Annotated in this window: 103 protein-coding genes, 1 tRNA gene, 2 other RNA genes and 3 pseudogenes (2 of these 109 cut by a window edge); 53 read left to right on the top strand and 56 right to left on the bottom strand. The window is 52.2% G+C overall.

All coding sequences use genetic code 11. The features are described 5' to 3' along the window. The 3 genes from SD961_RS10750 to rnd all read left to right on the top strand — a co-directional run. Positions 1–396, top strand: the 3' portion of a protein-coding gene (locus SD961_RS10750; protein WP_318790359.1) for a Slp family lipoprotein. The gene continues 201 nt to the left of window position 1, outside the view; 396 of the gene's 597 nt are visible here — the last part of the coding sequence; its start codon lies beyond the left edge, outside the window; the stop codon is at positions 394–396. Positions 397–602: 206 nt separating this feature from the next. Then, positions 603–2,279 carry a long-chain-fatty-acid--CoA ligase FadD gene (gene fadD, locus SD961_RS10745; protein ID WP_318790358.1) on the top strand — a complete coding sequence of 559 codons (1,677 nt, stop codon included), beginning with the start codon at positions 603–605 and terminating at the stop codon, positions 2,277–2,279. 111 nt (positions 2,280–2,390) lie between these two features. Continuing rightward, complete coding sequence (gene rnd, locus SD961_RS10740; protein WP_318790491.1) at positions 2,391–3,500, top strand: ribonuclease D; 1,110 nt, start codon at positions 2,391–2,393, stop codon at positions 3,498–3,500. Between the two features lie 54 nt (positions 3,501–3,554). Here rnd and minE read toward each other — a convergent pair whose 3' ends face one another. The 3 genes from minE to minC are packed head-to-tail and all read right to left on the bottom strand — an operon-like array spanning position 3,555 to position 5,375. Beyond that, entirely contained in the window at positions 3,555–3,824 is a 270-nt protein-coding gene (minE, locus tag SD961_RS10735; protein WP_158784887.1) for a cell division topological specificity factor MinE, read from the bottom strand. A 3-nt stretch (positions 3,825–3,827) separates the two neighbouring features. After that, positions 3,828–4,640, bottom strand: a complete 813-nt coding sequence (minD, locus tag SD961_RS10730) for a septum site-determining protein MinD (RefSeq protein WP_318790357.1) — start codon at positions 4,638–4,640, stop codon at positions 3,828–3,830. 42 nt (positions 4,641–4,682) lie between these two features. After that, complete coding sequence (gene minC, locus SD961_RS10725; RefSeq protein ID WP_318790356.1) at positions 4,683–5,375, bottom strand: septum site-determining protein MinC; 693 nt, start codon at positions 5,373–5,375, stop codon at positions 4,683–4,685. Between the two features lie 158 nt (positions 5,376–5,533). On the opposite strand from minC, the gene SD961_RS10720 reads away from it, so the two are divergent. The 4 genes from SD961_RS10720 to SD961_RS10705 all read left to right on the top strand — a co-directional run bounded on the left by SD961_RS10720 (position 5,534) and on the right by SD961_RS10705 (position 8,207). Next, on the top strand, positions 5,534–5,800 hold the full coding sequence (locus SD961_RS10720; protein ID WP_318790355.1) for a YcgL domain-containing protein: 267 nt from the start codon (positions 5,534–5,536) through the stop codon (positions 5,798–5,800). Positions 5,801–5,899: 99 nt separating this feature from the next. Next, complete coding sequence (locus SD961_RS10715) at positions 5,900–6,988, top strand: lytic murein transglycosylase (RefSeq protein WP_318790354.1); 1,089 nt, start codon at positions 5,900–5,902, stop codon at positions 6,986–6,988. A gap of 54 nt (positions 6,989–7,042) precedes the next feature. Continuing rightward, positions 7,043–7,702, top strand: a complete 660-nt coding sequence (locus SD961_RS10710) for a fumarylacetoacetate hydrolase family protein (protein WP_318790353.1) — start codon at positions 7,043–7,045, stop codon at positions 7,700–7,702. 64 nt (positions 7,703–7,766) lie between these two features. Beyond that, a complete protein-coding gene (locus tag SD961_RS10705) occupies positions 7,767–8,207 on the top strand; it encodes a YcgN family cysteine cluster protein (protein WP_318790352.1) in 441 nt (146 codons plus the stop codon). Between the two features lie 66 nt (positions 8,208–8,273). Here the strand turns inward: SD961_RS10705 and SD961_RS10700 are convergent, their stop codons facing one another. After that, entirely contained in the window at positions 8,274–8,459 is a 186-nt protein-coding gene (locus tag SD961_RS10700) for a hypothetical protein (RefSeq protein ID WP_318790351.1), read from the bottom strand. A gap of 119 nt (positions 8,460–8,578) precedes the next feature. Next, positions 8,579–9,109, bottom strand: coding sequence for a disulfide bond formation protein DsbB (gene dsbB, locus SD961_RS10695; RefSeq protein WP_318790350.1), 531 nt, complete (start codon positions 9,107–9,109; stop codon positions 8,579–8,581). Positions 9,110–9,419: 310 nt separating this feature from the next. On the opposite strand from dsbB, the gene fadR reads away from it, so the two are divergent. Then, entirely contained in the window at positions 9,420–10,139 is a 720-nt protein-coding gene (gene fadR / locus SD961_RS10690) for a fatty acid metabolism transcriptional regulator FadR (RefSeq protein WP_318790349.1), read from the top strand. A 49-nt stretch (positions 10,140–10,188) separates the two neighbouring features. Here fadR and SD961_RS10685 read toward each other — a convergent pair whose 3' ends face one another. Continuing rightward, a complete protein-coding gene (locus SD961_RS10685; protein WP_318790348.1) occupies positions 10,189–11,724 on the bottom strand; it encodes a SpoVR family protein in 1,536 nt (511 codons plus the stop codon). A 527-nt stretch (positions 11,725–12,251) separates the two neighbouring features. Between SD961_RS10685 and SD961_RS10680 the strand changes: the two genes are divergently transcribed. Both SD961_RS10680 and dadX read left to right on the top strand, forming a co-directional pair. Next, positions 12,252–13,544: a D-amino acid dehydrogenase gene (locus SD961_RS10680; RefSeq protein WP_318790347.1), complete on the top strand. Its 1,293-nt coding sequence runs from the start codon at positions 12,252–12,254 to the stop codon at positions 13,542–13,544. 31 nt (positions 13,545–13,575) lie between these two features. Next, positions 13,576–14,646: a catabolic alanine racemase DadX gene (dadX, locus tag SD961_RS10675; protein ID WP_318790346.1), complete on the top strand. Its 1,071-nt coding sequence runs from the start codon at positions 13,576–13,578 to the stop codon at positions 14,644–14,646. Here dadX and SD961_RS10670 read toward each other — a convergent pair. The 6 genes from SD961_RS10670 to yeaG all read right to left on the bottom strand — a co-directional run bounded on the left by SD961_RS10670 (position 14,639) and on the right by yeaG (position 23,497). Then, on the bottom strand, positions 14,639–15,838 hold the full coding sequence (locus tag SD961_RS10670; protein ID WP_318790345.1) for a multidrug effflux MFS transporter: 1,200 nt from the start codon (positions 15,836–15,838) through the stop codon (positions 14,639–14,641). The two genes, dadX and SD961_RS10670, sit on opposite strands and share 8 nt — an antisense overlap. 137 nt (positions 15,839–15,975) lie before the next feature. Then, on the bottom strand, positions 15,976–17,442 hold the full coding sequence (wbaP, locus tag SD961_RS10665; protein ID WP_318790344.1) for an undecaprenyl-phosphate galactose phosphotransferase WbaP: 1,467 nt from the start codon (positions 17,440–17,442) through the stop codon (positions 15,976–15,978). Between the two features lie 411 nt (positions 17,443–17,853). After that, positions 17,854–18,087, bottom strand: a complete 234-nt coding sequence (locus SD961_RS10660; RefSeq protein WP_318790343.1) for a DUF1480 family protein — start codon at positions 18,085–18,087, stop codon at positions 17,854–17,856. Positions 18,088–18,192: 105 nt separating this feature from the next. Continuing rightward, positions 18,193–19,920, bottom strand: a complete 1,728-nt coding sequence (locus SD961_RS10655; protein ID WP_318790342.1) for a potassium/proton antiporter — start codon at positions 19,918–19,920, stop codon at positions 18,193–18,195. Between the two features lie 290 nt (positions 19,921–20,210). Further along, positions 20,211–21,491 (bottom strand): YeaH/YhbH family protein, encoded by a 1,281-nt coding sequence (locus SD961_RS10650; RefSeq protein WP_318790490.1) that lies wholly within the window; start codon positions 21,489–21,491, stop codon positions 20,211–20,213. 71 nt (positions 21,492–21,562) lie between these two features. Further along, complete coding sequence (gene yeaG, locus SD961_RS10645) at positions 21,563–23,497, bottom strand: protein kinase YeaG (RefSeq protein ID WP_318790340.1); 1,935 nt, start codon at positions 23,495–23,497, stop codon at positions 21,563–21,565. 429 nt (positions 23,498–23,926) lie between these two features. Between yeaG and SD961_RS10640 the strand changes: the two genes are divergently transcribed. Beyond that, the gene (locus SD961_RS10640; protein ID WP_318790338.1) at positions 23,927–24,676 is read left to right on the top strand and encodes a MipA/OmpV family protein; all 750 of its coding nucleotides are present in this window, start codon (positions 23,927–23,929) and stop codon (positions 24,674–24,676) included. An 81-nt stretch (positions 24,677–24,757) separates the two neighbouring features. After that, complete coding sequence (locus SD961_RS10635) at positions 24,758–25,609, top strand: aldo/keto reductase (protein WP_318790337.1); 852 nt, start codon at positions 24,758–24,760, stop codon at positions 25,607–25,609. Positions 25,610–25,650: 41 nt separating this feature from the next. On the opposite strand, the gene SD961_RS10630 is transcribed toward SD961_RS10635, so the two are convergent. Both SD961_RS10630 and gapA read right to left on the bottom strand, forming a co-directional pair. After that, on the bottom strand, positions 25,651–26,529 hold the full coding sequence (locus SD961_RS10630) for a D-hexose-6-phosphate mutarotase (RefSeq protein ID WP_318790336.1): 879 nt from the start codon (positions 26,527–26,529) through the stop codon (positions 25,651–25,653). A 66-nt stretch (positions 26,530–26,595) separates the two neighbouring features. Further along, complete coding sequence (gapA, locus tag SD961_RS10625; protein ID WP_318790335.1) at positions 26,596–27,591, bottom strand: glyceraldehyde-3-phosphate dehydrogenase; 996 nt, start codon at positions 27,589–27,591, stop codon at positions 26,596–26,598. A gap of 341 nt (positions 27,592–27,932) precedes the next feature. Here gapA and msrB point away from each other — a divergent pair, with 341 nt between their 5' ends. Continuing rightward, positions 27,933–28,343, top strand: a complete 411-nt coding sequence (gene msrB, locus SD961_RS10620; RefSeq protein ID WP_306205680.1) for a peptide-methionine (R)-S-oxide reductase MsrB — start codon at positions 27,933–27,935, stop codon at positions 28,341–28,343. Between the two features lie 5 nt (positions 28,344–28,348). Continuing rightward, complete coding sequence (locus SD961_RS10615; protein ID WP_318790334.1) at positions 28,349–28,627, top strand: YeaC family protein; 279 nt, start codon at positions 28,349–28,351, stop codon at positions 28,625–28,627. A 349-nt stretch (positions 28,628–28,976) separates the two neighbouring features. Here SD961_RS10615 and pncA read toward each other — a convergent pair whose 3' ends face one another. The 3 genes from pncA to sppA form a co-directional block, all read right to left on the bottom strand. Continuing rightward, positions 28,977–29,591 (bottom strand): bifunctional nicotinamidase/pyrazinamidase, encoded by a 615-nt coding sequence (gene pncA / locus SD961_RS10610; protein WP_318790333.1) that lies wholly within the window; start codon positions 29,589–29,591, stop codon positions 28,977–28,979. A 7-nt stretch (positions 29,592–29,598) separates the two neighbouring features. Then, complete coding sequence (gene ansA, locus SD961_RS10605) at positions 29,599–30,618, bottom strand: asparaginase (RefSeq protein ID WP_318790332.1); 1,020 nt, start codon at positions 30,616–30,618, stop codon at positions 29,599–29,601. 84 nt (positions 30,619–30,702) lie between these two features. Continuing rightward, on the bottom strand, positions 30,703–32,559 hold the full coding sequence (gene sppA, locus SD961_RS10600) for a signal peptide peptidase SppA (protein WP_318790331.1): 1,857 nt from the start codon (positions 32,557–32,559) through the stop codon (positions 30,703–30,705). A 182-nt stretch (positions 32,560–32,741) separates the two neighbouring features. Between sppA and SD961_RS10595 the strand changes: the two genes are divergently transcribed. The 3 genes and pseudogenes from SD961_RS10595 to SD961_RS10585 form a co-directional block, all read left to right on the top strand. After that, complete coding sequence (locus SD961_RS10595; RefSeq protein WP_318790329.1) at positions 32,742–33,293, top strand: NAD(P)H nitroreductase; 552 nt, start codon at positions 32,742–32,744, stop codon at positions 33,291–33,293. Positions 33,294–33,495: 202 nt separating this feature from the next. After that, the gene (locus tag SD961_RS10590) at positions 33,496–35,409 is read left to right on the top strand and encodes a DNA topoisomerase III (RefSeq protein ID WP_318790328.1); all 1,914 of its coding nucleotides are present in this window, start codon (positions 33,496–33,498) and stop codon (positions 35,407–35,409) included. Between the two features lie 332 nt (positions 35,410–35,741). Beyond that, positions 35,742–35,978: pseudogene (locus tag SD961_RS10585) on the top strand (DUF1496 domain-containing protein); the annotation flags it as partial. Positions 35,979–36,032: 54 nt separating this feature from the next. Here SD961_RS10585 and xthA read toward each other — a convergent pair. The 6 genes from xthA to SD961_RS10555 form a co-directional block, all read right to left on the bottom strand. Further along, positions 36,033–36,839 carry an exodeoxyribonuclease III gene (gene xthA, locus SD961_RS10580; RefSeq protein WP_318790326.1) on the bottom strand — a complete coding sequence of 269 codons (807 nt, stop codon included), beginning with the start codon at positions 36,837–36,839 and terminating at the stop codon, positions 36,033–36,035. 149 nt (positions 36,840–36,988) lie between these two features. Beyond that, positions 36,989–37,085: non-coding RNA, RtT sRNA (locus SD961_RS10575), on the bottom strand. Positions 37,086–37,126: 41 nt separating this feature from the next. Next, positions 37,127–37,223, bottom strand: a non-coding RNA gene (locus SD961_RS10570) — RtT sRNA. Between the two features lie 40 nt (positions 37,224–37,263). After that, positions 37,264–37,348: transfer RNA gene (locus SD961_RS10565), tRNA-Tyr, on the bottom strand. Between the two features lie 167 nt (positions 37,349–37,515). Further along, positions 37,516–38,364 carry a formyltetrahydrofolate deformylase gene (gene purU / locus SD961_RS10560; protein WP_318790325.1) on the bottom strand — a complete coding sequence of 283 codons (849 nt, stop codon included), beginning with the start codon at positions 38,362–38,364 and terminating at the stop codon, positions 37,516–37,518. 45 nt (positions 38,365–38,409) lie between these two features. Beyond that, positions 38,410–38,868 (bottom strand): YchJ family protein, encoded by a 459-nt coding sequence (locus tag SD961_RS10555; protein ID WP_318790324.1) that lies wholly within the window; start codon positions 38,866–38,868, stop codon positions 38,410–38,412. 98 nt (positions 38,869–38,966) lie between these two features. Here SD961_RS10555 and rssA point away from each other — a divergent pair, with 98 nt between their 5' ends. From rssA to SD961_RS10530, 5 genes are all read left to right on the top strand, one after another. Next, on the top strand, positions 38,967–39,884 hold the full coding sequence (gene rssA, locus SD961_RS10550) for a patatin-like phospholipase RssA (RefSeq protein ID WP_318790323.1): 918 nt from the start codon (positions 38,967–38,969) through the stop codon (positions 39,882–39,884). A gap of 83 nt (positions 39,885–39,967) precedes the next feature. Continuing rightward, on the top strand, positions 39,968–40,981 hold the full coding sequence (rssB, locus tag SD961_RS10545) for a two-component system response regulator RssB (protein ID WP_318790322.1): 1,014 nt from the start codon (positions 39,968–39,970) through the stop codon (positions 40,979–40,981). A 197-nt stretch (positions 40,982–41,178) separates the two neighbouring features. Beyond that, positions 41,179–42,087: a UTP--glucose-1-phosphate uridylyltransferase GalU gene (gene galU / locus SD961_RS10540; RefSeq protein ID WP_318790321.1), complete on the top strand. Its 909-nt coding sequence runs from the start codon at positions 41,179–41,181 to the stop codon at positions 42,085–42,087. Between the two features lie 26 nt (positions 42,088–42,113). After that, positions 42,114–43,454, top strand: a complete 1,341-nt coding sequence (locus tag SD961_RS10535; protein ID WP_318790320.1) for a UDP-glucose/GDP-mannose dehydrogenase family protein — start codon at positions 42,114–42,116, stop codon at positions 43,452–43,454. A 14-nt stretch (positions 43,455–43,468) separates the two neighbouring features. Next, positions 43,469–44,476, top strand: coding sequence for an NAD-dependent epimerase (locus SD961_RS10530; protein WP_318790318.1), 1,008 nt, complete (start codon positions 43,469–43,471; stop codon positions 44,474–44,476). A 122-nt stretch (positions 44,477–44,598) separates the two neighbouring features. Here SD961_RS10530 and hns read toward each other — a convergent pair whose 3' ends face one another. After that, positions 44,599–45,006: a histone-like nucleoid-structuring protein H-NS gene (gene hns / locus SD961_RS10525; protein WP_318790317.1), complete on the bottom strand. Its 408-nt coding sequence runs from the start codon at positions 45,004–45,006 to the stop codon at positions 44,599–44,601. A gap of 532 nt (positions 45,007–45,538) precedes the next feature. On the opposite strand from hns, the gene tdk reads away from it, so the two are divergent. Continuing rightward, positions 45,539–46,156: a thymidine kinase gene (gene tdk / locus SD961_RS10520; protein WP_318790316.1), complete on the top strand. Its 618-nt coding sequence runs from the start codon at positions 45,539–45,541 to the stop codon at positions 46,154–46,156. A gap of 126 nt (positions 46,157–46,282) precedes the next feature. On the opposite strand, the gene adhE is transcribed toward tdk, so the two are convergent. Then, the gene (gene adhE / locus SD961_RS10515; protein ID WP_318790315.1) at positions 46,283–48,967 is read right to left on the bottom strand and encodes a bifunctional acetaldehyde-CoA/alcohol dehydrogenase; all 2,685 of its coding nucleotides are present in this window, start codon (positions 48,965–48,967) and stop codon (positions 46,283–46,285) included. Positions 48,968–49,446: 479 nt separating this feature from the next. Between adhE and SD961_RS10510 the strand changes: the two genes are divergently transcribed. From SD961_RS10510 to oppF, 7 genes are all read left to right on the top strand, one after another. Continuing rightward, entirely contained in the window at positions 49,447–50,094 is a 648-nt protein-coding gene (locus SD961_RS10510) for a YchE family NAAT transporter (RefSeq protein WP_318790314.1), read from the top strand. A gap of 625 nt (positions 50,095–50,719) precedes the next feature. Continuing rightward, positions 50,720–52,354 (top strand): ABC transporter substrate-binding protein, encoded by a 1,635-nt coding sequence (locus SD961_RS10505; RefSeq protein ID WP_318790313.1) that lies wholly within the window; start codon positions 50,720–50,722, stop codon positions 52,352–52,354. 149 nt (positions 52,355–52,503) lie between these two features. Continuing rightward, a complete protein-coding gene (oppA, locus tag SD961_RS10500) occupies positions 52,504–54,135 on the top strand; it encodes an oligopeptide ABC transporter substrate-binding protein OppA (RefSeq protein ID WP_318790312.1) in 1,632 nt (543 codons plus the stop codon). Between the two features lie 84 nt (positions 54,136–54,219). Then, complete coding sequence (oppB, locus tag SD961_RS10495; RefSeq protein ID WP_318790311.1) at positions 54,220–55,140, top strand: oligopeptide ABC transporter permease OppB; 921 nt, start codon at positions 54,220–54,222, stop codon at positions 55,138–55,140. Positions 55,141–55,153: 13 nt separating this feature from the next. Then, on the top strand, positions 55,154–56,062 hold the full coding sequence (gene oppC, locus SD961_RS10490; RefSeq protein WP_318790310.1) for an oligopeptide ABC transporter permease OppC: 909 nt from the start codon (positions 55,154–55,156) through the stop codon (positions 56,060–56,062). A gap of 11 nt (positions 56,063–56,073) precedes the next feature. Continuing rightward, positions 56,074–57,081, top strand: coding sequence for an ABC transporter ATP-binding protein (locus SD961_RS10485; RefSeq protein WP_318790309.1), 1,008 nt, complete (start codon positions 56,074–56,076; stop codon positions 57,079–57,081). Beyond that, complete coding sequence (gene oppF, locus SD961_RS10480; protein ID WP_318790308.1) at positions 57,078–58,079, top strand: murein tripeptide/oligopeptide ABC transporter ATP binding protein OppF; 1,002 nt, start codon at positions 57,078–57,080, stop codon at positions 58,077–58,079. Before SD961_RS10485 ends, oppF begins: the two co-directional genes overlap by 4 nt. A gap of 42 nt (positions 58,080–58,121) precedes the next feature. Here the strand turns inward: oppF and SD961_RS10475 are convergent, their stop codons facing one another. Together SD961_RS10475 and cls are read right to left on the bottom strand one after the other, a co-directional pair. Then, the gene (locus SD961_RS10475) at positions 58,122–58,451 is read right to left on the bottom strand and encodes an HI1450 family dsDNA-mimic protein (RefSeq protein WP_318790489.1); all 330 of its coding nucleotides are present in this window, start codon (positions 58,449–58,451) and stop codon (positions 58,122–58,124) included. A gap of 41 nt (positions 58,452–58,492) precedes the next feature. Continuing rightward, positions 58,493–59,953, bottom strand: a complete 1,461-nt coding sequence (cls, locus tag SD961_RS10470) for a cardiolipin synthase (RefSeq protein WP_318790307.1) — start codon at positions 59,951–59,953, stop codon at positions 58,493–58,495. Positions 59,954–60,102: 149 nt separating this feature from the next. Between cls and SD961_RS10465 the strand changes: the two genes are divergently transcribed. Further along, positions 60,103–60,276 (top strand): YciY family protein, encoded by a 174-nt coding sequence (locus SD961_RS10465; RefSeq protein ID WP_306205628.1) that lies wholly within the window; start codon positions 60,103–60,105, stop codon positions 60,274–60,276. Between the two features lie 146 nt (positions 60,277–60,422). Here the strand turns inward: SD961_RS10465 and SD961_RS10460 are convergent, their stop codons facing one another. The 4 genes from SD961_RS10460 to SD961_RS10445 form a co-directional block, all read right to left on the bottom strand. Further along, positions 60,423–60,608, bottom strand: coding sequence for a hypothetical protein (locus SD961_RS10460; protein ID WP_318790306.1), 186 nt, complete (start codon positions 60,606–60,608; stop codon positions 60,423–60,425). Between the two features lie 120 nt (positions 60,609–60,728). Beyond that, entirely contained in the window at positions 60,729–61,418 is a 690-nt protein-coding gene (locus tag SD961_RS10455; protein WP_318790305.1) for a DUF421 domain-containing protein, read from the bottom strand. A 2-nt stretch (positions 61,419–61,420) separates the two neighbouring features. Beyond that, positions 61,421–62,119 carry a DUF421 domain-containing protein gene (locus tag SD961_RS10450; RefSeq protein ID WP_318790304.1) on the bottom strand — a complete coding sequence of 233 codons (699 nt, stop codon included), beginning with the start codon at positions 62,117–62,119 and terminating at the stop codon, positions 61,421–61,423. Positions 62,120–62,509: 390 nt separating this feature from the next. After that, the gene (locus tag SD961_RS10445; protein ID WP_306205622.1) at positions 62,510–62,806 is read right to left on the bottom strand and encodes a YciI family protein; all 297 of its coding nucleotides are present in this window, start codon (positions 62,804–62,806) and stop codon (positions 62,510–62,512) included. Positions 62,807–63,010: 204 nt separating this feature from the next. On the opposite strand from SD961_RS10445, the gene tonB reads away from it, so the two are divergent. After that, positions 63,011–63,763 (top strand): TonB system transport protein TonB, encoded by a 753-nt coding sequence (gene tonB / locus SD961_RS10440; RefSeq protein ID WP_318790303.1) that lies wholly within the window; start codon positions 63,011–63,013, stop codon positions 63,761–63,763. A gap of 25 nt (positions 63,764–63,788) precedes the next feature. Here tonB and yciA read toward each other — a convergent pair whose 3' ends face one another. Next, on the bottom strand, positions 63,789–64,220 hold the full coding sequence (gene yciA / locus SD961_RS10435) for an acyl-CoA thioester hydrolase YciA (protein ID WP_318790302.1): 432 nt from the start codon (positions 64,218–64,220) through the stop codon (positions 63,789–63,791). Positions 64,221–66,080: 1,860 nt separating this feature from the next. Here yciA and SD961_RS10430 point away from each other — a divergent pair. Further along, positions 66,081–66,212: pseudogene (locus SD961_RS10430) on the top strand (ISL3 family transposase); the annotation flags it as partial. A 6-nt stretch (positions 66,213–66,218) separates the two neighbouring features. Here SD961_RS10430 and SD961_RS10425 read toward each other — a convergent pair. The 3 genes from SD961_RS10425 to SD961_RS10415 all read right to left on the bottom strand — a co-directional run bounded on the left by SD961_RS10425 (position 66,219) and on the right by SD961_RS10415 (position 68,127). Next, positions 66,219–66,527, bottom strand: coding sequence for a hypothetical protein (locus SD961_RS10425; RefSeq protein ID WP_318790495.1), 309 nt, complete (start codon positions 66,525–66,527; stop codon positions 66,219–66,221). A gap of 253 nt (positions 66,528–66,780) precedes the next feature. Continuing rightward, positions 66,781–67,317 carry a septation protein A gene (locus tag SD961_RS10420; RefSeq protein WP_318790301.1) on the bottom strand — a complete coding sequence of 179 codons (537 nt, stop codon included), beginning with the start codon at positions 67,315–67,317 and terminating at the stop codon, positions 66,781–66,783. Between the two features lie 72 nt (positions 67,318–67,389). Then, positions 67,390–68,127 (bottom strand): YciC family protein, encoded by a 738-nt coding sequence (locus SD961_RS10415; RefSeq protein WP_318790300.1) that lies wholly within the window; start codon positions 68,125–68,127, stop codon positions 67,390–67,392. Positions 68,128–68,471: 344 nt separating this feature from the next. On the opposite strand from SD961_RS10415, the gene ompW reads away from it, so the two are divergent. Further along, a complete protein-coding gene (gene ompW / locus SD961_RS10410; protein ID WP_318790299.1) occupies positions 68,472–69,104 on the top strand; it encodes an outer membrane protein OmpW in 633 nt (210 codons plus the stop codon). 57 nt (positions 69,105–69,161) lie between these two features. On the opposite strand, the gene SD961_RS10405 is transcribed toward ompW, so the two are convergent. The 6 genes and pseudogenes from SD961_RS10405 to SD961_RS10380 all read right to left on the bottom strand — a co-directional run bounded on the left by SD961_RS10405 (position 69,162) and on the right by SD961_RS10380 (position 76,196). Further along, a complete protein-coding gene (locus SD961_RS10405) occupies positions 69,162–69,476 on the bottom strand; it encodes a BON domain-containing protein (RefSeq protein ID WP_318790297.1) in 315 nt (104 codons plus the stop codon). Between the two features lie 157 nt (positions 69,477–69,633). Next, on the bottom strand, positions 69,634–70,440 hold the full coding sequence (trpA, locus tag SD961_RS10400; protein ID WP_318790296.1) for a tryptophan synthase subunit alpha: 807 nt from the start codon (positions 70,438–70,440) through the stop codon (positions 69,634–69,636). Then, positions 70,440–71,630 (bottom strand): tryptophan synthase subunit beta, encoded by a 1,191-nt coding sequence (trpB, locus tag SD961_RS10395; RefSeq protein WP_318790294.1) that lies wholly within the window; start codon positions 71,628–71,630, stop codon positions 70,440–70,442. The genes trpA and trpB overlap by 1 nt, the downstream gene beginning before the upstream one ends. A gap of 46 nt (positions 71,631–71,676) precedes the next feature. Next, positions 71,677–73,038 (bottom strand): bifunctional indole-3-glycerol-phosphate synthase TrpC/phosphoribosylanthranilate isomerase TrpF, encoded by a 1,362-nt coding sequence (gene trpCF / locus SD961_RS10390; protein WP_318790293.1) that lies wholly within the window; start codon positions 73,036–73,038, stop codon positions 71,677–71,679. A gap of 2 nt (positions 73,039–73,040) precedes the next feature. Then, positions 73,041–74,634 (bottom strand): annotated as a pseudogene (gene trpD, locus SD961_RS10385) (bifunctional anthranilate synthase glutamate amidotransferase component TrpG/anthranilate phosphoribosyltransferase TrpD). Further along, complete coding sequence (locus tag SD961_RS10380; protein WP_318790292.1) at positions 74,634–76,196, bottom strand: anthranilate synthase component 1; 1,563 nt, start codon at positions 76,194–76,196, stop codon at positions 74,634–74,636. Before SD961_RS10380 ends, trpD begins: the two are co-directional and overlap by 1 nt. 285 nt (positions 76,197–76,481) lie before the next feature. Here SD961_RS10380 and rnm point away from each other — a divergent pair, with 285 nt between their 5' ends. Together rnm and SD961_RS10370 are read left to right on the top strand one after the other, a co-directional pair. Beyond that, positions 76,482–77,357, top strand: a complete 876-nt coding sequence (gene rnm / locus SD961_RS10375) for an RNase RNM (protein WP_318790291.1) — start codon at positions 76,482–76,484, stop codon at positions 77,355–77,357. A gap of 33 nt (positions 77,358–77,390) precedes the next feature. Then, complete coding sequence (locus SD961_RS10370; RefSeq protein WP_318790290.1) at positions 77,391–78,011, top strand: L-threonylcarbamoyladenylate synthase; 621 nt, start codon at positions 77,391–77,393, stop codon at positions 78,009–78,011. A 97-nt stretch (positions 78,012–78,108) separates the two neighbouring features. On the opposite strand, the gene SD961_RS10365 is transcribed toward SD961_RS10370, so the two are convergent. After that, positions 78,109–78,735, bottom strand: a complete 627-nt coding sequence (locus SD961_RS10365; protein ID WP_318790289.1) for a lipoprotein — start codon at positions 78,733–78,735, stop codon at positions 78,109–78,111. 899 nt (positions 78,736–79,634) lie between these two features. Here SD961_RS10365 and rluB point away from each other — a divergent pair. After that, a complete protein-coding gene (rluB, locus tag SD961_RS10360; protein ID WP_318790288.1) occupies positions 79,635–80,504 on the top strand; it encodes a 23S rRNA pseudouridine(2605) synthase RluB in 870 nt (289 codons plus the stop codon). Between the two features lie 102 nt (positions 80,505–80,606). Here rluB and cobO read toward each other — a convergent pair whose 3' ends face one another. Together cobO and SD961_RS10350 are read right to left on the bottom strand one after the other, a co-directional pair. Beyond that, complete coding sequence (gene cobO, locus SD961_RS10355) at positions 80,607–81,197, bottom strand: cob(I)yrinic acid a,c-diamide adenosyltransferase (protein ID WP_318790287.1); 591 nt, start codon at positions 81,195–81,197, stop codon at positions 80,607–80,609. Next, the gene (locus SD961_RS10350; RefSeq protein ID WP_318790286.1) at positions 81,197–81,958 is read right to left on the bottom strand and encodes a YciK family oxidoreductase; all 762 of its coding nucleotides are present in this window, start codon (positions 81,956–81,958) and stop codon (positions 81,197–81,199) included. Before SD961_RS10350 ends, cobO begins: the two co-directional genes overlap by 1 nt. A 216-nt stretch (positions 81,959–82,174) precedes the next feature. On the opposite strand from SD961_RS10350, the gene sohB reads away from it, so the two are divergent. Then, complete coding sequence (gene sohB, locus SD961_RS10345) at positions 82,175–83,224, top strand: protease SohB (protein WP_318790285.1); 1,050 nt, start codon at positions 82,175–82,177, stop codon at positions 83,222–83,224. 29 nt (positions 83,225–83,253) lie between these two features. On the opposite strand, the gene SD961_RS10340 is transcribed toward sohB, so the two are convergent. Next, entirely contained in the window at positions 83,254–83,502 is a 249-nt protein-coding gene (locus SD961_RS10340) for a DUF2498 family protein (protein ID WP_318790284.1), read from the bottom strand. Between the two features lie 409 nt (positions 83,503–83,911). On the opposite strand from SD961_RS10340, the gene topA reads away from it, so the two are divergent. The 5 genes from topA (at position 83,912) to acnA (ending at position 91,710) form a co-directional block, all read left to right on the top strand. Beyond that, positions 83,912–86,521, top strand: coding sequence for a type I DNA topoisomerase (topA, locus tag SD961_RS10335; protein ID WP_318790283.1), 2,610 nt, complete (start codon positions 83,912–83,914; stop codon positions 86,519–86,521). A gap of 203 nt (positions 86,522–86,724) precedes the next feature. Then, complete coding sequence (gene cysB, locus SD961_RS10330; RefSeq protein ID WP_318790282.1) at positions 86,725–87,699, top strand: HTH-type transcriptional regulator CysB; 975 nt, start codon at positions 86,725–86,727, stop codon at positions 87,697–87,699. A gap of 503 nt (positions 87,700–88,202) precedes the next feature. Continuing rightward, positions 88,203–88,361: a YmiA family putative membrane protein gene (locus tag SD961_RS10325; RefSeq protein WP_318790281.1), complete on the top strand. Its 159-nt coding sequence runs from the start codon at positions 88,203–88,205 to the stop codon at positions 88,359–88,361. 2 nt (positions 88,362–88,363) lie between these two features. Beyond that, a complete protein-coding gene (locus tag SD961_RS10320) occupies positions 88,364–88,528 on the top strand; it encodes a hypothetical protein (RefSeq protein WP_318790280.1) in 165 nt (54 codons plus the stop codon). Positions 88,529–89,010: 482 nt separating this feature from the next. Then, the gene (gene acnA / locus SD961_RS10315) at positions 89,011–91,710 is read left to right on the top strand and encodes an aconitate hydratase AcnA (RefSeq protein ID WP_318790279.1); all 2,700 of its coding nucleotides are present in this window, start codon (positions 89,011–89,013) and stop codon (positions 91,708–91,710) included. 86 nt (positions 91,711–91,796) lie between these two features. Here acnA and ribA read toward each other — a convergent pair whose 3' ends face one another. Continuing rightward, complete coding sequence (gene ribA / locus SD961_RS10310; RefSeq protein WP_306205573.1) at positions 91,797–92,390, bottom strand: GTP cyclohydrolase II; 594 nt, start codon at positions 92,388–92,390, stop codon at positions 91,797–91,799. A 226-nt stretch (positions 92,391–92,616) separates the two neighbouring features. Here ribA and pgpB point away from each other — a divergent pair, with 226 nt between their 5' ends. From pgpB to yciH, 5 genes are all read left to right on the top strand, one after another. Further along, positions 92,617–93,378 (top strand): phosphatidylglycerophosphatase B, encoded by a 762-nt coding sequence (pgpB, locus tag SD961_RS10305; RefSeq protein ID WP_318790278.1) that lies wholly within the window; start codon positions 92,617–92,619, stop codon positions 93,376–93,378. Between the two features lie 143 nt (positions 93,379–93,521). Next, entirely contained in the window at positions 93,522–93,830 is a 309-nt protein-coding gene (locus SD961_RS10300) for a LapA family protein (protein WP_318790277.1), read from the top strand. Positions 93,831–93,836: 6 nt separating this feature from the next. After that, entirely contained in the window at positions 93,837–95,006 is a 1,170-nt protein-coding gene (lapB, locus tag SD961_RS10295) for a lipopolysaccharide assembly protein LapB (RefSeq protein ID WP_318790276.1), read from the top strand. 220 nt (positions 95,007–95,226) lie between these two features. Further along, entirely contained in the window at positions 95,227–95,943 is a 717-nt protein-coding gene (gene pyrF, locus SD961_RS10290) for an orotidine-5'-phosphate decarboxylase (protein WP_318790275.1), read from the top strand. Next, on the top strand, positions 95,943–96,269 hold the full coding sequence (gene yciH / locus SD961_RS10285; RefSeq protein WP_318790274.1) for a stress response translation initiation inhibitor YciH: 327 nt from the start codon (positions 95,943–95,945) through the stop codon (positions 96,267–96,269). Before pyrF ends, yciH begins: the two co-directional genes overlap by 1 nt. Before the next feature lie 64 nt (positions 96,270–96,333). On the opposite strand, the gene osmB is transcribed toward yciH, so the two are convergent. After that, entirely contained in the window at positions 96,334–96,552 is a 219-nt protein-coding gene (gene osmB, locus SD961_RS10280) for an osmotically-inducible lipoprotein OsmB (protein WP_318790488.1), read from the bottom strand. A gap of 385 nt (positions 96,553–96,937) precedes the next feature. Here osmB and araD point away from each other — a divergent pair, with 385 nt between their 5' ends. Together araD and SD961_RS10270 are read left to right on the top strand one after the other, a co-directional pair. Beyond that, on the top strand, positions 96,938–97,639 hold the full coding sequence (gene araD, locus SD961_RS10275; RefSeq protein ID WP_318790273.1) for an L-ribulose-5-phosphate 4-epimerase: 702 nt from the start codon (positions 96,938–96,940) through the stop codon (positions 97,637–97,639). A gap of 198 nt (positions 97,640–97,837) precedes the next feature. Continuing rightward, positions 97,838–98,707: a crotonase/enoyl-CoA hydratase family protein gene (locus SD961_RS10270; protein WP_318790272.1), complete on the top strand. Its 870-nt coding sequence runs from the start codon at positions 97,838–97,840 to the stop codon at positions 98,705–98,707. Here SD961_RS10270 and pdeR read toward each other — a convergent pair. The 5 genes from pdeR to SD961_RS10245 form a co-directional block, all read right to left on the bottom strand. Further along, the gene (gene pdeR, locus SD961_RS10265) at positions 98,704–100,695 is read right to left on the bottom strand and encodes a cyclic di-GMP phosphodiesterase (protein WP_318790271.1); all 1,992 of its coding nucleotides are present in this window, start codon (positions 100,693–100,695) and stop codon (positions 98,704–98,706) included. The genes SD961_RS10270 and pdeR overlap by 4 nt on opposite strands. 158 nt (positions 100,696–100,853) lie before the next feature. After that, a complete protein-coding gene (locus SD961_RS10260; protein ID WP_318790270.1) occupies positions 100,854–101,141 on the bottom strand; it encodes a YbdD/YjiX family protein in 288 nt (95 codons plus the stop codon). Next, positions 101,134–103,200, bottom strand: coding sequence for a carbon starvation CstA family protein (locus tag SD961_RS10255; RefSeq protein ID WP_318790269.1), 2,067 nt, complete (start codon positions 103,198–103,200; stop codon positions 101,134–101,136). Before SD961_RS10255 ends, SD961_RS10260 begins: the two co-directional genes overlap by 8 nt. A 166-nt stretch (positions 103,201–103,366) precedes the next feature. Beyond that, a complete protein-coding gene (locus tag SD961_RS10250) occupies positions 103,367–105,307 on the bottom strand; it encodes an exoribonuclease II (RefSeq protein WP_318790268.1) in 1,941 nt (646 codons plus the stop codon). Between the two features lie 115 nt (positions 105,308–105,422). Then, on the bottom strand, positions 105,423–107,732 hold the full coding sequence (locus SD961_RS10245) for an FdhF/YdeP family oxidoreductase (RefSeq protein ID WP_318790267.1): 2,310 nt from the start codon (positions 107,730–107,732) through the stop codon (positions 105,423–105,425). A 286-nt stretch (positions 107,733–108,018) separates the two neighbouring features. On the opposite strand from SD961_RS10245, the gene SD961_RS10240 reads away from it, so the two are divergent. From SD961_RS10240 to SD961_RS10230, 3 genes are all read left to right on the top strand, one after another. Further along, positions 108,019–109,566, top strand: a complete 1,548-nt coding sequence (locus SD961_RS10240; RefSeq protein WP_412916676.1) for a PTS transporter subunit EIIC — start codon at positions 108,019–108,021, stop codon at positions 109,564–109,566. A 353-nt stretch (positions 109,567–109,919) separates the two neighbouring features. Next, on the top strand, positions 109,920–110,489 hold the full coding sequence (locus SD961_RS10235; RefSeq protein WP_318790265.1) for a replication protein P: 570 nt from the start codon (positions 109,920–109,922) through the stop codon (positions 110,487–110,489). A 188-nt stretch (positions 110,490–110,677) separates the two neighbouring features. After that, on the top strand, positions 110,678–111,592 hold the full coding sequence (locus SD961_RS10230) for a LysR family transcriptional regulator (protein WP_318790264.1): 915 nt from the start codon (positions 110,678–110,680) through the stop codon (positions 111,590–111,592). Between the two features lie 4 nt (positions 111,593–111,596). Here the strand turns inward: SD961_RS10230 and SD961_RS10225 are convergent, their stop codons facing one another. The 4 genes from SD961_RS10225 to sapC all read right to left on the bottom strand — a co-directional run. Continuing rightward, entirely contained in the window at positions 111,597–112,760 is a 1,164-nt protein-coding gene (locus SD961_RS10225; RefSeq protein ID WP_318790263.1) for an oxidoreductase, read from the bottom strand. A 228-nt stretch (positions 112,761–112,988) separates the two neighbouring features. Next, complete coding sequence (gene sapF, locus SD961_RS10220; protein ID WP_318790262.1) at positions 112,989–113,795, bottom strand: putrescine export ABC transporter ATP-binding protein SapF; 807 nt, start codon at positions 113,793–113,795, stop codon at positions 112,989–112,991. After that, entirely contained in the window at positions 113,795–114,787 is a 993-nt protein-coding gene (sapD, locus tag SD961_RS10215) for a putrescine export ABC transporter ATP-binding protein SapD (RefSeq protein ID WP_318790261.1), read from the bottom strand. The genes sapF and sapD overlap by 1 nt, the downstream gene beginning before the upstream one ends. Continuing rightward, on the bottom strand, positions 114,788–115,343 hold the 3' portion of the coding sequence (sapC, locus tag SD961_RS10210) for a putrescine export ABC transporter permease SapC (protein ID WP_318790260.1). The gene runs 335 nt beyond the window's last position; 556 of the gene's 891 nt are visible here — the last part of the coding sequence; its start codon lies off the right edge, out of view; its stop codon occupies positions 114,788–114,790.

The raw sequence follows: 115,343 nt of genomic DNA, 5'->3' as shown, positions 1-115,343 counted from the left end.
AACGGCATGACCCGGCTGGAGATTGCGGCTCAGCGTCTTGATGACACCGCAAGACCGCTGTTAGGGACTCCCTCCATTGGCCGTATTTATGCGGATATCAAAGGCTTTGTGGACCCGATTGACTTCAACAATCAGATCGTCACCGTGGTGGGTCCCATCAAGGGCAGCGAGAAAGGGATGATTGGTCAGGCTGCTTACACCTTTGTCACGGTGGATGTAACGGGCTATCAGCGCTGGCATTTGACGCAGCAGATCGTCTCGCCGCCTCAGCCGATAGATCCGTGGATCTGGTATGGCCCGCCTCGTGGACACCATCGTGGCGGATACTGGGGCCCGCCTCCGTTTGGCTATTACAACAACGGACCTTCCCGGGTCCAGACTATCCTGACCGAATAGCTCTCACGTAGATTCATTCACGACCCGATGGCTTCTCGCCGCGGGTCGTTTTTTATTGTCGCTCTCAGGACGAGATAAATTTAGTGATGGGCTTCGCAACCTCAAAACGCGGAACAGAGCAAACTGGTACGCTGAGTTAAAATAATGTTAAAAGCGCGCCGACTGAGGTTTCGATGACCACAAATACGACTTTCCGAGGTGTTTCCTTGAATAAGGTTTGGTTAAACCGTTATCCGGCAGATGTCCCGGCCGAGATCAGCGCCGATCGTTATACCTCGCTGATTGACCTCTTTGAACAAGCGGTAAAGCGTTACGCGGAGCAGCCCGCTTTTATCAATATGGGGCAGGCGATGACTTACCAGAAGCTGGAAGAGCGCAGCCGCGCTTTTGCAGCTTATCTGCAGCAGGGCCTCGGCCTGAAAAAGGGCGACCGCGTCGCTCTGATGATGCCAAACTTATTGCAGTATCCCATTGCGCTGTTTGGCATCCTGCGGGCGGGAATGGTGGTGGTCAATGTTAACCCGCTTTACACCCCGCGCGAGCTGGAGCACCAACTCAACGACAGTGGAGCAAGCGCAATTGTCATTGTCTCAAATTTTGCCCATACCCTTGAGAAGGTGGTTGCCAAAACCCAGGTAAAACATGTCATTCTCACCCGGCTGGGCGATCAGCTGGCACCGGCTAAAGCTACGCTGGTGAACTTTGTGGTGAAATATATCAAGCGGCTGGTTCCCAAATACCATCTTCCCGATGCGCTCTCGTTCCGCAATGCGCTGCAGCAGGGCTACCGGATGCAGTATGTCCGGCCGGAGATGATTAACGACGATCTGGCGTTCCTGCAGTACACCGGCGGTACCACCGGCGTGGCGAAGGGTGCCATGCTGACGCATCGTAATATGCAGGCCAACCTTGAGCAGACCAAAGCTACCTATGGCTCACTTCTTAAGGATGGCAGGGAGACGGTAGTGACGGCGCTCCCGCTGTACCATATTTTCGCCCTGACGGTGAACTGCCTGCTGTTTCTGGAATTAGGTGGGGCGAACCTGCTGATTACCAACCCGCGCGATATTCCGGGGCTGATCAAAGAACTGGCAAAGGTGCGGTTTACCGCCATTACGGGTGTCAATACGTTGTTTAACGCCCTGTTGAACAATGAGGATTTCCACAAGCTCGACTTTTCCAGCCTGAGCCTTTCAGCCGGCGGCGGTATGCCAGTGCAGAAAGCGGTGGCAGAACGGTGGGAAAAACTCACCGGGCACTATCTGCTGGAAGGCTATGGCCTGACCGAATGTTCTCCGCTGGTCTCGGTTAATCCCTACGATATTCGTTATCACAGCGGCAGCATCGGGCTGCCTGTTCCCTCAACGGATATCAGGGTGGTGGATGATGAGGGCAATAGGGTGGGCGAAGGGGAACCTGGCGAACTCTGTATTAAAGGCCCTCAGGTGATGCTGGGTTACTGGCAACGGCCTGATGCCACGCTTGAAGTGTTAAAAAATGGATGGCTTCACAGCGGTGATATTGTTACCGTTGACCACGAAGGCTTTATCCGCATTGTCGATCGCAAAAAAGATATGATACTGGTATCTGGATTCAACGTTTACCCGAACGAGATTGAAGATGTGTTGATGCTCCATCCGAAAGTACGTGAAGCGGCGGCGATCGGGGTTCCCAATGAGGCCGCAGGAGAGACGGTGAAGGTTTGCGTGGTCAAAAAAGATCCTTCGTTAACCAAAGAGGAGCTAATCGCCCACTGTAAGAAACATCTTACCGGCTATAAAATTCCTAAACTGGTTGAGTTTCGCGATGAGTTGCCCAAAACCAACGTCGGCAAAATTCTGCGCCGTGAACTGCGAGATGAAGCGATAAAAACGGGCAGCTAAGTCTGAGCGCCGCTTTCTGAGAATGCAAAAACGCCGGTCCTGCCGGCGTTTTTATTGTGATGACACTGAGGCGAGAAACGCCACAGCGAGAGGATCATTTTGAATTACACCATGATAACCACTAACGAGGCGCTGGCTGAACTCTGTCAGCGTGCCCGTCAGGTTCCGGCGCTGGCGCTGGATACCGAATTTGTCAGAACCCGTACCTACTATCCTGGTCTGGGGCTGATCCAATTGTACGATGGCGAACAGATTGCGCTGATTGATCCTCTGCCAGTCACCGAGTGGGGTCCGTTTCGTGACCTGCTGCTGGATGAAAACGTTATCAAGTTCCTGCACGCTGGCAGTGAAGATCTTGAAGTGTTTCTTCACGAATATGGTGTGTTACCAACCCCGATGATCGACACGCAGATCCTGGCAGCATTTACTGGTCGACCGCTCTCCTGCGGCTTTGCAACGCTGGTTGAATCCTATACCGGCATCGCGCTGGATAAGAGTGAATCCCGTACCGACTGGCTTGCCCGTCCGTTGACGGCCAGGCAGTGTGAATATGCCGCCGCAGATGTTTACTATCTGCTGCCGATTGCGCAGAAACTGATGAATGAAGCGCGGGAAGCGGGCACTCTGGATGCAGCCCTGAACGAGTGCAGTCTGCTGTGCCAGCGCCGTCAGAGAGTTGTGGCACCTGAAGAGGCTTACCGCGATATCACTAATGCGTGGCAGCTTCGTCCGCGCCAGCTGGCGGCGCTGCGTCTGATGGCGGCCTGGCGGCTTGAGCTGGCCCGTGAGAAAGATATGGCGGTGAACTTTGTGGTGCGTGAAGAGAATTTGTGGAAAGTCGCCCGTTATATGCCTGGCTCGCTGGGCGAACTGGATCATTTAGGCCTGGCCGGGCAGGAGATCCGCTTCCATGGCAAAGCGCTGGTAGCGATGGTGGCCAAAGCTAATGAGCTGGATGAGAGCGAGCTGCCGGAGCCTGTGGCAAATCTGATTGATAATCCAGATTACAAAAAAGTCTTCAAAGAGCTGAAAGCGTTGATGGCAGAGGTGGCGGAAAAAGAGGGCATTGGTCAGGAGCTTCTCGCTTCACGTCGTCAAATCAACCAGCTCCTGAGCTGGCACTGGCGTTTAAAACCGCAGGAGTCTGAACCTGAACTGTTGAAGGGATGGCGGGGCGCACTGCTTCACGACGGGATCGCAACAATCCTGAAGGCGTACTGACCTGAGCATTTTTCCCCTGCACGAAAGCAGGGGAAAATCAGGCGCAGGAGAGGATCATTTCGGCGCTTCTTCTGCCTCCGGGAGCGTAACGTTCAGCTCCAGAATTGAAATATCATCATCCTTTTGATCCAGCTTAACGCTCAGCATTTCCGGATCAATCTTCACATATTTGCAGATAACTTCCAGAATATCCCTTTTCAGCTGCGGCAGATAGTGGGGCTCACTGTCGCCCCTCCTGCGTTCTGCCACAATAATCTGCAGCCGTTCCTTGGCTATATTGGCTGTGCTCTTTTTACGGGATAAAAAGAAATCGAGTAAGGCCATGGTTTATCCCCCAAACAGGCGTTTCAGGAAGCCCTTCTTCTCTTCTTCAATGAAGCGGAAGGGGCGTTCTTCACCGAGAATTCGGTCGACGGTATCGGCGTAGGCTTTGCCCGCATCTGACTCGGCATCCAGGATCACCGGCTCACCCTGGTTTGACGCGCGCAGCACGGACTGATCTTCAGGAATAACGCCTGCCAACGGGATACGCAGAATTTCCAGCACATCTTCCATGCTCAGCATATCACCACGGTTAACGCGGCCTGGATTGTAGCGGGTCAGCAGCAGGTGCTCTTTAATAGGTTCCTGTCCGTTTTCGGCCCGGCGGGATTTTGAAGAGAGGATGCCCAGGATGCGGTCAGAGTCACGTACTGAAGAGACTTCCGGGTTGGTAGTAATAATCGCTTCGTCAGCAAAATAGAGCGCCATCAGCGCACCCGTTTCAATACCAGCGGGTGAATCGCAGACAATGAAGTCGAACTCCATCTCGGTGAGGTCATTCAGAACTTTTTCCACCCCATCACGCGTCAGGGCATCTTTGTCGCGAGTTTGTGAAGCAGGCAGGATGAACAACTTTTCAGTGCGTTTATCTTTAATCAGCGCCTGATTCAGGGTGGCATCGCCCTGTATCACGTTAACAAAGTCGTAAACCACGCGACGTTCACAACCCATAATCAGATCGAGGTTACGCAAACCGATGTCGAAGTCGATAACCACGGTCTTTTTGCCCTTCTGGGCTAAACCGGTAGCGATGGCCGCGCTGGACGTGGTCTTGCCCACGCCTCCTTTACCCGATGTAACTACAATAATGCGTGCCATATAATAATTTCCTTAAGCAAAGAAAGGGCTCGTGAGCCTGGCTTAGTTCAATGTCTGTATAGTCAGGGCGCCATCGCTTAAGCAGAGGCGTGACGCTTTTCCAAAAAATTCAGCCGGGATTTGGTCCATTATCCAGTATTCACCGGCAATAGAGACCAACTCAGCTGACAAACTGGTACAAAAGATCTGGCACTCACGATCGCCACTGGCTCCTGCCAGCGCGCGTCCGCGCATCATGCCATAAATATGGATGTTGCCATCGGCGATAAGTTCAGCGCCGGCGCTGACGCTGCTGGTCACAATCAAATCACAGTTTTTGGCATAAATCTGTTGTCCGGACCGGACCGGGGCATTGATTACCCTTGTTTTAACGGCGGGAGTTTCAACTGGCTGGGCAGGTTCAACGACCTCAACGGTTTGTTTCTGCTCTTTGCCTTCCGACAACAACGGCAAACCTGCGCGGGTGATGATGCGCTTCAACGACTCGTCTTTGCAGCCGCTAACGCCAACAATGTGCAGGCCCGTGGAGACGATGGCCTGCTGCATGAGCCGCCAGTTTACTTCACCCGTGAGTGAAGCCATGTTCAAAACAACCGGGGCATTTTTCAGGAAGGCGGGAGCCTGATTGATTTTGTCCTGTAATGCCTGACGAACCACTTCTGGATCGGCATGATGAAGGTGCACAACAGACAGGGTAAAACTGCTGCCTTTTAACTCAATTGGCGTTTGTGACATCTGTCGCGGCTCAGTCCTGTTATTTCGTGTCCCAGCAAATTTATGTCGTTAAACGGACATTTAATCGGGTTGGGGCAATATTCCGAAGTTCTGCAAGCATGGTATAGTTACTGCTATATTCAGGCAAGTCACCATCCAGGTTAATTCGAGTAAAAAATATGTTTTGTGTGATCTACAGAAGCAGCAAGCGTGACCAGACTTATCTTTATGTCGAAAAAAAAGACGATTTCTCGCGCGTACCGGCTGAACTGCTGCAGGGCTTTGGTAAACCGCAGCTGGCGATGATGCTGCCGCTGGACGGCAGCAAAAAGCTGGCGAACGCTGATTTGTCTAAAGTAAAAGCGTCACTTGAAGAGCAGGGGTTTTATTTACAGGTCCCTCCGCCAATCGAAAGTCTGCTTAAGAGCCATCTGGACAAAGAGTAAAGAAGTTTAATTAGGAATCATCTGCAAAATATATCGCCGTCACGGCTGCAATCTTCCCGATTTTAATTGTGGCGGCACCAGCAAAAAAAGGATGCCCGCATGAAGCTTACATCCCTCAGTACTGTTATTTTTTCCCTGATTCTGGCTGGATGCGCCAGTAAAAATAGTGCTGCACCCGCCCCGGAAGCGCCTGTTCCCGCCCGGACTGCAACGCCTGCACCGGCGAAAGGGGGGTTCCTGCAGGCACCGACAAAAACCACCCTGGCAGCCCAGGGTCGTAATCCGGCTGAGTTCCCCGCTTATGTTGAGCAGCTAAAAGCGCAGGCTCGCCAGCAGGGAGTCGATCAGAGCACGCTGGAGAGCGCTTTTGCCAACGTTCATTTTGTGGATCATGTTATTAACTCAGATCGCAATCAGCTTGAACAAAAAGTGACGCTGAGTGACTACCTTTCCCGGGTGATGACGGAGAAGAAGATCCAGCAAGGGCGTGAGAGTTTACAGCGTTACCAGGCACAACTGATGCCGATTGCTCAGCGCTCTGGCGTGCAGCCGCAATATATCGTTGCGCTTTGGGCCATGGAGAGTAGCTTTGGTAAAATCCAGGGGCGTGAAGATGTGATCTCTGCGCTCGCCACGCTGGCCTTTGAGGGTCGCCGTGAAGCCTTCTTCACCAAAGAGCTCTTTGCTGCGCTGCAAATCATTCAGCAGCAGCATATCGCCGCAGATGAGATGAAAGGCTCCTGGGCTGGAGCAATGGGGCAAAACCAGTTTATGCCCAGTTCCTTTATGCGCTATGGCGCAGATGGCGACGGCGATGGCAAGATAGATATCTGGAACAGCGTGGACGACGTTTTTGCTTCCACCGCCAATTATCTGGCGAAAGAGGGCTGGAAACCGGGTGAAAGTTGGGGCAGGGAAGTGATCCTGCCGGTGGACTTTGTGCCGGAAATGGCCGGGCTGAAAGAGGGGCAGTCTAAAACCGTGGGGGAATGGGAAAAACTGGGTATTCGTCTGAACAGCGACCAGAATCTTCCTGATACCCATCAACGTGCCTGGATCGTTACGCCAGATGATATTCCTGGCCGGGTGTTCATGGTTTATGACAATTTCCGCACCATTATGCGCTGGAATCGATCCTATTATTTCGCTATCAGCATCGGCATGATGGCGGACGCGATTTCTCAATAACGGCAGGGTGGCCGCTACAGGGCCATCACACCTCAACATAAGCAGGGGAAAGGTATGTATCAGCATCATAACTGGCAGGGCGCGTTGTTGGATTATCCGGTGAGCAAAGTGGTCTGCGTGGGCAGCAACTATGCTAAGCATATTAAAGAGATGGGCAGCGCAACGCCTGCCGAGCCGGTGCTGTTTATCAAACCTGATACGGCGCTGTGCGATATTCGCCAGCCCCTGTCAATTCCTGAAGATTTTGGCGCCGTGCATCACGAAGTCGAACTGGCGGTGCTGATTGGCTCTACCCTTAAGAACGCTTCGGAAGAGCATGTAACCAAAGCCATTGCGGGTTACGGCATTGCGCTGGATCTTACGCTGCGCGATCTGCAGGCGAGCTTTAAGAAAGCGGGTCAGCCCTGGGAAAAAGCCAAAGGCTTTGACAACTCCTGTCCAATCTCTGGCTTTATTCCGGTCAGCGAGTTTGCTGCCGACCCACAGAACGTGGAGCTGAAGCTGATCGTCAACGGCGAAGTGCGTCAGCAGGGTAATACCGCCGAGATGATCCACAAAATCGTGCCGCTGATTGCATATATGAGCAAATTTTTCACTCTGCGCGCGGGCGATATTATCCTGACCGGCACGCCCGAAGGCGTTGGTCCCATGGCTTCTGGCGATACGCTTGAAGCCACGCTGGGTGACCGGGGTGTCTCTACCCGCGTGCTGTAAGACTTGCAACTGAAGCCCGAACTGTTTATAAGGTGCGGGCTTTTACTTAAACGGGACACCGAACATGACTGAGACCCCTTTCTGGCAGCGGAAAACGCTGGAACAAATGAGTGATGAGGAATGGGAATCCTTGTGTGACGGATGTGGCCAGTGCTGTCTCAACAAATTGCAGGACGCCGACACGGATGAAATCTACTTCACTAACGTGGCCTGCAACCAGCTCAATATCAAAACCTGCCAGTGCCGCAACTATGAGCGTCGCTTCGACTATGAAGAAGACTGCATTAAGCTGACGCGCGAGAATCTGCCGACTTTCTCCTGGCTGCCGCCAAGCTGTGCCTATCGGCTGCTGGCTGAAGGTAAAAACCTGCCGGTCTGGCATCCTCTGCGCAGCGGCTCAAAAGCGGCGATGCACGCAGAGCGTATCTCAGTTCGGCACATTGCCGTGCGGGAGAGCGAAGTGCGGGACTGGGAAGAGCACATTATTAACCGGCCTCATCGCTAAACAAAAAAGCCGCCTGCAAATCTGGCGGCTTTTTTTTGTCCAAAGCATACAGATCCTGCCAGTAAATCAGGGGGCGGTCTGCACTTGTCTGGCCTGTGGCTGACCCACAGGGTCACTTCCGCCGGGCGCGCCAGGCAATTGATGGCCACCTGGCGGTGCTGGTGGCGGTGAATGGATATCGTCTCGTGGAGCGCAGCCAGAAACAGTGGCTGCGCTACAGGCCAGCGCCAGCGCTAAAACAATATGTTTCATACCCCATCCTTCTGTTTTGTTAAGTAAATTCAGCATAGTAGCGCCTTACGTATCGATCAAATAATCGGGGCGGCTGCGAAAAGCCCGCTCAGTGCGGGCTTAAGGCGTAATAGTGCGCGTTAGCGTGAGAAGAGATCGCGGCGTTTGGGTTTAAACGGCTGTGCAATAAGTACCAGCAGGGCGACGATAAGAAAGGCGGCAAAAATCCCTGTCAGCCATTGCGGCATACTCAGCGTTAATAATGACCACTGCTTCTCGGCACAGTCTCCGGTCGCAACGAATACTGAGGGCAGCCATTTATCCAGGGGAAGCCAGCCAGGGAAGCGGGCGGCAAAATCACAGGTAACAAAGGGGTTTGGATGCAGCTGGATCATGGTATGTTCCCAGGAGAGCCGGACGCCTTCCCAGGCGCTGTAGATCCAGATCAGGATAGCAACCCAGCGCAGAGGCGTTTTAGGCGCGATGGCACCCACCAGGCCCGCGCCCATAATGCCAAACAGGGCACAACGTTCATAAATACACATTACGCAGGGTTTTAGCATCATGACGTGCTGAAAATAGAGTGCGACCATTTCCAGGGCAAAAGCCGTAAAGGCCAGCAGCAGCCAGGCACCGCGGCCGCGGGAACAGCTATTCAGATATCGCAACATAATCATTCCATGTGATGGGCGTGCAACCGGCAGTGTAAACTAAAAGCCCGGCCGTGCCAGCCACACCAGGAAAAATTTAAGACTGAAAATGACTTATGTTAAACAGCGGTGCAATAAAAGGGATTTATTGCCGGTTGAGAGGCAATCTCCATGGGAAGTGAAAAATAGCCAACCTGTAACGGCTGGGTCTTTTTTAAAATTATGCGGGACAGACGCCTTTTTCGGCGGCTGGCAGTCTAGGTCATTGCCGGGGCATCTGGTATGATGAGCTACATATTTGCACTCCTGAACGCAACGGAAACAGAACGCTATGGTCATTAAGGCGCAGAGCCCTGCGGGTTTCGCTGAAGAGTATATTATTGAAAGCATCTGGAACAGTCGCTTCCCGCCAGGGTCGATTCTGCCAGCGGAACGCGAGCTTTCTGAACTGATTGGTGTGACCCGTACTACCTTGCGTGAAGTCCTCCAGCGCCTTGCTCGTGACGGATGGTTAACCATTCAACATGGTAAGCCAACCCGCGTGAACAATTTCTGGGAAACGTCCGGTCTCAGCATTCTGGAAACGCTGGCCCGGTTAGATCATGACAGCGTCCCTCAGCTGATTGATAACCTGCTTGCCGTGCGCACTAACATCTCCTCTATCTTTATTCGCCGCGCTATCCGCACTTATCCGGAAAAAGCGAAAGAGGTGCTGGAAACGGCAAAGAATGTGGAAGATAAAGCGGAGGCGTACACCGACCTCGACTACAGCATTTTCCGCGGCCTGGCCTTTGCTTCCGGTAATCCTATTTACGGTTTGATCCTCAATGGCCTTAAAGGGCTTTATACCCGCGTGGGAAGACACTATTTCTCTAATCCTGAAGCACGCCAGCTGGCACGCGACTTTTATCAGCAGTTGATGACCATTTGTCAGAATGAGCAGTTTGATAAAATTGTTGATGCGGTTCGGGATTACGGACGGCGAAGTGGGGAAATCTGGCACGGCATGCAAAACAGTATGCCAACGGATTTACCGCCACAGCGTCGGTAAGCAGGCAAATAAAAGCCGGTTCAGCGTGAACCGGCTTTTTTATAACTGTTTACAGCGTGGAGGGACGCGGAGGGCAACGATCCAGCAACTCGGTGCTGCCATCTTCATTTTGCTGCTCAAGATGGACGTCAAAGCCCCACAGACGATGCACATGCTTCAGCACTTCCCTGCGGCTCTTGTCCAGCGGCGCGCGGCTGTGAGGCACATAGCGCAGCGTCAGCGAGCGATCTCCGCGCAGATCCACATCATAAACCTGAATATTGGGTTCCAGATTACTCAGATTATACTGTGCCGAAAGCTGCTGGCGGATGGCCCGATAACCCGCCTCATCGTGGATGGCGGCAATCTCCAGGAAGTTATTACGGTCATCGTCCATTACCGTAAACAGTCGGAAGTCGCGCATCACTTTGGGTGAGAGGAACTGGCTGATAAAACTCTCATCCTTAAATTCCCGCATGGCAAAATGCAGTGTTTCCAGCCAGTCGCTGCCTGCAATATCGGGGAACCAGTAGCGGTCTTCCTCCGTAGGCTCTTCACAAATGCGCTTGATGTCCTGGAACATGGCAAAACCGAGTGCATAAGGGTTGATGCCGTTGTACCACTGGCTGTTGTAAGGCGGCTGATAAACCACGTTGGTATGGCTGTGCAGGAACTCAAGCATAAAGCGCTCAGAGACTTTCCCTTCGTCATACAGATGATTCAGGATGGTGTAATGCCAGAAGGTAGCCCAGCCTTCGTTCATCACCTGCGTCTGCTTCTGCGGGTAAAAGTACTGGCTGACCTTACGCACAATACGCAAAATCTCACGCTGCCACGGCTCCAGCAGCGGCGCATTCTTCTCCATAAAATAGAGCAGGTTTTCCTGCGGCTCTGAAGGGTAATGCGCCTCCTGGGCCTGGGTGGTTTCTTTTTCACGTCGCGGCAAAGTACGCCACAACATGTTCACCTGACTTTGCAGATACTCTTCCCGACTCTGCTGGCGAGCCTTCTCTTCCTGCAGCGAGATTTTTTGCGGCCGTTTATAACGATCGACGCCGTAATTCATCAGTGCATGGCAGGAGTCGAGCAGCTTTTCCACCTCTTCCATACCGTAACGCTCTTCGCATTGGGTAATGTAATTACGGGCGAAAATCAGGTAATCGACGATAGAGCTGGCATCCGTCCAGCTGCGAAACAGGTAGTTATTCCTGAAGAAGGAGTTATGTCCGTAACAGGCGTGCGCCATCACCAGTGCCTGCATAGTGATGGTGTTCTCTTCCATCAGATAAGCAATACAGGGGTTGGAGTTGATCACAATTTCATACGCCAGACCCTGTTGACCATGCTTATAGCGCTGTTCCGTTTCGATAAATTTTTTACCGAAGGACCAGTGGGCATAATTAATAGGCATTCCGACGCTGGAATAGGCATCCATCATTTGTTCAGAGGTGATGACTTCAATTTGATGAGGGTAAGTTTCAAGCCGGTAGAGCTTGGCGACGCGGTCGATCTCTTTCAGATAATCATCAAGCAGATCGAAGGTCCAGTCAGGTCCATCACTGAGTCGTTTGCTGTCCTTAATGGGATCGTCAAAGATAGTCGTCATAGCGCACCCCTTTTTAAAAACCGGTTTTCGACGTTACAACACGTAGCGACAAAACATCCGTTTTTATCTCGACCTGTCGGTGCCATAGCTGACACAAAAACAAGCCTGGAATTAAAGCCAATATCTCAATGATAGTTCACTCTCTCCGATCGCTCAGATGAATACAATGGAAATCTTCGACAGAAAAAGTGAGCAGGTAGAAAAAAATAATCTTTACGTCACGCGAAATGTGAGCTGAACGCTATTTAACAGGATTATATTCTGTATATAAGAGAAAGTTATGAGCAAACCACTTTCTGCTGAGAAGGGTGAAAAATAGCAAGCCTGCAAATATATGCTGCTTTTTACCGCACGTTTTCAGAATTAAATTTCGAATATCGCATGGCATCCCTTTTTCATTACCCTTAAGAGTGAAAAAGATGTGAAATATGTCAGCGCGATGTTGCCTCTGGTGGTGCAGTGTTTTAAACCGGCACGGTCGCAATCAAGCAGTTTATTCCTCTTTTCGAAACGGCGGTGGGGCAGTTATGCGGATTGTCATTCTGGGTAGTGGTGTTGTAGGTGTGGCAAGCGCCTGGTATCTGGCGCAGGCCGGGCATGAGGTGACAGTAATCGATCGCCAGCCTGGCGTGGCGCTGGAAACCAGCGCAGCAAACGCCGGGCAGATTTCGCCAGGGTATGCAGCGCCCTGGGCGGCACCGGGCGTTCCTTTTAAGGCGATAAAATGGATGTTCCAGCGCCATGCCCCGCTGGCAATCCGTCCCGACGGCAGCCGCTTCCAGCTGGAGTGGATGTGGCAGATGCTACGCAACTGCGACATGCGCCACTACCAGCAAAACAAAAGTCGCATGGTCAGGATTGCCGAATACAGTCGCGACTGCCTGAAACTGCTGCGTCAGGAAACCGGCATTGCCTATGAAGGGCGGCAGGGCGGGACGCTGCAACTCTTCCGCACCAGCCAGCAGTTTGAAAGCGCGACCAAAGACATCTCCGTTCTGAAGGAGGCGGGTGTGCCTTATGAGTTGCTGGAAGCGGCCCGGCTGGCAGAAGCTGAGCCTGCGCTGGCTGCCACGCAACATCTACTCACCGGTGGGTTGCGGCTGCCAAACGATGAAACCGGTGACTGTCAGCTCTTTACTCAGCGCCTGGCTGAGAAAGCGGCTGGCGCTGGCGTTACCTTCCGCTTCGCTACGCCGGTGGATGCCTTGCTGCAGGAGGGCAACAAAATTGTGGGCGTGAAGTGTGGTGCAGAGACGGTCACCGCTGATGCGTTCGTGGTGGCGTTTGGCTCTTACTCCACCAGCCTGCTCAGGGATATCGTCAGCATTCCTGTCTATCCGCTGAAAGGATATTCGCTGACCATCCCGATTAAAAATGCCGCGGCTTCGCCCGTTTCTACCGTTCTGGATGAAACCTATAAAGTGGCAATTACCCGTTTTGATGACCGCATCCGTGTGGGTGGAATGGCGGAAATTGTGGGCTATAACACCAAGCTGCTGCCTGCACGCAGAGAGACGCTGGAGAAAGTGGTTGGCGATCTCTTTCCGCAGGGCGGCGATATCACGCAGGCCAGCTTCTGGACAGGGCTCCGCCCCATGACGCCTGACGGTACGCCGATTGTAGGGCGTACTCCGCTGAAAAATCTTTTTCTGAATACCGGTCACGGAACGCTCGGTTGGACGATGGCCTGCGGTTCCGGACAGCTACTTTCTGATATTATCTCGGGACGAATGCCAGCCATTGCCGCAGACGATCTGTCGGTAATGCGTTATTTGCCGGGATTTTACCCGAGTCTGGGCCCGCTACACGCGGCTCGTTAATCTCGTCCCGTATTGAGAATCAGGAGAAGTCATGTCTCGTCCGATTGTCGCCAGCATAGATACCAGCGCGTTGCGACAGAACCTGGCGATAGCTCGCCAGGCCGCACCTCATTCACGCCTCTGGTCAGTGGTCAAAGCCAATGCGTATGGTCACGGTATTGATCGGGTCTGGCAAAGCCTCGCCGACACGGATGGTTTTGCGCTGCTGAACCTGGAAGAGGCGATTCTGCTGCGTGAACAGGGATGGAAAAAGCCCATACTGCTGCTGGAAGGCTTCTTCCACGCCGATGAGCTGGCGATCCTCGATCGCTATCGCCTGACCACCAGCGTACACAGCAACTGGCAGATCCAGGCGCTGGCTAAGGCCAGACTCTCTGCGCCGCTGGATATTTATGTCAAGATGAACAGCGGTATGAACCGGCTGGGTTTTCAGCCGGAGCAGGTTCAGCAGGCCTGGCATAAACTGCGCGCTATTGCGAACGTGGGCGAGATGACGTTGATGGCTCATTTTGCTGAAGCTGAGAGCAGTGAAGGTATCGTTGAACCGCTAAAACGTATTGAGCAGGCCGCAGAAGGTCTGGCGTGCATGCGCTCCCTGGCCAATTCCGCCGCCACGCTCTGGCATCCGCAAACGCATTATCAGTGGGTGCGTCCTGGTATTATCCTTTATGGCGCATCGCCAGGCGGACGGTGGCAGGACATTGCGGGAAGCGGGCTGAAACCTGTTATGACGCTGAGCAGCGAGATTATCGGTGTACAGACGCTGAAAGCAGGGGATCGCGTAGGCTATGGCGCACGCTATCAGGCTGCCGGTGAACAGCGCATTGGCGTAGTGGCCTGTGGTTATGCAGATGGTTATCCGCGTCATGCCCCAACCGGTACGCCTGTCTGGGTGGATGGCGTGCTGACCCACACCGTGGGCGCGATCTCCATGGATATGATTACGGTAGATTTATCCCCTTGTCCGCAGGCAGGCATTGGCAGCCAGGTGGAGCTGTGGGGAAATAACATAAAAATTGATGATGTGGCCGCTGCTTCCGGCACCGTGGGCTATGAGCTGATGTGCGCCTTAGCTCCACGGGTACCGGTTAAAGTCAGTTAGTTTTCAGCGCGGTCAGCGTGCCGCGCACTTTTTTACTGTATCTCCACGCCAGCGCGGCGAGGATCGCGCCCAGCGCCATCATGGCGCTCAGCGCCAGCTTTTCGCTCAGCGGAAGCGCCATAGCCAGCAAGCCTGCGGATGATCCCCCAGCCATCTGAATAAAGCCCGCCAGCGCAGAGGCTACGCCCGCCTGCTGCTGATAAGGCTCTAACGCATAGCTGGTGGCCGGCCCCACGGTGAAAGCCAGCCCGGCAACAGAAATGGCCACCGGGAACATATAGAGTGCCCAGTTTGTCTGCATCTCTGTGGGAAATATCAGCATCCCGGCCCACATGGTCATTGCACCTGTCGCCATGGCCAGGCTGCCGAGCGCCAGGCAAATCGGCCTGCCCAGCTTGCGGATCATTTTATTCACCAGCACGCTTACCAACATGATCCAGAAACCGTTAGCCCCAAAAGCCACGGAAAACTGCAGGGCAGAAAGCTTGCCTTCTGTCATCAGCACCTGTGGCGCCAGAGAAACGTAGGTCAGGACCATCCCCATCGCGCCCGCGTTGGCAAAGGTAAACGCCAGAAAGCGCGGCTGCCGCAGAATTTGTGCATACTGGCGTAGCGGAAGACCTTTTACCGCAAGCGTACCCGCCGGCCGCGTTTCCGGCAGGAAACGCAGGATCAGCAAGCTAATCACCAACGCATAGCCAGTCAGGAACCAGAACGGCGCACGCCAGCCAAAGGCATCCGCCAGAAAGCCACCGAGCATGGGAGCCAGTGCAGGAACGATGTTCAGCGCGCCATTAAGGAAGCCATAAGCTTTTGCCGCGTCATCACCCTCAAGGCGATCCCGCACGCCGCTAAACGCCACCACTGCGGTACAGCAAACGGCACAGCCCTGAATGATTCGCGCGGTGAGGAACTGCGGCCAGCCGGTAGCGGTTGCAGCCAGAATACTGCCAATTATGTAGAGCAGCAGCCCGGCGAGGGCAATGGGCTTTCTGCCTAGATTATCAACCAGCGGACCGGCGACAATCTGACCCAATCCCATCACCAGCAAAAAGAGTGGGATAGTGGTCTGAATCGTGGTCACCGGCGTATTCAGGCCGGTGGCAATCTCAGGCAGAGTGGGCAGATAGAGATCAATGCCCAGCGGCGCCAGCAGCACCAGGCTGAGAAGAAGAAGGGTAAATTTTTGCATCGTGCGTGACGGCATCCGTTAAAAAGCAAGCCGCACAGGGTAGTGTCAACTGCGTGAAAAGAAAAGGGGAGAGCGAACAATTTTAAGGAGAGGCGAGAGTCATGCCCGCTACTGTGGGCATGACTCTCACTTATCGATCAGTATGCGCCATCCCGACGCAACACCACGCCTGCGGTTTTGAACAGGATAGCAATGTCGGTCCAGAGCGCCCAGTTTTTCACATACCAGGAGTCAAAGTAGACGCGGGTATCATAGTCGATATCATTGCGGCCACTGACCTGCCACAGACCGGTCATACCGGGTTTAGCCATCAGATAGTAATCAACATCACCCGCATAACGTTCCAGCTCCGCTTCGATGACCGGACGAGGCCCCACCAGGCTCATTTCGCCACGGATCACGTTCCAGAGCTGCGGCAGCTCATCAAGGCTGGTTTTACGCAGGAACGCACCAATTTTAGTGACGCGAGGATCGTTCTTGAGCTTAAAGTCTTTATCCCATTCACGACGAGCTTCTTCGCTGGTCGCCAGCAACGCCTCCAGCACCTCTTTGGAATTGGTGACCATCGAGCGGAACTTCAGACATTTAAATTTTTTGCCATCCTGACCCACGCGCTCGTGACCATAAATTTTGTTGCCACCATCACGCCCGACCATCCAGCAAATCAGCGCAAATGCCGGGGCGAGGAACAGCAGCAGCATAGAGGCCACAACCACATCGAAAGTGCGTTTCAGGAAGCGGGAAGAGCGTTTTGCCAGATTATTACTGACCCGCAGGATCATCACTTCGTGGCTGAAGATAAAGGACATGTCAGTGCCATACAGCGGCACGCCACGCAGCGTGGGCACAACCGAAACGGAGCGACACTTTTTCTTTGAAAGCAGCTTCAGCCACATATCACGCATGCCCTGCTGCTCATATTCCATCGCCACAATGAACTGGGTATTTTCCAGGTCAACGGTATCCCAGACGATATCTTTTAAGGTGATAACCGGTACGCCGTTAAGATTGTCCGCGCCGGTATGTCCATTTGCGGCTACAAAGGCTTGCACCTCATAACCCAGCAGCTCTTCACTTTGCAGCGCGGCATAGGCTTCCCGGGCATTTTTACCGGAACCGATGATAATGGTCTGCTTCTGCCACTGACCCGCTTTAAGAATGGCGTGCTTAACGCTTGAGCGCAGCAGGGGAACCAGAATCAGGGCGTAGGCCCAGGTGAAACTCCATAACATTCTGGAGAAATCCCATTTTGAAAAGGCGATCAGCGCCAAATCAAGAAGAGAAAATATCACCAGCGTTTTGATCACTTCTTTCAGTTCAAACCAGAACGGTTTGCGGTAGGTATAATGTCGTAAACGCATCCAGAACCAGGCCGTACAAACCACCGACATAACGAACTGGGCAATAAAGCGTACCTTAACTTCCTGAGGCGGGATAAAAACATCTAAATTACCCCAAATACCTTGTACGGTAGCCGCCGATAAAAACAGGGCAAGATTAATCGAGATTAAATCTGAAAGACTTAATGCAACCTTGGCAATAATGTTTTTTCGGGTGCCGCTAAAGGTGCGGCGACGATTGTTCAGTACCAGAGTACTTGCCATAATGCCTGCTCTCTTTTCAATAAGAATCAGTGCCCTGACGGGGTTAAAACACACGATCAGGAGTAACGTTATTAATGCTAATTCCTGTAGCATCAATAATTAATTCTTCTTTTATCGCTTAATGTGGTCGGGACAGATCGGACAGTAATGAAACATACAAACGCAAAGACATCACCTGTTTCATCATGAAGCAGTACAAAGAGTATGCAGGAGTTATTTGTGTTAGTTAATACGGGAAATTCCTAAAAAACGCTGGGGGTAAACTAAATTAAAATGAGAAAAAACAGAAAGTAATCAGGGGAGGTAAAAAGAGAATATTCTGGTTTGTATGACGGAATAATAACAAAATGGCGGCAATTCAGAGATCAATTCACCGCTACGATTAACCGCAACGGTGAGAGGGAAATAGACTCAGGCTGGCTTTTTTAATATCCAGCGATCCTGTTGTTTATCATAATGACCAATGGCAAGTTCCACAGGCTCTCCGTCAATCCACGCCGGGACGCTGGTTTCGTTATCCCAGCCATCCAGCTGATAGCTCAGGGCGGGATTAGTCGTGCAGGGAATACTCACGGTATCCAGATTTTCCGCATCCAGCTCTGCATCGATGATCTCATAGCGACCAATCTTTACAACATGACCCATGATTCACTCCTTTAATTACCACACACGAACTTTAAGCGTAGACGCTATCTGCAGGAGATCGAGCCAGTAAGGCCAGGAATGTTCCAGGTCTTGGCACTCACGACATTAAACTTTCTCTTCAGCGACCCTTACACCAATTTTCACTATCTCATTGGCCTCTTTTTCTGCCACCGTCCAGATCATATTTTTCCACTCCACCTGATCGCCCACTACCGGTGCGCCGCCAATCATTCCAGCTATCAGATGTCCCAGCGTTTGATGGACATTGGTCTCTTCATCCAGATCGATACCATAAATTTCAGAGACGTCATGCAGGCGCGCATCTGCCTGCAGAATGAAATCGCCAAAGAAGCGCTGATCCAGCGATACCGGCGGCGACTGGCTGAAAAGTTTGCCGAGCGCGGGCAGATCTTTCTCACGGCCGATGATACATAACACATCACCTTCTTTCAGGCGCGTGTTGCCGGTAGGGTGTAGCAGCAGATTATCGCGGAACAGAGCGGCAATCCGCGTCTCTCTGGGCATTTTCAGGTCACGCAGAGCGGCGCCAACACACCACTTATCGGCACCTAATTGATAGACAAAATGTTCCCACGGATTCTCAGGATGAATATCTAACCCGATGCGGGAGATGGGTGAGGCCAGCGGCGGTACTACCACGCGAGCTTTGCGCGCAGCGAAGCCCAGAGACGTTCCCTGAACCATCAATGAAACCAGCACCACAAAGAAAGCGATGTTGAAAAACAGCGATGCGTGAGGCAACCCGGCCATCATCGGAAACACGGCAAGAATAATGGGAACCGCGCCCCGCAGTCCCACCCAGCTGATAAAGAAGCGTTCACGAGTACTGAAGCCCCTGAAGGGCAGCAGGCCAACGAAAACGGATAACGGACGGGCGAACAGAATCAGCCAGACGGAAAGCATCATGGCGGGTAGCGCAATATTCCACAGATCCCTGGGATTAACTAACAAGCCCAGCACCAGGAACATGCCGATCTGGCTCAGCCAGGCCATACCATCAAAGGTTTGCAATATGCCATGACGGTTGCGAATAGGGCGGTTACCCAACAGGAAGCCACAGAGATAAACGGCCAGAATACCGCTGCCTTCGAGAACAGTCGTCAGGGCAAAGACAAGGATACCGCCGCTGACCGCCAGTAAAGGATAAAGCCCGCTGGCAAGCGACACCCGGTTGATTAATTGTTGTAATGCCCAGCCGCCGCCAAGACCCAGCACAATACCCAGGCCAAATTGCTGAATAAGATGCACCACGAACATCCAGCTCAGGCCGGTTTGCCCCTGCTCAATCATCTCTATCAGCGTAATGGTCAGAAACACCGCCATCGGGTCATTACTGCCTGACTCTATTTCCAGCGTGGCGCTGACGCGCTCGTTAAGACCTTTGCCGCCAAGCAGGGAGAATACGGCTGCGGCATCCGTCGAGCCGATAATGGCGCCGACCAGAAATCCCTCAATCATATTAAGATTAAACAGCCAGGCGGCGGCCATGCCGGTTAATCCGGCGGTGATCAATACGCCCACCGTTGCCAGGGATAAAGCTGGACCCAGAGCGACTTTAAACGAACTGGCCTGGGTACGCATCCCGCCGTCGAGCAGGATCACGGCTAAGGCGAGGTTACTGATCAGATAAGCAGCGGGGTAGTTATCAAAAGCGATCCCCCCAATGCCATCAGTGCCTGCCAGCATGCCTAAGGCGAGAAAGATAACTAATATCGGGATACCCAGTTTTGAAGAGAAGGAACTCAGCAAAATGCTCGCAGCAACCAGCACGGAACCAATGATGAATAAACTGTAGATGGCGCTGGCTTCCAAGGGGGCACTCTCCTGTCTCTTAAGGGCTTTCTGTATAGTGTGTTGTAATCGTACCGTTAATGTCAAAACCCCGGCGCGTATCATTTAACCACTGTGGATAGTTGTTTTACTACAGGATAATAACGCATTCCGCGCCAGACTGAATGCCTGTGAGTGCGCACGAAATAGGCTTTATTTACAGGATTGAGTAAAAACAGTGTCGAAAAGGGCGTTTTGAGAGGTGTTTGACGTGGCGGAGAGGGAAAAAAGCCAGTAAAGGATTTACTGGCTTCAGGAGCAACTCAATGTAATCAGTAACTTTCTTCAGCTTGTTTATGAAACAACTCGCGGAAGACAGGATAAATATCTTCAGGTTCGCGAATATGCTGAATTGCAAAGTTATCGAACATAGCCTGCAGATGCTCATACTCTCGCCACAGCGTCTGATGAGCGCGGCGGGTAATCTCAATATAACTGTAGTAACGCACCACCGGCAGGATGCTTTTTGCCAGAATTTCGTGACACAGGGGAGAGTCGTCCGCCCAGTTGTCGCCATCCGAAGCTTGTGCGGCATAGATATTCCATTGAGCCGGGTCATAACGCTCTTTAACTACCTCATCCATCAGCTTCAGGGCGCTGGAAACAATCGTACCGCCTGTTTCCTGAGAGTAAAAGAACTCCTGCTCATCCACCTCTTTCGCCTGCGTATGGTGCCGGATATAGACCACATCCACGTTCTTGTAAGTCCGGCTCAGGAACAGATAGAGCAGGATATAAAAACGTTTCGCCATATCTTTGGTAGCCTGGTCCATCGAGCCGGAGACATCCATCAGGCAAAACATCACTGCCTGGCTGGAAGGCTCAGGCCGCTTTTCGAAGTTTTTATAGCGAAGATCGAAAGTATCAATAAACGGCACGCGTTTTATGCGCGCACGGAGTTCCGCAATTTCTTTTCGCAGCCGCTCCTCTTCCAGCAGTTGCGCCGGCTCGGTGTTTTCAATCGCTTCCAGAGAAGCTTCCAGCTCACCCAAAAGACGACGCTTACCGGCAGTCATTGCTGTACGGCGCGCCAGTGAATTCTGTAAAGAGCGAACCACGCTGATATTGGCAGGCACCCCATTAGAGGTGTAACCCGCGCGATGAACTTTGTATTCATTCAGCTGGCGATGCTGATTTTTTTTCAGATTGGGCAGCGCCAGATCCTCAAACAGCAGATCCAGATACTCATCTTTAGAAATGTTAAATACGAACTCATCCGCACCCTCGCCATCCTGGCTGGCATTACCCTGACCGCTTCCCCCGCCGCCGCCGCCACCCTGTGGGCGTTCAACGCGGTCATTCTGGACAAAATGGTCATTACCGGGATGAACACGGTGGCGCTGGCCGCCGCGACCCTGATGAAAAATCGGTTCGTTGATATCATCAATGGGAATTGACACTGATTCGCCGCTTTCAACGTCGGTTACCGAACGCTTATTGATGGCCTCGGAGATCGACTGTTTGATTTGCGACTTGTAACGGCGCAAGAAGCGCTGGCGGTTCACCGCGCTCTTGTTTTTGCCGTTAAGACGCCGATCGATAAAATAGGCCATAACTCCCCCAAACAACGTTGCAAGCCGGGCCGGATTGTCCGGCCCCTTGTAATGGACTTCTGAGGCACCTGTCAGGATGACTTTCTGACCCGCAGATACCATTCGCACAGCAGGCGAACCTGTTTACGGGTGTAACCTTTCTCCATCATGCGGTCTACGAAATCATCATGCTTTTTCTGTTCATCCGTAGACGTTTTGGCGTTGAACGAAATAACCGGCAGCAGCTCTTCCGTATTAGAGAACATTTTCTTCTCGATCACCGTCCGTAACTTCTCATAACTTGTCCAGTTCGGGTTGCGGCCGCTGTTGTGAGCGCGGGCGCGCAGCACGAAATTGACGATTTCGTTACGGAAATCTTTGGGATTGCTGATCCCGGCAGGTTTCTCAATCTTTTCAAGTTCAGCATTGAGCGACTCACGGTCAAAGAGCTGCCCCGTATCCGGATCGCGATATTCCTGATCCTGGATCCAGAAATCCGCATAAGTGACGTAGCGATCAAAAATGTTCTGCCCATATTCAGAATAAGATTCCAGATAAGCGGTCTGGATCTCTTTACCGATAAATTCCGCATATTTCGGGATCAGATAGCCTTTCAGATGTTCCAGATGCTTCTCTGCCAGCTCCTGAGGGAACTGCTCGCGCTCAATCTGCTGCTCGAGAACGTAGAAAAGATGAACAGGGTTTGCCGCCACTTCCGCATGATCAAAGTTAAATACGCGTGAGAGGATTTTAAACGCAAAACGGGTGGAAAGACCGTTCATTCCCTCATCCACGCCAGCGTAGTCACGGTACTCCTGATACGATTTCGCCTTTGGATCGGTATCTTTCAGGCTCTCACCGTCATACACCCGCATTTTAGAGTAGGTGCTGGAGTTCTCCGGTTCTTTCAGACGCGACAGGATGGTAAAGCGTGCCAGTGTTTCCAGCGTGCCCGGTGCGCAAGGGGCATGAGTCAACTCACTGTTATCCAGCAGTTTGTTGTAGATTTTGATCTCTTCCGAAACGCGCAGGCAGTAGGGCACCTTAACGATATAAACACGGTCAAGGAACGCCTCGTTGTTTTTGTTGTTACGGAAGGTCACCCATTCAGATTCATTGGAGTGCGCCAGAATAATACCGTTGAACGGCAGGGCTGAAATCCCTTCGGTACCGTTATAGTTACCTTCCTGAGTAGCAGTCAGCAGAGGATGCAGTACCTTGATAGGCGCCTTAAACATCTCAACAAACTCCATGATCCCCTGGTTTGCGCGGCAAAGCGCGCCAGAATAGCCATAGGCATCAGGATCGTTCTGCGCGTGGTTTTCCAGTTTACGGATATCCACTTTACCTACCAGTGCCGAGATATCCTGATTGTTTTCATCACCAGGTTCTGTTTTGGCGATGGCCAGCTGTTCAAGAATCGAAGGCCAGACTTTCACCACCTTAAAGCGGGAAATATCGCCACCGAAGTCATGCAGGCGCTTGGCAGCCCATGGAGACATAATGGTGCCGAGGTAGCGACGAGGCACGCCATACTCTTTTTCAAGGATATTGGCATCCTCCTGTGGATTAAACAGGCACAGAGGATGATCGTTTACCGGACTGCGTTCGCCATCGGCGCTTAACACATAGATGGGCACGCGCTGCATCAGTGACTTCAGCCGTTCTGCCAGAGAAGACTTACCGCCACCTACCGGACCCAGCAAATAAAGGATCTGTTTTTTCTCCTCAAGGCCCTGAGCAGCATGCTTCAGGTAAGAGACGATCTGTTCAATCGCCTCTTCCATGCCGTAAAACTCCTCAAAGGCGGGGTAACGCGCGATAACACGGTTGGAGAACAGTCGGGAAAGGCGTGGCTCTTGTGCAGTATCAACCATGACCGGCTCACCAATAGCCATCAAAAGTCTTTCTGCCGCGTTGGCGTATGCGCTGCGATCTTGCCGGCAAACGGTAAGAAATTCCTGCAGTGTGAACTCTTCGTCCTTGGCAGCTTCATAACGCTGACGATAGTGATCGAATATATTCATAGCGATGCCCGTCCTTTCTTTTTTAGCACAGGTACCAGGAGCCTAATCGTGGCCAGCCCCTGAAGGAACTTATAAATGAGTACAGCAACCCTTATGCCAACCTGACGTTTTTATCGGGAGAGATAAAATTTAGGGCGACTCTGCTCGGCAAAACTTGGCTTCTTTCAATAAAGCGTAGTTGGCATTTAAGAAATTTCCTGAACCTCCAGCGATTTTCAATGATATTTCAATAACAAAGTCAGAATCTTTCTAAGGCCTTACCTTGTCTGACGCGGGCTGGCTGAATTTTGTAAATCACGCGCCATCCGGTGAGGTTGCTGGCAGCGCAAATTGATTCTACGTGCTACAAGAGATGTAAATTTTTTAACGTATAAGTCCCCGGCTGATAGACTGGAGACCTGATTGTTATATTTATGGAATGAATAAATTGTGAACCAATTCAAAGTTAGCGCCCTTGCTCTGCTTTTACCCTGCACTTTCGCCGCCACCGTTGCGCAGGCTAATCCATTAACCGTTGGCGCATCCGTTATTTACAGCCAAAGCCCTTATAAAGGTGGCGAAGGGCGTTATTACCCTTTTCCGATTGTAAATTATGAAGGCGACAGCTTTTACGTTCGCAGTCTTACCGCCGGCTACTATCTCTGGAAAGACCAGGAAAATCAGCTCTCGCTGACCATCCTGGGTTCACCGCAGAACTTTGATCCTGACGATACTAAAGACAAACGCCTGAAAGCGCTGGATAAACGTCATATGACCATGATGGGCGGCCTGACTTACCGTCATTCGGCGGAGTGGGGCGTCGTGCGTACGGTTGTGGCGGGCGACATGCTGGACAATAGTGATGGCTTTATCTGGGATCTTACCTATCTTTATCGCTTCCAGTTTGGCGACCTGAGCCTGACACCAGGCATTGGTGCGCTCTACAGCAGCGACAAACAGAATGATTACTATTATGGTGTTTCCAAAAGCGAGTCACGCCGCAGCGGGCTGAACAGCTATGAGGCTGACGGCAGCTGGAATCCCTATCTGGAGTTGACGGCAGCTTATGCTATCAGCCCAAGCTGGAACGCCACGCTCTCAGGCCGCTATACGCGTCTGAGTAGTGAGGTAAAGGATAGTCCAATGGTCGACAACAATTCTCAGGTCGCTCTCTGGACAGGAATCAGTTACACCTTCTGATCCCCATCCTCTGCACGGAAAAAGGGCGCTTTGCGCCCTTTTGCACAATTGTGGGGATCAACAAACGTGCAGGAGCGCAGCATGGCTAAAAATGTGATCTTTTCCGACGGGACAGCTTTACCTGCGATTGGCCAGGGCACCTGGTATATGGGTGAGAATGCCAGCCAGCGTAAACAAGAGGTCGCGGCACTTCAGTCTGGTCTTGAATTGGGCCTGAAGGTTATTGATACCGCAGAAATGTATGCAGACGGAGGCGCTGAAGAGGTTGTGGGCGAAGCGCTGAAGGGAAGGCGAGAGAGTGCCTGGCTTGTCTCTAAGTTTTATCCCTGGAACGCAGGAATGGAAGACGCCACCGCTGCCTGTGAACGCAGCCTGCGTCGTCTGCAAACCGATTATCTCGATCTCTATTTGCTGCACTGGCGGGGAAATGTCCCACTGGAGGAGACGATCCGGGCGATGGAATCACTCCAGCGCGCGGGCAAAATTTTACGCTGGGGCGTGTCGAACTTTGACACTGACGATCTCAGTGAGCTGCTGTCCGAACAGGGTGGCGAACGTTGTGCAACCAATCAGGTATTGTATCATCTGGCCTCGCGGGGGATTGAGTATGACTTGCTGCCCGACTGCCAGCAAAGGCAAATCCCTGTTATGGCTTATTCACCTCTTGCTCAGGCCGGACGGCTACGCCAGGAGATAATGACGCATGCCGTGCTGAACGCCATTGCACAACAAAAGGGCATCAGCGTGGCCCAGCTGCTGCTGGCGTGGGTGATACGTAAAGAGGGGGTGCTGGCCATTCCTAAGGCGAGTACCAAAGAGCATGTTGCCGATAATGCCGCTGCGCTTAACATCACGCTGACCAGTGATGAGCTAACAAAAATTAATAACGCTTTTCCCCCGCCAACCGGCAAAATGGCGCTGGATGTGGTTTGAGACTTATGGGGGAATCCTCTTCCCCCATCAAAGTCTGTTACTCAGCTGTTTTTCCGCACGCGGATTGTCGTAGCCAGGCGGGAAGGGGCTTCTCCAGCGCTGACCATAGGGCTTGAGATATGCGCCGTTTCAACGCAGACCATCGTTTTATATCCCTCATTTGCCATATCTCCCATGCTGCAGGAGAGCGCTGGCCCCGGATTCCAGGTGACAACGTCACTCTGGTAGTGGTGATGGACTTCGATGGTTCTTTTACCTGCTGCATCTGTGATAACGCTGCAATCTTCAGGCTGAGTATGGATACGATCTGTCCGGTCAGGATAGGTTTGTTTCCCACTCTCTGAGCGACCCTCAGTGCCGTTGTTTACCTTATCGATAAAGCTTTTACCCAATCCGCTCACCTCCACGCCCGCTATATCTGCTACGCAGAAGTAGCTGTGCAGGGCGGCCGTTGCTTCAAAATCACCGTGGGCCTCCAGCTCTATCTCACAGCGATCGGCAAAGCGGAAGCGGGCAAAGAGCGTAAAGTCATGGGGCCAGAGTTTTTTGGTTTGCTCGTTGCTCTCCAGCACCAGCGTCAGCATCACGCTTTCATCATTCTCATCATGGGCGGAAAGCGTCCAGGGAAGCGTGCGGGCAAAACCATGCGCGGGTTCACCCGCCGGGCCAAACCATGGCCAGCAGATGGGAACGCCGCCCCGAATGGCTTTACCTGCGGCCCAGGCCGTTTTTTCGCTCAGCCAGATCACAGGCTGTTCGCCGCTGGGCTGCCAGGCAACCAGCTGAGCGCCCTGCAGGGCAACAGCTGCACGAACTTTGGGATGAGCAATCACCAGGATCGGCAGCTCGCCCATTTTGCGCTGTGAGATATAGGGGCTGATTTGTTCGATGACCGGAAGAGAAAACAGTTTTTCGTTCATAAGCGGACCTGTATTTCAGCAAATAAAAAGGGCGACCGTAGTCGCCCTCAACACATTTCACGTCGCTTATTTAGCGATGTGAGCAATCAGGTCCAGGACCTTATTGGAGTAACCCGTTTCATTATCGTACCAGGAAACCAGTTTCACAAACGTGTCGCTCAGTGCAATACCAGCTTTGGCATCAAAGATAGAGGTCAGGGTTTCACCGTTGAAGTCGGTAGAAACCACTTCATCTTCGGTGTAGCCCAGAACGCCTTTCATTTCGCCTTCTGCAGCCGCTTTGATAGCAGAGCAAATTTCAGCGTAAGAAGCAGGTTTAGCCAGACGCGCAGTCAGGTCAACCACGGAAACGTTAGGGGTAGGCACGCGGAAGGCCATACCGGTCAGTTTGCCGTTCAGCTCAGGGATCACTTTACCTACAGCTTTAGCTGCGCCGGTAGAGGAAGGAATGATGTTCTGAGATGCGCCGCGGCCGCCGCGCCAGTCTTTATGAGACGGGCCATCAACGGTTTTCTGCGTAGCGGTGGTGGCATGCACGGTGGTCATCAGTGCTTCAACGATACCAAAGTTGTCGTTGATGACTTTTGCCAGCGGCGCCAGGCAGTTGGTGGTGCAGGAAGCGTTAGAAACGATATCCTGGCCAGCGTATGCCTTGTGGTTAACGCCCATTACGAACATTGGGGTGTCATCTTTCGATGGACCGGTCAGAACGACTTTCTTGGCACCAGCCTGAATGTGCTTACGCGCGGTTTCGTCGGTCAGGAAGATACCGGTTGCTTCGGCAACCACATCAACACCGATTTCGCCCCATTTCAGGTTAGCTGGATCTCTTTCAGCGGTAACACGGATGGTTTTGCCGTTAACAACCAGATGGCCGTCTTTGACTTCTACGGTGCCGTCAAAACGACCGTGAGTAGAGTCATACTTCAGCATGTAAGCCATGTACTCTGCGTCCAGCAGATCGTTGATTGCAACGATTTCTACGTCAGAACGCTGCTGAGCAGCACGGAAAACGATGCGACCGATACGGCCAAAACCGTTGATACCTACTTTGATAGTCATATATTCCACCAGCTGTTGTTAGTGAATAAAAGGTTGGCTGTAAAATTACAAAAACCTTACCAGGCGTCAAGCGGAATCGCTTCAATAGTTGCGACAAATCAAACCTGCGAACAGGAATTATTCATCAAAAAGCGCCTTTCGCCACCCCTGCATAAGAGCGATATGGGGACACCTTGCCCGAATATAAAGGGGTGTCGAATGCAAAGGGTGATCTGAATCACATTTTCGCCCTCAGATAACTTTCAGACTCCGCCTGAGAGAAAAAAATCCCCTGACGTTGTTAAGTATTTGTTAGAATACTAGCCGATATTTTCAGAATCACACTGCCTGAGACGAGCAAAATGGCTAAAGAACCGAACGAATTCACCCCAGAAAGCGATTTAAGCGAAATGCAGCGCTATGTGACTCAGCAGCGCGGCACGGAACCGCCGTTCTCCGGCAAGCTGCTGCATAACAAAGGCGAAGGGATCTATCATTGCCTGGTCTGTAACTCGCCGCTGTTTTTGTCTGAAACCAAATATGACTCAGGCTGCGGTTGGCCCAGTTTTTATCAGCCTCACCATGACGATGCCATTCGTTATATTGAGGATGAATCACACGGTATGCAGCGCATTGAAATTCGTTGCGGTAACTGTGATGCGCATCTGGGGCACGTGTTCCCGGATGGCCCACAGCCTACGGGCGAGCGCTACTGTGTCAACTCCGCCTCGCTAAGCTTCTCTGATGAAGATGGCAACAATATTAAAGGGTAGCGGATATGGAGCTTGATGAGATGATCGCCAGCATGACGCCGGAAGTGTATCAGCGTCTTGTCACTGCGGTGGAAACCGGCAAGTGGGCCGACGGCGTGCCGTTAACGCCGGAGCAGAAAGAGAACAGCCTGCAGCTGGTTATGCTCTGGCAGGCGCGCCATAACGATGACCCGCAGCATATGAGCGTGGGCAAAGGCGGCGAGATGGTGATGAAGAGTAAGAAACAGCTCAAGGAAGAATTTGGCATCAGCGACGACCACGTGACCCGCATCAGGCTGCAATAAATTATTCTCCGGGGAATAATTATCCGCGCGCCGGAACCAACACGGGTTCCAGCGCGCGGAGCGGTGAACGTTGAAGATGAAAACTGAAGGGTAAAACCTGGTGTCTTGAGCGCCGCTCAGGGTTATCACACTGACGAGCACCGCTGACTTTATCTCCAGAGTGCTACCTGGCAACGATGAAATCAGAGAACGATCGCCGCTGACTTTATCTCCAGAGTACTACCCGGCAACGATGAAATCAGAGAACGATCGCCACTGGCTTTATCTCCAGAGTGCTCATCTGGCAATGGTGAATCAGAGAACGATCGTCACTGACTTTATCTCCAGAGTGCTGCCTGGCAACGGTGAATCAGAGAACGATCGCGCCCAGGGCTTTCATCTCCTCCAGCGCACGCGCCGAGTCTCCCGGCGTGAGATCGACTCCCCGGCAACCGGCTGCAATTACCGTCACCCTGTAGCCTGTGGCTAAGGCATCCAGCACCGTGTATTTCACACAGTAATCCGTTGCCAGCCCCATTACGGTTAGCGCCGTAATCCCCCGAGCCTTCAGCAAAGCGTCCAGCGGCGTTTTTTTGCGATGTCCGTTATCGTAAAAGCCGCTGTAACTGTCCACCTGCGCATCTTCGCCCTTGAAAACACGCTCGGTAATCAAGTCCGTGTGGAGCAAAGGGTGTAACTCAGCGCCAAAGGTATGCTGCACACAGTGATCGGGCCACCAGACCTGTGGCAGACCAGCCAGTTCTCCCAGCGTCCACGGCTGCGCACCCGCATTAGAGGCGAAGCTGCCATGACTGGCGGGGTGCCAGTCAAGCGTGGCTATCACCGGCTGCCCTCGCTGGCTGAACTCGCCAGCATAGTGATTGGCTACAGCAATCACCTCATCGCCATCTTTTACCGCCAGCGCGCCGCCGTGGCAAAAGTCATTCTGTAAGTCAATCAACAACAGAGCCTGTTGCGTAGCCATTGTCACCTCACTTTTCATCTGGCGTCAGTTCTCCGCGCAGGTTGACCTGCATCAACCGCCTGACTTCATCACTGGAGAGATTCTGGCTTAACAGGAAATGCAATTTGGTCAGTGTGGCTTCCACTGTTAAATCATAGCCACTCACCACCCCAGCCAGCGCCAGCGCGTTACCGGTGGCGTAGCCGCCCATATTCACCTTGCCGGACATACATTGCGTCAGATTGACGACCACAATCCCCCGATCGGAGGCGGCTTTCAGCTCTTTGAGAAACGCAGGATTTTGCGGAGCATTACCCACGCCGTAAGAGCGCAGGATCAGCGCTTTTACCGGTTGCAGCAGGAAATTGCTCACCACATCAGCAGAGATCCCGGGATAAATGGTGACTACGCCAATCGGCTGTGGAGTAATGGGGTGAACAATCAGCTGCCCTGTGCCTGTCGGGGCTGCTGGCGTATTCAGGCGACGAATATGAATACCTGCTTCCAGCAGCGGCGCAAGATTAGGTGACGCAAAGGCATTAAAACCATCTGCGTGAGCTTTCGTCGTGCGGTTGCCACGAAACAGCGTATTGTTGAAAAATAGCGCAACTTCATTAATGGGATAGTTAGCCGCAACGAAGAGGGCATTCAGCAGGTTTTGCTGACCGTCCGAGCGTAGCTGCTCCAGCGGTATTTGTGACCCTGTCACAATGACCGGCTTGGCAAGGTTTTCCAGCATAAACGAAAGCGCAGAGGCGGTGAAGGCCATGGTATCGGTGCCGTGCAGGATCACAAAGCCATCATAGCGATCGTAATTTGCGCGTATATCATCCGCAATCGATTGCCAGTCCCGCGGCGTCATATCGGAAGAGTCAATCAGCGGCTGGTACTCGTGGATAGTAAAATCGGGCATTTCGGCACGATGAAACTCCGGCATGTTCGCCAGCTGTTGCTGCAAATGTCCGGAAACCGGGATAAATCCCTGTTCGGATCGCTGCATGCCAATAGTCCCGCCCGTATAGGCGACGTAGATGGATCTCTTTTGCATGTATTTACTCAGGCTTGCCGAAAAGGCGCAGTATAAGGGGAAAACAGGGGAAAAGCAGCCCGACCAGATGGCCGGGCTGAGCGTTTATTTTACTTGTGCACAGGTCAGGCACATGGCATAGCGGTTTTGCGGATCGTTCAGGTTATCAAACAGACCCGGCTGATTGCGCATGGAAGCCATAACATCATAAAGCGGTGCTGGCAGATAAACCTTAAGCGCCTCCGGCAGTGCAGCACGGACGGAAACGTTCATCTGGCTGAAGAGCATATCCATAAAGCCCGGCTCATCCTGATACCAGCTAAGCTGCCACTGCTTGAGTTTTGCCAACTCTGCCGCTTTCGCTACCGCATCATCGAAATCACCCATCGCATCCACCAGACCGTTGGCTCTGGCATCGCTACCGGTCCAGACATGACCCTGGGCAATCTGGTCGATCTGCTCAGGCGTTTTATTGCGCGATTTCGCCACCAGGCCCAGGAAGTTTTTGTAACCATTCTCAATGCTCATCTGCATCATCTGCTGAACTTCAGGCGGCAGAGCCTTAGTGGTCGCCACATCGGCCAGGGGTGAGGTAGAAACGCCATCGGTATGCACACCAATCGTATCCAGCGTGTTCTCTACCGTATTGATCACGCCAAAGATGCCGATGGAGCCGGTGAGCGTGCTGGGGCTGGCGATGATGTAGTTAGCTGGCGTTGAGATCCAGTAGCCACCTGAAGCGGCCATCCCGCCCATGGAAACCACCACCGGTTTGCCCGCTTCTTTAGCCGCAGCCAGCTCTTCACGAATCGTTTCAGAAGCCGTCACGCTGCCGCCAGGGCTGTTAACGCGCAGCACAATAGCTTTGATTTTCGGGTCGAGACGCGCCTGACGGATTTCCAGTGCGGTAGTATCACCCCCGACGCTGCCCGGCGTTTCTTCGCCATCCATAATCGCACCGTTTGCCATCACCACGGCGATGTTGCCATCCGGGGAGCCGTTACTCTTCACCTGATAGTCATAAATACTGGTGCCTTTAAAATCCTTCGCCTGCTTATCCCAGCCGAAAATTTTCGTCATCTGGCTGTCAACCAGCGAACGCGAGGCCAGTTCATCGACCATCTTATTCTCCAGAGCATAGCGCGCCGTATCACCGCCAACTTTCTGCAGGCCGTCCAGCACGCCCTGCGCACCTGGGAAAAGCTGCTCAGGCGTGATCTGACGATTAGCAGAGATGGTGTTCAGGTAGTTCTGCCAAAGCTCGCCTATCCAGCGACTGTCTGCCTCTCTGGCGGCAGGGGACATATCATCACGCAGGAAAGGTTCTACGGCGGATTTATAGGTGCCGACGCGGAAGATATGCGAGCTTACTTTCAGCTTATCTAACAGCGTCTTGTAATAGAGGCCATTGGTGGCAAAGCCATGCAAATCTACAGTTCCCTGTGGGGAGAGATAGATTTTGTTGGCGAAGCTGGCGAGGTAATACTGCGCCTGGCTGTAGCTGTCGCCCGTGGCGTAGATCTGTTTACCGCTGTCACGGAACTCACGCAGCGCTTTTCCTATATATTGCAGCGACGGTTGATCCGCACCGGCAAAGTCGCGCAGGTCAAGCACCATGCCGGTAATATTGGCATCGCCTTTCGCCTGACGGATCGCATCCACCACATCAAAGAGTGAGTTTTCTTTCAGCCTGTCGCTGCTGGCGCCCAGCAGCTGGCGGCCAATTTTGCTGAGTCGGTTACTGACCGAAGGCTTATCGACCACCACACCGCTTAAGTCGACGATCAGCGCACCTTTCTGCGGCTCGGCAGGGGTGGAAGAGCTGCTGAACTGGAAATAAATTCCCACGCAAATCAGGATTAAAACCACCAAAAAAAGATTAAGGATAAACTCCCGGACGAAATTCAGTAGTCGCCAGGTCCATTTAAAAAAACCAGCGATAAATCGCCACAAAGTGCGCATATCAACTCCATAATTGCGATAAAGACCCGGAACAGGGGCGGGCAGAGCGCCCCAGACCAGGTGGGGATGGTGACATCCTAAATAGCAGGGGCCAACTTGTCAGCAGGAAAAAGCGGAATGCTGTAACAAATCATCATCCTGTGCTAATTTCAGCTGAATAAAACTCATTATCAGGAGTCATTATGGATGCACTGGATTTAGTGGTTAATCGCCGTTCAGCCTCACGTCTGAGCGAACCAGCGCCGACAGGCGAAGCGCTGGAGAATATCATTCGTGCCGGTATGCGGGCTCCCGATCACGGCACATTGCAGCCATGGCGTTTTATCATTGTGGAAAAGGAAGGGCGTGAGCGCTTTAGCGCGCTGCTGGAAAATGCCGCCCGCGTGGATGGCATGGAAGAGAAAGCGATTGAGAAGGCTAAGCAGTCGCCTTTCCGTGCGCCAATGATCATCACCGTGGTAGCGCATTGCGAAGAACATCACAAAGTCCCGCAGTGGGAGCAGGTGGTTTCCGCTGGCTGTGCCGTGATGGCGATGCAAATGGCCGCGGTGGCTCAGGGATTTAACGGTATCTGGCGCAGCGGTGCCTGGACCGAACATCAGGCGGTGCGCGAAGCCTTCCACTGTCGACCACAGGATGCCATTGTGGGCTTTCTTTACCTGGGAACGCCACAGCTTAAATCCTCCACCACGGTGCTTCCACCGGATACCGCCCCCTTTGTCAGTTATTTCTGAGTGACAAAACCGCTTCAGGCCGTCAGGGTTGTCACCAGCCCTGAATTTTGTCGGGATAATGAGCAAACAGTTGCGGAAATCTCTCCTGAGTTTTACTCCTGCCTGACGAAAGCGCTACCATAAAGCCACTATTTCCGAAGGGAAGTGGCTCAAATGTGATAATGCGTTAATTAATGAGTTTCCTGAAGGAAGTCACTGCCGGATGCGTTTGTTTATTGCCGAAAAGCCCAGCTTAGCCCGCGCTATAGCGGATGTCCTGCCCAAACCTCATCGTCGCGGAGATGGCTTCATCGCCTGCGGTCAGGATCAGATGGTCACCTGGTGCGTGGGTCACCTGCTGGAGCAGGCACAGCCTGACAGCTATAACAGCCGTTTTGCCCGCTGGTCGCTGGCGGATCTGCCCATTGTGCCCGAAAAATGGCAGCTGCAGCCGCGTCCTTCGGTGGCAAAACAGCTTAAAGTGATTAAAGGCCTGCTTGAGCAGGCAAGCGTGGTGGTGCACGCGGGCGACCCCGATCGCGAAGGGCAGCTGCTGGTCGATGAAGTGCTGGATTATCTGGCCTTGCCGCCTGAAAAACGGGCTAACGTTCAGCGCTGCCTGATCAATGACCTTAATCCCTCTGCCGTTGAACGGGCGGTAAGCCGCCTGCGTGAGAATAAAGAGTTTATCCCGCTCTGCGTTTCTGCGCTCGCCAGAGCCAGGGCTGACTGGCTCTATGGCATCAATATGACCCGGGCTTACACTCTGCTGGGCCGTAATGCAGGTTACGACGGCCTGCTGTCAGTGGGCCGCGTTCAAACGCCGGTTCTTGGGCTGGTGGTTCGTCGCGATGAAGAGATTGAAAACTTTGTCGCGAAGGACTTTTTCGAAGTTAAAGCACATATCGTGACGCCCGCAGATGAACGATTTGTGGCGCTCTGGCAACCCAGCGACTCCTGCGAGCCTTATCAGGATGAAGAGGGGCGGCTGTTGCATCGCCCGCTGGCCGATCACGTCGTAGCGCGTATTGGCGGTCAGCCTGCCCTGGTGACCAGCTATAACGACAAAAGAGAGAATGACACGGCTCCGCTGCCTTTCTCCCTCTCCAGCCTGCAGATTGAAGCTGGTAAACGGTATGGACTGAGTGCCCAGGTGGTTCTGGATACCTGTCAGAAACTGTATGAAACCCACAAACTGATTACCTATCCCCGCTCGGACAGCCGTTATCTGCCCGATGAGCATTTTGCCGGCCGCCATGCGGTACTGAATGCCATTAATGCGCACCAGCCCGATCTGACGCCGCCAGCAGACTTTGACAGCGACCGCCGTAATCGCTGCTGGGATGATAAAAAGGTGGATGCGCACCACGCCATCGTGCCTACCGCCCGCAGTTCACAGGTCAGGCTCACGGAGAATGAGAGCAAGATCTATCGCCTGATCGCCACGCAGTACCTGATGCAGTTTTGCCCGGATGCCATTTATCGCAAATGCGTTATCGAACTGGATATCGCTGGCGGCAAATTTGTCGCCAAAGCGCGTTTTCTGGCCGAGGCAGGATGGCGCGCTTTATTAGGCAGCAAAGAGCGGGATGAAGAGAATGACGGCACGCCGCTGCCCGTGGTGGCAAAGGGTGATGAGCTGCTCTGCGAGCGCGGAGAGGTGGTAGAGAAGCAGACGCAGCCTCCAAGACCCTTCACCGATGCGACGCTGCTGTCGGCCATGACCGGTATTGCGCGATTTGTTCAGGATAAAGATCTAAAGAAAGTGCTGCGCGCGACCGATGGTTTAGGAACAGAAGCTACGCGCGCCGGGATCATTGAACTGCTGTTCAAACGCGCCTTTTTGTTTAAGAAAGGGCGCTATATTCAATCCAGTCCCGCCGGGCGGGCGCTGATCCACTCACTGCCAGAAATGGCGGCGCGTCCTGACATGACCGCCCATTGGGAGTCCACGCTGACCAAAATCAGTGAAAAGCAGTGTCGCTACCAGGACTTTATGTTGCCGCTGGTGGAGACGCTGCATAATCTGATTGATCAGGCAAGGCAGCAGCCTGCTGCACATGCCTTCCGTGGACTTCCGGCGGCTGAAAGCAAAAAGCCGCGCCGCAAGGCGAAAAAAGCGAAGGAAACTGAATGATGAAATTATCAGGTGCAATAGTGCTGGCGGGAGCTTTACTGATCGGTAGCCCGCTCTATGCCGCAGGTGAGGGCTGGAATGTCAACACCGGGCATAGCCAGCCGGATGATTACACCCCGGGTCAGGGGATCCCTGACGGCAATGGCAATGGCAACGGGCAGGGATACGGCAACGGCAGCGGTCATGGTTATGGCAACGGCACCGGGCAGGGTTACGGCAACGGTCATGGTAACGGCAATGATTATGGCAATGGTCACGGCGACGGTTACGGCAACGGCAGTGGCCAGGGCAATGGCGGCGGTTATGGCAACGGCAACGGTCAGGGTTCCGGCAATGACCATACTAATGGTAATAGCGGATTTAATGCCGATGCGGTAGTAGATTTGCCGCCTGAAGTCTGGACCCAGGGGCAGAACAACAATCAGCCTCCCTGCCAGCGCTGCTGTACCCATGAAAACCGCAGCTATACGGAAGGCTCAGTGGTTAAAATGGAGGGTGTGCTGCTGCAGTGCGCGCGTGATGAGAGATCCTGGGGCACCAACAATCTCACCTGGCAAAGGGTGAAATAACCAGCGCCAGTCACAGCGTGCAGAGTAACCTGTGCGCGCTGTGACTGAAGGCGATCAGAAGCTGAACTGGGCCCAGATGGGTGCGTGATCGGAAGGTTTCTCCATACTACGAATGGCGTAATCAATGCCTGTAGCCACGCAGCGCTCAGCCAGAGGCTGACTTGCCAGCACCAGATCAATGCGCAAGCCGCGGTTATCATCAAAACCTTTTGAGCGATAATCAAACCAGGAGAACTGGTCATTCACTTCCGCATTCTGCGCACGCCAGGTATCGACTAATCCCCAGTTCATCAGACGATCCATCCATTCACGCTCCTCCGGCAGGAACGAACATTTTCCCGTCCGTAACCATCGCTTGCGACTCTCTTCACCAATACCGATATCCAGGTCGGTCGAGCTGATATTCATATCGCCCATAATCAGCACCGGATTGGTTGGTTTCTGCTCCTGCTCCAGATAGCTTTGCAGATCGCGATAGAATTTCTCTTTGGCGGGGAATTTCGTCGGATGCTCGCGGCTCTCTCCCTGCGGGAAGTAGCCATTGATAACCGTCAGCGTGCCCATCGGGCTGGGGATATCTGCCATGATCAGGCGGCGCTGCGACTCTTCATCATCACCCGGAAAACCGCGGCGAATCATAACAGGCTCCGCTTTGGTCAACAGCGCTACGCCGTAGTGTCCCTTCTGACCGTGATAGAAGACGTTGTAGCCCAGCTTTGCCACCTCTTCCAAAGGGAACATATCGTCATGCACCTTCGTTTCCTGCAGGCCAATTACGTCTGGCTGATGCTGCTCGACTATCGCCTGAAGCTGATGCGGTCGGGCGCGCAGCCCGTTGATATTAAAAGAAACAAATTTCATTGTACTGACCTGGGCCGGGAAAAAAGTGAGAAGGATGGTAACAAATTATGGGGTAGGGGGAAATATAGCGGTGGGAGGAGAGATGAGAATTCACACGCGTTAAGACGTGGGTAGGCCAGCAACCTAAGCGTTACGGAGTAGGATTGAGGGAGTTGTGGGGGAAGGATTTTTCGTCGCGTTGCGACTCACCCTGCGGGTCAAACCTTCGATGTCGAAGCTTCTCGTCCTTCCCCGTGGGGAAAGCGGAAGAGTGTGCTCTGGGCAGGGGAACTGGAGATTACATAAAATGGTGGTGGGGGAAGGATTTTTCGTCGCGTTGCGACTCACCCTGCGGGTCAAACCTTCGAGGTCGAAGCTTCTCATCCTTCCCCGTGGGGAAAATGGAAGAATGTGCTCTGGGCAGGGGAACTGGAGATACATAAGATGGTGGTGGGGGAAGGATTCGAACCTTCGAAGTCGATGACGGCAGATTTACAGTCTGATCCCTTTGGCCACTCGGGAACCCCACCACGGGGTCGCTATTCTTACTGCTTCAGATTCAGCGCTGACGGCTGGAAGCGGGGCGCATCATATCAAATGAGATGTGCGTGTAAAGTCCGGCAGGAGGAATTAATGACTGTTTGCCGCTTTTTTATTCAGGCTGCTGATTTGGCAGGCAAATCAGCAGCCCAACCGCTTATAAAATAATCGTACGGTTACCATATACAAAGACGCGCTGGGCAAGAACCTGATAAAGGGCACGACTCAGAGCATTCTTCTCAACGTCACGTCCTGCACGCATCATATCTTCTGCCGTGTAGGTGTGATCAACGTGAATCACATCCTGCATAATGATGGGGCCTTCATCCAGATTGTCATTTACGTAATGCGCCGTTGCGCCAATGATCTTCACGCCGCGCTCGTAAGCCTGATGATAAGGACGCGCGCCAATAAAGGCGGGCAGGAACGAGTGGTGGATATTGATAATTTGGTTAGGGTAGCGCTGCACAAACCCCGGCGTCAGAACGCGCATATATTTTGCCAGAACAACATAATCAGGCTGATAGCGGTCAATCTCCGCTGCCATATTGTTGTCATGCTCTTCGCGGGTCAACCCTTCATGGCTCACCAGGCTGAACGGAATATCGAAGCGCTCAACCAGCGTCCGCAGAGTTTCGTGATTACCAATAACGGCGGCAATTTCTACGTCCAGCCCGCCATAGGTGCTCTTCATCAGCAGGTCGCCCAGGCAGTGCGCCTCCTTGGTTACCAGAATCACAATACGACGGCGACCAGCAGAATTTAATTCCCGTACCGAACCGGCCGGCAGGGCGCTGTCGAGATCGGCCAGTAAAGTCGTATCGTTAAAGATCCCTTCCAGTTCTGTTCGCATAAAGAAGCGACCGGTGCGGTGATCGACAAACTCATTGTTCTGCACAATATTCAGCTCATGCTTGTAGCAAATATTGGTAATTTTGGCGATCAGCCCTTTGGCGTCCGGGCAGATAGTTCGTAAAACTTTTCGTTGCAGTGTTTGCGCTTGCATTGCAGTGGTAATCCTGTCGAAGCAATTCTTATGAGGTGAGCGACCTTACTGGCCGCAGCATTTCTTGAATTTTTTGCCAGAACCGCAAGGGCACTGGTCATTACGTCCTGTTTCAGGGAACGTTCCGTCGATATAGTACCAGCGTTTTTCTTCCTGAATAAAGCGGGAACGCTCATGAATAAAGCTTTCGCGCTGATTTTCAGAAAAACGAGCAAAAAATGTCACGTAGCCTTCGGACTTATCGCCAGTTTCTTCTGACGTGATAATCTGTAAACTTAACCAGCTTGTTCCGGCAAAACTTTGTACAAGAGTGGTATGGAATTGCTGCGGCTGGCAGGAAGGATGCCAGGTGGCGATGAGATAATCGGCATTCTGCCGCACGTAAGCACTGTAGCGAGAGCGCATCAGCGCCTCGGGCGTGGCAGGGATGGCCTGACCGTTTAGAAAGGGTTGGCAACATACGCTATACTGCTTTCCGCTGCAGCAGGGGCAAAGTTCCGACAAATTGACTCCGGGAAGTATAAAGGCTGAGAGAATTGGGCATTATGGTAACTGAGCAACAACCCTGATGCCATTTGTAAGTTAAGCAAATCAGAGGTTGAATGAGACAGGTAAAAATTGGACTGGCACTGGGGTCGGGTGCTGCCAAAGGATGGGCGCATATAGGCGTGATCAACGCCCTTGAGCGCGCTGGGATCAAAGTTGACGTGGTTGCGGGGTGCTCTGTAGGGGCACTTGTCGGCGCTGCTTATGCCAGCCAGAGAATGCCCGTCCTTGAAACCTGGGTCCGTTCATTCAGCTACTGGGATGTTATCCGTCTGATGGATTTCTCCTGGCGTCGTGGAGGGCTGTTGCGGGGCGAGCGCGTTTTTAACCACGTACGCCGGCTGGTCAATCATGAGCATATCGAACAGTGCGCCATGCGCTTTGGTGCCGTTGCAACCAATCTCAGTACCGGACGCGAGCTGTGGCTGACAAAGGGTGACTTGCATATGGCGGTGCGGGCTTCGTGCAGTATGCCCGGTTTACTGGCCCCGGTTGCCCATAATGGTTACTGGCTGGTGGATGGCGCGGTGGTCAATCCTGTACCAATTTCTCTGACGCGTGCATTAGGCGCTGATATTGTAATTGCTGTTGATCTTCAGCATGATGCGCACCTGATGCAACAGGATTTGCTCTCCGTCACGCCGCAAACAGCGGAGGAGGAGCATGCAGCGGCCATAAGCTGGAGAGGGCGGCTGCGTCAGAGTCTGTCAAAAATGGCTCAGCGCAAGATTAATCAGACGCCGGGCGCAATGGAAATCATGACTACATCCATTCAGGTACTTGAAAACCGTCTGAAAAGGAACCGAATGGCGGGCGACCCGCCGGACGTACTGATTCAACCTTTTTGCCCGCAGATCTCTACGCTGGACTTTCACCGCGCTGAGGAAGCCATTGAAGCGGGCAGAGTGGCAGTAGAGAAAAAAATGGATGAATTACTCCCGCTGGTTCGTCACGCAGAGTTGCCGGATGAGTGAAAAATGAGACTTGAGGCAAATCTTACAGGCGAAATTGTGGTTTATGAGCCACTATTGACTAATCCGGTGTACAGGGGGGGATAATGGACAAGCCATTAAGCGGAAAAAAGATTCTGATTGTTGAAGACGAAGTCGTTTTCCGCTCTCTTCTGGACAACTATTTAAGTTCGCTTGGCGCAGAGATCACGCTGGCGGATGATGGTGTTCAGGCGCTGGAAAAACTCAATCATACGGTTCACGATCTCATCATCTGTGACCTGGCTATGCCAAGAATGAATGGCATTAAGCTGGTTGAGCACCTTCGTAGTAAAGGCAATCCTTTGCCTATTCTGGTGATCTCCGCCACGGAGAATATGGCCGATATCGCCCATGTATTGCGTCTGGGCGTCCAGGATGTCTTACTGAAGCCGCTTAAAGATCTCGCTCGCCTGCGTGAAGCGGTTTTCGAATGCCTCTATCCCGCTATGTTCACTTCTAAAGTAGAGGAGGATGAGCAACTCTTTCAGGATTGGGATGCGCTGGTGCGCGATCCGCATGCCGCTTCAAAGCTGCTTAAGCAGCTGCAGCCGCCTGTTCAACAAACCATTGCCAACTGCCGCATTAATTATCGTCAGCTAACCATGGCTGAGCAGCCAGGCTTAGTGCTGGATATTGCCGCTCTCTCCGAAAAAGACCTGGCGTTTTATTGTCTGGATGTGACGCGCGCGGGGGATAATGGCGTCCTTGCAGCGCTGCTGTTAAGAGCTCTGTTTAATGGCTTATTGCAGGATCAGCTTTCGGGTCAGGCTCAGCGCTTGCCAGAATTAAATGGCCTGTTAAAACAGGTGAACCTCCTCTTACGGCAAGCCAATCTCAAAGGCCAGTTTCCCTTACTGGTGGGCTATTATCATCAGGGGTTAAAAAACCTGATCCTGGTTTCTGCCGGATTAAACGCCACGCTCAACGTAAATACCCATCAAATCCAACTCAGTAACGGTGTGCCGCTTGGTACGTTAGGTACCACGCATTTAAACCAAATCAGCCAGCGTTGTGAGGCCTGGCAGTGTCAGGTTTGGGGCGCTGGAGGCAGGCTGCGCCTGATGTTGTCCACGGATTAAGCACCCCGTCATAATTTCTGTCTGTCGCAGGCAGACAGGGCCAAAGATAAGCCTTACACTTGGGTAATAGTCTTAATTTACGCTGAAAGGGTTCATCCAGGATAAATCCGTCAGGGTTCCACTGTTATACTCATCTCGTTTTTAACTCGACATATCAAGTAATAACTTGAACGGCCTATATAAAGAGAGGTACTTAGATGTCTGCCTATAAGTCCAAAGTAAAAAAAGCGGTTATCCCGGTAGCAGGTTTGGGAACGCGTATGTTGCCTGCAACCAAAGCCATTCCAAAAGAGATGCTGCCGCTGGTTGATAAGCCGTTAATTCAGTATGTCGTTAACGAATGTATCGCAGCAGGAATTAACGAGATTGTGCTGGTAACGCACTCCTCTAAAAACGCCATTGAAAACCACTTCGATACCAGCTTCGAACTGGAATCTATGCTGGAGAAACGCGTTAAGCGTCAGCTGCTGGAAGAGATCCAGTCAATCTGTCCTCCGCACGTCACCATCATGCAGGTTCGTCAGGGGCTGGCAAAAGGCCTGGGCCACGCAGTAATGTGTGCTTACCCGGTTGTAGGTAACGAGCCTTTCGCCGTTATCCTGCCAGACGTTATCATTGACGAATATGAATCAAACCTGGCGAAGGAAAACCTTGCCGATATGATGCGTCGCTTCGATGAAACCGGGCACAGCCAGATTATGGTTGAGCCAGTAGCCGACGTGACCGCTTATGGCGTGGTAGATTGCCAGGGCGCAGAACTGAAAGCAGGTGAAAGTGCGCCAATGGTAGGCGTAGTAGAGAAGCCTAAAGCAGATAAAGCGCCTTCTAATCTGGCAGTAGTAGGACGTTACGTTCTCTCTGCAGATATCTGGCCTCTGCTGGCAAAAACCCCTCCGGGTGCTGGCGATGAAATCCAGCTGACTGACTCCATCGCTATGCTGATGGAAAAAGAAACTGTTGAAGCTTATCACCTGAAAGGCGTAAGCCATGACTGTGGTAATAAGCTGGGCTACATGCAGGCTTTCGTTGAGTACGGTGTACGTCACGAATCGCTGGGCAGCGACTTTAAAGAGTGGCTCGAAAGCACTGTTGGTAATAGTAAGTAAGTTTAATTTCTAACCGGGACAATTCAATGAAAGTCACCGTATTTGGTATCGGCTATGTTGGTCTGGTTCAGGCTGCGGTTCTGGCCGAAGTCGGACATGACGTTCTTTGTATCGATGTCGACGCAGCTAAAGTCGAGAATCTGAAGAAAGGGATCATTCCTATTTTTGAACCGGGTCTGACGCCCCTGGTGATGCAAAACTATGAGAGCGGTCGCCTCAAGTTTTCCACCAATGCTGAAGAGGGCGTTAACCACGGTACGATGCAGTTTATCGCCGTAGGTACGCCTCCGGATGAAGATGGCTCAGCGGATCTGAAATATGTTACCGCCGTAGCCCGTACCATTGCACAGCACATGAATGACCACAAAGTGGTTATCGACAAATCGACTGTTCCCGTTGGTACAGCCGACCGCGTTCGTGCAGTAATGGAAGAAACGCTGAAAACACGTGGTGTTGATATCGCGTTTGATGTGGTCTCTAACCCGGAATTCCTCAAGGAAGGGGCAGCAGTCAGCGACTGTATGCGTCCTGAGCGTATTGTAGTGGGTACAGACAATGATGAAGTGGTTGAACTGCTGCGCGAGCTTTATGAGCCGTTTAACCGCAATCACGACCGCATGATCTTAATGGATATTCGTAGTGCTGAGCTGACCAAGTATGCGGCAAACTGCATGCTGGCCACTAAAATCAGCTTTATGAATGAGATCTCTAACCTGGCAGAACGTCTGGGTGCAGATGTCGAAAAAGTGCGTCAGGGCATCGGTTCTGACTCCCGTATCGGCTATTCGTTTATCTACCCCGGCTGCGGCTATGGTGGATCCTGCTTCCCGAAAGATGTTCAGGCTCTGATCCGCACAGCAGAACAAATTGGCTATAAGCCACGTCTTCTGCAGGCGGTTGAAGACGTCAATGATTCGCAGAAAAACAAGCTGCCAACTTTCATTAAACGTCATTTCGGTGAAAATCTGCAGGGCAAAACCTTTGCGCTGTGGGGGCTCTCTTTCAAGCCAAATACCGATGACATGCGTGAAGCCTCTTCGCGCGTACTGATGGAAGCGCTGTGGCAGGCTGGTGCAACCGTTCAGGCATTCGATCCGGAAGCGATGGACGAAGCGCAGCGCATCTATGGCCACCGCAGCGATCTGAAGCTGATGGGAACCAAAGAAGCGGCTCTGCAGGGTGCTGATGGCCTTGTTATCTGTACCGAATGGCAAAACTTCCGTGCCCCGGATTTTGATGTCATTAAAAATGCTCTGAAAGAACCCGTGATTTTTGATGGTCGTAACCTGTATGATCCAGAAAGAATCAGCAAGCGCGGTTTTGTTTATTATGCAATCGGCCGCGGCGCTTCTATCCAAATTGCATAATTAACGAGGGCAGTATGAAATATCTGGTTACCGGCGCAGCAGGATTTATTGGCTTTCACGTTGCAGAACGCCTGTTGTCAGCCGGTCACCAGGTTGTCGGAATCGACAACCTGAATGATTATTACGATGTTAATCTGAAGCTCGCCCGTCTTGATTTACTCAAACCCCATCCTCTGTTCACCTTTATTCAGCTCGATCTGGCCGACCGTGAAGGTATGGCTGAGCTTTTCAGCAACGAGGCGTTTGAGCGGGTTATCCATCTTGGGGCACAGGCTGGCGTGCGTTACTCCATTGAGAATCCTTTAGCCTATGCGGATGCCAACCTTATTGGTCATCTGAATATTCTTGAAGGATGCCGTCATCATAAAATTGGGCATTTATTATACGCCTCATCCAGTTCTGTTTATGGACTGAACCGTAAAATGCCATTCTCTACCGATGATTCCGTTGACCATCCTGTTTCGTTGTATGCAGCGACAAAGAAAGCCAACGAATTAATGTCCCATACCTATTCTCACCTGTACGGAATACCCACCACCGGACTGCGCTTCTTCACCGTATATGGTCCCTGGGGACGTCCGGACATGGCTCTGTTCAAATTCACGCGGGCAATGGTCGCCGGTGAACAAATTGATGTCTATAACAATGGCCAGATGCGTCGTGATTTCACTTATATCGACGATATCGCCGAGGCTATTGTGCGCCTGCAGGATGTTATTCCTCAGCCAGATGAAAGCTGGACGGTGGAGCAGGGTAGCCCCGCGACCAGTTCTGCACCTTACCGGGTATACAATATAGGGAACAGTAATCCTGTTACGCTTCTCGCCTATATTGAGGCGCTGGAGAAGGCGCTGGGGATCACTGCTAAAAAGAATATGCTGCCTATGCAGCCGGGCGATGTGCTTGAGACCAGTGCAGACACTCAGCCATTGTATGAAGTTACGGGCTTTAAGCCCCAGACCGGTGTTGAAGAGGGGATCGCCAACTTCGTCAACTGGTATCGATCTTTTTATAAGGTTTAAGCTTAACCGGAAACAAAAAAAGGAGCTTCGGCTCCTTTTTTTTGGCTTCTGTCGATAGGCTTTCGTCAGTCAAAAAAGTACCTGTCGCGAGAGAGGTTCATTGCTGAAAGCACTAACGGGAATTACAGCAGGAAATCGTCCAGCTGCTTACCTTCTTCTTCGATAGCTTTTTTGATTACTGCTGGGGTACGACCCTGGCCGGTCCAGGTTCTGGCTTCGCCATTTTCATCAGTATATTTGTATTTAGCAGGGCGGGCAGCACGTTTAGCTTTACCCGGTGCCTTCACCGCAGCCAGCGTTGAGAGCAGTTCATTAGGATCGATACCGTCAGCGATTAACATTTCACGATATTGCTGCAATTTCCTGGCGCGCTCTTCGATTTCAGCCTGAGCATGGCTCTCTTCATCACGGCGTTCATTAACAACAACTTCCAGCTTTTCCAGCATCTCTTCCAGCGTTTCCAGGGTACATTCTCTGGCTTGAGCACGCAGGGTACGAATGTTGTTCAAAATTTTAAGTGCTTCGCTCATTATATGAATCTCAAAAATTATTTAGTGGGGGACATGTTCTGCCCGATAATAATAGAGTGCGCAAATAGGAACTGCAATAGTTAATTTTGTAAGGAACTCAGAATAACGGCAGTAAGGCAATCTTATCTTTTGTAATTACCTCTGTAGAAATCTCAGGCTTGTGCAAAATAAAGTCGTCTGCCATAGCCTATTTCGATGAGTGGTTAACCCCAGCGGACTTAAGGAAACGGATATAATTTTCTTTTGGGTAAAACCATTCTCGTTTTAATGGTTTGTCGCTTCAGGCTGAAGGAATCCATTGGCTATTAAAGGCGCAGCCTCCAGTTTTCAGGCAATAATTTCCTTGAAAGGTGGTGAAGCTGAAATGTCTTTACTGATAAAAAACAGGTATATTTCAACAACATTGTTGGCGTTATATCTGAAAGAAATTGTTAACTAACCGCGTTACACCTTTGCTAAAAACGCCGGGAGACGCAGTCAATATGCTACAATTCTGCCCACTTAACTGAACCTTTGTACGGAGTAAAGGCTGATGGCTCAGCTCTATTTTTACTACTCGGCGATGAATGCCGGTAAATCAACCGCCCTGCTGCAATCCTCCTATAACTATCAGGAGCGGGGAATGCGCACTGTGGTCTATACAGCCGAGATAGACAACCGTTTTGGCACGGCTCAGGTAAGCTCCAGAATAGGGCTCTCTTCACCAGCAAAACTGTATAATAACGATACGGCACTTTATGAAGAAATTGCCGCATCACATAAAGTGGAGCCGGTACACTGTGTACTGGTTGACGAGAGTCAATTCCTGACGCGGGACCAGGTAAAAGCGCTGTCTGATGTCGTGGATAATCTGGATATACCTGTACTATGTTATGGATTACGAACAGATTTTCGCGGGGAATTATTTACCGGTAGTCACTATCTGTTAGCCTGGTCAGATAAGCTGGTGGAATTAAAAACCGTTTGCCACTGTGGCAGAAAGGCGGGAATGGTATTACGGCTGGATGAAAATGGTGCGCCTTATAAAGAGGGTGAACAGGTCGTTATTGGTGGTAATGAGCGTTATGTTTCCGTCTGCAGAAAGCATTACAAGGCGGCGATCGAGTCGGGATGTTTGCAGGCTGTGCATGGCAATCAGGGCGTTAAATAAGCGCAGGGACGATGGTGACGTAACGTGACATTATTACTTCAGTAAATACTCATTCTTGATTAATTTCCCTTACCAATTGTGGAAATAAAAAGCCCGCCTGACGGCGGGCTTATTTTTACACTTTATTTACCTTTTACTTTTCTTGTCTGTTTTTCCAGCAACAGCGGGTTGAGCTTCCAGCGCTTCAGCCATATTAGCGAAAACTTCCTGATACTCGCGGCCGTAGAAGGTATCCAGCATAATTTGCTTAAGTTCAGCAATCAGCGGATAGCGTGGATTAGCGCCGGTACACTGATCGTCAAAGGCATCTTCTGCCAGCTTGTCGACCTTCGCCAGGAAGTCCGCTTCCTGCACGCCAGCTTCACGGATTGATTTCGGAATACCCAACTGCGCCTTCATCTCTTCCAACCAGGCCAGCAGTTTCTCAATCTTCTGCGCAGTACGGTCGCCCGGTGCGCTGAGGCGAAGATGGTCTGCCACCTCTGCGTAGCGACGACGGGCCTGTGGCCGATCGTACTGACTGAAAGCGGTCTGCTTGGTTGGGTTATCGTTGGCGTTATAACGAATAACGTTACTGATCAGCAGGGCGTTTGCCAGACCATGTGGGATGTGGAACTCAGAGCCAAGTTTATGCGCCATTGAGTGGCAAACACCCAGGAAGGCGTTGGCAAAGGCGATACCGGCGATAGTAGCCGCGTTGTGCACACGTTCGCGGGCTACAGGGTTCTTCGCGCCTTCGTTGTAGCTGGCTGGCAGATTTTCCTGCAGCAATTTCAGCGCCTGCAGAGCCTGACCATCTGAATATTCATTAGCCAGTACAGAGACGTAAGCCTCAAGGGAGTGGGTTACCGCATCCAGGCCGCCAAAGGCGCACAATGATTTCGGCATGTTCATCACCAGATTGGCATCGACAATGGCCATATCCGGGGTCAGCGCATAGTCAGCCAGCGGATATTTCTGGCCCGTCGCATCATCGGTCACTACGGCAAACGGCGTCACTTCTGACCCTGTACCGGAAGTGGTGGTGATAGCAATCATTTTTGCCTTCACGCCCATTTTAGGGAATTTGTAGATGCGTTTACGGATATCCATAAAGCGCAGCGCCAGCTCCTCAAAGTGGGTTTCAGGGTGCTCGTACATTACCCACATGATTTTTGCTGCGTCCATCGGCGAACCACCGCCCAGCGCGATAATGACATCAGGCTTGAAGGAGTGCATCTGCTCTGCGCCTTTACGCACGATGCTCAGGGTAGGGTCAGCCTCTACTTCGAAGAACACCTCAATTTCCATACCGTGCGACTTCAGCACGGAGACTACCTGGTCAGCATAACCATTATTGAACAGGTAGCGGTCAGTCACGATAAACGCGCGTTTCGCCCCGTCGGTTGCCACTTCTTCAAGGGCGACAGGCAGTGAACCGCGGCGGAAGTAAATAGACTTGGGAAGTTTGTGCCACAACATATTCTCTGCTCGCTTAGCCACGGTTTTCTTGTTGATCAGATGTTTAGGTCCGACGTTTTCAGAAATGGAGTTACCACCCCATGAACCACAGCCCAGCGTCAGTGATGGCGCGAGTTTAAAGTTATACAGGTCACCGATGCCCCCTTGAGAAGCCGGGGTGTTAATCAGAATACGCGCGGTTTTCATCTTATCGCCAAAATAGTTGACGCGTTCACGCTCGTTATCCTGATCGGTATACAGGCATGAGGTATGACCGATACCGCCCATCGCCACCAGCTTCTCAGCCTTGCTGACGGCATCCTGGAAATCTTTAGCGCGGTACATGGCGAGAGTAGGGGAGAGCTTCTCATGGGCAAAAGGCTCTGACTCATCAACCAGCACGACTTCACCGATAAGGATTTTAGTGCTGGCTGGAACAGAGATACCCGCCATTTCAGCAATTTTTACCGCCGGCTGGCCTACGATTGCCGCATTCAGCCCGCCGTTTTTCAGAATGATATCCTGCACCGCCTTCAACTCTTGACCCTGCAGCATGTAGCCACCGTGGCTGGCGAAACGCTCACGCACGGCTTCATAAGCAGCATCCACCACAATGACAGATTGTTCGGAAGCACAAATCACGCCGTTATCGAAGGTTTTTGACATCAAAATAGAGGCGACAGCGCGTTTAATATCGGCTGTTTCATCAATCACAACCGGCGTGTTGCCTGCACCTACACCGATGGCAGGTTTACCAGAGCTGTAGGCTGCCTTCACCATACCTGGTCCGCCTGTAGCCAGAATCAGGTTGATGTCAGGGTGATGCATTAACTGGTTGGAAAGCTCAACGGAAGGTACATCAATCCAGCCGATAATATCTTTAGGCGCGCCAGCTGCGATAGCAGCCTGCAGAACAATATCCGCAGCTTTATTGGTCGCATCTTTGGCTCTTGGGTGAGGAGAGAAGATAATGCCGTTGCGGGTTTTAAGGCTGATGAGCGCTTTAAAAATCGCTGTGGATGTTGGGTTGGTGGTAGGAACAATACCGCAAATCAGGCCAGTGGGTTCAGCGATGGTGATGGTGCCGAAGGTCTCGTCGGTACTGAGGATACCGCAGGTTTTTTCATCTTTATAAGCGTTATAAATATATTCAGAGGCGAAGTGATTTTTGATAACTTTGTCTTCAACAATCCCCATGCCTGACTCTGCCACCGCCATTTTGGCCAGTGGGATACGGGCGTCTGCTGCAGCCAGCGCTGCGGCACGGAAAATTTTGTCGACCTGCTCTTGAGTGAAATTGGCGTATTCGCGCTGGGCTTCTTTAACACGGGCAACCAGTGCGTTAAGTTCAGCTACATTAGTAACGGCCATTATGCTCTCCTGATGGAAGTTTAAACTCTATTAGTAAACAAGTCAGAACCCAGGAGTATAGCCAGGCGTTGTTAATGTGTTGTGATCTGACAGTAACAAGCTTGAATTAACTCAAATACGCTTCTACAGGTTTACTGAAAGAGTCTTCGCGTCACTCCAGCTAAGCGAGCGGGCGTCTACTTAATCAGCCTCTCTTGATGTCTCAGAGCTTACTCACTTCGGAGTAGGCATATTTTGATATAGATCAAGCTGACACCTTTCAGCCGTCTGTTTCAGCCAAAATCCCGGCGCGGGGGAAAGGGATGTTTCAGCGAGGGCTACTCCCTGCGAGAGATCAGCCTGATAATCGCCAGTGGGTAGTGATAAATGTTGCTTATCAGCGGAAAATCCAGGTGATAATTCGAGTTCGACCCCATAGCATATGACCCGCTTTTCCATTACATTAGCCGCCATTAATCTGGCCCTTTCTGGAGCGTAGCGTGAACCCGGCACTGTTAGACCTTTCTGGCTATATCAAATTTTTTGTCGGCCTCTTTGCCCTGGTGAACCCCGTAGGCATTATCCCGGTGTTCATCAGCATGACCAGTTATCAGGTTCCAGCTGCCCGTAATAAAACCAACATGACCGCTAATCTCTCTGTAGCAATCATTTTGTGGACCTCCCTGTTCCTGGGTGACTCTATCCTGCACATTTTCGGCATCTCTATCGATTCGTTTCGTATTGCTGGCGGGATTCTGGTGGTGACAATTGCTATGTCGATGATCAGCGGCAAACTGGGGGAAGATAAGCAGAACAAGCAGGAGAAGTCTGAGACAGCTATCCGCGAAAGTATTGGCGTGGTGCCGCTTGCGCTTCCTTTAATGGCGGGACCGGGCGCCATCAGTTCAACTATCGTCTGGAGTACGCGCTATCACAGCTGGCAAAATCTACTGGGCTTTAGCGTAGCTATTGCCCTGTTTGCCTTCTGCTGTTGGCTTCTGTTCCGGGCTGCACCTTTAATGGTGCGGGTTTTAGGTCAAACCGGCATCAACGTGATCACCCGTATCATGGGGCTGTTGCTGATGGCGCTGGGGATTGAGTTTGTGGTCACCGGCATCAAAGCACTGTTCCCGGGCCTGGTTAACTAGTCGCATCCCATACTAAAAAAGGCTGTTAAAAGCGCATATTCTGCGCTTTTTTTCTGTTTGCTACATTGCGGAGCACCATAATAGTGCTCCACAACGTTTTTATGCCCTAATTGAGTGCGGTTATTCAGCTGGCTTAATATTCCTCAACTGTTATTAATCTCACTACTGCAAAATCATGTAACGCTCTCATTAAGAACGCTTTCCTGCCTGTTTGTGATTTATTTAACAATAATATAATGGCGCTAATACCGTTAAAAGGCAGTGTTATAAACTGTCTTTATCGCCACGCGCCATTTAAAACTCCAAAAACTGGCTGTTGCCAGCAAAACTGTTCATTTTAGCATCGCCTGGTGCCGTGCTTGTGCCTGAATTATCAGCAATCACGCCATTTAACATTTAAAATTCATAAGCTTATGCGTTATTTTTTCTCGTTAAATAACGTTTCTGAATATTAAATAAATGTGATAAAAGAGAATTAGTTAACATTTTTGTTATTTTGCTTTGGCGCATAAATCAGCGTTCTGATAGTTTTTGTGGCTGGTCGGCAAAACTGGCATCGGATGTGCAAATAACTCCTCTTTTTCCGGTCCGTCCGCAGATTAACGAACACAGGTAGTTACGCTTAATGAAATTGCTTTCATGTCCACGTCAGTCACTGCCTTTTTCCCTGCTGATTTTCTCAGGGGTGTTTGCAGGAAGCATAGTAGCCGCCACGGTGCCAGCAGGCGTTGAACTGGCAGATCAGCAGGCGATAGTCATCAATAATGGCAGTGAAGTCTCTTCGTTGGATCCGCAGAAAATAGAGGGTGTCCCTGAAAGCAACATTATCCTTAATCTGCTTGAAGGGCTGACAACCACCGACAACCGGGGCCATGTGGTGCCCGGTGTCGCGGAGAGCTGGCAAAGCGAACAGGGAAAAGTCTGGACGTTCACCCTGCGTAAAGAGGCCAAATGGAGTAACGGCGAGCCTGTCACCGCTGAGGATTTCGTTTACAGCTGGCAGCGGCTGGTCGATCCGAAAACCGCCTCTCCTTATGCAAGCTATCTGCAATATGCGCATATAGAAAATATTGACGCTATTCTGAGTGGCAAAAAAAAGCCGGATGCGCTGGGTATCAAAGCGCTGGATGCGCATCATCTGCAGATTAAGCTCAGTGAACCAGTTCCCTATTTTATTGCTCTGACGGCCCATACGTCGCTGAAGCCCGTTAATCGTAAAGCGATTGAGCAGTGGGGCGAGCAGTGGACGCAACCAGAACACTATGTGGGTAACGGCGCTTACACGCTGAGCGAGTGGGTAATTAACGAAAAAATCCTTCTTAAGCGCAATTCAGGCTACTGGAATAACGCGAAAACGGTAATCAATAGCGCGACGTTCCTGCCGATTGCGTCAGAAGCCAGCGACGTAAACCGCTATCGCAGCGGTGAAATCGACATGACCAACAGCGCTTTACCACCGGATCTGTTTCCAACACTGAAAAAAACGCTGGGCGCACAGGTGCACATCAGCCCTTTGCTCTGCACGTTTTACTATGAACTCAACAACAAGCGTGCGCCGTTTAACGATCCGCGTGTACGTACCGCGGTGAAACTGACGCTCGATCGAAACATTATTACCGACAAAATTATGGGGCAGGGGCAGATCCCCGCTGGCGGCTTTACGCCTCCTTTTATTGATGGCGCTGAGCTGACCGAACCTGACTGGATGAAGCTGACCCAGCAGCAGCGTAACGACCAGGCCAAAAAATTGCTGGCTGAAGCAGGCTACAGCAGCGAAAAACCGCTGACGTTCCGTCTGCTGTATAACACCTCCGACGTAAATAAAAAGCAGGCCATTGCGGCAGCCTCCATGTGGAACAAAAACCTGGGCGCTAAAGTAGCGCTGGATAATCAGGAATGGAAAACCATGCTGGATAGCCGCCATCAGGGTAACTTTGACGTGGCGCGGGCCACCTGGTGCTCCGACTACAATGAGCCTTCCACCTTCCTGAACGCCATGCTGAGCAATTCCTCAAACAATACGGCGTTTTATAAGAGTGAGAAATTCGATGCCTTAATGGCAAAGTCGCTGACCGTCTCCGATCGGGAGCGCGCTGCGATATACCAGCAGGCAGAGCGGCAGCTGGATAATGATTCCGCTATTGTGCCGGTCTACTACCGGGTAAGCGCGCGTCTGGTTAAGCCGTGGGTAGGGGGCTTTACCGGTAAAGATCCGCAGGATCTGACCGATCTTAAATATTTCTACATCATCAGGCATTGAGAGGGATTAGCCTCCTTTCACATAGTGAACGGCAGGATAAAAAGACCCGGCGCGTTATCGTTCTGATGCGTCGGGCAGAAATCCGGAAACGGGGGTAGCTGATGGTTTCAGACCACATTAGCAATAATAAAAACTGGAGTAGGTAATTCATGAACAACATCACGAAGAAAAGCCTGATTGCTCTTGGCGTTATGACTGCGCTGGCTGGGAATCTGGCAATGGCGGCTACGGTGCCGGCGGGCACTGAATTGGCAGCGAAACAGGAGTTGGTGAAAGGAAACGGGGACGAAGTGCAGTCTCTTGATCCGCATAAAATTGAAGGTGTGCCAGAGTCTAACGTAAGCCGTGACCTGCTTGAAGGGTTGGTGATCAGCGATGTTCAGGGACATCCGATTCCGGGCGTGGCGGAGAGCTGGGAAAACAAAGAGGGTAAAGTCTGGACCTTCCACCTGCGTAAAAATGCCAAATGGTCAAACGGTGAACCCGTAACCGCACAAGATTTCGTCTATAGCTGGCAGCGCCTGGCGGACCCTAAAACAGCTTCGCCTTATGCCAGCTATCTGCAGTATGGTCATCTTGAAAACATCGATGAGATCATCGCCGGTAAGAAAAGCCCGGATACGCTGGGTGTGAAAGCGATTGATGCCAATACGCTGGAAGTGACGCTTAGCGAATCTGTCCCCTATTTCTTCAAGCTGCTGATCCACCCATCGATGTCTCCGGTCTATAAACCGGCTATCGAGAAGGCTGGCGAGAAGTGGACGCAGCCGGAAAACTGGGTCGGCAACGGCGCTTTCAAATTGCAATCGCACGTCATTAACGAACGTATTGTGGTAGTGCGTAACCCCGATTACTGGGATAATGCCAACACCAAACTGGATAAGGTGACTTTCCTGCCTATCTCTTCTGAAGTCAGCGACGTTAACCGCTATTTCAGTAATGACGGCAGCGACATGACCTACAACAATATGCCGATCGAGTTGTTTAAAAAGCTCCAGCGCGATAACCCGAAAGAGCTCCATGTTGATCCTTATCTCTGTACCTATTACTACGAAATTAACAACCAGAAGCCGCCGTTCAACGATCCTCGCGTACGTGAAGCGCTGAAGCTGGGTATCGATCGCGATATCATGGTGAACAAAGTTCTGGCTCAGGGCCAGCTGCCAGCCTACAGCTACACGCCTCCGGCTACTGATGGCGCCGACCTGACCAAACCTGAGTGGTTCAGCTGGTCGCAGGAGAAACGTAACGCTGAAGCGAAAAAACTGCTGGCAGAAGCGGGCTACACCGCCGATAAGCCGCTGACGTTTGAGCTGCTCTATAACACTTCTGATCTGCATAAAAAGCTCGCTATCGCCGCCTCTTCTATCTGGAAGAAAAACCTGGGCGTTAACATCAAGCTGAATAACCAGGAGTGGAAAACCTTCCTGGATACCCGTCATCAGGGTAACTTTGACGTTTCCCGTGCGGCATGGTGCGCGGATTACAATGAACCCAGCTCCTTCCTGAATACTATGATCTCCAACAGCAGCTCTAACACCGCCCATTACAAGTCGCCAGCATTTGATAAAGTGATGGCTGAGTCTGCTAAAGCGAGTGACGATAAGGGGCGCAGCGATCTCTATACTAAAGCTGAGCAGATCCTCGATAAAGACTCTGCTATCGTGCCGGTCTACTATTATGTGAACGCCCGTCTGGTGAAAACCTACATCGGTGGCTACACCGGTAAAGATCCGCTGGACAACGTGTACGACAAAAATCTCTACATCATTAAACATTAATGGCAAAAATTTGGGGGAAGGGTCTCTTTCCCCCTGTGTGTCTATTTTGAGCAGTGCTGAGGCACAAGCCAGCAGGTACGGGCAATGTTAAAATTTATTTTTCGTCGGTGTCTGGAAGCGATTCCGACGTTACTTATTCTGATTACCATCTCTTTCTTTATGATGCGCCTGGCGCCCGGTAGCCCTTTTACCGGAGAACGCACGCTGTCGCCTGAGGTGATGGCCAATATCGAAGCTAAATACCATCTTAACGATCCGATCTGGAAGCAGTACGGCGACTATCTGTTCCAGCTGGCTCATGGTGATTTCGGTCCGTCGTTTAAATATAAAGATTATTCGGTTAACTATCTGGTCGGCCATGCCTTCCCGGTTTCTGCCAAGCTCGGCCTGGCGGCATTTTTGCTGGCGGTGATCCTGGGTGTTTCAGCGGGGGTTATCGCCGCCCTGAAGCAGAACAGTAAATGGGATTTCGTCGTCATGGGGGTAGCGATGACCGGGGTGGTTATCCCGAGTTTTGTGGTAGCACCGCTGCTGGTCCTGGTCTTCGCCATTGCGCTGAAGTGGTTACCCGGCGGAGGCTGGAACGGCGGAGAGGTGAAATACATGATCCTGCCGATGGTGGCGCTGTCGCTGGCTTATATCGCCAGTATTGCGCGTATTACCCGTGGCTCGATGATTGAGATCCTGCACTCCAACTTTATCCGTACGGCCCGCGCGAAAGGGCTGCCGATGCACCGTATCGTGCTGCGTCATGCGCTGAAACCAGCAATGCTGCCGGTAATGTCTTATCTTGGCCCGGCGTTTGTCGGTATCATTACCGGCTCAATGGTGATCGAAACCATCTATGGTCTGCCGGGTATTGGACAGCTCTTTGTAAACGGCGCGCTGAACCGCGACTACTCGCTGGTACTGAGCCTCACCATTCTGGTGGGCGTGCTGACCATTGTGTTTAACGCGATTGTTGATGTGCTCTACGCCGTCATCGATCCGAAAATTCGTTATTAATCCGGAGCTCGCCATGATATTGAGTAAAAAAAATAGCGAAGCTCTCGATGCCTTCAGCGAAAAACTGGAGGTCGAAGGTCGCAGCCTGTGGCAGGACGCCCGCCGTCGTTTTATTCATAACCGTGCCGCGCTTGCCAGCCTGATTGTGCTGCTGGTGATTGCCCTGTTTGTTATCTTCGCCCCAATGTTCTCTTCATTCACCTATGACGATACCGACTGGGGCATGATGTCTTCCGCACCAGATATGGTATCCAGACACTATTTCGGCACCGACTCATCAGGCCGCGACCTGCTGGTACGTGTGGCGATTGGTGGGCGTATCTCGCTGATGGTGGGCATCGCCTCCGCGCTGGTGGCGGTACTGGTCGGCACGCTCTATGGCTCGCTCGCGGGCTATCTGGGTGGTAAAACCGACTCGGTGATGATGCGCCTGCTGGAGATCCTGAACTCATTCCCGTTCATGTTCTTTGTTATTCTGCTGGTTACCTTCTTTGGCCGTAATATTTTGCTGATTTTTGTCGCTATCGGTCTGGTCTCCTGGCTGGATATGGCGCGTATCGTGCGTGGACAGACGCTGAGTCTGAAACGCAAAGAGTTTATCGAAGCAGCACACGTTGGCGGCGTTTCCACCTTTAATATCGTCCTGCGCCATATCGTGCCAAACGTGCTGGGCGTGGTGGTGGTCTATGCCTCGCTGCTGGTGCCAAGCATGATCCTGTTTGAATCCTTCCTCAGCTTCCTGGGATTAGGCACGCAGGAGCCGCTGAGCAGCTGGGGCGCCTTACTGAGCGACGGTGCCAACTCAATGGAAGTCTCTCCGTGGCTGCTGCTGTTCCCGGCCGGTTTCCTGGTCGTGACGCTGTTCTGTTTCAACTTTATCGGCGATGGCCTGCGTGATGCCCTCGACCCGAAAGATCGTTAAGGAGTCTCCCGATGAGCGTAATTGATATGCCTGTGGCAAAAAAAACGGGAACCGACCTTCTACTCGACGTGAAAGACCTCCGCGTCACTTTTGGTACGCCTGACGGTGATGTGACGGCCGTTAACGATCTCAATTTCAGCCTGCGTGCGGGTGAAACGCTGGGCATCGTAGGCGAATCGGGATCGGGCAAATCGCAAACGGCTTTTGCCCTGATGGGCCTGCTGGCGAGCAATGGCCGTATCGGTGGCTCCGCCTTGTTCAACGGCAGGGAGATCCTTAACCTGCCGGAGAAACAGCTCAATAAGCTGCGGGCTGAACAGGTTGCGATGATCTTCCAGGATCCCATGACCTCGCTCAACCCGTACATGAAAGTAGGCGAGCAGCTGATGGAAGTGTTGCAGCTGCATAAAGGCATGAACAGCGCGCAGGCGTTTGAAGAGTCTGTACGTATGCTGGATGCGGTAAAAATGCCGGAAGCGCGCAAACGCATGAAGATGTATCCCCATGAGTTTTCCGGTGGGATGCGCCAGCGCGTAATGATTGCGATGGCGCTGCTGTGCAGACCTAAACTGCTGATTGCGGATGAGCCGACCACTGCCCTGGACGTCACGGTACAGGCGCAAATCATGACTTTGCTGAATGACCTGAAACGGGAGTTTAATACCGCGATCATCATGATTACGCACGATTTGGGCGTGGTTGCGGGGATTTGCGAACGCGTACTGGTTATGTATGCCGGACGCACTATGGAATATGGTACGGCGCGTGATGTTTTCTATCAGCCTACACACCCTTATTCGATCGGCTTACTGAATGCTGTGCCGCGACTGGATGCGGAGGGCGACTCCCTGACTACCATCGCCGGTAACCCACCCAACCTGCTGCGTCTGCCGAAAGGCTGCCCGTTCCAGCCACGTTGCCAGCATGCGATGGAGATCTGCTCCACCATGCCGCCGCTTGAGCCTTTTGGCGAGGGACGCCTGCGTGCCTGCTTTAAACCTGTGGAGGAGCTGGTATGAGCGCCGTAGCAGAAAAGAAAGTACTGTTAGAAATTGCCGATCTTAAAGTCCACTTTGATATCAAAGATGGCAGACAATGGTTTTGGCAGCCATCGAAAACCCTGAAAGCTGTAGATGGCGTCAGCCTGCGTCTCTACGAAGGCGAAACGCTGGGGGTAGTGGGCGAGTCTGGCTGCGGCAAATCCACGCTGGCGCGAGCCATTATTGGTCTGGTGCAGGCTACCGAAGGTCGCGTAGCCTGGCTGGGGCGCGATCTGCTGGGACAAAGCGAAGAAGAGTGGCGTCGGGCGCGCAGCGATATCCAGATGATTTTCCAGGACCCGCTGGCCTCGCTTAACCCACGCATGACCATCGGCGATATCATTGCCGAGCCGCTCAGAACCTATCACCCGAAAATGGCGCGTCAGGAAGTCAAAGAGCGGGTCAAAACCATGATGATGAAGGTTGGCCTGTTGCCGAACCTGATCAACCGTTATCCCCATGAGTTCTCTGGTGGTCAGTGTCAGCGTATCGGGATTGCCCGCGCACTGATCCTTGAGCCGAAGCTGATCATCTGTGATGAACCGGTCTCTGCGCTGGATGTTTCTATTCAGGCGCAGGTGGTTAACCTCTTGCAGAAATTGCAGCGAGAAATGGGACTGTCACTGATCTTTATTGCCCATGATCTGGCGGTGGTGAAGCATATTTCTGATCGCGTGCTGGTGATGTATCTGGGCCATGCCGTTGAGTTAGGCACCTATGATGAGGTCTATCAGAACCCTCAGCATCCCTACACCCGAGCGCTGATGTCTGCTGTGCCGATCCCGGACCCGGATCTGGAAAAGAACAAAACCATTCAACTGCTGGAGGGGGAATTGCCCTCGCCAATCAATCCGCCTTCAGGTTGTGTGTTCCGCACGCGCTGCCCGATTGCCGGGCCGGAATGTGCAAAAACGCGTCCTTTGCTGGAGGGCAGTTTCCGCCACGCCGTCTCATGCCTGAAAGTGGACCCGCTGTAACAGCAAAAGGCCGGGCAATGCCCGGCCTCTTTTTATGCTTAATTACTCACGCCACAGAATATGGCAGAGCTTGTGATCTTTCTCACGGCACAACAGCACGCGGGCAAAGACATCGTTGATCGGCTCGCCATCGGCATCGCCCAGCCCAATCACCACTTCAGAGAAGAAGTCGGGGTTAAGATCATAATCCACATGCTCTGCCCAGTCTTCGGAAGGGTCGAACAGTTCGGCGCCGCCACGCTCTTCAAACTGCAGGTTAAACAGAATAACGTCGGCCGGATCGAGGTTATCTACGGCCAGTTCCAGAAAAATATCGTAGGCCTGTTCCAGCGTTTCATCTTCAGTAAGGCGATTATTTAAATCCATAGCAATTCCCATAATGCCCGTGTGGGCGCTGTGCAATTCCGCTCGTTTTACAGCAACGGACTGAAGAAGTAAAACAGTCGTTCAACAATCCGCTGCCAGTAAGCTCTTCTGGACCAGCGTTGCGCATCTACCAGACGGGAACGGGCAATATAATCGTCCTGAACGCGGGCCAGGTCACCGCCAAAGCCATCATCATCAATCACCAGCGTAATCTCAAAATTAAGCCACAGACTACGCATATCCAGATTAACCGTTCCGATCAGGCTAAGCTGCCCGTCAACCAGCACGCTTTTGGTATGCAGCAGGCCATCTTCAAACTGATAAATCTTTACCCCGGCCGCCAGCAGCTCCGCAAAGAATGCGCGGCTTGCCCAACCCACCAGCAGGGAATCGTTATGGCGCGGCACGATAATGCTGACCTCGACGCCTCTTAGCGCAGCGGTACAGATAGCATGCAGCAGATCGTCACTGGGTACAAAATAGGGGGTGGTCATAATCAACTGCCCGCGGGCAGCATACACGGCAGTCAGCAAAGCCTGATGGATCAAATCTTCCGGAAAACCGGGTCCGGAGGCGATGACCTGAATAGTGTGCCCGCTCTCCTGTTCAAACGGCATCACGTTGCCGTCGGGCGGCGGCGGCAAAATGCGTTTTCCGGTCTCAATCTCCCAGTCGCAGGAGTAGATGATCCCCATGGTCGTGGCCACCGGACCTTCCATTCGCGCCATTAAATCAATCCACTGGCCCACACCCGCATCCTGTTTAAAATAGCGGGGATCGACCAGGTTCATGCTGCCTGTATAGGCAATATAGTTATCTATCAGCACCACTTTACGGTGCTGACGCAGATCCATCCGGCGCAGGAATACACGCCAGAGGCTGACTTTTAACGACTCAACCACATCAATACCGGCATTGCGCATCATCGCGGCCCAGGGGCTGCGGAAAAACTGTACGCTCCCGGCGGAGTCCAGCATCAGGCGGCAATGGACGCCACGACGGGCTGCGGCCATTAAAGACTCCGCAACCTCATCGGCCAGTCCACCTGGCTGCCAGATATAGAACACCATCTCAATATTATGACGTGCCAGCTGGATATCGCGGACCAGTGCCTGCAGCGTATCGTCCGTTGAGGTCAGAAGCTGCAGCTGGTTACCTTTGACGCCCGCCACACCCTGACGATTTTCGCAAAGCTGAAACAGGGAGCGCGCCACGTCGCTGTTTTCATGCGCAAAGATTTGATGACAGGATTTCAGATCGTTCAGCCATCTGGCGGTGGAAGGCCACATAGTACGGGCGCGTTCGGCACGGCGCTTCCCCAGATGCAGCTCACCAAACGACAGGTAAGCGACAATCCCAACCAACGGCAAAATATAGATAATAAGCAGCCAGGCCATGGCAGAAGGTACGGCGCGTCGCTTCATCAGAATGCGAAGCGTCACGCTGGCAATCAGCAGCCAGTAGCCAAAGATCAGCAGCCAACTGAATACGGTATAAAAAGTCGTCATGTCAGTGAAAATCCTGTTCACGCGTGAATAGAGGGAGTTTACGTGGTGATGACAACGGGCGAAACCTTTTCCTGTGATAGTCATCGGACTTGGCCTGAAGGGAGAAAGGTCTATAATGCGGCGCGAGTTTTTAAAGCGTAGAGGGTAAAATGAGACGGAGTAGAAATGAAGTCGCTCGCTGGCGGATGTCACGTCAGGTTCAGCGCCGCCGGGCGCGCTGGCTGGAAGGGCAGTCACGTCGATATGGACGGATGCACGCCATTCGCCATCAACTGAGTCAGCAGCAGCGGCGTTCTATTCTGTTTATCACTCAGATCCCGTAAGCTGCTTAACGCCCCGCATTCCCGGGGCGTTTGTAATGGGGTAACCAGCATGCCCGCTATAAGCGTTCAACAGAACTCAGCGTGCAACGAGCTGAGGGTTATTCCCGGGGTGCTCTCCATTCAGCCTCTGTTATTGCGCAAACGAGCTAAACAAGACTCACTGAGAGCACGGTTATTTCACTGCTCTTTAAATTCATCAGCTCTTTGATGCTAAAGATATACTGCTCCAGGGCCTCTTCTACCTCCTCTCCTTCAAAAAAGCCGTGCGAGGTCTGGTGCTCTTTCTCTTCTTCTTTGATGACGTACGAAACAAACCATTTCTTTTTCTGCATGTTTTTCTCCACAAATTGTCGGCACAACCGCTGGTTTTAGTTCTGAAAACCACTTAATGCAAGTCAGAACGCGTTATGCATAATCCGCTTCAACCTTTTGCACTAAACGCTTCCTCGCTTTTAAACTTTTTCAACGCCCAGCCGCTTAACCGCAGGCCGCCAGTCGCGCTGCCCGCAGTATTCACACTCTGCCTGCGGATCTTTATGACTCTGTACGACAAACCCGCAGTGGCCACAGGCGAAATTCCCTTCTGCAGCTATACGCTTACTGAAATCTTCATCCTGCCCCGGCAGCAGCCAGAGCCCGACACGCGGTTGTTTATACAGTATCAAGCTTACGCCTCCGGAAGGTTCCAGCCAGGCGCGTCGCACTTCACCCAGATGTTGCACGCCCATTGATCGCAGCTCCGAGAGGGTTCTGTCGCGGGAAAACTCGGCGTGATGCAGATGCTTCAGCGCCAGCCGTCCGTCCATTACCAGCATCGTGACGTCGCCCTGCGTAAAGACTTCGACCTTATGGGAACAGAAGGAGAGCAAAGAGAGCAGACGAAAACAGCCGAGCAGCGTGAACAACAGCACCACCGTCGATAAAATGCCTTTATCCGGGGTCTGCAATGGCGCGCCGATGGCGGCTCCCAACATAACCATAATCGCCAGGTCAACGATACTTAGCTGACCGGCAAACCGTCGGCCCATCAGCCGCAATACCAGCAGTAAAATAAGATAGATAATAATAAAGCGCAGCAGCACTTCGGCGGTAAAACTCCAGGGCGCTTCGCCAATCAGCCATTTGTGCAGGTTGTCACTCACCTTTAATCCTCCAGATCGCGGGATGCGGGCAACCAGTGCCGCGCCTGGCAACAGCGGCAGGGGGACTCAGGTTTCTTTTTGCTTTTACAAAGATTGCCACAGGAGGCGCAAACGTGATGCTCCTCATCCATCATCGCCGCAAGCAGGGGCTCATCAAAACGCGGGACAATCGCCAGCCCTGGCCGTGGCGTGTCGCTCCAGATCAGCGTCAACGCGCCGGAAGGCTCGATATATACCCGGCTCAGCTGTCCAAGATGTAATACGCCCCGACCACGCAGAAGTGAAAAAAGTTTCTCACGCGATAAAACCGTATCCCGTAACGTTTTCAGCTGCAGGCGACCGTCGTCCAGCGCCACGCGCTCTGTGCCCGTCAGCACGCGATCAAGTTTGCGAAAGCGCAGGCTCAGATGACCAATCAGATGCTGTACCGCCACCAGACCGCAGATAATCAGCAGCGGCGGTAAAAGTCCCCGCTTGTCATCCAGCAGCGGTATGCCCATCGTACCGGCCAGAGCGATCACGGCAGAGAGCTCAATCAGCGTGTATTGTGAAGCGACACGACGTCCTGACAGACGCAGCGTAATGATGATCAGCACAAAACAGATCAGAGCGCGGGCAATCACTTCAAGCAGAAAAACAGGGGGAGCCTGGCCTAACAAGAGACGGGATACATCCGACAGAAATATGTCATTCTGCTTCATTGACAGGCTTTCCTCCAGGTTCAGCAAGTGGACATTAAGAATTATATATCCTTAGCACCAGGATGCCTGCGAGAGGAGTAAATGAAGTCAGGATATTTTCAGGTTAGTTACTTACAGGCTGCTTCAGAAGTAACAGGTGGAAAGGGGGAACGGGCCGGGTTCGGAAAATCGGCATCGCTGAGAGAGGCAAAAAACTGCAGGGATATAAACGACACCTGGAGTTCGATGCTGACTTCATGCTATCCGTCTGTCACAAGCACTGCCTGCCGGAAATTTTAACCAGATAAAAAAAGAGCCAGAAAACTTTGAGTACTAATCTTTGTACTAAAGTGATTTCCTGGCTTTTAATTTACAGGTATCTCAATGGATTAAAGAGAGAGTTGCAATATATCAGAACACTCGCTTAAAGGGTTTAACCGCAACCTGCTTGTAGACGCCCGCTGCAATATAGGGGTCGTCCTGCGCCCATGACTGGGCGGCTTCCAGTGAAGGGAATTCCGCAACGATAGTCGAGCCGCTAAAGCCCGCTTTGCCCGGCTCGTTGCTGTCAACGGCTGGCATTGGGCCAGCCACTATCAGGCGACCTTCATCCTGCAACAGTTGCAGACGCGCAAGGTGGGCAGGGCGCACGGCGGTACGCTTCTCCAGTGAATCAGCATTATCTTCCGCGTAAATTACGTAGAGCACGTTTACAACTCCTGTCAGGTCAAATTATCGCTCATCACGTTAAGTCATCGTTCAGTGAACTGCAATCTAAAGATAACATGGCTTTGATAACGGTCAGGGGATGAAGGGTTTATAAGGAAATTCGGGCCGCCAGGGCGAGAGGTTATTGAAACTGATTGCTATTTGCATTTAAACTTGCAGCTTCACCCTTACAGCAGAAAGATTATGACGACGCTTGCAGAAAACTCTTTACCCCGACGTATTTCGCTGCCGATGCTGTTTTCAGTCGGGCTGCATGCCGCAGTGATTGGGGGGATACTTTATGCTTCTTTTCACCAGGTTGTTGAAGTGCCCAAAGCGTCTCAGCCCATTAGCGTCACTATGGTTGCGCCTGAAGTGCAGCCAGAGCCACAGCCTGCGCCGCAACCGGCACCAGAACCCATACCGGAACCTGAACCCATACCGGAACCTGAACCGACCCCGGCACCGGAACCACCTAAACCCGAGCCTGTTCCGATCCCTGAGCCGGTGCCAAAGCCCAAACCCAAACCCAAACCAAAACCGGTGAAAAAGGAAGTGGTAAAACCGAAGAGAGTGGTGAAGACCGAGCCAAAGGCGGCGTCACCCTTTAACAATGAAAAAACCGCAGAAGCGCCGAAGCCTTCAACCGCACCTAAAACGTCCCCGGTGCCTACAACCGCCGTGGCAACCGGCCCTAAGGCACTGAGCGTCGGCAAGCCTGCCTATCCTGCCCGTGCGTTTGCGTTGCGTATGGAAGGCCGGGTGAGGGTACAGTTTGATGTCGACAGTGCGGGACAGGTTGAGAATATCCGCATCCTTTCCGCCCAGCCGCGCAATATGTTTGAGCGTGAGGTAAAACAGGCGATGAAAAAATGGCGCTATGAAGCGAACAAGCCCGGAAAAGATATGACGATGAATATCGTTTTCAAAATCAATGGTGGTAGCAGCATCGAATAGAAAGGCGGTCATCCGCCTTTAATCACTAATCCTGTTCACAGTCGTTGAAGTTGCTTTTGCCTTCAGGTAAGGGACGGGATTTTCCCTCATCATCTACGGCGACATAGATAAAGACCGCTTCGGTGGTGCAGTAGCGCTGGCCAATGGGTGCAGAAGAAACTTTCTTGATCCAGACTTCGATATTAATGGTGATTGAACTGGTGCCGGTGCGGATACAGCGTGCATGGCAACTCACCACATCACCGACGGCGACTGGCTTCAGGAAGGTCATCCCATCTGCGCGCACGGTGACCACTCGTCCTCCGGCAATCTCCTTCGCCAGAATGGCCCCGCCCATATCCATCTGCGCCATCAGCCAGCCGCCAAAGATATCGCCATTGGCGTTAGTGTCAGCCGGCATCGCCAGTGTACGCAGCACCATCTCCCCCTGCGGGACTCTGTTTGTCACTTCGTTCATTCTCAGGCTTCTCAGTCAATAAGTGCAAAAGGCCCATATCTGGGCATGAGTGTTATTTTTCTTCTTGCAGCAAAAATTGGTGCTACAAGATGTTTGAGATTCATGTGATTCTGGTTGATTTCTCCAATACATTCAACCTGTTAATTGCGATTGCCTTTTATTTTGTATGCTTTCGCATGATCCTGAATGGCTTCAGTTTATGATTCTGTTTATACACTACTGTCTGTAAATTAAAGAAGTATACACATTACTTACTGATACAAAGTTCAGAAAGTTTCCCGGTAAACGCCGGGAGAAAGTCGAAATTATCACCGATGCTAAAGGTCTGAATGTAAAGCTTGCCACTGCCAGAACCGTGCCACTTTTTTGCAGGGTAAGCCTCGACCATCGAGCACTGGAGAATATCCAACCTTATCCTTATCACAGGCAAGGGAACGCAGGCAAAAGTTACGTAGCGGGTGAGTGAAGGCTATGACCTCCGCCAGCAGGCTATGCTGAACGACAGATTAAGCCAGAGGCCCTAAGGGTAGAGCAAGCATATCCCTGTTGGGAAAACATTCCGCTCACTGGCTGGCCAACGTGATATTCACCTTGCAGCAGTACATCAATAAGCAATGCCAAAAGCAGTTTTAGCAACAGATATTTCTATGAAAAAACATTAAATTCGACTAATAATGTCATTCAGGAAGCGATTGATGGCCAGTTAACTCCTGCAAGAACTCAGTCATAAATGCTTTCATCATATTACTTCTCAAAATGATTAAAGTGGTTCCAGATAAAACCAATAAATATCCATTACACCCAAACCCTGCTCGCTAACCACTTCATATCTATCTTTATATGGACACATATGCTGAATTATAAATTAATGTAGGAGGGTTGTTTAATTGATCAAAACTTCTTAATTGATCATTAAAAGGCATATTAAAGTTATAGAGAAGTTAACAACTATTATCCAGGGTCGAAATTAATGATTAATTAATAAAAACAATTAGTTATTTTTATTGATCGTTATTACTGATCAAAAGTTGAGAATTGATTGGAACAAACAATTAGATCAAATCATAACCAGAATGTATTTTGAAATCGTCAAGGGAGTTGATTATGAAGCGGAGGGAGATATGGATAATAATGATGATGGCTTGTTTTTTTGTCTGGGTAATAGTTTTGACGCTAATTTATAAAATAATAATTATTTTTCTCCTAAGGGCTGTTCTGCCTTAATTTATACAACACCAGGTGCCCGGCATATGCCGGGCTTTTTGCTTTCAAGTTAATATTTTTTAAAAAGTTTTTTTGTAGGGTTATAATTTCTTTGTGGACTAATTAATTATATAAATAGTATTTCTATGTGGGGCTTACCACTGTTGTAGTGGCTCAGGGCATAATGATAGCAGTCTTGATTTTCTGAGGAGCCAGCCATGGACGAAAAAACCTCTATGACCCTATCCTTAACCTGTCGGCACTGTGGCAAGTGCAGTCCCTTTCTCTTGATGGAAAATCCGGTTCAGCGACGTCATCGTCGGTATTGTTGAGCGCATAAAACTGCCTTGCCCAAACTACGGTAAATTCTGCTATATCCGGTCGTCAGAGAGGAAAGAAACCGACCTACAGCAAACAAAACGTCCTTGATCACTGCGCTGAGAGTTCAGGGGTTGCCCGCCAGGCGTTATTCCAAACCAGCCAATAATGGGTAATGAAAAACTTTTCTGCCTCTGTGGCATAGCTGCTATGACGACAATAGTCGGAGGTTGTGGCAGGAATGGATGACGATGAAGAAAGATACGTGATACCACTTGTGGTCAGCGTTACTGCATGGCCGCAAAGCGTCTTTAGGGTGTCGCTGAAAGCGATAAATGGCTATCGAATGGGAATGCAAAGTCCCTGAACAGCAAAATATGGCTGCTCAGGATCAGGTCACGGGGCTTCAGGAACATAGAAGGCTTCAAGCTGGGCGTAATGTTCCAATATGGGAAACTGGATATGATTTTTCTGCAATCACTTATGCTTAAGAGAGTTATAGAATTTTTTTTGCTGGTGCTGTTGTATTCGCTCTTCATTCTCCTTTTCCTTTTCTTTTTGCCACATATTGCTGCACCCCGGATCGCCAGGGTTACGGCAAAGGATATAGGGCGTTTTATTAACTTGAGACTCGCGTTGCTCCCAGGATAATGTGGGCTTTACCTCTGGGGATAATAAGTACTCTTTCTTGTTAGTACTATCCAGCATATCTGATGAAGCAGATACTGCAACGCCATGAAGCAGCAAGATAAGCGGGGCATAGGCATATTTTTTCAGGTATGGCATGAACGTTATTCCTTTAAACGTTGATACGAAAGTTAAATTGTAACGCTGGCGAATGAGCCACCACAACAGGGGAAGACCCTTTTATATACAAAAATCTGGCAGAGAAAAAGGGCTATGTAAATTAATCGGAGCAGGATTCAGGGCAGGATTAGCTCTGAGTTGTAGTGACATCAAAGATGGGGCCAGGACTTACAGAATTATCTACAGGAAAGGGTGCTGTTAAAGGGGATTTACATCCCCTTAAGCTTTCACATTACTTCTCTTCTTGCGGCATCAGACGATAGATATAGAGCCCGCTGATCACCGTAAACAGCAGGGTGAGGCCGGTCAGACCAAACACTTTAAAATTAACCCAAAATTCCTGAGACAACCAAAACGCTACGTAAATATTTGCCAGGCCACAGGCGAAGAAGAAGAGCGCCCAGGCCACATTCAGCCTGCGCCAGGCCGCAGCGGGCAGCGTCAACTCTTTACCTAACATCGACTGAATAAGCGGTTGCTTCATCCAGAACTGACTGAACAGTAACGCCACGGCAAACAGGGTATAGATCACCGTCACCTTCCACTTAATGAATTCGTCATTGTGGAACACCAGCGTTAAAGTGCCAAAGACCGTCACCAGTACAAAGGTAATCAAGGTCATTTTTTCCAGCTTGCGATAGAGCACCCAACTGACGACCAGCGCCAGTGCCGTGGCGGCGATTAACGCACCGGATGCGACAAAAATATCGTACATCTTGTAGAAGATAAAAAAGACCACAAGCGGAAGGAAATCGAGTAACTGCTTCATAAAGGTTTCCAGAATCCAGACTGAAATGTGACCTGCTGGTGGCGTGCTGCAGAGCAAGCACGCCGCCAGAAATCAGCGTAACAGCATATAGAGGCGATAGAGATAAATAATCAATATGGCTGAGATCAGATTGCTCAGGGCATTGAGAACCACCGAAGCCACGTTAGCGGGCAGGATGGTAAGCGAAGAGGCCAGCAGCAGTACCAGGATCTTTGCCAGCAGCCAGACAGCGACGGCAGGCGCTACCACTTTCATCTGGCTCCAGACCAGACGAATGCTGGTGCGCATAGCGGCAAACAGACCCACTTTCTCCGTAGAGAGGATCACCGGCGACAGGGCCAGCACCACGGCAAGGATTACCCCAGGCACTACCAGCACCATAAAGCCAATCTGAATTATCAGCGTCATGATGAAAACCAGCAGCAGCAGGCGCGGCAGCGTTGGTGCAGAAGCGCCAATAGCACGCAGGGCGCTAACGCGCTGCCCGGCTGAAACCATAGGGATCAGACTTAGCATACCGCCCAGTAGCAGGGTATTCCCCACCAGTGAGGCAAAGGTTCCTGCGGCAGAAGCTCGCAGCAGAACGCGCTGCTGATCGGGTGACATGTTCTGCACCATCTCCAGCAGGCTCATCCCCGAGCCGCTTTCTCCATCGGTCAGGATAGAGAGCTGGTCAGCGCCAGGCGTCAGCGCGTGGCCGATCAGTACGGTGATAAAAGAGGTCAGCAGCGCCATCAGCACAATAGTGATCAGCTGGTGACGAAGAAAATTCCCCGTGTCACGGTATAACGAACCCGCCGTGATAGACATGTACTCTCCTTGAAAAACCAATTGTTGCGATCCCGCGATTGTACATGGTCTGCGAGCAACCTGGCACCCTGACTTACATAACTTTCAGTTAAAGAAGAGATTAGCGCCCAGTAATGGCGGATTCGAAAGGAATCGGCTTGTCGGGCGTTTTTGTGCCAGCACAGTAATCCTTAAGGGGTACCGTTGTTCAGGCCTGGTATAAATTGATCTGAATCAACTCTATGTTTTATAAGCGCTTTGAAAGAAATGATCCAGATGCTTTTTGCAAAATTTCGGGTAAAACTGTTGCCAATAAAAACAACGTCGCCCTCAGTGGCTGGTTTTATCTTTGCAAAGGAGTGGTTATGAAAATCAAAGCGCTGGCGTTTGCAGTAGTGGCTCTGCTGCCGATAGTGGCTTCTGCTCATCAGGCAGGGGATTTCTTTATGCGAGCCGGGTCGGCAACCGTTCGCCCAACGGGAGGCTCTGACAATGTGCTGGGTCTGGGAGAGTTTGATGTCAGTAATAATACCCAACTCGGCCTGACCTTTACTTATATGGCCACGGATAACATTGGCATTGAATTACTGGGAGCAACGCCGTTCCGTCACAAAGTGGGTCTGCCCGCTACGGGCACGCTGGCTACAGTACACCAGTTACCGCCAACGCTGATGGCGCAGTGGTACTTCATGGGGAACAGCAGTAAATGGCAACCCTATGCGGGCGTGGGTGTGAACTACACTATGTTTTATGACAACGACTTTAACCAGACCGGGCGCGATGCCGGACTCAGTAATCTTAAAGTGAAAAATTCCTGGGGCATTGCAGGACAGGTGGGGCTGGATTATCAGCTGACGCCAGACTGGATGCTGAACGCCTCGTTATGGTACATGGATATCAATACCAAAGTCAGCTTCGATTCGGCGGCGGGTCACCAGAGTATCGATACGCACATCAATCCTTTTGTCTTCTTCTTTGGAGCAGGCTATCGCTTCTGAGTGGCGTAGTGGCAATAATTAAGGCGCTGAGCAGCGCCTTAATTATTTATGCAGAAGTTACTTAATCTGCATATTGTTGGTGACAGAAGTTACACCCTTCACGCTGCGGGTGATCTGCACAGCACGGCTGGCAGAAGCGGCGCTGGTGACGAATCCGCTGAGCTGGACGCGGCCTTTAAAGGTCTCCACGTTGATCTCAGTTGATTTCAGTGAATCATCTTTCAACAGTTCGGTTTTAACCTTGGTGGTAATTACCGTGTCATCAAGATAACCACCGGTTCCTTCTTTAGTTGGCGTAGGGGCGCAAGCGCTGACCGTCAAAGCCACAACTGCTGCAATAACCATACCCGAAAGCATTTTAAACAACTTCATTCTCTTCTCCCTGTCATTCAATAGTTGGCCTTAGCCATGTTTACAGAAACGCTCTGTCTCAAAAGCTTAGACAGTAAACGTCAATTTTCCAGCAGAGGATGTAATAAAGAGTGTAAAAATAGTGCCTTACCTGAAAAGATAAGGCACTTAAGTGAAATCAGCGCGTGGCGGCTTTCAGCGAACTCACAAAGGCTTTCAGTTCAGTTAGCATGGTTGGCGCATCAGCATGATGTTGCTCAATGATTTTGACAATGGCAGAACCGGAAATGGCTCCAGCTGCGCCTGCATCCAGCGCCTCTCGCACCTGGCCGGGTTCAGAAATGCCAAAGCCCTGTACCGGCGGCGCAGCATGATACTCACGCAGCTTATCCACCAGGTGTTGTAGTGAGTGGCTGACGCCACGACTCTCGGTACCGGTTACGCCTGCACGTGAAAGCAGGTAGGTGTAGCCACGACCATGTGAGGCGATTTCACGCAGCAGATCGTCACTGGCGTTCGGCGGACAGATAAAGATAGGCGCAACGTTGTGACGCAGGGCGGACTGACGGAAAGGGGCCGATTCCTCAACCGGTACATCAGCCACCAGCACCGAGTCCACGCCCACTTCCTGGCAACGGGCATAGAAATTATCGATCCCGTTAGAGAAAACGAGGTTGGCATACATCAGTAAGCCAATTGGAATCTCAGGGTATTTCTGCCGGATGCTCTTTAACAGTTCAAAACAGTGTGACGGTGTCACGCCTGCCGCAAAGGCGCGCAGTGCGGCATTTTGAATAGTAGGGCCATCCGCCAGCGGATCGGAGAAGGGGATACCCAGCTCCAGGGCATCGGCACCGCCTTCCACTAACGCATCAATAATTTGCAGAGAAAGTTCTGGCGTCGGGTCGCCCAGCGTGACGAAAGGCACAAATGCACCTTCCTTTTTGGCAGCAAGACGGTTGAAAAGCTGGTCATAACGCTCCATCAGATCTCTCCCTTAGCAGTCAGAATATCGTGTACGGTGAAAATATCTTTGTCGCCGCGTCCCGAAAGGTTAACCACCAGAAGCTGCTCTTTTTCTGGCGCTTCCCGCATCATTTTCAGTGCATGTGCCAGGGCGTGAGAGGATTCCAGCGCCGGGATAATCCCTTCGCTGCGGCAGAGCTCTTTAAAGGCCTCCATCGCTTCATCATCGGTAATCGACACATAGTCTGCGCGACCAATACTGTTCAGATAGGCGTGCTGTGGGCCGACGGAGGGAAAATCCAGACCGGCAGAGATAGAATAGGACTCTTCAATCTGACCATCCTCAGTCTGCATCATTGGCGATTTCATACCGAAATAGATGCCGACGCGGCCATGCTTCAGCGGCGCGCCGTGTTCACCCGTTTCAATACCGTGTCCGGCTGGCTCGACGCCGATCAGGCCAACTGCGGCATCGTCAATAAAATCAGCAAACATGCCGATGGCGTTGGAACCGCCGCCCACGCACGCGATCACCGCATCCGGCAGACGGCCTTCTCTTTCCAGAATCTGCGCTTTGGTCTCTTCCCCAATCATCCGCTGGAATTCACGCACAATGGTCGGGAACGGATGCGGGCCAGCCGCGGTTCCCAGCATATAATGGGCGGTATCATAGCTGCCAGACCAGTCACGCAGCGCCTCGTTACAGGCATCTTTCAACGTTGCTGAACCGCTCTGTACCGGAATGACTTCAGCACCCATTAAACGCATTCTGAAGACGTTTGGCGACTGGCGCTCAATATCTTTAGCGCCCATATAAATTCGGCACTTCAGACCCAGCAGTGCGCTGGCCAGCGCAGAAGCCACACCATGTTGACCGGCACCTGTTTCGGCGATGATCTCTTTTTTACCCATGCGTTTAGCCAGTAATGCCTGGCCTAATACCTGGTTGGTTTTATGCGCGCCGCCGTGCAGTAAATCTTCACGCTTGAGATAGAGGCGGGTTTTGGTGCCGGCAGTAAGATTTTTACACAACGTCAGCGCTGTAGGTCGTCCGGCGTAGTTTTTCAGCAGATCGGTGAATTCGGCCTGAAATTCCGGGTCGCGCTGAGCGCTGACAAAGGCTTCTTCCAGCTGGCGCAGCGCGGGCATCAGGATCTGTGGCACATACATGCCACCAAATTCACCAAAGTAGGGATTCAATAAGGTCATGTCGCTTCTCTTTTCGCTACAGGGGCTGCCGGAGCAGCCCCGACGGTCAGTACGCCTTCAGGGTGTGAAACACTGAGGCAATCTTTAAGGCATCTTTGATCCCGGGCGCGCTTTCCACCCCGGAATTGAAATCGAGTCCGGCACAGCCAAGCTGTGCAGCTTCCACGCAGTTATCTGCGCCCAGTCCACCGGCCAGCAACACGTTGTCCAGCGACTCGCCACGCAGCAGTGACCACTCAAACCGTTTCCCGCTTCCGCCGTTGCCGTTATCAAAAACGTAGCGATCGACATGCTGCCAGTCGCGGGCGGGAAGGGTCTCTTTAATACTGAACGCTTTCCAGATTTGTACCCGCTCGGGTAATTCTGCTCGCAGAGCGGTAACAAACGCCTGGTCTTCCTCACCGTGCAGCTGCACGGCTTGCAGATCCAGTGCCGCCACGGTAGTGACAATGTCACCGATAGCGTTATTGCGGAATACGCCTGCATACTTCAGCGGCGCACCGCTCATTACCTGGCGCGCTTTCTCTTCATCCACCTGGCGTGGAGAGCCTTCGGCGAAGATCAGGCCGCCATAAATAGCACCAGCTTCATGGGCGGCACGGGCATCTTCAGCCCGCGTCAGACCACATACTTTGTTATCGCCCAGCATCACGCGCCGCACGGCGGCAGAGAGATCGTCCTCAGACATCAGGGCTGAGCCAATCAGGAAGCCGTTAGCAAAGCGGCTTAGCTCACGCACCTGCGCATAGCTGTTGATGCCGGATTCGCTGATAACCGTCACGCCATGCGCCACTTTGGGCGCCAGACGGCGTGTGCGATCAAGATCGATCGAGAGATCGCGCAGGTCGCGGTTATTGATGCCAATGACTTTTGCTCCCAGCGCGGTAGCGCGGTCAAGCTCTTCATCGCTGATCACTTCAGTCAGCACGCCCATATTCAGGCTGTGGGCTACGGCCGCCAGCTGGCGATACTGCTCATCAGTCAACACGGAGAGCATCAGCAGGATCGCATCTGCCTGATAATAACGCGCCAGATAAACCTGATAGGGATCAATCATAAAGTCTTTGCACAGCACCGGTTGGGTGATGGCGGCGCTGACCACAGGGAGAAAATCGAAGCTGCCCTGAAAATATTTCTCATCGGTCAGCACGGATACCGCAGAAGCGTAGTGCCTGTAGATCCCGGCGATAGCGGCAGGATCGAAATCTTCGCGGATCACCCCTTTTGACGGAGAGGCTTTCTTGCACTCCAGAATAAAGACGGTTCGCGCACCCTGTAAGGCGTGATAAAAGCTGCGGGTGGAGGGCTGCACCTCATTCTGAAACGAGGAGAGCGGCTGCTGCTGCTGGCGTTCTGCCAGCCAGAGCGCTTTATCCTGCACAATTTTATTCAGTACGGTTTCCTGCATGATTATCCTCTTGCTGCAAGCGCAACAACGCGTTCATAGGGCTGACCGCTGCGAATGGTGCGCAGGGCCTGCTGAGCGTTCTCACGTAAATCTTCATGACCAAAAATCTTCAACAGCAGGGCGACGTTAGCGGCAACAGCCTCTTCGTGCGCGCGCTCGCCCTTACCCTGGAGTAATCGCGTCAGAATGTCACGGTTTTCTTCAGGCGTGCCGCCAGCCAGCGCTTCCTGGGGATGAGAGTCGAGGCCGAAATCTTCCGGCGTCAGCTGATAGCTGGTAATTTCGCCTTCGCGCAGTTCGGCAACGTGGGTCGCACTGTGCAGCGCCACTTCATCCATGCCGCCGCCATGCACCACCGCCGCACGCTTATAGCCCAGTACCTTCAGCGTCTGAGCAATGGGCAGAACCAGCTCCGGGCTGTAGACGCCAATCACCGCCAGCGGCGGGCGGGCAGGGTTGATCAGCGGACCAAGCACATTAAACAGCGTGCGGGTTTTCAACTGCTGACGCACCGGCATGGCATGGCGGAAGCCAGCGTGATACTGCGGTGCAAACAGGAAGCAGACGTTCAGCTCATCCAGCGCTTGTCGCGCCATGTCAGCAGGCAGATCCAGGCTGATGCCAAACGCCGCCAGCAAATCGGACGAGCCGGACTTGCTGGAAACGCTGCGGTTACCATGCTTCGCCACTTTCAGCCCGCAGGCCGCGGCCACAAAGGCGCTGGCTGTTGAAATATTGATGCTGTTGCTGCCATCGCCGCCGGTACCCACGATATCGGCAAAGGCGTAATCCGGGCGCGGGAAGGGTTTTGCATCTTCCAGCAGAGCGGTGGCTGCGCCAGCGATCTCTTCAGGTCGCTCACCGCGAACCTTCATGGCGATCAGCGCGGCGGCCAGCTGCGTGGGTTCAAGCTGACCGGTAATAATGGCAGAAAAAAGCTGATGGCTCTCCGCCTGTGTCAGGGTTTTCGCCTGGTAAAGTTTTTCCAGAATAGCGTTCATCGCATGCTCCTTTTTATTATGCCAGCGCCCAGGCGAGGGTTTGTTCCAGAAGGCGTGCGCCCTGGGTAGTCAGGATCGATTCCGGGTGGAACTGAAATCCGCAGACCCGATCTTCGTCATGACGAACGGCCATTACCATGCCATTGAAGGTGGCGTTTACCGTCAGCTCTTCCGGTACGTTGCTGCCTACCAGCGAGTGATAGCGGGCTACCGGCAGCGGGTTTGGCAGGCCGGCAAACATGCCGCTCTCGTCATGAGTGATGGCAGAGGCCTTGCCATGCAGAATTTCGCCAGCCTGGCCAACGTGTCCGCCGTAAGTTTCCACTATCGCCTGGTGGCCCAGACAGATGCCGATGACAGGCAGGCGTCCACGCAGGCGCTTCAGCAGCTCTGGCATGCAGCCCGCTTCCGCCGGAGCGCCGGGGCCGGGCGAAAGCATCAGTACCGGGTTTTCCATCGTCTGAAGGCGTTCAATCAGAGTCTCTGCCGGGACGTTGTTGCGGTAAATCACCACGTTATGGCCAAAGGCGCGTAACTGGTCAACAAGGTTGTAAGTAAACGAGTCAATATTGTCGAGCAGCAGAATATCGGCCATCAGAAAATCTCCTTGCAGTGATGAGCGGTGGCAATGGCGCGCAGCACAGCGCGGGCCTTATTGCGGCTCTCATCGGCTTCCGCCTGTGGAACAGAATCGAGCACTACGCCAGCACCAGCCTGCACTGTGGCTATGCCATCCTCCACATAAGCTGAACGGATCACGATGCAGGTATCGAGATCGCCGCTGGCGGTGAAGTAGCCTACCGCGCCGCCGTAGCTGCCGCGGCGGGTACCTTCAGCACCGGCAATCAACTGCATGGCACGCACTTTCGGTGCACCGCTAAGCGTGCCCATATTCATGCAGGCGCTGTAGGCGTGCAGCACATCCAGGTCTTTGCGCAGCGTTCCCACCACGCGGGAGACCAGATGCATCACAAAGGAGTAGCGGTCAACTTTAGTCAGGTCAGCCACGTAGCGGCTGCCTGGCTCACAAATTCGCGCCAGATCGTTACGAGCCAGATCCACCAGCATCAGATGCTCTGCCAGCTCCTTATGATCGGTACGCATTTCCAGCTCAATGCGGCTGTCGAGATCGCGGTCCAGTGACCCATCAGCATGGCGGCCACGAGGGCGCGTACCGGCAATCGGATAGATTTCAATTTTGCGGCTGGCGGCATCATATTTCAGCGAGCTTTCCGGAGAAGCACCAAACAGGCTGAAATCCTGATCCTGCATAAAGAACATGTAAGGGCTTGGATTGCTGTTTTTCAGCGTGTCATAAGCGGCCAGCGGAGAAGGGCAAGGCAGCGAGAAACGACGTGAGGGCACAACCTGGAAAATCTCACCGATGCGGATCGCTTCCTGCATCTGGCGAACCACGCGGCAATACTCTTCATCGCTCTGGCTTTCGCTCAGCGCCATCTGTTCTACTTTCTGAACCGGCAGGGAAGGCGCGGGCTGTAACATCTGCGTATGCAGCTGCTCGATGCGGCTTTGCAGGCGCAGGAATTCAGTTGGGGCTGGCGTAAACAGCGAGGCCTGCAGACGAGAGGTCTGGCTCTGATGGTCAATCACCAGCAGCGTTTCGGCCAGATAAAAACAGTAGTCCGGGCAGCGTTGCTGATTCTCCAGCGGCGGCAGATCTTCAAAGCTGGCCACCAGGTCATAGGCAAACAGGCCACCGAGCAGCATCGCTTCACGTTCCTCTTCCGGGCTGTTCACCAGATGCGGGATAAGGCGTAAAGCGTCAAAAACCGAGGTGGCTTTCAGTCGGGAATCTTCGTCCTGTACTTCTGTATTGGCCGGGAAAATCAGTTCGCGGCCGTCGGGACGAACGGTGCTCTGCACGGTGGCAGGAAGCGCAGCGTCAAGCAGCGGCAAAATAGCGCGCCCATTCTCAGAGAGCGCCTGCACGCTGACGGTGTTGCCCAGCGCCTTGATGCGCAACGCGCTGTCCACAATCAGCAGGCTTTTCAGATTACGTTTGCTGTCGATATCCGCGGACTCCAGCAGCAGCGTCGCCGGACGGGCGCCGCACAGCTGATGGAAAACGGCAGCCGGATCCTCGCGGTAGGGTGCGTTGCCGGTAATCAACTTCACTGTAGGTTTGGCATTTTGCATGAGGTCACTTCTCTGAATTTTGCTTAAAAAAAAGCCCGCTTTCGGCGGGCCTGGGTATCTGCACAACGTCTGGTTGCGTGCAAGACTCCTTCGCCCATTCAGGGTGAAGTGCGCCACCAACCTGTCATTACCGTCTGCGTCATCGTCATGATTGCGATACCCCTGCATGTGAACTTGCGTACTAGTTAACTGGTTCGTGATAAAAAAGTCAACACTCTTTTTCCCCAGGGTTAAGTAAACCTGGTTATCATGTTGTGACATTCATAGCTCAATGACGGAGCCGTTTTGACAGAGTCAACCCCGCTTAATCCCTATCCCATCCATGACTTACACAGCCATACCCGCGCTTCAGATGGCTTACTCACGCCGGAAGAGTTGGTTCTGCGTGCGGTAGAACATCGGGTTGGCGTGCTGGCAATAACTGACCACGATACGGTTGCAGGGGTTCAGCCGGCTTTGGACGCCGTGACAAAGCATCAGCTTCCGCTGAAAATTATGGCTGGCGTTGAAGTCTCCACGCTGTGGGAAAATCATGAAATTCATATTGTCGGGCTGGGCGTGGACATTACTCATCCGGCGCTGACCGCATTTCTGCAGGAGCAAAACACCCGCCGGCTGGCTCGTGCAGAGCTGATTGCCGAGCGGCTGGAGAAAGCGCGTATCCCGGGAGCACTGGCAGGGGCGCTGGCTCTGGCGGAAGGCGGCGCTATTACCAGGGGACATTTTGCCCGTTTCCTGATAGCTGAGGGTAAAGCGGACAATATGGCTAAGGTGTTTAAAAAATATCTCGCCCGTGGCAAAACCGGCTACGCTCCGCCACAGTGGTGTACAATTAAACAAGCTATTGATGCGATTCATCATTCTGGCGGACGCACGGTGCTGGCGCATCCCGGCCGCTACGGCCTCTCCGCGAAGTGGCTAAAGCGGTTGATTGCCCATTTCAGCGAGGAAGGCGGTGATGCGATGGAGGTGGCTCAATGTCAGCAGGCGCCTGATGAGCGAACTCAGCTGGCACGTTATGCCCAGGATTATCAGCTCGCCGCATCACAAGGTTCTGATTTCCATCAGCCTTGTCCCTGGATCGAGCTGGGGAAAAAATTATGGCTTCCTGGCGGCGTTGAGGCCGTGTGGCTGCGCTACCCGGAAATTGTACCCGCATGACCGCTGGCGGGTGCGGCAGATAAGAGGTTAGTTATGAGTCAATTTTTCTATATACACCCGGAAAATCCACAGCCAAGGCTAGTCAAGCAGGCCGTTGAACTGCTGAATAAAGGCAGCGTGATTGTTTACCCGACGGATTCAGGGTACGCGCTGGGGTGCAAGCTGGAAGACAAGAATGCGATGGAACGCATCTGCAGGATCAGGAAGCTGGATGGGAACCACAATTTTACGCTGGTATGCCGGGATCTCTCGGAGCTCTCTACCTACGCCCACGTGGATAATACGGCGTTCCGGCTGATCAAGAACAACACACCGGGCAATTACACCTTTATTCTGAAGGCCACCAAAGAGGTGCCACGTCGTTTAATGAACGATAAGCGTAAAACTATCGGCTTACGTGTCCCTTCTAACCCGATTGCGCTGGCTTTGCTGGAGCAGTTAAATGAACCAATGATGTCCACCTCGCTGATGCTGCCGGGCAATGACTTTACCGAGTCCGATCCTGAAGCGATTCAGGAGAGCATAGGTAAACAGGTGGATCTGATTATTCATGGCGGCTACCTGGGGCAGCATCCTACTACGGTTATTGATTTAACCGAAAACAGCCCGAAAGTAGTGCGCGAAGGCGTGGGCGACGTTCAGCCGTTCTTATAAATATCTCAGGCTCGTCGGCGAATCTATTTCGCCACGAGCCTGCAAATCAGAAGATACATAATTCCTCTTTTTAGTTTCCCTTCAGACTTTATTTGCTTTAAGTCGTCGATTTGCTCAGCCACTCTTTAAAGTCATTGTAAGGGATATAGAGTGAGACATCCTTAAGAGGAACTGCTGTATTTTTATGGCGTTTAATTTCATTGGTGAAGCCCACAATCACCCCACCAATAGTGTCATCTTTGTTATAAACCGCGCCGCCTGACATTCCTTTAACCACGCCCGCATTAGAGACCATGGCGACACAGGGGCGTTTATTCCACTCATTGCGAATACCGGTAAGGGCCAGATTAACACCTGAAGACTCAACCGGCATGGCGGTGATAAAACTGTAACCGTACATTTTAACCGGTTCACCTATATCACCATTACGGAATTTAGGCAGGGTTTTAATATCATTCTTGTGGTAGATAATCGCGAGGTCGCAGTAGGGGTGATAAGCCTTCACGCGCTGCACGGAGAGCTTAGCGACATGCGCCGCCGTCAGGCTGTATTCCGGGGTAAGAGGGATGCTGGTGCCCAGCGCGCCGATGCCCAGAATGGTAGGAATGCCGGTGAAATTCATATCCACCCGTTTCATGGCTTCACTGCTGTACTCATATTTACCCACAGAGCAGCCGGACAACATTAGCGCCGCTAATGCTGGTAAGATCGCTATTTTTTTCATATTAGTTACGCTTTGTCGGACACGTCAGTAAATCCCTGGTGAGGAGAGATGACGTGTAATGCCGATGCTGATACGGGATCAGCGTTTTTTTTGAGGGGTCATGCCCTCTTATTAATTAATAAATCTTAATGTTACTGCTTTTATATTTATGTACTTAAACTAAATTATAATAATTTTTAACAATTCATTTTTTAAAAGTAATCTGAATTGTCTGATTGAATTCTACACAAACTTATTAACGACGCAAATTAATAAAAGCCATTCACTGTTAAAAAAAGTGATGATCCAGAATTAAGTCAACCTGCTATTTTAATAGCCTGTTTATTTGTTGTTGAGTTCGTTAACAGGACGGTTTATTTACATTACCGCAGAATTATATTCTGTTAGCCAGCAAAAAGTAGGTGTTAACAACTATCGCTACTTTTAATGGTGGCACGCCGCGCTACCCGATGGGCTATTTGACTTTATTTTCAATTGAAATGCAGGGAGGGCGGGAAATAATGGGGAATATAAGCATCAATAATAAGCCTCCTGACGGCGGGTTTATTAATTAACAAAATAGTAACATTGCTGATTTTTTTCTGGGAAATCATTAGCGTGGTGCACTATCCGATCTGCATGTTTGTTAAGTGGCATCACTGCTTTTGAAAATGCTTGCGCTTATTACAGGATGATAAGCCGTGAAAGCGTGCGCCCAGCCACTGGACTGGCTGCCGCTAACGCTTGCAGGTGCGTATAGCGTTATCAATAAAGATCAACTTAGTGTAGAATGCGCTTCCCCTGAAAAGGGCAGAGATTTGCCAGGGTGTACGCGCAGGGCGCGGCACCGCAGACTCTGCTGCCGGACACGGGCCACTTGAATAGCATGACGCCTGGGAAGGCGACACAGAGGTAGCGCCATGAGCGAAAAATTACAGAAAGTATTAGCACGCGCCGGGCACGGTTCCCGCCGCGAAATTGAAACCATGATCTCTGCCGGACGCGTCAGCGTGGATGGCAAGCTGGCTACGTTGGGCGACCGCGTCGAATCCAGCGCTTCTATTAAGATCCGCGTAGATGGCCATCTGGTCTCCGTGGCGGAATCCACCACTGAAGTCTGCCGCGTTCTGGCTTACTACAAGCCTGAAGGCGAGCTCTGTACGCGTAACGATCCTGAAGGTCGCCCAACCGTCTTTGACCGTCTGCCTAAATTGCGCGGCGCCCGCTGGATTGCCGTAGGCCGTCTGGATGTGAATACCTGCGGCCTGCTGCTCTTTACCACCGATGGTGAACTGGCAAACCGGCTGATGCACCCGAGCCGTGAAGTTGAAAGGGAATATGCGGTTCGTGTATTCGGCGCTATTGATGATGACAAGATCAGACAGCTGAGCCGTGGCGTGCAGTTGGAAGATGGTCCTGCTTCTTTTAAAACGCTGAAATTTACCGGCGGGGAAGGGATCAACCAGTGGTATACCGTAACGCTGACAGAAGGTCGTAACCGTGAGGTGCGCCGTCTGTGGGAATCCGTCGGCGTGCAGGTCAGCCGTTTGATCCGTACCCGCTACGGCGATATCACGCTGCCGAAAGGGCTGCCACGCGGTGGCTGGACGGAGCTTGAACTGGCCCCGACGAACTACTTACGTGAGCTGGTTGGCCTGCCAGCTGAAACTACCAGTAAGGTGGCGGTAGAGAAAGATCGCCGTCGCACCAAAGCGAATCAGATTCGTCGCGCGGTCAAACGCCATTCGCAGGTAAGCGGCACTCGCCGTCCTTCCAGCAAACGTGGCTGATTAGCATTTCCGCAGCAGTAAAAAAGCCCCTGATGCAGCGCATCCGGGGCTTTTTTTATCGGTTATACGCTGAGCCATCTGCAAGGCATAACCGTACGGGGATTACCAGTCAATACCTTGCTGAGCCTGAATCCCCGCATCAAAAGCATGTTTTACCGGACGCATTTCGGTAACGGTATCTGCTAACTCCAGGATTTCGCGATGACAGCCTCTGCCGGTGATAATCACGCTTTGATGAGCGGGGCGGCCTTTCAGCGCGGCAATCACCTCAGCCAGAGGCAGATAGTCAAAGCTCACCATATAAGTCAGCTCATCCAGAACCACCAGATCAAGGCTCTCATCCTGCAACATCCGCTTGCCATGCTGCCAGACCTGCAGACAGGCTTTAGTATCAGTTTCACGGTTTTGCGTATCCCAGGTAAACCCGGTAGCCATAACCTGGAACTCCACGCCCAGGGGTTCCAGTAAATTGCGTTCACCGTTGGGCCACTCTCCTTTAATAAACTGAATGACCCCGGCGCGCTTCTGATGGCCCACGGCACGAGTGGCGGTGCCAAAGGCCGCAGTCGTTTTCCCTTTGCCGTTGCCGGTGAACACCATTAAAATACCGCGAACTTCCGTGGCTGAAGCGATGCGGGCGTCAACCTTCTCTTTCAGCTTCTGCTGACGCTGTTGGTGGCGTTCTTCAGCCATTATTCTGCCGCTCCCGGTTTACGTCCGGGCTGGGCATCGTAACTGATACCCGTTTTTCGTTTGCTGTCATCACCCATCAGATAAAGGTAGAGCGGCATAATATCCGCTGGTGTCTTCAGCTTATGCGCATCTTCTTCCGGAAAAGCACTGGCACGCATTTTTGTGCGCGTACCGCCAGGATTGATGCAGTTTACCCGGAGATGCTTGCTGTCATATTCATCTGCCAGCACTTGCATCATGCCTTCAGTGGCAAATTTTGATACAGAGTAAGCGCCCCAGCCCGCGCGCCCCTGACGTCCCACACTGGACGTGGTAAAGACCAGCGAAGCTGAAGGGGATTTCAACAGCAGCGGTAACAGCGCCTGAGTCAGAAAGAAGGTGGCGTCAATGTTGACCCGCATCACCTGCTGCCAGACGGCGGGGTCCTGCTTGTCCATAGTTACAATCTCACCCAGCAATCCTGCGTTGTGCAAAACGCCATCAAGGCGGGGAACCTGTGCAGCCACCTCTTCAGCCAGCTCGCGGCAACGCTCAGGCGTGGCCTGCTCTAAATCGAGGAGAAAATAGTGAGGTCTCTCTTTTCCGGTTGCGGCAATCTCATCCGCTACCGTCTCTAATTTTTGCGCATTACGCCCCAGCAACAAAACCTGGGCGCCATAGCGGGCATAGGTCAGGGCGGCCTCACGGCCAATGCCGTCGCTTGCGCCGGTGACAAGGATGATATGGTCGGTGAGTAAGTTGTCTTTAGGTTGATAGTGCACGGTGAACTCCTCTGGCGGGGACCTGGGGCATACGGCGAACCTGCCGGTAAGCCCTTGCCCGCAATCAATAATATGCTTTATGCCTTAATTTACAGAGCAGTTCAATGTTCAGCAAAGGTAAAAGCGTGCGCTAACGCCGGGAATCTGACGACGTACTCCAGCGACTCGGCTACAATAGCAGCCTGATCTAATATCATGTAAATAAAGGCGGAATGAGTGGAATTACTCTCTTATTATGGGCTTTTTCTGGCCAAAACCATCACCGTGGTGGTTGCCATTGCAGCAATTGCGGTGTTGATCACCAATCTGGCGATGCGTAAACGCACACAATCCGGCCAGCTTAAACTCACCAACCTGGGTGAACGCTACCAGGCGATGAAAGATGAGATGATGCTTGCAAAAATGAAGCATCAGGATCAAAAACTGTGGCACAAAGAGCAGAAGAAGAAAAATAAGCTGGAAGCGAAAGCCACCAAACAACGCGCTAAGCAGGGGTTAAAACCGGAGAGCGGCAAGCCTTCACTCTTTGTGCTGGATTTTAAAGGCAGCATGGATGCCCACGAAGTCAGCTCATTGCGTGAAGAGATTTCAGCCGTGATGGCCGTAGCAAAACCGGAAGATGAGGTGCTGCTACGTCTGGAAAGTCCGGGCGGCGTGGTACACGGCTATGGCCTTGCCTCTTCGCAATTACAGCGTCTGCGCGAAAAGGGTATTCGCCTGACCGTGGCCGTTGATAAGGTGGCGGCCAGCGGGGGCTACATGATGGCCTGTGTGGCAGATCGCATCGTCGCCGCGCCTTTCTCCATCATCGGCTCCATTGGCGTTGTCGCCCAGATCCCCAACTTTAACCGCCTGCTGAAGCGGAACAATGTTGATGTGGAACTGCATACCGCTGGCGAATACAAACGTACGCTGACGCTGTTTGGTGAAAATACCGACCAGGGACGCGAAAAGTTTCGCGAAGATCTGAACGAAACCCATCTGCTGTTTAAGCAGTTTGTCCATCAGATGCGTCCTGCGCTGGATATCGACAGCGTGGCGACGGGCGAACACTGGTTTGGCACACAGGCGCTGGAAAAAGGGCTGATTGACGCTATTGGCACCAGCGACGATCTGATCATCGATCACATGGCTAATCACGAAGTGATCTCCGTGCGTTATACCCGCCGTAAAAAAATGATGGACCGTTTTACCCAAAGCGCTGCTGTTGGTGCAGAACGGCTTCTGCTTCGCCTCTGGCAGCGTGGTGAAAAACCTCTGCTGTAACTCTTTCAGCGTCCGTTCTGCGGACGCTGTTACTTCTTAAGCGTGTAGTTGGGTGAAAGTTGCACCGTCAGATATTTAAACACGTTAAACACCACCGTACTCTTTTCGCCAGGCAAGCCCTGTTCATCCAGAAAATAGTCTCCGCGGAAAATAAGCAGATCACCTTTTTGCTCCACGTCCGTTGCGGCTAATCCCCTGAAATAATCTTTATGGTCGGCAATCATCTCATTCGCCAGTGCCAGTAAATTATCTCGATCTATCGTCTGGGTCTGATTCATGTTTTCTCTCCTTTATAGTAAACGCGCGCAAAAGAGTATATTACCTCCGGCAGAGGAAAAGCCACAGCGTTAATGCGGGCATGTAGCAGGTAACTCTTTTTAACCAACTTTCTGGCGGAAATGGCGGGCAGATGCTAATTAAGTTGCGTATCAGATTTTATCAGGTACAGTGTGGGCGTTTCAGGTTCCGGGCGTAAAAGTGGCATTACGCAATGTTTGAAATGCACTGAACAGGTTGTAAAAGGTGTCGTTAATCAGCAAGTTGGCTCTCTGAGTTGGGAGCATCAACAGGGCAGTAAACCAGCGGGTTGAAAATCACTGACCCCGTGGCCATATCGTTAACGCGTCTCGCTTGCCCTGGCAAACGGCACAATTTACTCTCGGATGTTTTAATCAGGTAAAGGTAATTATGGGTAAAGCTCTCGTAATAGTTGAGTCCCCGGCAAAAGCCAAAACAATCAATAAATATCTCGGAAATGACTATGTGGTAAAGTCCAGCGTAGGTCATATCCGGGATTTGCCGACCAGTGGATCAACAGTTAAAAAGAGCGCTGACTCTACAACCAGTAAACCAGCCAAAAAAGTGAAGAAAGATGAAAAGGCGGCGCTGGTCAGCCGCATGGGCGTCGATCCTTATCACGGTTGGGAAGCGGACTACCAGATTCTGCCAGGCAAAGAGAAAGTGGTTGCAGAGCTGAAGTCTCTGGCCCAGAACGCCGATCATATCTATCTCGCAACGGACCTTGACCGCGAAGGGGAAGCCATTGCCTGGCACCTGCGGGAAGTGATCGGTGGCGATGATTCACGCTTCAGCCGCGTGGTCTTTAACGAAATAACCAAGAATGCTATTCGTCAGGCTTTTGAAAAGCCGGGCGAACTCAATATCAACCGCGTCAACGCGCAACAGGCACGCCGTTTCATGGACCGCGTGGTGGGCTATATGGTCTCACCGCTGCTGTGGAAAAAGATTGCCCGCGGCCTTTCCGCTGGACGTGTTCAGTCCGTCGCTGTGCGGCTGGTAGTGGAACGTGAGCGCGAAATCAAAGCCTTTGTGCCTGAAGAGTACTGGGAACTGCATGCCGATCTGAACACGCCAAAAGGCATCGGCCTGCCTATGGAAGTCACGCATCAGCATGACAAACCGTTCCGTCCGGTTAATGGCGACCAGACTCATGCAGCAGTCAGCCTGCTGGAAAAAGCCCGCTATGTGGTGGCCGATCGCGAAGATAAGCCAACCAGCAGCAAGCCGGGCGCACCTTTTATTACCTCCACGTTGCAGCAGGCGGCGAGTACGCGTCTGGGCTACGGCGTGAAGAAAACCATGATGATGGCGCAGCGTCTCTATGAGGCTGGACACATCACTTATATGCGTACTGACTCTACCAATCTGAGCCAGGATGCGGTCGGCATGGTACGGGGTTATATCGAAAGCGAGTTTGGCACCAAATATCTGCCAAAAGCCGCCAACGTTTACACCAGCAAAGATAATTCTCAGGAAGCGCACGAAGCGATTCGTCCTTCTGACGTCGCTATCCAGGCCGAGCAGTTAAAGGATATGGAAGCCGATGCACAGAAGCTTTATCAGCTGATCTGGCGTCAGTTTGTCGCCTGTCAGATGATGCCGGCGCAATATGACTCTACCACGCTGACGGTTACTGCCGGTGATTTCAAACTCAAGGCGAAAGGGCGCACGCTGCGTTTTGATGGCTGGACGAAAGTGATGCCTGCGCTGCGTAAGGGCGATGAAGATCGCACCTTACCCCCGATTGAAATAGGGGAAGAGCTTAAGCTGCAGCAGCTCAAGCCAAGCCAGCACTTTACCAAACCACCGGCTCGCTTCAGCGAAGCTTCGCTGGTGCGTGAGCTGGAAAAACGGGGTATCGGGCGTCCTTCAACCTACGCATCGATTATTTCGACCATCCAGGATCGTGGCTATGTCCGCGTGGAAAGCCGTCGTTTTTATGCGGAAAAGATGGGCGAAATCGTGACCGACCGCCTGGAGTCTAACTTCCGTGAGCTGATGAATTATGACTTTACCGCCCATATGGAAGACAGCCTGGACCAGGTAGCGAACAACGAAGCGCAGTGGAAAGGCGTGCTGGACAAGTTCTTTGCTGACTTCAGCCAGCAGCTGGAGCAGGCGGATAAGGATCCGGAAGAGGGCGGCATGCAGCCTAATCAGATGATCCTGACCTCAATCGACTGCCCAACCTGTGGTCGTAAAATGGGGATCCGCACCGCAAGCACTGGCGTCTTCCTGGGCTGTTCAGGCTATGCGTTGCCGCCAAAAGAGCGCTGCAAGCAGACCATCAATCTGATCCCTGAGAATGAAGTGTTGAATATTCTTGAGGGTGATGATGCGGAGACGAACGCGCTGCGCGCCCGTCGCCGCTGCCAGAAATGTGGCACTGCCATGGACAGTTACCTGATCGATAATCAGCGCAAGCTGCACGTCTGTGGTAACAATCCGGGCTGTGATGGTTATGAAATCGAGCAGGGCGAATTCCGCATTAAAGGCTATGACGGCCCGGTAGTGGAGTGTGAAAAGTGTGGCTCAGAGATGCACCTGAAAATGGGACGTTTCGGCAAGTACATGGCCTGCACCAACGACGAGTGTAAAAACACCCGTAAGATCCTGCGTAATGGCGACGTTGCGCCACCGAAAGAAGATCCGGTTCCGCTGCCAGAACTGGCTTGTGAAAAATCGGATGCTTATTTTGTCCTGCGTGATGGTGCAGCTGGCGTCTTCCTTGCGGCCAATACTTTCCCTAAATCCAGGGAAACGCGTGCGCCGCTGGTGGAAGAGCTGCAACGCTTCCGCGATCGTCTGCCGGAGAAGCTGCGTTATCTGGCCGATGCGCCAGCCAGTGACGAAGAGGGTAACAAATCGGTGGTTCGCTTCAGCCGTAAAACCAAACAGCAGTATGTCAGCACCGAAAAAGACGGGAAGGCAACAGGCTGGTCGGCGTTTTACGTTGACGGCAAATGGGAAGTGACTGCCAAAACCTCGAAAAAGTAAGCTGTTGGGCCAGCACTCGCTGGCCCTTCCTCCTCTCTGCTCGCTATACATCCTTTTCATATTTGGTATAGTGGTTATAGAAATCCCTTTCTTTATTATCAAATCGCATTAGACCGGGTCCATCAGTGCTGCGGCGGTGTCTTCACGGCTTTTGCACGGCCAGGCGTTGAGTGCGTGGCTTCAAACCTCAAATGGAATGAAAAATGAAATTGCAGCAGCTGCGTTATATCGTTGAAGTGGTGAATCACAATCTTAACGTCTCCTCTACCGCTGAAGGGCTTTATACGTCACAACCCGGGATCAGTAAGCAAGTCCGTATGCTGGAGGATGAACTGGGCATCCAGATTTTTGCCCGCAGCGGTAAGCACCTTACTCAGGTTACGCCGGCAGGGCAGGAAATTATTCGTATTGCCCGTGAAGTGCTCTCTAAAGTTGATGCAATCAAATCCGTGGCGGGCGAGCATACCTGGCCCGACAAAGGTTCGCTCTACGTTGCCACAACCCATACACAGGCTCGCTATGCTTTACCTAATGTGATTAAAGGCTTTATTGAACGCTACCCGCGCGTTTCGCTGCACATGCATCAGGGTTCGCCCACGCAGATTGCAGAAGCCGTTTCTAAGGGGAATGCTGACTTCGCCATTGCTACCGAAGCGCTGCATCTCTATGACGACCTGATTATGTTGCCGTGCTATCACTGGAACAGGGCGATTGTGGTCACGCCCGATCATCCCCTGGCGGGCAAAGCGAAAGTCTCCATTGAAGAACTTGCAGAATATCCATTAGTGACCTATACGTTCGGTTTTACGGGCCGATCAGAACTGGACACCGCTTTTAACCGGGCCGGGCTTACCCCGCGAATAGTCTTTACCGCCACCGATGCTGATGTGATTAAAACCTATGTTCGTCTGGGCCTGGGTGTTGGGGTCATTGCCAGCATGGCGGTAGACCCTGTCTCGGATCCCGATCTGGTTCGCATCGAGGCGACTGATGTGTTTAGCTTTAGTACGACCAAAATCGGCTTCCGTCGCAGCACCTTCCTCAGGAGTTACATGTATGACTTCATTCAGCGTTTTGCCCCCCATCTGACGCGCGATGTGGTTGATACTGCTGTAAGTTTGCGTTCCAACGAAGATATAGAAGCGATGTTTAAAGATATTAAATTGCCCGCCCGATAATTTCCCCCGTGATTGCTATCGCTAAGTCAAGGCCACCTTTGTGGCCTTTATTATTTGATTGGTACTTTCTATTGCTCTCATCGATAAAAGCTTTTTATTCTTTTTACGTAAATGAAACATGTATCACATGTTTTTTCATTGTTATTCATTAAATGAGAAATGGTACACACTTTTCACCCGCAGACTTTGCGTCTGGTTAGGATGATTCTCATACTCTGGTTATAGCGTGGCGGAGAGAGGCGGTTCTTAAGGCTGAGTAAAGTTTTCTCCAGAAATGATTGGATCTGAAAGGGGGTTTAAACGTGGTTATTTGGGTTAGAACGTAATTTATTGACTTAAGTTTGATTAATCACAAAGGATATAGTTTTTCTTGTTTGATTAATCTCTTTAATCGTTTTGTTCAATAAAAATTACTGGATTTCGCCCAAAATAATGTTTAGGATTCATCCTAATTTCTGATTGGTTCAAACAATCGTTTTCAATGAGAGTGATTATCAAAAACTATGGCTACTAGATTATCTGTACAACCCGACTTCGGGCACAAAACCATCAAGGTTCAGCGTACCAGCAATCTGAAACGCAAGGCCTGGTTAGCGGTATTCGCCGGTTCAGCGGTGTTTTGGATTGTTGTTGCATTCATGATCTGGCGTGTATGGGGTTAACTATGTTCTTACAAACTCTGAATCAGAAACCGCAACAAACCAACAAGATGAAAGAACAGTATTGTAAAGGCAAAAATGCGGATGAAGTCACTATTCCAGACGCGTGGGGCCTGAATGAATTACAGCGTAATTTTATTGATTCCATGATCGATAAAAAAGCGAAGTAACAGCAGCGCTTTTTTCAGCCGGTGGGTTGAACTTTTTATATAAGCAAAAATTTTACTTTAATTGCCAACTCTATGGCCAGGCACCTTTATGCCTGGATGATGGAAAACCCATCAGCAAACGGTTAAGCCTTTATCTGTTAAAGGTTTTGATTCAAGAACATTTTTGGTCCTGGCGGCCTGAGGGAGTGAAAAAAATGAATTTAACTCAAATGACCTGGTTTAGTACCTGGACTTTCTCAGCCTTATTCTGGACAAGTGCTGTCTGGGTCGGTTTGATGATGCATTAATAGTGCATAGTTAAACAATTCGCATTTATATAAAAACGCCTCGCTGGAATATCTCGCGGGGCGTTTTTACGTTCAGGATCTCTTCTTTATTGTTGTTTCGTGTTGTTATCAAAACGTTACTTCTCGTTTGTACTATCTTTAAATCAGACCCTGTAATGTCTCAGGTTATGTTCAGAGATCAATGAAGGAGGAGCGATGTCGTCTACCCTACATAATAAAGCCAGGGCTACACTGGATGTCAAAGGCCAACGTTATACCTATTACAGCCTGCCTCAGGTCGCAGAAGAACTGGGAGACCTCTCCCGCCTGCCCAAATCCTTGAAAGTCCTGATGGAAAACCTGCTGCGCTGGCAGGATGAAGATTCTGTCACCGCGAAGGATATCGCCGCTCTGGCGGGCTGGCTTACCCATGCGCATGCTGACCGGGAAATTGCCTATCGTCCGGCACGTGTATTAATGCAGGACTTTACGGGCGTTCCCGCCGTAGTCGACCTGGCCGCCATGAGAGAAGCCGTTAACCGGCTGGGCGGGGATGTGGCCAAAGTAAACCCGTTGTCGCCGGTGGACCTGGTGATTGACCATTCGGTTACCGTCGATCATTTTGGCGATGATGATGCTTTCGGAGAGAATGTGCGCCTTGAAATGGAGCGCAACCACGAGCGCTATGTTTTCCTGCGCTGGGGACAGAAAGCGTTTAATCAGTTCAGCGTGGTGCCGCCAGGTACGGGCATCTGTCATCAGGTCAACCTTGAATATCTCGGCAAAGCGGTCTGGCATGAAACAAAAAATGGTGAAGAGATAGCTTATCCCGATACCCTGGTCGGAACTGACTCGCACACCACCATGATTAATGCGCTGGGTGTATTAGGTTGGGGCGTGGGCGGCATCGAGGCAGAAGCTGCCATGCTGGGGCAGCCCGTTTCTATGCTGATACCTGACGTGGTAGGGTTTAAGCTAACCGGGAAATTACGACCCGGCATCACCGCAACTGATCTGGTCCTTACCGTGACTCAGATGCTGCGTAAACATGGTGTAGTGGGTAAGTTTGTTGAATTCTATGGTGATGGCCTGGCCGATCTGCCTCTTGCCGATCGCGGTACCCTTGCCAACATGGCCCCTGAATATGGCGCAACCTGCGGCTTCTTCCCGCTGGATGAAGTGACTCTCGGCTATATGAAGCTCACCGGCCGCAGCAGCGAACAGGTAGCATTAGTTGAGCATTACGCTAAAGCGCAGGGGCTGTGGAGAAATCCTGGCGATGAACCTCTTTTCACCAGTTCTCTGGCGCTGGATATGAATGATGTGGTGGCCAGCGTTGCGGGGCCAAAACGGCCGCAGGATCGCGTCTCGTTAGGGGAGGTACCCAAAGCCTTCCAGGCCAGTAATGAACTGGAAGTGAATCAGGCGCTGAAGCAGCATAAAGAAATCACCTATCACGACAGCAAAACGGGCCAACAGCATACGTTAAAGGATGGCGCTGTGGTGATCTCCGCTATCACCTCCTGTACGAATACCTCGAATGCCAGCATATTGATGGCCGCCGGGCTACTGGCGAAAAAAGCGGTCTCGCTGGGGCTGAAACGACAGCCCTGGGTCAAAGCCTCGCTTGCGCCTGGTTCCAAAGTGGTGTCGGACTATCTCGCCGCCGCGCGTCTGACGCCCTATCTGGATAAGCTCGGTTTTAACCTGGTGGGCTATGGCTGCACCACCTGCATCGGCAACTCGGGTCCGCTACCGGATGAAATTGAAAATGCCATCAAAGAGGGCGATCTCACCATGGGGGCGGTGCTCTCCGGAAATCGTAATTTTGAAGGGCGAATTCACCCCTATGTGAAAACCAACTGGCTGGCTTCGCCACCGCTGGTGGTGGCCTATGCGCTGGCCGGTAATATGAATATCAATCTGCAGGAAGATCCGCTTGGCGAGGATCAATCCGGTAACCCTGTCTATCTCAAAGATATCTGGCCTTCACCGGAGGAGATAGCCGAAGCAGTACAGCTCGTCTCTACCGATATGTTCCATAAAGAGTATGCCGAAGTATTCTTAGGCACGCCTGAATGGCAGCAGATCAAAGTCAGCGAAGCCGCTACTTATGACTGGGACGAAGGATCGACCTATATCCGGCTTTCGCCTTTCTTTGACGATATGGAAAAACAACCCAAGCCGGTTGAAGATATTCGCGGCGCGCGCATTTTGGCGATACTGGGTGATTCAGTTACTACGGATCATATTTCGCCCGCAGGCAGCATTAAAGCGGAAAGCCCGGCAGGGCGTTACCTGCAGGCGCATGGCGTTGAGCGCGGCGATTTTAACTCCTACGGATCGCGTCGTGGTAACCATGAGGTAATGATGCGCGGCACGTTTGCCAATATCCGCATCCGCAATGAAATGGTGCCGGGGGTGGAAGGGGGCATTACGCGCCTGGTACCTGGCGACGAGCAGTTAGCCATTTATGATGCAGCGATGAAGTATCAGCAGCAGGGTACACCGTTGGCGGTGATTGCGGGCAAGGAGTATGGTTCAGGTTCCAGCCGCGACTGGGCAGCAAAAGGTCCGCGCCTGCTGGGTATCCGGGTGGTTATCGCAGAATCTTTTGAGCGTATACACCGTTCTAATCTGATTGGTATGGGGATCCTGCCGCTGGAGTTCCCGGACAATGTAACCCGCAAAACGCTGGGGTTAACCGGTGATGAGCAGATTGATGTGGAAAACCTGACGCAGTTAAAACCGGGGGGCACGGTAAACGTCACCCTGACCTATAGCGACGGGCGGAAAGAGACGCTGGCAACACGGTGCCGCATTGATACAGGTAATGAGCTTACTTATTACCAGAACGACGGTATCCTGCACTATGTAATCCGTAACATGCTGAGCGATAAACCCGCTGCGGCATAACAGATAGCCTGCAGCAAAGCACTCTGCTGTTACTGAAACAAAAGGGCCAACATATGTTGGCCCTTTTTTAAGGGTACGCCTGGCCTTTATTCTTTCGTCAGCAGATGGCCCATTTTAGCGGCCTTAGTGTCCAGATAGTGGGCGTTTTCCGGGTTACGCCCAACAATCAGCGGCACGCGCTCGACAATATTAATCCCGGCTTCGCTAAGGATCTCTACCTTACGAGGATTATTGGTCAGCAGGCGGACTTCATTTACGCCCAGCAGTTTGAACATATCCGCACAGAGAGTGAAATCACGCTCATCTGCAGCAAAACCCAACTGGTGATTGGCTTCAACGGTATCAAAGCCTTTATCCTGCAATGCGTAAGCACGGATTTTGTTCAGCAGACCAATATTACGGCCTTCCTGGCGGTGATACAGCAGCACGCCCCGGCCTTCTTCCGCAATATGGTTCAGCGCCGCTTCCAACTGAAAACCGCAGTCGCAACGCAGACTGAAGAGAGCATCGCCAGTCAGACACTCGGAATGGACGCGCGCCAGCACCGCATCGCTGTCAGTAATATCGCCATAAACCAGCGCCACATGATCGTGACCGGTTGCCAGTTCTTCAAAACCAACCATCAGGAAATCTCCCCATGGCGTGGGCAGTTTGGCTTCTGCTACCCGTTTAAGCTGCATGTGACTCTCCAGAAACTTCAAATGTTGCGCTATCATCATGGTAGCGCGCTGTCAGCAAACTGACACAGTTTCCTTATTTTGCCACAATCAGGGCGAAGGCGGTTAACGTCTTAGAGCGATTGTTCAGATACCGCACAATTATCACCTTCATCAACACTATGTTATTATTTTTTCACATAAACTTAGCGTTAAAACGAGAAATGCTTCATATCAGTAAAGGAAGACAATGAGAGATATTTTGAAACGTACAACCCTGGGTGCGCTGTTACTGCTGATGATGCCCGTTGGGGTTATGCTCTCTGGCTGGCACTGGAAGCCGGTGGAGATGGGGGCTGCACACAAAGCGCTCTTTTGGCTGACCGAGACCGTTACCAGCCCCTGGGGCATACTCACCAGTGCGCTCCTGTGCGGCTGGTTCTTGTGGTGTCTGCGGTTCCGGCTCAAACCGGCACTCATTTTGCTGATCATCGTGGTTTCTGCCATTCTCGTAGGGCAATACACGAAATCGTTTATCAAAGAGCAGGTCCAGGAGCCGAGGCCATATGTAATGTGGCTGGAACAGAACCAGGGCCTGAATGAGCAAACTTTTTACCAGCAGAAACGACCAGAACGTAGCATGCTGGTGCGTAATGCACTGATTGCTAATACGCAATTGCCGGACTGGCTGAAGCAGCACTGGGAATTTGAAACAGGATATGCTTTCCCCTCGGGCCATACTATGTTTGCCGCCAGCTGGGCATTACTGGGAATAGGGTTGCTCTGGCCGCGCCGACGCATCGTGACGGTCACACTGCTGACAGGCTGGGCGATTGGGGTAATGGGTAGCCGGTTAGTGCTGGGGATGCACTGGCCGCAGGATCTGATCTCCTCTACCCTGATTAGCTGGGTGTTGGTCAGCCTGGCTACCTGGCTGGTACAGCGTTATTGCGGTCCGCTTACCGTTCCGCCGCAGGAAGAGCGTGAAATTGAGCAGCGCGAACGGGAGTGATTGTCTTTTTGATGTTTGCACCCATATTACCAGTCAGGACACTGTTTTTTCACGGTCGCCGCTTCTGAGGGTGCAACGGACAAGCAACAGCGCATTTTTTTTGGCATAATTCATCTGGTTAACACCAGACTATGGGATGGACTGTGAAATATTTGCTGATTTTTTTACTGGTATTAGTGATTTTCATTATCTCGATTACGCTTGGGGCGCATAATGATCAGGTGGTTACCTTTAACTACCTTCTGGCGCAGGGCGAATATCGGGTTTCAACGTTGTTAGCTGTCCTGTTTGCGGCCGGATTTCTACTTGGCTGGGCCATTTGTGGCCTGTTCTGGCTGCGCGTTCGTGTGTCGCTTGCCCACTCTCAACGTAAATTAAAACGCCTGCAGCAGCAGCTGGGGCAGGCAGAAGAAGCTGTGACAGCGTCACAAGTTCCTGCCCTTAAGGAATAATCTCTTATGTTGGAATTGCTGTTTCTGTTACTGCCTGTTGCCGCCGCTTACGGCTGGTACATGGGGCGCCGCAGCGCACAACAGGACAAGCAACAGGAAGCAAGCCGCCTGTCGCGGGACTATGTCACAGGGGTAAACTTTCTGCTTTCCAACCAGCAGGATAAAGCGGTCGATCTTTTCCTGGATATGCTCAAAGAAGATAGCGGCACGGTAGAAGCTCACCTCACGCTGGGTAACCTTTTCCGCTCACGAGGAGAGGTTGATCGCGCTATCCGCATCCATCAATCTTTAATGGAAAGCGCCTCCCTGACTTACGATCAACGGCTCCTGGCTGTGCAACAGCTGGGGCGTGATTATATGGCTGCTGGCTTTTACGATCGTGCGGAAGAGATGTTCAGCCAGCTGGTTGATGAAACGGATTTCCGGGTAGGCGCGTTGCAACAGCTGTTAATCATCCATCAGGCCACCAGCGACTGGCCAAAAGCGATCGAAGTGGCCGAGCGGCTGGTTAAACTGGGTAAAGATAAGCAGCGCATGGAGATCGCCCATTTCTATTGTGAGCTGGCTTTGCAGGCGATGGGCAGTGATGATCTTGACCGGGCCATGAGCCTGTTGAAAAAAGGGGAGTCGGCAGATCGACAGAGCGCACGCGTCTCGATCATGATGGGGCGTATTCATATGGCGAAAGGTGAATATGCTAAAGCGATGGGGCATCTGCAGCGGGTGATAGAGCAGGATAAAGAGCTGGTCAGCGAGACGCTGGCCATGCTGGAAACCTGTTACCAGCAGCTTAATCAACCTCAGGCGTGGGCAGAGTATCTTCAGCGCTGTGTGGAGGAGAATACCGGAGCCGCCGCAGAACTCTATCTCTCTGACGTTATTGAGCGTGATGAGGGAGGGGAGGTGGCTCAGCTCTATATTAATCGCCAGCTTCAGCGTCACCCAACGATGCGGGTGTTCCATCGGCTGATGGATTACCACCTGCATGAAGCTGAAGATGGCAGGGCGAAAGAGAGCCTGATGGTGCTGCGCGATATGGTGGGCGAGCAAATCCGTACCAAACCACGTTACCGCTGTCACAAGTGTGGCTTTACCGCCCATGCGCTTTACTGGCACTGTCCTTCATGCCGGGCGTGGTCTTCCGTAAAGCCTATTCGCGGTCTGGACGGCCAGTAACCCTGCAAAGGGGCTGGCCTTTTCTTTTAGTGCGCTTTAGTTACAACATACTAATGATAAATTAACCAACACGGTTACAGAAACAATAGCGGGAACCTTAGTCAGGCAGGGCAAATTGCAAAATCTGAACCGGCAAACTGTGCATTTGCCGGTGGCACAGGTAGAATGCTTGCCGTTTATCTCTTGTGCTACTGGCGCATCACTTTCAGAGGGCTTTTCCATGCAATCACCTCAGGTAACCGGTTCTCCCATTCTGGTCGCGCTGGATTATCACGATCTCGCTGCAGCTATGGCGTTTGTTGACCGGATTGACCCGCAGAGCTGTCGGCTGAAAGTGGGCAAGGAGATGTATACGCTGTTTGGCCCCAATCTGGTCAGAGAGTTGCATCAACGCGGATTCCAGGTCTTTCTGGATCTGAAGTTTCACGATATTCCTAACACCACGGCGCATGCCGTCGCTGCGGCTGCCGATCTTGGCGTCTGGATGGTGAACGTACATGCAAGTGGGGGAGCGCGGATGATGAAGGCTGCCCGTGAAGCCTTACTGCCTTTTGGTAAAGAGGCCCCCTTGCTGATAGCGGTAACCGTACTCACCAGCATGGAAGCGGCCGATCTCCGGGATATTGGGATCGATGCTTCCCCAGCCGACCACGCTGAAAAGCTGGCCCGACTCACCCAACAGTGTGGCCTTGATGGCGTGGTTTGCTCGGCGCAGGAAGCCGCACGCTTTAAACAGGCTCTTGGTGCAGAATTTAAGCTGGTGACGCCAGGTATCCGGCCTGTGGGAAGCGAAGCTGGCGATCAGCGCCGCATCATGACGCCGCAACAGGCTCTGCAGGCTGGTGTAGACTATATGGTCATTGGACGTCCGATAACCCAGTCTTCGGATCCTGAAGCCACCTTAAAAACCATTCTGGCATCATTACAGGAGGCATAATGGCGGAGAATAACAGTCGCCTGGTTTACTCAACTGAATCGGGACGGATTGATGAACCCAGGCCGCAAACCGAGCGCCCAAAAGGCGATGGCATCGTTCGTCTTCAGCGCCAGACCAGCGGCAGGAAGGGGAAGGGCGTCTGTCTGATCACGGGCCTGGATATGCCCGATGCAGAGCTTGAAAAACTTGCCGCAGAGTTAAAGAAAAAATGCGGATGCGGCGGAGCAGTAAAGGAGGGCGTTATCGAAATCCAGGGTGACAAACGGGACCTGCTAAAGACGCTGCTTGAGGCAAAAGGCCTGAAGGTTAAACTGGCCGGAGGATAAAAAAGAAAAGGCCGCGTTTTAATGCGGCCTTTTACTACTGTTACGCTGTGTGAAGGTTTTTTTATTAACGGCTAATCTGGTGGCCGATGATACCGCCAACGGCGGCGCCGCCTACGGTTCCCAGCCCGCTACCATTGGAGAGCACTGAACCGCCAATCGCTCCCGCGCCGGCGCCGATAGCCGTGTTACGGTCGCGCTTAGACCAGTTAGAGCAAGCGCTCAGGGAAAGAACTAACGTCGCGGCCAGCAGGCCTGCGGAAATACGTTTTGCAGTCAATGTCATCATCACTTCTCCTTAATTTTTCCAGCAGAGGTCTCTTTAACAGTATAGCGACAGCTCTGCATTTCAGGCCCAGCCCTGACAAATTTATAAGTGGTTTATCTCACATAAAGGAAATACGCCGCTGGATAATGTTGTCACCTGCCCGCTAAGGCAGCCAGTAATCGGGTCGCTGACCGCAGGACAAAGATAGAGGACTAACTATCACCTGCGGTTTTGATGCCAGGTTTTATTGTAGCCTCTGGCGATAGCCGCAACAGGTAAATTATCCGATTTCATTCCGCATTTCTGATCCGTCAGCTGAATTCATCCCCGCATCCAGCCAATATCTCCATACCCAGATTTGGGTGCTGCGCGGAGAATGGAGAAAAACGGCTGGAGAGAAAAAATGTTAGAAGCGTTAAAACAACAGGTGCTGGAAGCGAATCTGGCCTTACCCGGACATGGGCTGGTGGTTTTTACCTGGGGCAACGTAAGCGCTATAGATCGCGACAGCGGTCTTATGGTGATTAAACCTTCTGGTGTCAGCTATGACGCCATGCAGCGGGACGATATGGTGGTAGTGAATGTTGATACTGGTGAAGTGGTAGAAGGCCAGAAACGCCCTTCTTCTGATACGGATACCCACCGCGCGCTCTATCAGGCCTGGCCTGGCGCAGGCAGTATAGTCCATACCCATTCCAGACATGCCACCATCTGGGCGCAGGCAGGGAAAGATCTTCCCGCCTGGGGCACCACGCATGCTGATGATTTTTTCGGAGCCATTCCCTGCACGCGTCAGATGACGCCAGAAGAGATCCAGACGCGCTACGAATGGGAAACGGGCAATGTGATCATCGAAACATTCCGCCAGCGCGAACTCGATCCTGAAACCATTCCAGCGGTGCTGGTTAATTCACATGGCCCCTTTTGCTGGGGGAAAACGGCAGCAGAGGCGGTGCATACGGCAGTAGTGCTGGAAGAGGTGGCCTATATGGGCATCTTCAGTTTACAGCTTTCACCGGGACTGCCGGCCATTCAATCCGCCTTGCTGGATAATCACTATTTGCGTAAGCACGGCAGTAATGCCTGGTATGGTCAAAAAAAATAAACTAATCAGGCCCGATAACCTGACAGTGACAAAAGGTTCTACTGCAACGCGGGCAACGGGTTTAGCCCTGTCATCAGGCTAAATTCCCGCCTGCTTCACCCTGTTTTATCTTAAAAATCAAAAGCAGATTTTGTGATCACGCGCTCTGGATTACGCTGGAAACGCGCTTAAGCGCTCCCATAACCAGAGGATCATAAAATGACAGTAATTAATCAGACTACATGCCGGTTGTTTAGCGAAGTTGGACATACCACACAGCTTTCTGCCTACTATGAAGAAGGCCGTCGTACCATGTGGATGTTACTTCGCGCACAACCCCGTCCGAGCTTTAATCACGAGCTTATCGAAGAGATCATGAATCTCAGCTATGCCGCACAGCGCTCTGGTTTGCCCATCGATTTTTGGGTGACCGGCTCTTTAGTACCGACCATGTTTAATGCCGGGGGCGATCTGCGTTTCTTTGTCGAATCGATAAAAAATGGACGGCGCGAGGCTCTGAGAGCCTATGCGCGGGCATGCGTGGACTGTATTCATGCCGCGGCAAGGGGGTTTGATACCGGTGCCGTCAGTATAGCCATGGTCGAAGGCAGCGCATTAGGAGGAGGCTTTGAAGCTGCGCTGGCCCACCACTTCATTCTGGCGCAAAACAGTGCCCGAATGGGCTTCCCTGAAATAGCTTTTAACCTGTTCCCGGGCATGGGGGGGTACTCACTGGTAGCCCGTCGGTCCGGTATGAAGCTGGCAGAAGAGTTAATCTGCGAAGGGGAGTCGCACTCCGCCGAGTGGTTTGAACAGCGCGGTCTGGTCGATAAAGTGTTTCAGCCGGGGGAGGGTTATCAGGCGACACGTACGTTTATCGATACCATAAAGCCGAAACTGAATGGGGTTAAAGCCATGCTTAAAGCGCGTCAGCGTGTACTGCAGCTGACACGCGCGGAGTTAATGGATATTACGGAAGATTGGGTCGATTTCGCTTTCACTATTGAGCCGAAAGATATTGCCTATATGGAGCGCCTTGTTCAGCTACAAAATCGCCACAGTGCCCAGGTACTGCGTAAAGTTGGCTAAGCGTTAATTTTTTCCGTTCTGTCAGCAAGCCAGTGCTCAATATCTTCTGCGGGCATTGGCCTTGCATAGTAAAATCCCTGGCGGGTGCCAACGCCACTCGCCAGGACAAATCTCTCCTCTTCTTTGGTTTCAATGCCTTCAGCTATCACCTTCAGCTCCAGCGCTCTGGCAACCGCTACGATGGCCCGAACCAGCGACTGAGAAACAGGCTGCTCATTTACCCCGCGCACAAAGCTCTGATCCAGTTTAATGGCATTGATCGGAACGCGCGCCAGCTGTGAAAGCGAAGAGTAGCCGGTGCCAAAATCGTCAAGGTGAACTTCCGCCCCCAACTGCTGGAACTGGCCCATCAGCGCCAGCGCTTTCTCTTCATTTTCAATCAGGCAGCTTTCCGTAAGCTCAATATCAATCGGGCAATAATCCAGATTAGCCTGTTCCAGTGCCAGCTTCAGATCTGAATAGATACTCTGGTCAATGAGCTGACGGGGGGAAACGTTCACCGCAACCCGTAAATTAATGCCTCGCTCACGCCAGCGAACAATCTGTTCTAAAGCGGTTAACATGACCCAGCGCCCCAGCGGAACGATCAGCCCCGACTCTTCAGCATAAGAGATAAAGCTGCCCGGCGGCACCAGCCCACGCTCTGGCGAAAGCCAGCGGACCAGCGCCTCGACGCTTCTCACCTCACCATCCGCATCAATCTTGGGCTGATAGTGAATAATCAGCTGATTTTGATCCAGCGCCTTACGTAAATTGGTATCCAGCCAGAGATATTCAAAGACCCGCTGATTCATTTCGGCGTAGAAGATGCAGAATTTGCCGCGACCGCTCTCTTTAGCGGTATACATTGCGGTGTCCGCGTTACGGATCAAACTTTCACGATCCTCACCATGCTGCGGACTGACGGCGATACCGATGGAACAGCCGGAATAAACCTCTATCAACCCAATGCGGAAGGGCTGTTTAAGCCGATCCAGAATACGTGAAGCCATCGCCTCTAAGGAGGCCTGACTGGCATCCGTAGCCAGCACAATAAACTCATCGCCGCCCAGCCTGGCCAGCGTCTGATCTTTGTCCAGACAGCTTAAAATCGCCAGCGAGACGGCCTGTAACAGCTGATCGCCAAACATATGGCCGTACGCATCATTGACCTTCTTAAAGTTGTCCAGATCGAGGTAGACGATGCCAACCTGCTGCCCGACACGGTTTTCCAACGCTTCGGCAATAGCGTAATTAATCGCGTTACGGTTTGGCAGGCCGGTGATGGTATCCGTATTTGCCAGTACGCGCAGTCTCTCCTGAGCACGGCGCTCCTCGGTAATATCTGTACCTGAACAGATCAGATAGATTTCGTTTTTACCGCTGCCGCTGTGAACAAATTTATTGCGGAACAAAAAGAGCCGCTGGCCTTTTTTCGTTTTGATCCAGCGCTCAACTTCATAAGAGCTGCCGTCACGGAAAAAACCACTGATATTACGGCGGGAAGCGGAGGCTTCCTGCTTGGTCATAAACAGCTGGAAGACATTTCGCCCAATGACTTCCTGCTCTTTGAGACCGGTGTATTCTTCACTCAGGCGGTTGAAACGCTGAATATTACCGCGCTGATCGACGATAACAATCACCGAATTCGCTTCGGAAACCACCTGTTCAGCAAAAGAGAGACCCAATACTAAATCCCGTGCCACGGCAGAGGTATCTCCCCAGGCAGAAGCGCTGCCCGCCCAGGAGGTCTGGTTAACTCTTCGACCAACAAGGTGCATGGAGAGCGGTTCGCCATATAACGAGAGAGTCAGATTTGCGCTGGAGGTAATCACGGTCATGCTGCGGATCAGGTTAGCCTGAGGTCCGGTAAGCGGAACGGCTATATGCGTACTTGCCTGTTCATCCTCAGCAAAAAGAAGGGCATCGCTGTCGGCCTTTAAACGCCAATGAGGGCTGGTAGTACCAAAATAGGTATAGAGTAACGATTGCCCTTGTTCATCGGTCATCAGGTGTCTCCTTGAGGGACGCTATTCATGCTGTATCTTCTTATTTTAGCAACAGTATTCGGCAAGCAGCAGAATCTCAAGATGTATTGGAATATATTTTTCGTTTGCGGTTACCCGTGGGCACAAAATGCCCCGGCCGGTTGACCGGGGACGGAGGATTAACAGGGACATTTACCTAATTTTCCGCCTTTTCCAGGAAAGCGGGCCTCCAGGCAATATCGATGAAATTCCTTTTCAGTCATTGGGTTAGTGGCAGGGTGCTGCTGATTCATATGCCGCAGGTAGGTCGGGTAATCCTGGACACCTACCATCAAACGGAAACTCTGTGCCAGACGTGACATTAACAAACGTAACGTTAATTTTTCTGGCGTTTTACCAGGCATTGGGATCACGCGTCGGATAACGACAAAACTTATCTGACGTGGGCGGGAAACGGCATCAGACATGATGAGCCTCATTTCTCAAAGAAACGCTGGTTTCGTGGGTGGTCGGTTTTTCACTTTTAAGCGCACGCCGGATAACAAAGAAGGCGGCGATCAGCATCGTTACCGCGACCAGCATAAAGAAGGCGCACAAAGCGGCATTGATCTGATTGCTGAAGACAATCGTCTGCATATCTGCCACCGTTTTAGCTGGCGCAATCACCACGCCATTCTCAATACCTGTAGAAAATTTCTTCGCCTGCGCCAGAAAACCAATACTCGGTTTTTCGTGGAAAATCTTCTGCCAGCCAGCGGTCATTGAGGTGATAAAAAGCCAGACAGTTGGCAGGATGGTTACCCAGGCATAGCGCTGTTTTTTCATTTTGAACAGCACCACAGTGCCCAGAATCAGCGCCATGGAAGCCAGCATCTGGTTACCGATACCAAACAGCGGCCAGAGCGTATTAATACCGCCCAGCGGATCTACCACGCCCTGATAGACGAAGAAGCCCCAGCCCGCCACGGCAACGGTGGTGCCTGCCATATTGCCAGCCCAGGAACGATTATTCGCCAGCGACGGCACCACAGTGCCCACCAGATCCTGTACCATGAAACGACAGGCCCGCGTACCGGCATCCACAGCGGTCAAAATAAACAGCGCTTCAAACAGAATTGCGAAGTGGTACCAGAAGGCCATCATCACCCGGCTGTTAAACACCTCAGTAATAATATGCGCCATCCCTACCGCAAACGTTGGTGCGCCGCCAGCACGGGAAAGAATAGAGGTTTCCCCCACGTCACGAGCGATCCCTGTCAGCATTTCAGGCGTCACCACAAAGCCCCAGCCGTTAATCGCCTGCGAGGCCGTTTCCACCGTGGTGCCAATCAGTGCGGCTGGCGAGTTCATGGCGAAATAGACCCCAGGTTCAATAACCGACGCGCAGATCAATGCCATGATTGCCACGAAAGATTCCATCAGCATTGCGCCGTAGCCGATAAAGCGAATATGGCTTTCACGTTCAATCAGCTTGGGCGTGGTGCCGCTGGAGACCAGCGCATGGAAGCCGGAAATGGCTCCACAGGCAATGGTGATAAACAAGAAGGGGAACAGCGCGCCTGAAAAGACCGGGCCGCTGCCGTCAATAAAGCGCGTCACGGCGGGCATTTTCATTTCCGGCATGGCAAACAGAATGCCGACGGCCAGGCCTAAAATAACGCCAATTTTCAGGAAGGTGGAGAGATAATCACGCGGCGCCAGCAACAACCAGACCGGCAGAACCGAAGCGATAAAGCCATAAACGACCAGCACCCAGGTTAGCGTCGTGCCTTTCAGGGTAAAGAAAGGACCCCAGTAAGGATGCTGCGCAATATCGCCGCCATAAATAATCGCAGCCATCATCAGCACGAATCCTATCAGCGACACCTCAGCAATTTTGCCGGGCCGGATAAAGCGCATATAGATGCCCATCAACAGCGCAATAGGAATAGTGGCCGCGATGGTAAACAGGCCCCATGGGCTGTTGGCCAACGCTTTTACCACTACCAGAGCCAGCGCGGAGAGGATAATGATCATCACACCCAGGGCGCCCAGCATCGTTACCACGCCGGCAAAAGCGCCCAGCTCTTGTTTGGCCATTTCCCCCAGCGACCGGCCATCGCGCCGGGTGGAGATAAAGAGGATCAGGAAATCCTGCACGGCACCGGCCATCATCACGCCCACCAGGATCCAGATTGTGCCGGGCAAAAAGCCCATCTGCGCCGCCAGAATCGGCCCGACCAGCGGCCCGGCACCGGCAATCGCGGCAAAGTGGTGTCCAAACAGCACCCACTTATTGATGGGAACATAGTCCAGACCGTCGTTATTTCGCTCGGCCGGCGTACGCCGACGATCGTCCAGCTCAAAAATATTTTTGGCGATAAACAGGCTGTAGAAACGATAAGCGATGCTGTAACAGGCGACAGAAGCCACCACCAGCCACAAGGCGTTAACATGTTCGCCCCGGCTGAGCGCCAGCATGGCAAACGCCCCGGCACCCACTAACGCCACGGCAGACCAGGTAACGCCGGTTTTGACGTTTTTCATCACATGACTCCTTGCATGTTCGATAAGAGGAACTGAACAACAAGATTAAAGTAATGTAATTATTTGTTAATGAAAGCGAAGGCAGAGAGAAGTGTGAGGCAAGAAGCGTTTTTTCGCGAAGAAGAGAAAAGGCGGGATAAGCCAGGTTATCCCGCCTGATACAACGTTATGCTACCGGACGTGCCACGACGCTGCGGGTTTCCATGCGCACTTCCGCAATGGTCACTTCAATCAGGTCAGTGACGCGGTAAACCACCTCGCCCTTGATCTGCACGGTGCCATTTTCCTGGCTGCAAACCAGTTCATCACGTACGGCATGAATGAAGGGAGCAGGGATAAAGGCTACCGCACCGTTGTCCGTCAGACGGACGCGCATACCGCCGCGGGAAACATCAATGATTTCGGCATTAAAGCGGCGATCGGTACCGGCAGAACTCTGCAGGAAACGTGAATAGAGCCAGTCGCCCACGTCACGTTCGGCCATACGGTTCAGACGGCGACGTTCGCCCATTTTCACCGTAATCTCATCCTGTGGACGGGTAGCCGCTTCACCTTTGATCATCGATTTCAGCAGGCGATGGTTGATCATATCGCCATATTTACGGATCGGTGAGGTCCAGGTTGCATACGCTTCCAGACCCAGGCCAAAGTGCGGGCCAGGCTCGATGCTGATCTCAGCAAACGACTGGAAACGGCGAATGCGGCTGTCCAGGAACTGCGTCGGCTGGGCATCCAGCTCGCGGCGCAGCTCGCGGAAACCCACCAGCGTAGCGATAGCCAGCGGGTCCACTTTCAGACCGTGATTTTCCAGCATGGTGGCGGCCAGTTCCGCTTTTTCGGCATCAAAGCCCAGGTGAATGTTATAGACACCGAAGCCCAGCTTCTCGCGCAGCACGGTAGCCGCACAGATATTGGCTGTGATCATCGCTTCTTCCACAATGCGGTTAGCAATGCGGCGATGCTCAGCAATAATATCCAGCACTTCCCCTTTCTCTCCCAGCAGGAAGCGGAAGTCAGGGCGGTCTTTGAATACCAGCGCATGGGTCTGACGCCACTCGCTGCGCGCCAGACAGAGGCGGTGCAGCAGGCGGATTTGGCTGGCAATAGCCTCGCTTTCCGGCTGCCAGTCACTCTTGCCTTCGGTTTCCAGCCAGTCGGAAACATTGTCGTAAGCCAGCTTAGCTTTTGACTCAATCCAGGCGGCAAAGAAGTGGATCTCCTGGCTCAGCGTACCATCGGCAGCCACGTTTACGCGGCAGGCGAGTACAGGGCGACGCTCGTTCGGGCGCAGCGAACAGATATCGTCCGACAGCTGACGAGGCAGCATCGGGATATTAAAGCCCGGCAGGTAGTTTGTGAAAGAGCGCTCTGCCGCAATGGCGTCAAGTGCGCTGCCCGCTGCCACATAAGCTGTGGGATCGGCAATTGCTATCGTCAGGCGGAGTTCACCCTCTGCGGTTTCTTCCACATAGAGCGCATCGTCCATATCTTCGGTGCTGGCGCTGTCGATGGTGACAAACTCCAGAGCCGTAAGATCTTCACGCTCTAACTGCTCGTCCAGCATTTCACCGGTCACTGCTTCTGGCGCTTCACGCTCCAGATTATGACGGGAAAGCGTCACCCACCACGGCGCAAGGTGATCGTCGGCAGTGGTAATAAATGCGGTAAGTTCAGCGTAGAAGGTACGGTCACCCTTAAGGGGATGACGACGCATCTCGGCCACGGCCCAGTCGCCAGCCTGAAAATCATGCGTGACGTTTCGGTCAGCACGACACTGGATAGCATCTTTCAACAGCGGGTGATCGGGAACGATAGAGAGGCGGTCATCTTTGCGTTGAATACGGCCAACAAAACGCGTCAGAAAAGGTTCAATCAGCTTTTCCGGATCGGCGACTTCACGATCTTTATCGGTTTGCAGCACCGCAACCACGCGGTCGCCATGCATCACTTTTTTCATGAACGGCGGTGGAATAAAGTAACTTTTTTGTGCATCGACTTCCAGGAAGCCAAAGCCTTTCTCGGTGCCTTTCACTACCCCCTCAACACGCGGCGTCTGGGAGTGGAGTTTCTCTTTGAGCTGCGCGAGCAGCGGGTTATCCTGGAACATAATCTCAACAGTTTTCGTGGCCTAAGAGCGGCAGACAGTTTTACGCGATTAACCGCCTCGCGGCAAGTAAAAAGCCGGGAAACCCGGCTTTGTTTACAACAGTTAACGCTGAGGATCAGGCGATACGCAGGCCGGGTTTTACTTCCGAAAGGGTGACCTTTACCGGCACTGATTTCGAGGTTGGGGTGCCGCTGCCGTCACCAAAGCTGGAGAGAGGAACCAGCGGGTTGGTTTCCGGATAGTAAGCGGCAAGGTTGCCCTTGGGTATGTTGTAAGGCACCAGTTTGAAGCCGAAGACTTTACGGGTGATGCCATCATTCCACAGCGTTTCAATATCCACGTTATCCCCGGCGGCAAAGCCCAGCTTTTCCATATCTTCCGGGTGAATAAACAGCACTTCACGCTGGCCATACACGCCACGATAGCGGTCATCGAGGCCGTAAATGGTAGTGTTGTACTGATCGTGGGAACGCAGCGTTTGCAGCGTGAAAGGCACTTCCACATCGCCAAGCTGCGGGAATAAAGAGTCCGGCATGCGGGCGCTGCTGAACTGCGCTTTATTGTTCAGAGTATTAAAGCGGAACTCAGCCGCTGCGTTACCCAGGTAGAATCCACCTTTGATATCGCATTTCGCGTTGAAGTCGCTGAAGCCAGGAATGGTGGCAGCAATATGCTCACGGATTTGGTTGTAATCCGCCGCCAGCGCCAGCCAGTCCAGCTTCTCGCTGCCCAACACCGCATTGGCAATACCGGCAACAATAGCGGTTTCAGAACGCTGCGTATCGGCGATAGGTTTGCCCACGCCTTCAGAAGCGTGCACCATACTGAAGGAGTCTTCAACGGTGATGAACTGTGGGCCGCTGGCCTGGATATCCTGCTCGGTGCGGCCCAGCGTAGGCAGGATCAGCGCATCAACGGCACCAGGGCAGAGATGGCTACGGTTGAGTTTGGTACTGATCTGCACGGTCAGCTCACAGCGACGCAGCGCTTCTTCCGTACGAGGGCTGTCCGGGGCCGCCGCCGCCAGGTTACCGCCCAGCGCAATCAGCACCTTGATTTCGTCACGCAGCATCGCTTCCAGCGCTTCTACAGTATTGTGTCCGGCGTTGCGAGGCGGTTCAAAGCCAAAATGATTAGCCAGGTTATCCAGGAAAGCCTGAGTCGGCTTCTCATCAATACCCATCGTGCGGTTGCCCTGCACGTTACTGTGGCCGCGAACCGGGCAGAGGCCTGCACCTTTTTTGCCTAACTGACCAAACAGCAACTGAAGGTTAACGATCTCACGTACGGTATCAACAGAGTGTTTATGTTGAGTGATGCCCATCGCCCAGGTACAGATTACGCGCTCAGCACTCTGGTAAATGGCGGCAGCTTCACGCAGCTGCTGTTCGGAGAGGCCGGACTGCTGCTCAATCTGCGACCATTCCGTTGCCTCAACGGCGGCGAGATAGGCTTCCATCCCTTCAGTTTTGGCATTGATAAACACTTCATCAAACAGGCCTTTCTGACCGGCGGCAACCAGTTCCTGGTGAGACTGATTCAGGGCTTTCACCATGCCACGCACAGCAGCCATATCCCCACCAAGATTGGGCTGGTAGTAAGTAGAACTGATGGTGCCCGCTTTACTGGTCACCACTTCCAGCGGCTTTTGCGGATCGGCAAAACGCTCCAGGCCACGTTCGCGAAGGGTGTTAAAGGTGACAATTTTCGCACCGTGATCGGCAGCGTGACGCAGGCTGTGCAGCATGCGCGGGTGGTTAGTGCCGGGGTTCTGACCGAAGACAAAAATGGCATCTGCATGGTCGAAATCATCCAGACGGATCGTGCCTTTGCCCACGCCAATGCTGCGTTTGAGGCCGGTACCACTGGCTTCATGGCACATATTTGAGCAGTCGGGGAAGTTATTGCTGCCGTTCATCCGGCCAAAGAGCTGATAGAGCCAGGAGGCTTCATTGCTGGCGCGACCGGAGGTGTAAAGCTCCATCTGATCGGGATTATCCATCGCCTTAATATGTCTGGCAATCAGCTTAAAAGCATCATCCCAGCTGATGGGTTCGTAATGATCGGTTTCACGGTTGTAGCGCAGCGGTTCGGTGAGACGCCCCTGATACTCCAGGAAGTAGTCGCTTTGTTGATAAAGCGCAGAGACGCTGTATTTCTCAAAGAAGCTGGCATCGACAAAGCGACGCGTTGCTTCCCAGGTTACCGCTTTGGCACCATTCTCACAGAAACTGAAGGTGCTTTTATTATCATCGCCCCAGGCACAGCCAGGGCAGTCAAAGCCTTTGGCTTTGTTCATGCGCATCAGGTTACGCATGTTTTTCAGAACTTGTTTGCTGTCGAAAACGAAACGGGTGGTGGCTTCAAGAGAGCCCCAGCCGCCCGCCGCTGCCTGGTATGGCTTAATTGCAGTTTTAAATTTCATATTGCTTCGCAGGTAATGTAATTGTTTTTGATATGTTAAGAAGTTATTGCTTCTTTTGTGGGATTAGTCTGCAACCTGGTAAAAAAATTGTCTAATTGATTGGTTTAATGGTGCGATAGGCGCGGTTTATCGCAAAAGCGTGAACCTGCTCAAAGAATTGCTCATGACGATCTGTAATTACCAGGCCGCGAATGCAGAGCTGGCTAATAATTAGGCTTTCTTACAGTAGCCCGAGGTGCCCGTGAAAGAATTCGCCAGCAAAATTCATGCTTTTGGTAAGGCACTGATGATGCCGATTTCGGTAATCGCCGCCGCCGGTATCTTCCTGGGCGTGGCCGCTGCTATGCAAAACCCGGCGATCACCGGAGAAGCCTTTGCCAGCTTCCAGACGCCACAACTGATTATCGGCTTTATTCGTAAAGTCGCCGGGGCGCTGTTTGCCAATCTTCCGCTGTTCTTTGCCGTGGCCAGTGCCATCGGGCTGGCGAAAGCGGAGAAGCCCACGGCTGCGTTTGCTGCCGTTATCGGGTTTATCGCCATGCATGTGGGCGTCAGCGCAACGCTGAGCGCGCAGGGGCTGACCGCCGCGACAACCACGCCGGAAGCGTTACAGGCGAAAGGCATGGCGCAGACGGCGGCGATGATGACCTCTGCCGAATATATCGAGATGCTGGGGATCTTCACCTACAACATGAGCGTGCTGGGCGGGGTGATAGCGGGGCTGCTGACGGTAGTTATCCATAACCGTTTTTATACTACTCAGTTGCCCACGGCGATCAGTTTCTTCGGAGGCCGCCGCTTTGTGCCCATAGTAACGGTGCTGGTTCTGCCGCTGGTGGGCGTGTTGCTGGCTATGATCTGGCCTGCTATCGGGGCCGGGATCGCCTGGGTAGGAGAACTGATCGGTAAAAGTGGGCAGTATGGCGCGTTCTTATATGGCACCAGCGAACGACTGCTGATCCCGACCGGATTGCATCATATTCTCAATGAAACGGTGCGCTTCACCCCCATAGGCGGTATTGCCACGGTAGATAACCAGACTATTGTGGGGGCGCTGAATATCTTTAACAGCGCATTAACCCATCCCGGCTCCATTCCGGACGAAACGGTCAGAAACGCCACGCAATTTCTTGCTCAGGGCAAAATTCCGGTGATGATGTTTGGCCTTCCGGCTGCGGCGCTGGCTATCTATCACACGGCCAGACCGGAACATAAGCAGCGGGTGAAAGCATTGGTGCTGGCAGGGGCGTTAACCTCATTTACCACTGGTATTACCGAGCCGCTGGAATTCTGCTTTATCTTTGTCTCGCCCGTTCTCTATCTGATGCATGCCGTGCTGAGCGGTCTCTCCTTTATGCTGATGTCTATGCTGCATCTGATGATTGGGAACGTGCAGGGTGGCGCGATTGATCTGGTGGTCTTTGGCATATTAGGCGGCAATAAAACGCAGTGGTGGTGGAGCCTGATATTGGGGCTGATCTATCTTCCCGTTTACTACTACGGCTTTAAATTTGTTATTACCCGGATGCGCGTTGAAACGCCGGGGCGGGAGAGTGAGGAGGTGGAAAGCCAGCAAAAAACGGTATCCGCTGACGATCGTACGCAGGTCATTATCAGCGGCCTGGGGGGTGAGGCCAATATAGAGGATGTCGATTGCTGCTTTACCCGCCTGCGGGTCAGGGTAAAAGAGATGAAAGAGGTAGTCGACCAGACCCTGATGACAACCGGTGCAAACGGCGTAAACCGCGTCAGCGATCACGATGTGCAGGTGATTTATGGCCCACAGGTCGAGAAAATCGCTAATGATGTGAAAATGGCCCTGGGCGTAGCTTAATGAATAAGCCAGTGGGTCAATGAGTAAATGCTGCTGCAATAGCTATACAAGTTACTGCGGTAGTGTTTATTCATGAATTAAAAATCGTCATTTATAAGAAACATAAGCCTAAAAATAAGCGTATTTTCAGAAATAAATAGCGTCATTAAATGGGGTTTTCATTATTATATTATCTTGCTGACCCGGTCATTGCTTATTAAAAAATTACTTGTAATTTATGTTAATTCATATGAATATTCTGCGGATGACATATCTCGTAAAAAGGTGAGCCATAAGGTAACTCGCTGAAATATTATCGTTTTAATGTGAAATTACAGGCAGAAAGGATTTCAGACTGAAAGGAATTAAACAGGATGTTTAATAACAGCCCAGATACACCCGTATGGCAATTATGGGATACCATGATCAAACTCTATAGCAATCGCTGGATCACCAAAAATGGCAACAGGCCTAATGAACTTTGGATTGCGCAAATAGCATCTATGACCGCCGCTCAGGTCACTGCCGTGTGCCAGGAATGCATTAAGCGTTGCGCTTCTGGAAATTCATGGCCGCCCGATCTGGCAGAATTTATTGAATTAATGGCAAAGTGTCAGGGCGGAATACTTGGGCTCAATGCCCGGCAAATTATGGCTGAGTATTGGCGTTGGCGAAAATCAGGTAAAAATGCTGCGGAATTCTTATGGCAGCAGCCAGTACTCTTCCAGATTTGCACCGAAATGTTTTGTACGGGATCGCAACGAAATCTGACTGAAAAAGAGCTGGAAAAATTGGGGTCCGAGCTCTTGTTAGAGTGGGAGAGAAAAGTAGCTTCAGGTTGCCCAATTCCTGCTGTCCGGGCACAACTCACTGCACCGGTAAAGTCCTCTGGACCCACTCCGGCAGAGGAGCTACTGGCCCGAAGGCGCAAACCGGAGCGCTAAGAGAAGTTAAGAAAATCACATTTGTTGATCGTTCCGCTTTGATCAATTAAAGCTTTCATGTGGCTTTTCTTCCTATGGAAAAGGGCTGAGCAAGTTATGATATTCCTTATCCTAAGGTGTAATCAGAAGCTTCAGTGCGAAAGTTTCAGGAGCACGCCGCCTAATTTCTCTAACTTGTTGATCTAAAATTGGACATTAAACAGCTTATTTATCTCTGCAACCTTGAGCGCGAACGCCATTTCGGCCGCGCTGCGGAGGCGAGTTTTGTCAGTCAGCCTACGTTGTCGATGCGGCTGAAAAACCTTGAGCGTGAACTGGGGCTGTCGCTGATCAACCGCAGCAACAACTTTGACGGCTTCACTGCGGAAGGGGAACGGGTACTCTCATGGGCCAGAGAGATTGTCTCTGTTTACCAGGGCCTGAAGCTGGAGGTGGAGTCACTTAAGCATGGCGTTAACGGCACGCTGCGCATTGGCGTGGTGCCGCAGTGCAGTATCTCGCTGCCGCTGATGTTGAAAGCAATCAGTGACCGCTATCCTCAACTTGATTATCGTGTTGCCGTGCTCAGCGCCGATCAGCTGCTGGAAGCGCTGAACAGCCATACCGTAGATGTCGGTATCGGCTTTTTTGAACTGGCTACGCTGCGCGAACTCCATTTTCAGGCTGAGCCGCTGCAGGATCATGGCGTTGAAGTGATGTTCCACCCGCACCATTTTCCACAGCTTATTGGCGAAGGGGCGCTGGCGCTGGAAAATTTGCAGGAGATCCCACTCTGTCTTGCTGAACAGACTCGCTATTTCCGACGTTATCTGGATATGCATTTTCGTGATGCCGAGATCAGACTACGTGTGATCCTCGAAACCACTTCGGTATTTCAGTTAGTTCAGGCAACCCAGGTGGGGCTTGGCTGTCTGATTTCGCCAACCGGGCACCTGCTGCCGGGAATGGCGCCCGAGCTGCACAGTCGGGCGCTTTCCATTGAGCCGATGTCGCGCCAGGCCGCACTGGTTATCGCTGAACCCGGCAGGGCGACTCCCTTGTCACAGCATTTCTTTGACGAGGTTCGTCGCTGGCTTAGTGAAGGCCAGGCCGTAAAGTTATAACGGCTCAGGCGCTCTGTTGCGGGTGTGGCTGAGTTGACCCCAGCGCATGCATCAGCCGATTGTTCCAGCTCGCCAGCGCGGTACTTTGCAGCAGAGTAAATACCATTTTATCGCTGAAACCCGCCTCTTTTAATGGCTGCAGATGCGCTGCGCTGAACCGTTCAGGGGAGCGCGTAAGCTGAGCGGCGCAATGGATAACTGCCTTTTGCTTTACCGTCGCCAGAGACAAAGCTTCATCAATTCCTTCCAGCAGCGCTTCACGCATCTCTTGCTCCACAGCGTATGCAAAACAGACCGGGCTTCCATTGATCCTTGCTGCTACAGCGGCGGCAAGGCGCGCTTCAGCGGAATCAGTGCTCTCTTTCAGGGCGTTGAGCAGGCTTGCCCAGCCATACAGACTCTGGCCATCATGCGCCAGTAGCCAGGCGCTGTGGTCAGGCAGTGGCAAGGGCTGACAGCAGGCCAGCGCTTCGATCTGGCTTTCAGAGGCGTAGCGTAACTCTACCGGTGGCAATAACGGGCGCCACGGCGAATCTGGCGCGAAGCAGTCCGGACCAGCATCCTCCGGCAAGGTCCCACCCGGGATCCAGCGCACCGGCAACGCCAGCAACGCATTCATCCCGGCCACTGTCCGCGCCTGGTAGCTGACAAAACCGATAAGCTGATGGAAGGTCACAATATCAGGTGCGGTTAATCCCACATCATCAAGACGTGACAGGGCGGCTTCGTCAATCAGCGTGGGTTGGCTCGCAAGCTGGCGCGCATATTCAGTGATCTGGGTCAGACGACAATTACTCTCACGGGTAGAGTCCGGTCCCGGTAGGGGATTCAGGCGGGCAGCATAATGATTGCACAACCGTTGAATACCCGTTACCTGCGCCACGGTTAAGGCCGTACTCAGGCGATCGTAAAGTGTAAGGGTATGGGTTTTACTGGTGGTGAGCTGCTGAGGTAATAACAACTGATATAAATCGCGTGATGCCAGCATGGCGGGCTGGGTTTGCAGTAAAGTCTGTCGCAACTCCTTCTGGTACTGCTGCGCAAGTCCCAGCAGGAAGCGGTCTTCAATCTCTGCCGCTTCAGGAAACAGCGGAGCGGCATGCGGCGTCAGGGTCGATTGCGTTTCATGATACCAGTGGCTGTTGCCGGGAAAACGGCGCTGTTCCATGATCATTCCTTTTCAAGTTTACCGGCCAGCCGAGCGAGAAAGAGAAAATCGGCGGATTAGCGGGCCTTAAGATTTTCCCTATCCTCGCGCATGGTAAGAAGCGAATGAAAGAATGATCGGTGCTAACACATAGCGGAATGGTATAACGACAATAATTCAGCGCTGAGCGGCTGAAACCGTACACAAAAGAGCCTCTTTGATACAGTTCTGGCAAAGCTTAGCGGAAGTTCAGCCATCTTTACGCCAGGCGTCGGCCGTTAACGCCTCACCAAAGTGGCTGTTGATAAGCCTTTTGGTAAGCTCATGCAGCGGGCTGGCCAGCACATCTGCCGTACTGCCGCGCTCCACCACCTCGCCCTGGTGCATCACAATGACCTGATCGCTGATGTGCTTCATCATGCCCAGATGCTGGGTCACATAGATGTAAGCAATGCCGTGTTTCTCCTGCAATTCCAGCATCAGATTGATCAGCTGAGAGCGCATGGACATATCCAGCGAGGCCATCGCCTCATCGGCAATGATCACTTTTGGTTGCAGTATCAGGGCGCGAGCCAGGCCAACGCGCTGTTTCTGGCCGGGGGCAAGCATGTGCGGATAATAGGCGGCGTGATCGCGTAGCAGCCCGACCTGGCGCAGCGTGGCGATAATCCGTTTTTCTCGCGCCTCTGCTGTCAGTTCGGTGTTCAGCCGCAGCGGAAAATCGAGTATCTGACTGATGCGCTGTCGTGGATTAAGCGAGGTGGAGGGGTCCTGGAAAATCATCCTGATCCGCTGGCTGCGGTAGCCATAATCGCCATATTGCAGCGGATGGTCGTCTATCAGAATATCGCCAGCGCTGGGTTCAACCATGCCGCTCAGCATTTTTGCCAGCGTGGACTTACCGGAGCCGTTCTCACCAATAATGGCCAGCGTTTGCTTTTCCCGCAGCATAAAGCTGACCTCTTTTACCGCCTCAACATGCTGACGACGAAACAGGCCGGTGCGGTAGCGAAACGTCTTACTGAGGTTGCGCACTTCCAGCAGCGTTTCAATCATTAAGAACTCTCCATGTTAAGCGGGAAGTGGCACGCAAACAGGTGCGTTTTGGGTCCAGCCAGGCGGGGTGTTTCGGTACACTTTTTCTGGGCATAAGGGCAGCGTGGCCCCAGACGGCAGCCGATTGGCAGATGTTCCAGCGACGGAATAGCACCCGGCAGCGTGTTCAGCCGGCTTTTATGCGGCAGGGCGCGGCCAAAGTCTGGCATCGCTCGGATTAACGCCTGCGTATAAGGATGATGCGGAGTTGTAATCAGATCTTCACTGCGCGCCGTTTCCACCGTCTGTCCGCAATACATAACGTTGATCCTGTCTGCCCAGTGGCTGAGCATCTGCAAATCGTGGCTGATCAGCAAAATCGTGGTGTTATTATTCTGATTCAGACGCGCCAGCAGGCGGAATATCTGAGCCTGAGTGGTGGGTTCCATCGCATTAGTGGGTTCATCCGCAATCAACAGGCGCGGCTGGTTAGCCAGAGCAATGGCGATCATCACTTTCTGGCACTCACCATCGGTCAGCTCGTAGGGAAAACTGCCCATAATATCTTTATGATCTTTGATCCCCACCCGATGCAGCAGCTCAATAGCGCGGCGGTAACGCCAGCGGAATCGTTGATACCAGCGACCTTTGTAGGTCCAGCCGGGAATAGCCTGCACAATCTGCTTACCAATATTTTCTGACGGGTCCAGGCAGGATTGCGGCTCCTGAAAAATCATCGACACATTGTGGCCAATAATTTTACGTCTTTCGCGCGGGGTAAGATGCAGCAGGTCGATATCATTAAAGCGCATACGGTCAGCCGTTACGCGCCAGTTATCTTTAGTGACGCCGCAAATGGCTTTGGCAATCAGACTTTTTCCGGAGCCGGACTCGCCAACCAGACCGCGGACTTCCCCTTCTGCCAGGGTGATACTGACGCGATCCACAGCCTTAACCGGACCGTCTGCGGTCATGAATTCAATGGTCAGATTACGTATATCAAGCAGCGGCATCTATTCAACTCCCGCAACAATGGCCCGGCGTATGCCGTCACCTAACAGATTAACAATCAGCACGCTAAGCATAATAGCCGCACCGGGCAGCATAACTGTCCAGGGCGCCACATAAATCAGTTCCAGCGCATCACCCAGCATCGCTCCCCACTCGGGAGAAGGAAGCTGCGCTCCCAGATCAAGAAAGCCCAGCGCGGCGATATCCAGAATGGCCATCGACAGCGCGCGGGTGAACTCGGACACCAGCAGGGCAAGAATGTTCGGTAACACCGCATACCAGAGAATATTCAGGCTGCTGGCGCCGTCCAGCCGGGCGGCAATCACATAATCTTTCTCCAGCTCATCATGCACTGCCGTATAGATGGCGCGCACCAGGCGCGGAATAATCGCCAGCCAGACGGCGAGCAGTGCATGCTCCAGCCGCGGTCCCAAAAACGCCACCACAATAATCGCCAGCAGCAGCGAAGGGATCGACAACAGCGTATCCAGCACGTGATTAAGGAGCGCAGAGCGCAGACCCCGCGTCAGTCCGGCAAAGACACCTAAAATCATGGCA

It is taken from the genome of Erwinia sp. MMLR14_017, assembly GCF_033657285.1.
Taxonomy (GTDB): Bacteria; Pseudomonadota; Gammaproteobacteria; order Enterobacterales; family Enterobacteriaceae; genus Erwinia.
The sequence above is the reverse complement of the archived record's forward strand: the minus strand, read 5'-3'. Positions and strand labels throughout refer to the sequence as shown.

Coding starts and splice junctions, on each gene's coding strand:
- rnd (WP_318790491.1), top strand. CDS start 2,391: ATGATAACCACTAACGAGGCGCTGGCTGAACTCTGTCAGCGTGCCCGT.
- minE (WP_158784887.1), bottom strand. CDS start 3,824: ATGGCCTTACTCGATTTCTTTTTATCCCGTAAAAAGAGCACAGCCAAT.
- minD (WP_318790357.1), bottom strand. CDS start 4,640: ATGGCACGCATTATTGTAGTTACATCGGGTAAAGGAGGCGTGGGCAAG.
- minC (WP_318790356.1), bottom strand. CDS start 5,375: ATGTCACAAACGCCAATTGAGTTAAAAGGCAGCAGTTTTACCCTGTCT.
- SD961_RS10720 (WP_318790355.1), top strand. CDS start 5,534: ATGTTTTGTGTGATCTACAGAAGCAGCAAGCGTGACCAGACTTATCTT.
- SD961_RS10715 (WP_318790354.1), top strand. CDS start 5,900: ATGAAGCTTACATCCCTCAGTACTGTTATTTTTTCCCTGATTCTGGCT.
- SD961_RS10710 (WP_318790353.1), top strand. CDS start 7,043: ATGTATCAGCATCATAACTGGCAGGGCGCGTTGTTGGATTATCCGGTG.
- SD961_RS10705 (WP_318790352.1), top strand. CDS start 7,767: ATGACTGAGACCCCTTTCTGGCAGCGGAAAACGCTGGAACAAATGAGT.
- SD961_RS10700 (WP_318790351.1), bottom strand. CDS start 8,459: ATGAAACATATTGTTTTAGCGCTGGCGCTGGCCTGTAGCGCAGCCACT.
- dsbB (WP_318790350.1), bottom strand. CDS start 9,109: ATGTTGCGATATCTGAATAGCTGTTCCCGCGGCCGCGGTGCCTGGCTG.
- fadR (WP_318790349.1), top strand. CDS start 9,420: ATGGTCATTAAGGCGCAGAGCCCTGCGGGTTTCGCTGAAGAGTATATT.
- SD961_RS10685 (WP_318790348.1), bottom strand. CDS start 11,724: ATGACGACTATCTTTGACGATCCCATTAAGGACAGCAAACGACTCAGT.
- SD961_RS10680 (WP_318790347.1), top strand. CDS start 12,252: ATGCGGATTGTCATTCTGGGTAGTGGTGTTGTAGGTGTGGCAAGCGCC.
- dadX (WP_318790346.1), top strand. CDS start 13,576: ATGTCTCGTCCGATTGTCGCCAGCATAGATACCAGCGCGTTGCGACAG.
- SD961_RS10670 (WP_318790345.1), bottom strand. CDS start 15,838: ATGCAAAAATTTACCCTTCTTCTTCTCAGCCTGGTGCTGCTGGCGCCG.
- wbaP (WP_318790344.1), bottom strand. CDS start 17,442: ATGGCAAGTACTCTGGTACTGAACAATCGTCGCCGCACCTTTAGCGGC.
- SD961_RS10660 (WP_318790343.1), bottom strand. CDS start 18,087: ATGGGTCATGTTGTAAAGATTGGTCGCTATGAGATCATCGATGCAGAG.
- SD961_RS10650 (WP_318790490.1), bottom strand. CDS start 21,491: ATGGCCTATTTTATCGATCGGCGTCTTAACGGCAAAAACAAGAGCGCG.
- yeaG (WP_318790340.1), bottom strand. CDS start 23,497: ATGAATATATTCGATCACTATCGTCAGCGTTATGAAGCTGCCAAGGAC.
- SD961_RS10635 (WP_318790337.1), top strand. CDS start 24,758: ATGGCTAAAAATGTGATCTTTTCCGACGGGACAGCTTTACCTGCGATT.
- SD961_RS10630 (WP_318790336.1), bottom strand. CDS start 26,529: ATGAACGAAAAACTGTTTTCTCTTCCGGTCATCGAACAAATCAGCCCC.
- gapA (WP_318790335.1), bottom strand. CDS start 27,591: ATGACTATCAAAGTAGGTATCAACGGTTTTGGCCGTATCGGTCGCATC.
- msrB (WP_306205680.1), top strand. CDS start 27,933: ATGGCTAAAGAACCGAACGAATTCACCCCAGAAAGCGATTTAAGCGAA.
- SD961_RS10615 (WP_318790334.1), top strand. CDS start 28,349: ATGGAGCTTGATGAGATGATCGCCAGCATGACGCCGGAAGTGTATCAG.
- pncA (WP_318790333.1), bottom strand. CDS start 29,591: ATGGCTACGCAACAGGCTCTGTTGTTGATTGACTTACAGAATGACTTT.
- ansA (WP_318790332.1), bottom strand. CDS start 30,618: ATGCAAAAGAGATCCATCTACGTCGCCTATACGGGCGGGACTATTGGC.
- sppA (WP_318790331.1), bottom strand. CDS start 32,559: ATGCGCACTTTGTGGCGATTTATCGCTGGTTTTTTTAAATGGACCTGG.
- SD961_RS10595 (WP_318790329.1), top strand. CDS start 32,742: ATGGATGCACTGGATTTAGTGGTTAATCGCCGTTCAGCCTCACGTCTG.
- SD961_RS10590 (WP_318790328.1), top strand. CDS start 33,496: ATGCGTTTGTTTATTGCCGAAAAGCCCAGCTTAGCCCGCGCTATAGCG.
- xthA (WP_318790326.1), bottom strand. CDS start 36,839: ATGAAATTTGTTTCTTTTAATATCAACGGGCTGCGCGCCCGACCGCAT.
- purU (WP_318790325.1), bottom strand. CDS start 38,364: ATGCAAGCGCAAACACTGCAACGAAAAGTTTTACGAACTATCTGCCCG.
- rssA (WP_318790323.1), top strand. CDS start 38,967: ATGAGACAGGTAAAAATTGGACTGGCACTGGGGTCGGGTGCTGCCAAA.
- rssB (WP_318790322.1), top strand. CDS start 39,968: ATGGACAAGCCATTAAGCGGAAAAAAGATTCTGATTGTTGAAGACGAA.
- galU (WP_318790321.1), top strand. CDS start 41,179: ATGTCTGCCTATAAGTCCAAAGTAAAAAAAGCGGTTATCCCGGTAGCA.
- SD961_RS10535 (WP_318790320.1), top strand. CDS start 42,114: ATGAAAGTCACCGTATTTGGTATCGGCTATGTTGGTCTGGTTCAGGCT.
- SD961_RS10530 (WP_318790318.1), top strand. CDS start 43,469: ATGAAATATCTGGTTACCGGCGCAGCAGGATTTATTGGCTTTCACGTT.
- hns (WP_318790317.1), bottom strand. CDS start 45,006: ATGAGCGAAGCACTTAAAATTTTGAACAACATTCGTACCCTGCGTGCT.
- tdk (WP_318790316.1), top strand. CDS start 45,539: ATGGCTCAGCTCTATTTTTACTACTCGGCGATGAATGCCGGTAAATCA.
- adhE (WP_318790315.1), bottom strand. CDS start 48,967: ATGGCCGTTACTAATGTAGCTGAACTTAACGCACTGGTTGCCCGTGTT.
- SD961_RS10505 (WP_318790313.1), top strand. CDS start 50,720: ATGAAATTGCTTTCATGTCCACGTCAGTCACTGCCTTTTTCCCTGCTG.
- oppA (WP_318790312.1), top strand. CDS start 52,504: ATGAACAACATCACGAAGAAAAGCCTGATTGCTCTTGGCGTTATGACT.
- oppB (WP_318790311.1), top strand. CDS start 54,220: ATGTTAAAATTTATTTTTCGTCGGTGTCTGGAAGCGATTCCGACGTTA.
- oppC (WP_318790310.1), top strand. CDS start 55,154: ATGATATTGAGTAAAAAAAATAGCGAAGCTCTCGATGCCTTCAGCGAA.
- SD961_RS10485 (WP_318790309.1), top strand. CDS start 56,074: ATGAGCGTAATTGATATGCCTGTGGCAAAAAAAACGGGAACCGACCTT.
- oppF (WP_318790308.1), top strand. CDS start 57,078: ATGAGCGCCGTAGCAGAAAAGAAAGTACTGTTAGAAATTGCCGATCTT.
- cls (WP_318790307.1), bottom strand. CDS start 59,953: ATGACGACTTTTTATACCGTATTCAGTTGGCTGCTGATCTTTGGCTAC.
- SD961_RS10465 (WP_306205628.1), top strand. CDS start 60,103: ATGAGACGGAGTAGAAATGAAGTCGCTCGCTGGCGGATGTCACGTCAG.
- SD961_RS10460 (WP_318790306.1), bottom strand. CDS start 60,608: ATGCAGAAAAAGAAATGGTTTGTTTCGTACGTCATCAAAGAAGAAGAG.
- SD961_RS10450 (WP_318790304.1), bottom strand. CDS start 62,119: ATGAAGCAGAATGACATATTTCTGTCGGATGTATCCCGTCTCTTGTTA.
- tonB (WP_318790303.1), top strand. CDS start 63,011: ATGACGACGCTTGCAGAAAACTCTTTACCCCGACGTATTTCGCTGCCG.
- yciA (WP_318790302.1), bottom strand. CDS start 64,220: ATGAACGAAGTGACAAACAGAGTCCCGCAGGGGGAGATGGTGCTGCGT.
- SD961_RS10425 (WP_318790495.1), bottom strand. CDS start 66,527: ATGCCATACCTGAAAAAATATGCCTATGCCCCGCTTATCTTGCTGCTT.
- SD961_RS10420 (WP_318790301.1), bottom strand. CDS start 67,317: ATGAAGCAGTTACTCGATTTCCTTCCGCTTGTGGTCTTTTTTATCTTC.
- SD961_RS10415 (WP_318790300.1), bottom strand. CDS start 68,127: ATGTCTATCACGGCGGGTTCGTTATACCGTGACACGGGGAATTTTCTT.
- ompW (WP_318790299.1), top strand. CDS start 68,472: ATGAAAATCAAAGCGCTGGCGTTTGCAGTAGTGGCTCTGCTGCCGATA.
- SD961_RS10405 (WP_318790297.1), bottom strand. CDS start 69,476: ATGAAGTTGTTTAAAATGCTTTCGGGTATGGTTATTGCAGCAGTTGTG.
- trpA (WP_318790296.1), bottom strand. CDS start 70,440: ATGGAGCGTTATGACCAGCTTTTCAACCGTCTTGCTGCCAAAAAGGAA.
- trpB (WP_318790294.1), bottom strand. CDS start 71,630: ATGACCTTATTGAATCCCTACTTTGGTGAATTTGGTGGCATGTATGTG.
- trpCF (WP_318790293.1), bottom strand. CDS start 73,038: ATGCAGGAAACCGTACTGAATAAAATTGTGCAGGATAAAGCGCTCTGG.
- SD961_RS10380 (WP_318790292.1), bottom strand. CDS start 76,196: ATGCAAAATGCCAAACCTACAGTGAAGTTGATTACCGGCAACGCACCC.
- SD961_RS10370 (WP_318790290.1), top strand. CDS start 77,391: ATGAGTCAATTTTTCTATATACACCCGGAAAATCCACAGCCAAGGCTA.
- SD961_RS10365 (WP_318790289.1), bottom strand. CDS start 78,735: ATGAAAAAAATAGCGATCTTACCAGCATTAGCGGCGCTAATGTTGTCC.
- rluB (WP_318790288.1), top strand. CDS start 79,635: ATGAGCGAAAAATTACAGAAAGTATTAGCACGCGCCGGGCACGGTTCC.
- cobO (WP_318790287.1), bottom strand. CDS start 81,197: ATGGCTGAAGAACGCCACCAACAGCGTCAGCAGAAGCTGAAAGAGAAG.
- SD961_RS10340 (WP_318790284.1), bottom strand. CDS start 83,502: ATGAATCAGACCCAGACGATAGATCGAGATAATTTACTGGCACTGGCG.
- topA (WP_318790283.1), top strand. CDS start 83,912: ATGGGTAAAGCTCTCGTAATAGTTGAGTCCCCGGCAAAAGCCAAAACA.
- cysB (WP_318790282.1), top strand. CDS start 86,725: ATGAAATTGCAGCAGCTGCGTTATATCGTTGAAGTGGTGAATCACAAT.
- SD961_RS10325 (WP_318790281.1), top strand. CDS start 88,203: ATGGCTACTAGATTATCTGTACAACCCGACTTCGGGCACAAAACCATC.
- SD961_RS10320 (WP_318790280.1), top strand. CDS start 88,364: ATGTTCTTACAAACTCTGAATCAGAAACCGCAACAAACCAACAAGATG.
- acnA (WP_318790279.1), top strand. CDS start 89,011: ATGTCGTCTACCCTACATAATAAAGCCAGGGCTACACTGGATGTCAAA.
- ribA (WP_306205573.1), bottom strand. CDS start 92,390: ATGCAGCTTAAACGGGTAGCAGAAGCCAAACTGCCCACGCCATGGGGA.
- pgpB (WP_318790278.1), top strand. CDS start 92,617: ATGAGAGATATTTTGAAACGTACAACCCTGGGTGCGCTGTTACTGCTG.
- lapB (WP_318790276.1), top strand. CDS start 93,837: ATGTTGGAATTGCTGTTTCTGTTACTGCCTGTTGCCGCCGCTTACGGC.
- pyrF (WP_318790275.1), top strand. CDS start 95,227: ATGCAATCACCTCAGGTAACCGGTTCTCCCATTCTGGTCGCGCTGGAT.
- yciH (WP_318790274.1), top strand. CDS start 95,943: ATGGCGGAGAATAACAGTCGCCTGGTTTACTCAACTGAATCGGGACGG.
- osmB (WP_318790488.1), bottom strand. CDS start 96,552: ATGACATTGACTGCAAAACGTATTTCCGCAGGCCTGCTGGCCGCGACG.
- araD (WP_318790273.1), top strand. CDS start 96,938: ATGTTAGAAGCGTTAAAACAACAGGTGCTGGAAGCGAATCTGGCCTTA.
- SD961_RS10270 (WP_318790272.1), top strand. CDS start 97,838: ATGACAGTAATTAATCAGACTACATGCCGGTTGTTTAGCGAAGTTGGA.
- pdeR (WP_318790271.1), bottom strand. CDS start 100,695: ATGACCGATGAACAAGGGCAATCGTTACTCTATACCTATTTTGGTACT.
- SD961_RS10260 (WP_318790270.1), bottom strand. CDS start 101,141: ATGTCTGATGCCGTTTCCCGCCCACGTCAGATAAGTTTTGTCGTTATC.
- SD961_RS10255 (WP_318790269.1), bottom strand. CDS start 103,200: ATGAAAAACGTCAAAACCGGCGTTACCTGGTCTGCCGTGGCGTTAGTG.
- SD961_RS10250 (WP_318790268.1), bottom strand. CDS start 105,307: ATGTTCCAGGATAACCCGCTGCTCGCGCAGCTCAAAGAGAAACTCCAC.
- SD961_RS10245 (WP_318790267.1), bottom strand. CDS start 107,732: ATGAAATTTAAAACTGCAATTAAGCCATACCAGGCAGCGGCGGGCGGC.
- SD961_RS10240 (WP_412916676.1), top strand. CDS start 108,019: ATGATGCCGATTTCGGTAATCGCCGCCGCCGGTATCTTCCTGGGCGTG.
- SD961_RS10235 (WP_318790265.1), top strand. CDS start 109,920: ATGTTTAATAACAGCCCAGATACACCCGTATGGCAATTATGGGATACC.
- SD961_RS10225 (WP_318790263.1), bottom strand. CDS start 112,760: ATGGAACAGCGCCGTTTTCCCGGCAACAGCCACTGGTATCATGAAACG.
- sapF (WP_318790262.1), bottom strand. CDS start 113,795: ATGATTGAAACGCTGCTGGAAGTGCGCAACCTCAGTAAGACGTTTCGC.
- sapD (WP_318790261.1), bottom strand. CDS start 114,787: ATGCCGCTGCTTGATATACGTAATCTGACCATTGAATTCATGACCGCA.